Source organism: Sphingomonas sp. GM_Shp_1, from assembly GCF_026540895.1.
Classification (GTDB): domain Bacteria; phylum Pseudomonadota; class Alphaproteobacteria; order Sphingomonadales; family Sphingomonadaceae; genus Sphingomonas.
The window spans coordinates 1-115,343 of sequence record NZ_JALNUR010000005.1 but is presented as its reverse complement, the minus strand read 5'-3'; the positions used below and the strand labels follow the sequence as shown (position 1 = coordinate 115,343).

Here is a 115,343-nt window from a genome sequence, read left to right as displayed (position 1 = left end):
TGGTCGAGATATGGCCATGCTCGGCGCACCAGTCGCCATTGACCCGGTTATAGGCGGTCAGCATCGCCCCCGCCCCGGCCGCCGCGCACAATTCGAACGGCAGCAGATAGACCTCGCGCAGCGCCCGCTCGTCGATCACGGCGTTCATGCGGTCGCGATCCGTCTCGCTATCGTTGCAGACCAGATGCTTGACGCAGGCACCGACGCCGGTCGACTGAAGCCCCCTTGTCCACGCCGCGCCCGCCAGCCCGGTCAGCAGGGGATCTTCGGAAAAATATTCGAACGCCCGCCCGGCCAGCGGACTGCGCGCCATGTTGACATTGGGGGCCAGGACGAGGTCGACACCCATGCGGATCGCTTCGCCCCCGACCAGCGCCGCGACCCGCGCAATCAGTGCGACATCGAAGCTGGCACCGAGGGCCGTCGCGCACGGCGACAGGCGCGCGACGTCGCGCTCGTCGACCCGCCCGCTGGCGATCCCCATCGGGCCATCGCTCATGTGCAGCGATGGAATGCCCGCCTCCGGGATCGCGACCGATCGCCACATCGCCGCCCCGGCGGTCAGGCTCGCCTGCTGCGCGGTGGTCAGCGCGGTCATGCGACCGGTTCCAGGCGAAAGGCCATGACCTGCCGCGCCTGAGTGGCGATCTGCGCCGCCACGCCTTCATCGACGATCGCGCCGTCGCCGCCGAAGGGCTTCTGCGCGATCGAGTTGATCGCGATCCCCGCCGGGGTCGGCCAGCCGCGCATCGCGTGGACGATCCCGCGCAGCGCCGCCAGCGTGACGCCGCCCGCCTGCCATCCCGCCGCCGACACGATCAGGCCGACCGGCATCCCGTCGAAATAGACCCGCTCGTCCCCGCGCAGATCCTCGAGCAGGTCGATGGCGTTCTTCACCACGCCCGAGACGCCGCCATGATAGCCCGGCGTCCCGATGACGAGGCCGTCCGCCTGGCGCAGCGCCGCGACGAAGGCCGCCTGTTCCGACGTGCGTTCGGGACGCTCCGGGTTGAAGTGCGGCAGCGCCGCCAGCGCCGGACCATCGAACATGGTCGTATGCGCGCCCATCCGCTCGCACTCGGCGAGCACGGACCGCACCAGCATCTCGCTCGACGAACGCGGGCGGAAGGTGCCACCGATCCCCACGATATGACGTGCCATCGGATCAGGCCTTCTTGAACGCGGGCATGACCTTTTCCGACAGCAAGCGCAGCGTCTGGTCGCCCAGGTGCAGCCGCTCGTCCGTCAGCGGCCCCGTGGTCGTGCCGCACAGGATGTTGCCGATGCCCAGCTCCTCATAGGGCTTGAGATGCGCGATCACCGTGTCGGGCGAACCGTAAAGGCACCAGGTTCCGATCCAGTCCTCGGTCAGCGCATTGGGCGTGCGGTCGGTCTTCTTGTTCGCATCGTTGGACTCGGCACGGGCGTTGAATTCGGCCTCTCGTTCGATGGCGTCCTGATAGGCGCGCAGGATGGTCATCATCTCCTCGCGCGCCTGCTCGTCACTGTCGGCGACATGGACCAGCTGATAGGTGTGGGTCGTCCAGTCGAGCGCGCTGGCAATCTTCTCGGCGCTGTGCCCGGCCTGCTCCAGCATCGTCCTGTAGATGCCGAAGAACTTGGCGACATGCTTCATCGGCTCAGTGCCGCCGATCTGCGGTGGGGTGAAGGCGGGAATGAAGGCGGGCCATGCATTCTCGGCGGCGCGACGAGCACTCGCTTCCTTCATCGCCACCGGCATCAGCCGGGCATGACCCTCGCTATAGGCGGCGGGCGCGATCCGCTGGAGCACGCGCCCCTGGTGCGGGCCATTGTCGATCTCGACCGCCGGATCGTCCATCCTCTTGGCCCAGAGCTGCTCCGCCAGCGCCAGATTCTTTTCGGAGATCGCGCCCGCGTCGCGATAGTCGACGCCGAAGCCGATCATCTCCTCGGGCGTGGTGCCCGATCCGACACCGACCAGCAGCTTGCCGTCGGTCAGTTGGTCGAGGATGTTGATCCGCTCGACGAAGCGCACCGGATGATGCAGCGGCACCGAGGTGACCGAAAAGCCGAAGTGCATGTGCGGGAATTTCGCCGCCAGATAGGAGGCGAACATGTAACTGTCGCTGGCGATCGGCATATAGCCGTTGAAATGATGGTCCGGCATGAACAGCGCATCGAAGCCCAGCGCGGCGGCCCGTTCCGCATGGGCCGTCAGGCCATGGATCAGCACGCGATCCTGCTCCGGCGCCATGGACCGTGCGTTGAGGAATACCGAGAAACGCATCAAACCTCTCCCTTTTTTCACCCACGTCATGGCGTGGCGCGTTGCCGCTTTGCTGCGGTTCGTTTAAAATGAAATTAGAACTGTAATTCTGATATGACGGCCGCCCGGGGGCTGTCAATGGGGTGTCGATGGATATCGAAACGATCATGGCCAAGGCGCGCGCGCCGCAGCAGGGCCGTAGCAAGGCGAGTTTCGAGCGGATGCTGGCCACCGCCGAGGAGTTGATGACCCAGCGCGGTTCGGACGAATTCACGCTGAACGAGGTCGCCAAGCACGGCAAAGTGTCGATCGGTTCGATCTATTGCCGCTTCGACAGCAAGGACGACTTGGTCCATGTCGTGCAGTTGCGTGTCTTGGAGCGGGTCGATGCGGACATGCTGGCGGCCATTGCAGAGTTGAACGCACGGGGCGGCGACCTGATCGACATGGTGCATGACCTGGTGGAGTCGGTGGCCGAGGTGCTGCGCCGCTACGCCGACCTGATGCGCCCGCTGATGTTGCGCGCCAGTGCGGACCCGGTGATCGCGGCCATCGGCAAGCGGAGCTATGCCCGGACGAGCGAAGCGGTGATCGCCGCGCTGCTCACCAACCGCGACTCGATCCCCCATGCCGATCCCGAACATGCCGCCGATGCGGGATTCCGCATCCTCTATGCCGCGATCGCGCGCTATCTGGGTTTCGGTTCGTCAATCGATGCGGCGGGCGAAGGCGACTGGTCCGAGTTGAAGACCGATCTGGCCGACATGCTGGCCGCCTATCTGTCCACCAATCCCAAGGCGCGCGCGCCCCGCGCTTAGCGCTTGTCTCCTCGTCCAAATCTCCTTAATAGAACGATAGTTCTAATTATAGCCGTCGATAAAGGCGGCATAGGCGAGGATGGGGCACGTGATGGCCGAAACGGGCTTGGCTCGACGCGAGATACTGGGAGGGGCGGCGCTGTTCGCCATGGTGGTGGGCATCCCGACCGCCGCCGTCCGCTGGACCGACACGGCGGACATCGTCACCGATCGACAGCGTGCGGTGCTGCGTGACGCGGCGCAGCGGGTTATCCCCCGCACCACCACGCCTGGCGCAGGCGAGATCGGCGCGCATGATTTCGTCATCCTGGCCCTGGCCCATGGCCTTGACGGCACCCGCGCCCCCGCCGCCGGAGCCGCCCTGCCCGTCACCCTGTCGCGTCATCAGCGTCGGGACGGCAGCCTGGACTATCTGGCCTGGCTGGAATGGCAACTGGATGCCGGGACGCATGGCGACTATCTGAACGCTGCCCCCGCCCGGCGGGAAGCGGCGGTGGCAGCCATCGACAAGGCCGCCTTCGCCGACGCCGGCCCGGACTCGGTCGAGTCCCCCTGGCGCAAGCTCAAGGGCCTGATCCTCACCGCCTATTATACCTCCGAAGTCGGCGGCTCGCGCGAGTTGCAGTATGAACTGGTCCCCGGCCGATGGGACGCCGACATCCCCTACACCCCCGGAAGCCGCGCCTGGTCGAGCGACTGGACCGCCGTGGAGTTCAGCTGATGGCACAAAATCCCGTTTTCGATGCTATCGTGGTGGGCTCGGGCATCACTGGCGGTTTGGCCGCCAAGGAGCTGACCGAGGCCGGGCTGAAGGTCCTGATGATCGAGCGTGGCCCGATGATCGAGCATGGCAGCGGCTATACCCGCGAGACGCTAGCGCCCTGGGACCTGGAATTTCGCGGGGTCGGCGATGCCGAACTCTACGACAAGGATTATGCCGTCCAGCGCAAGAACCGGCACTTCACCGAGTTCACCCAGGACCATTTCGTCAACGACCGCGAAAACCCCTATACCACGGAAGGCAGCACCGAGTTCAACTGGTGGCGCAGCTATCAGCTTGGCGGACGGTCGTTGACCTGGGGGCGGCAATGCTATCGCTGGTCGGACTATGATTTCGATGCCAATCGCCGCGATGGCCATGGGACCGACTGGCCGATCCGTTACGCCGATCTGGCCCCGTGGTACGACAAGGTCGAGGAGTTCATCGGTGTCGCGGGCATGGCGGAGGGGCTGCCCCAGCTTCCCGATGGGCGCTTTCAGCCGCCCATGGCGCTGAACGCCGTCGAGCAGCACACGCGCGAGGTCATCGGTCGGCAATGGCCGGACCGTCGCCTGACCATCGGGCGCAATGCCAATCTGACCGAGGCCAAGCCCGACCAGGGGCGGGCGGCGTGCCAGTATCGCTCGATCTGCGCGCGCGGCTGTTCCTACGGCGCCTATTTCTCGACGCAGAGTTCGACGCTGCCCGCCGCACAGAAGACCGGCAACCTCACGTTGGTCACCGATGCCGTGGTCGAGGCGGTCGAGCATGATCCGGCGACCGGCCGCGCGACCGGCGTGCGCTTCATCAACACCAAGGACGGAACGCGCCAGCGCGCCCATGCCCGGATCGTGTTCCTGAATGCCGGGTCGTTCAACAGCGTCGGCGTGCTGCTCCGCTCGGCGAACGAGGCCAATCCCCATGGTCTCGCCAATTCCAGCGGCGTGCTCGGCACGCATATCATGGACCATGCCCAGACGGTCGCCGGGATCGCGATCATGCCGGGGTTCGAGCAGCACAGCTATTTCGGCAACCGCCCGACCGGGGTGGTCATCCCCCGCTTCCGCAACCTGGATACGATCGACGGCAAGGGGTACACCCGCGGTTTCTCGTATCAGGGCGGGGCATTCCGTGCCGCCTGGACGGCGGGCAAGCGCAACCCCGGCGTGGGCAAGGACTATAAGGACAGCCTGCGCGAACCCGGCATGTGGCGGATGGTGCTGGTGGCTTTCGCCGATTCCATGCCGCGCGCCAGCAACCGGATCACGCTGGACCAGACGATCAGGGACTCGGCGGGCCTCCCTGCCCTGCGCATCAACTTCGCGCATGGGGCGGAGGAACATGCCGCCCTGGCCGATGCCAAGGCAGAGGCGGCCGCGATGCTGACCGCCGCCGGTGGGCACGTCATCATGGGCATGGATACCCCCAATCCCGGCGGCTCCGCCATTCACGAAATGGGCGGCGCGCGGATGGGGCACGATCCGAGGACCAGCGTGCTGAACAAATGGAGCCAGGCGCATGACGTGCCCAATCTGTTCGTCACCGACGGCGCGCAGATGTCGTCCTCGGCCTGCCAGAATCCCTCGCTGACCTATATGGCGCTGACGGCGCGAGCCTGTTCCAATGCCGTATCGATGCTGAAGGAAGGCGCGATCTGACAGCGATGCAGTCGCGGGGGTAGCCTTTCGAACAAAGGCTGCCCCTTTTTTTTACGGATGCGATGTCATGGTCCGGACATGAAGAAGGGGCGGCTTCCCGTTCGGAAACCGCCCCTTTCATTACCTTGCGTGTCGATCAGCGTAGCGTCAGCACCTTGGCATCCTTGGTCGTCGGAACGAACGGCAGATAGGAAATCCGCATCGTCTCGGCCAGTTCGATCCGGTGCTCGCCCGGGGCAAGGCCCCCTGCCCGCCTGACGCCCACTAGCGCCTTCTCGCCGAAATTCCAGCGGTCGCCATATTCGGTTTCTATCTCGTCCAGCGTCCAGGTGCGCCCCCGCAAGGACAGGGTGATATCCTCGCGCGGCACCGCTTCGCCATCGAAGCTGATCGCCACATTCTCGATCATCGACAGGCCGAGCCCCCGATAATAGGGCAGCCGTGCCTCGATGCTGAACCCGCTGTCGGTTGCCTTCAGGCTGTCTTCCACGATCATCTTGTTGTCGAACATCGGTCGTTTCCTTCAGGCGGCGAGGGTGTCGGTGGCGGGCGCGGCGATCAGTTGCTTCAGCATCGCCTGATGGCGGCGGACCTGCTCCACGGAATCGACCTCGTGCGCATCCTCGATCCAGCGATTCCCCTCATATTCCGAGCAGATATAGCCGTCGTAATTCCCGCGCTTCAGCACCGCGACGATGTCGTCATAGGGGATGCAGGGTTCGACGAGATCCTCGTCCATCTGATAGAATTTGCCATGCACGTTGTGGATGCGATGCATATAGTCGAGCATGCGCTTCGGCTCGTACGCCGCATTGTGACGCAGCGTTTCGGCCATGCCGATCGCGGGTCCGACGCCGCCCATCTCCCGGACGTTCAGGATGACATATTCGCTGAGGACGCGGTCCTCATAGGCCTTGGTGATATAGTCGGCGATATGCGGCGGCACGCCGTTGCGGATGAAGCGCTCCTTCCACACGGGCGGAAATTTGGACAGGAACATGCCCATGTCGGGCAGGAAGCCGAGCGCATCGCTGCCCGACTTTTCAAAGGCCTCGGCATGGCGGATGATCCAGGGATGATCGAAGTGCAGCGGCGCATGCACCTCGATCAGGATCTTGATACCCCTTTCCTCGGCATGGGGGGCGGCCGCCACCAGTACCTCGGGCGCGATCGACACGAGCGCGCGGACATATCTGACGCCCAGCCGCGCCCCGAAGTCGATATCGTTCTTCACGCTCGCGACCTGTTCGTCGAAAGGCATTTCGCGGCCCTTGTAACGCTTATAGTCCAGCATGAAGTCGTGGCAGACCGGCACCGCGTCATATTTGCCGATCAGGTGATGCCACTCGGCGATCTTGTCCTCGGCGACCCCGGCCTCCGGCCAGCCCCAGAAGGTCTGCTCGCCGATCACCTCGATGCCGTTGGCGCCGAATTCGACGGAGGTGCGGATGCAATCCTCCAGCGTCATTTTACCGAGGAAAGTCTCGTTCTGATAGCTGTAGAGGCTGACGCCTCGCTTGATCGTCATGACTATGGTCCTGAACAGAGAGGTTGAGATCAGGCCGCGGCGACGGCGGCCGTGCCGCTGTCACGCCGCGACATCGCGATAAGGAAGGCCGCGACCGCGCCGACGACCCCGGCCACGCCCATGATGAGGAACGCCGCCTGCATCGCACCCAGTTGGGCGCGGAACATCGACACCAGGAACGGGCTGGAGAATTGCCCGAAGAAGAAGCACGCGGTCCACACGCCCATACCGCGCCCGCGATGCTCAAAGGGCAATTTGGTCTGGGCCCAGGCGATCAGCGTCGGCACCGCCATGCCCGCGCCGGTCTGCTGGACGACAAGCCCGGCGATCATCCATCGCCAATCCGGCGCCAGCCCGATCGTCGCCAGCCCCCCGCCGATCAGCGCCAGGAAGATGCCCAGTTGCACCACCGGACGCGCCCGTCCCGTGGCCCAAAAGATCACCGAGCCCAGCATCACGAACAGGCTGGGAATGAAGGTCAGCTTGCCCAGTTCCTGCGACGACTGGATGCCGACCTCGCGGAACGCCATGCCGCCGTTGATGATGAAGACATAATAGAGCGCCGAGGCGAACAGCGTCACGCCGCCGATCATGGCGACCGACGCCATGGGAAACGGCGTGCGCGCCGGTTCCTGGCCGATCCCCAGCATCTTGCGCGCGGTCGCATCGCTCTGCGGTTCGTAGAGGAACTTCACCGCCGCGACGAAGATCGGAAAGGCGACCAGATAGATCAGGAAGATGCCGTTCCAACGCAGACCGGTGAGGAAGCCCGACGCCAGGATCACCCCGCTGGCCAGGAACGGCCCGGCCAGCCCCTGCATCGTCAGCCAGTTGCGCCGTCCCTTCTCATCCCAGTAATCGCCGATCAGCGTATTGAGCGTGGTCAGGATGACCGCCTCCGACACGCCCAGCAACAACCGCGAGGCATAGATCGCATCGAGGCTGTCGAGGAAAAAGGGCGCCGCGCCGAACAGCGCATAGAACAGGGTGGCGGCCAGCATCAGTTTGCGCCGACCGAAGCGGTCGACCAGGATTCCCGCGAACAGCGCGACCATGGCGATGGTCAGCCCCGGTGCGGACACCATCGCCGGCACCTTCCACGATGCGGAAGGATCGGCCGAGAAATGGTCGATGATCGACGGCACCGCCGGGAATAGCGAGGCGATGGCCAGGATCGGCAGAAAGCCGGCGGTGATGACGGTAATGCCCTGACCGATGCCGGGTCGGCGCATCTCGGGGCTTTCTGGCGTGACGGCCATCGGCTTTTCTCCCAATCGATTCGCCGCTGCTACGGCTTAATTAGAACTTGCATTCTGATACGTGGTATCGCCATGACGTGCCACCCTGTCAAGCAAGGATCATCAAGGTGGCGACACGTGCGGTTTCGGATGGCTTGAACGAGCGGCAGAGGGCGCTGGCCTTTGCGACCATCCTTCTCGCCTTCGTCATGGACGTGGCCGATTCGACGATCGTCAACACCGCCCTCCCCGCGATCCAGCAGGGCCTCGGCGCCTCGGATCGGGCGATGCAATGGGTGGTCTCCGGCTATTTCCTCACCTTCGCCGTGCTGCTGGTCGTCGGGGGGCGGCTGGGCGACCTGTTCGGTTATGCCCGGATGTTTGCGATCGGCGTGGCCGCCTTCTCGATCGCGTCACTGGCCTGCGGGCTGGCATCGGGGCCCACGACGCTCGCCGTCGCGCGTCTGGCGCAAGGAGCGGCGGCGGCGATCATGGCACCGCAAGGCGTGGCGCTGATCCAGCTTCTCTATTCACCCAGCGAGCGGATCGGCCGGTTGGCGGCCTTTGGCGTGATCGGCGGATTGGCGGCGATCGGCGGCCCGGTGCTCGGCGGCCTGCTCATTCAGCTCAACCCGCTCGACCTCGGCTGGCGCAGCGTCTTCCTCATCAACCTGCCCTTCGGCGTGCTCGCGCTGGTCGCGGGGCGAATGCTGTTGCCGCCGGGCCGTTCGGGCCATGCCCTACGCATCGACGCGCCGGGATCCCTGCTGTTGTTCGCCGCGCTCGGCACGCTGCTGCTTCCCCTGATCGAAGGGCGGAGCGCGGGCTGGCCATGGTGGATGGGCGGATTGGCGCTGATGAGTGCCGGCCTGTGGTGGGGGTTCTGGCGCTATGAGCGATCACGCCGTGCCAGGCTGGGGTCGGCACTGATCGAACCGTCCCTGTTCGAAGACCGCAGCTTTCGCATCGGACTGGCGGCGACCGGCGCGTTCGCGGTCGCGTCGGGCGGTTTCCTGCTGACCTTCAGCGTCACGCTGCAACGGGGGCTGGGATATAGCCCGGTCGATGTCGCGCTGCTGCACATGCCGTTCGGACTGGGCGTGATGGCCGGGATCAGCCAGATCGGGCGAAAGGCCCTTCCCGTACACGGGCGTCGCGTACCGATCATGGGGGCCATGCTGATGGCGCTGGGCTGTGCGGCGACCGGGCTGGCGGTGCACGTCGCGGTGCCGGGCGTCGTGATCGGCGCGCTGCTGCTGATGGCGGGGATCGGCATGGGTACGCTCAGCGGGCCGCTGGGGCCGATCACCTTGTCGCGGGTCGACCGCAACCATGCGGGGGTCGCGGGCGCCATGCACAAGACGATGCAGCAGATCGGCGGCGCGATGGGCACCGCCCTCATCGCCACCATCTATTTCTCGATGACGGGTGACCACTGGCCACCCGTGACCGCGTTCCTGATCGCGACATTGGCGGTGGCGGCAGATCTGCTGGCCATCGCGCTTCTGCTGACCCGCCTGCCGAAACGGCTATTCGATTGAGGCGTGTTCCCTCGCTCAGTCGTAGATGGGCCGCAATTCCTTATCGAGATGATATCGCGTCAGCGCCATCGAGGCCAACAGGTCGGGCGACCCATCATATTCGACCGACATCCAGCCCTTGAACTGGTGCTGCTTCAACAGGCGATAGAGCCCCTTCAGGTCCAACTCGCCCAGGCCGGGTTCCCAGAACCAGCGTGTGCCATCGTCGGTGATCTCCGGGTCCTGCGCATAACGCACGGCATCGGGCTGACGAACCGATGCGGTATCCTTGAGGTGGAACGTGCTGATGCGGTCGTGATAGTCATTGTAGAAGGTCAGCAGGTCCTCCCCCATGATCGCGACCTGCGCTGTGTCGATGCAATAGTGGACCAGCTTCGGGTCGGTGCTTTCGATGAACTCCCGGTGGTTCGGCAGATTGATCGCGCAGAAGAACTCGTTGTGCAGGCCGATCTTGACGCCGCGATCGGTGGCGTAGCGACCGATCTCGTTGATCGTCCGGGCGCATTGCCGGACCGCTTCCCGCGACAAAGGGCCGTTCCCATAATAATTGTCGGTGGGACAGGTGTTCATATAGGTCCCGCCGAACCGGACGATCGTGTCGACGGCTTCCCGCCCGGCGCGCACGGCTTCGTCGAAATGATCGGCCGCGTGGGAAGCATGGGCGCCGTGGAACATGCCGATGACCTCGACCGCGCGATCCTTCGCGAATGCCGAGAATTCCTCGGGCGAACCGAACAGCGGCAGGATGTCCGCCAGGTCCCATGGCGCGATCTCGATACCGTCGAAGCCGAGCGCGGACTGGTATTTCAGGATCGTATCCCAGTCCGAATAATAAGCGGTGTTCGTCCTGTCCTCATAATAAAAGTCGCGGAAGTTTTCGATCTGCCGATAGGGGATCGCCTTCCAGTGGCTCATATTGGCGTAGCGGATATTGGGCATGGCAGGAATCTCCGTCCGGCTTAGTTTGGAAGCTGATTGAGGAAGGCGCGAATGCGCAGCAGGGCGCGGAACGGATCGCGTGTCTGGCGTGCGCTGCAAACGACCGGTCCGTCATAGCCAAGTCGTTCGAGAAGCTGGACGATTCCGCTCAGATCCACCGATCCGGTTCCGGGATCACGAAAGACCTGGGTGGCGCGCGCGGCCGGAAATTCCGGGTTGGGGCTTTTCCAGTTGTCCGTCGTGTCGACGAAGTCGGTATCGGTCAGGTGCACGCAGCCGATCCGGTCGATATGCGCGGCGATGAAATCGGCAGGCGCGATACCGGCGATCGTCAGCGTGGCCGTATCGACGTCGAGCTTCACGCTATCCGGCAGCGCCTCCAGCAAGGTCGATATGCGCTCGCCGCGAAACAGGCTCCAGAATTCGTTGCGAAGCACCAGATCGACGCCCGCCTCCGCCGCCTTGGCGGCCAGCCCCTCAAGCAACTCGGTTTCCCGCTCGACCACCTCCTCCATCTTGGATTCCAGATCGGGGTGATGATGCGCCATGCGTCCATAATAGGCGGACGGGCTGATCGCGAAGTAATCGGCGCCCAGATCGGCCGCATGGGCCAGCGCCTCCGCCGCGAAATGGCCGCTGGCACCGAAGAAGAAGCCCAGATTGTCGTTCCGCATGAACAGATTGGGATCAAAGGTCACGCCGGTCACGCGGTCGATGCCGCTCTGTCGAAGCCGCTCGCGATAGGCGGCGGCACTGCCATATTTGGTGTTGATACAATATCGGTTCATCGGAACGCCGCTGCGGCCACCGAATTGCCAGACCGGCTCATAGGGAATCTCGATCCCATGAAAACCGCTGGCGCTGATCAGGGGATATAGTTCTTCCCAGAAATATTTGCCTTCATACCGATTCCGGTTCGGCTCCTGATAATGACGATTGATCAAATCCAGACTTATGGCGATCGCATCTTTGTTCATGGGGGTATCCATCATCTTGGGTGATCGCGTTGCGGCGCGACATGGAATTGGGGCGGTCAGGGCTTGGGCCGGGTCATGCCGGGCCAGCAGAGGACGACCAGCGTCTGGACGATGAGCACCGCCACCGCGCCGCCGCTATAGGTCCACCGGATCGCCTCGCGCGCCTCGGCGGTAACATGGCCCGGCGCATAGTGGAACGCGCCCAGCACATAGGCGAAGCCCGCCGTACCCAGCGCCATGCCCAGCTTCGTGGACAGGCTGATGCCCGCCGACAAAAGCCCTTCGCGACGGGCGCCGAACTTGGCCTCGTGGTAATTTACCGTCTCGGCGATCATCGCATAGGTCGAGGTGATGGTGATCGACGTCGCCAGACAGCCGGCGACGTAAAGCCCCATGAATAGCGGCACATCGTCCTGTACGAAGGGCAGCGCGCCGAAGAACAAGGCCGCGATCGCCAGCGCCCCGGCCGTGCCGCAACGCAGCCCCGTTCGGGCCAGGATCGCAGGCGCGACGAAGGCGGACAGGAGCAGCATCCCGGCGACCGCGGGCAGCATGACCGAGATCATCCAGGGTCGCCCCATCACGTCGATGGCGAAATAGGCCGTGGCGGCCATCATCATGCCGAAGCGCGCGAAATAGAGCAGGCAATGGAAGAAGACGACCAACCACGCCCGGTTGCGCACCATCTCGCCGATGACGGGCAGGATGGCGAAGCCCGGCTGCGCGTCATCCTCGTAACGCTCCTTGCAATTGCGGAAGAGCGCCAGCGTGCAGACCAGTCCCACGACCGCGAACAAGGCGGTCACCAGCGTGAAGCCGCGCCGTTGATCGCCCCCGCCCAGCAGATCGACCAACGGCATGACCGCGGCCGTCCCAAGGACCACGCCGGTCGCGGTTCCGATCGAACGCCAGCCTGAGAGCCGCAACCGCTCCTTGCCGTCCAACGTCATCATCGGCATCAGCGCGGTATAGGGAATGGCCTGAAGCGACATGACGATGCCCAGCGCCTTGAAGGTGACGAAGGCATAGACGAGCTGGGCCCACTGGCTCCAGGCGGGCATCGAGAACGCAGCGACCGTCAACAGCGCATAGGGTATCGCCATGATGAGGAAATAGATGCGCGTCCGCCCCCAGCGCGAGCGCGTCTTGTCGACCGCGATCCCAACCAGAATGTCGATCACGGCATCCATCAGCCGCGCGACCAGAAACACCGTGCCGACGGCGGCGGCGGGCAAGCCGACGACGTTCGTGTAGTAGAAAAGCAGGAAGCCGCTGGCCATATTATAGGCCAAGCTGGTTCCCATGTCGCCGAAGCCGTAGCTGACCCGCTCGGCGAAGCCCAACTCACTCTTTTTCATGGCGATGACCCGTTCAGGACAGCAGAGGATATGCGTCAGTCGGCCAGCGCTTTTCGTGAAAGGGCGAGAGATTGCTCCATGGGCAGCGTCGGGAAATATTCGAGTCCGATGGCACCGGTATAGCCCAGGTCGCGCAGGGTCCGCGTCACCTCGTGCCAATCGAGGCTTCCGGTGCCAGGCTCGTTGCGGTCGGGAATGTCGGCGACCTGCACATGGGCGACCAGGTGGATCCGCCCGGCCAAGACCGCGCGCATGTCCTCGCCCATCACCGCGCTATGCCAGACATCGTACAACAACCGCAGGTTCGGACTGCCCACCGCCGCGACCAGATCCAGGCCGAGCGTGGTGCTGACCAGATACATGGTCGCGAAAAGCCGGGTATTGAGCGGTTCGAGCAGAAGCATGACGCCTGCCTCCTCGGCGGCATCGGCGGCGGCGCGCAGCGCGGCCACCGCATTGTCGAAATGCTCCGCCTCGCTCATGCCCTCGACGCGGAAGCCCGATGCGACGATCAGCGCGGGCTTGCCGAGCCTGGCGGTGGCCGCGATGGTTTCGCGAACGGCGGCGACCATCTCGTCGCGCTCGGCCGGATCGACGATCGAGCGGCGCGGATCGACGCAAAGGCTGGTCAGCCGCATCCCCGTTTCGGCGAGCGCGGTGGCCAGCGCGTCGATCGGCTTGTCGCGCCAGAGGTGGAACTCGGCCAGTTCCAACCCGGCCGCCTTGGCCGCGCGCAACCGCGCGTCGAGCGTACCCGCTTCGGCGAACTGCCATTCGATGCACGAGGATAATGAATAGACCGCAGACATAGGACCCTCTCCCATTCTACGGCCCCGTGGTGCGTTCGCACTCGTATGCCTGGCGGGTGAAATCCCGCTATTTTGTTTCCCGAGTCTTCGCGCATTCTTTCGGACATTTCAAGCCACGCGCATTCGTGGTGTCGCATAGGACGCGTGACGGGCACGCCCGTTGGATGGGCGGCACACAGGTTCCATATGCCGGTCGCGAGAGGTCAGGGGCGCACGGAACCGGCGTGGGACATACCCGACAACCGAGCGGACGCATCGAACTTGTGGATCCAGCCATAGCGTTCGGGGAAGCGGTTCATCGCGCGGTGCCGGATCGCATCCGGCAGGCGGGCATCGGTATGGAGGGCGCGATTGGCGTCCCATGAGCTGCGCTGGATGAGGCGGGTGCGCAGCGCCCGCTCCTTCTGATAGGCGGCGAAGCGCGCGTCGCGGTTGGACGTCGTCAGACCGTCAAGCATCGTCGCCAGGGTGATGGCATCCTCGATCGTCGTATTCGCGCCCTGCCCGTGATGCGGCAGCATGGCATGGACGGCATCGCCGATCAGGACGACCGGCCCCCGATGCCAGTGGCGAAGCGGCGGGGCGACGAACAGGCCCCAGCGCCGTTCGACATCGCCCGCCGCGACCATCTGGCGAACCGCCGGGTGCCAGTCGGCGAAGGCCTCCACCGCTTCACCGGGCTCGATCGGCACCGTACCGCCGCGATCGGGCCAGGCGGTGGGGCCCTCCACCACCGCGAAGAAGTTGACGTGATCGCCATCGCCGCCGATCGCATAATGCAGCAGATGGGCGTCCTGGCCGATCCAGAACTGGATGGCCTGGGGGTCGGGCAAGGCGTCCAGCCGCTCGACCGGCACGATGCCGCGAAACGCGCTGGTTCCGGAATAGCGCAACGGCTGTCCGCCGACCCATTGCCGGGTGATGGAGCGGACACCGTCCGCGCCCACCACGATGTCGGCCTCCACCGGATCGCGCCCGGCGAAATGGAGCGCCACCCCCTCGCCCATGGGCTCGATCCGCTCCAGCCGATGGGCCAGATGGATATGCTCCACCCCTACTGCGCGGCCCAGCGTCGTCTGGAGATCGGCGCGGTGGATGCCGAGATAGGGCGCGCCGAACCGATCGCGATAGGCGCCGCCCTTGCGCACCGCATGGGAGGCCAGGCGATCACCGGACAGGCCATCGCGGTAGATCAGCTCGGTCGGCTCGACCCCCGTCCGCTCGAGCTGGTCGATCAGGCCCAGCCTTTGCAACTCACGGGTGGCATTGGCCGACAAGGCGACCGCCGCGCCGATCTCGCTCAGTTCCGCCGCCTGCTCGTACAGCGTCGCCTCGATACCCCGCGCCCGAAGCGCCAGTGCGAGGGTAAGTCCGCCGATACCGGCGCCGATGATCGCGATCTTCATGAAGGACTCCTCTGTCTTCAGGCGGCCGTGGCGGCCCGGCCATATTCGGCGGGCGCATCGGCGAAATCGGCGATCGCATCGGCCAGTCGCTCGGGCATCGAGTAATAGGGCGCATGGCTGGCCGGGAGCGACACGACCGCGACCGGGCCTGGGAACTCCTTCTGCATCTGGCGCTGTACGGCGATGGGGATCGCGACATCGTCCAGCGCCTCGATATACAGGCGCGGGATCGCCAGGGCGCGGCCCTCCATCGGGTTGGCCGTGCCGAAGGGCACGGTCGTCTGCGTCTGGATGAACTGCTCGGCGGGCGGCATCCCCTCGCCGGGATAGTCGCCCATGAAGACTTCGCGGAAACGCTCCAGCCGCGTGAAGTCCGCCTGCAACCCGCGTCCCTCGTCGACCGGCTGGATCAGGTCCAGCGCGTGCGGCGTACCCCGGTTGGGTTCGCCGGGCAGAACGAACGTCTCGGGCGTCACGCCGGGCGCGGTCAGGAAGGCGGTGAGGTAGATCAGCCCCGCGACCTTGTCGGCATGATGCTGCGCCAGCCACGAGATGGACGATCCGCCCATGCTGTGGCCGAGCAGGATCGACTGGCCCTCGGCCCGCGCCATGATCTCGGCGACGGGGCGGGTGTAGTGCTCCATGTCGACGACCGACAAATGGCCGCCATCGCCGGGAGTATGGCCGGTCAGGTCCGGCGCGTGAACACGGTAGCCCCGCGCTTCGAGCAGCGGGACGACCGCGTCGTAACAGGCGCCGCGGTTCCAGGCGCCGTGGATCAGGATGATATCGGTGACGGTCATGACATGTCTTCCTGTTCGAACCGGGGGGATCAGAAGCGATATTGCAGGCCGACCTGCGCAATCAGGGGATTGAGCTGCACGCACGCGGTGCCCGGCACCAGGCCATCGGGCGTATCCAGCCGGAAGCGCGCGTTGGTGCTGGTCCACACCTTGCTCACCGCACCGAACACCCCAATACGCTCGTTGATCGGCACGTCGATGCCACCCGTGATCGCAGGACCGACGGTATTGCTGGTGCGGAAGTCCTTCAGCACGCCGTCTTCGGTCTTGAAGATGATCGTCCAGTTCAGGCCGCCGCCGATATAGGGCCGCACCCCGCCCGGACGCCCGAAATGATAGCGCAGGGTATAGAGGCCCGGACCATAGGTGACCTTGCCCAGCGTGCCTGCCCCCGCGAGGCTCCCCGACGCGGTCAGCGTGCTGGTCGGCGGGACGCCCACCGTGGCGGCGACGGACACATTGGGCGTCAGGAAATAGCCGATATCGAGGCTGATACCGTTGTTGTTCGACGCGGTCGCATTCGCACCCGGCAGGGTCTGCCCCGCCAGCTTCACATCGGCCTTTTCATCGAACATGATGCGCGCTGCGCCGAGCCGGACATAGAAGCGCCGCTCCTTGCCGTCTGTCGACTGCTGGGCCTGCGCCGCCATGGGCAGCATCAGGCACAGTCCGGCAAGCCCTGCCAAGACGCGGCCCTTCCGCCGCCCGATCCAATATCGATATGATATAGAAGCCATTTTCCGCTTCCTCTCCATCTGCAGTCGCGATCTGTCGTGCGACTTGTCCCGAAGCGATTTCGCTTTCGTGGGGGCAGAATGTCGGGACGCGTCACGCACGTCCAACACCAACTCCATATGATCGCCATACCCGAAAGGTTGGGCGGGCTCAGCCGGCCTCCCCCTGGTCGGTCATGCGCAGGATCGCGTCGGGAACCGGATAATCCCACGCGCCATATCGCTCGCGGATCACCGCCGCCATGGCGTGGAGTTCGGGCGAACGGTCGTCCTTGCGAAAGCTCATGATGATCGGCGAGGCCACCCGCTCGACCAGTTGGCGGTAACGGACGCCGTCGACCCGCGACCGGCGGACCGAGGCGGGGACGATGCAGAACCCCTCCCCCGCCGCAACCAGCCCGATCGCGATCTGCAACTCGCTGACCTCATGGGCGATCAGCGGGGTGACGCCCAGGTCGTGGAAGTGCCCGACCACCTGATCGGCATAGCTCGGGCGCGGCGCATTGGGGTAGAGGATCAGCGGGTCCGTCGCCAGCGCCGTCAACGACACCGGCCCGCCCGCCGCCAGCGGATGCGAGGCCGGGAGGGCCACGATCAGCGGCTCCTCGCGCAGCACCACGCGCGCCACGGCATCATCCTCGAACCGGATACGCCCGAAGCCGACATCGATCCGCCCTTCCTTCAGCGCGGCGATCTGCGACAGCGTACCGCCTTCGATCAGCGACAGGTCGACCGAGGGCATCGCCTCCCGATAGGCGCGGATGATCGCGGGCAGGCGCGAATAGATGGTGGAGGCGACGAAGCCGATCGCGAAGCGCCGCTTCTGCGACACCACGGCCTTCGCGATCATCGCATCCATATCGGCCATGCGGGCCAGGATGCTGATCGCCTGATCATAGACGAGATGGCCGATCGGCGTCAGCCGCAGCGGCTTGGCGGAGCGGTCGATCAGGGTCGCGCCGACCCGTTCCTCGATCTGCTGAATCTGGCGGCTAAGCGGCGGCTGGGCGATGTGGAGACGCTCGGCGGCGCGGGTGAAATTGCCTTCCTGCGCGACGGTCACGAAATAGCGCAGCTGCCTTATGTCCATCCTCTCGTCCTCTCCCAGGTCAGCGTGTCGACGGCACGTTATTCGCGATCCGCCAGCAGCGCTTCGGGCACCCCATAGCCCCAGTCGGTATATTTGCGCGCAATGATCCGCAGAAAGGCACGCAGTTCGGGCGAGGCGTCGCCGACCCGGTGGCTCATGATGATCGGCGAATGGGCGGGTTCGACCAGTTCGAGATAGCGCACATCCTCGGTCCGCGCCTTGCGCACCGACTCCGGGATCACCGCCACGCCTTCTTCCGCCGCGACCAGGCCGATGGCGATCTGCAACTCGCGCGCCTCGACGATACGGTCTGGGCTGAGGCCGTTGTCGTGGAACAGCGACAGGACCTGATCGGCATAGCTGGGGCGCGGCGCGCTAGGGTAGAGAACCAGCTTTTCGCGCGCCAGCGCCGACAGCGACACCGGCGCGCCGTCCCGCCCCAAAGCGCTTCCCATCGGCACCGCCGCGACGAGCGACTCGCGGCGAAGCACGGTGCGCCGCACCGCCGGGTCATCGAAACGAATACGCCCGAAACCGATATCGATCCGCCCTTCCTTCAGCGCCGCGATCTGGTCCAGCGTCGGGCTTTCGACCAGCGTCAGTTCGACATCGGGCATCTCCGCCCGGAACTCGCGGATCAGGGCGGGCAGGCGCGCATAGATGGTGGAAGCGACGAAACCGATGGTGAAGCGCCGCCGGTCGGTCGCGATCGCGGCGTCCATCATCGTCCGCATGTCGTCCACCCGCCTCAGCACCTGCACCGCCTGATCGTGGAACAACTGTCCCATCGGGGTCAGCGCGAGCGGGCGGCTGGTCCGGTCGATCAGCGTCGCGCCGACCTCCGCCTCCAGTTGCTGGATCGACCGGCTGAGCGGGGGCTGCGCCATATGCAGCCGCTCGGCCGCGCGGTTGAAATTCCGCTCGGCGGCGACGGTGACGAAGTAGCGAAGCTGCCGCAGATCCATAGGCCCATACTCTCCAAGTATCGCAAGCAGACCATAATGATCTTTGCGCGTCCAGAGCGGCAGACCTAATTTCAGGAAGAATATAGACGGAACTGGATAGGAAGAGGGCATGGCCACGATCGCCGAGGTCGATACCTATATCGTCGACATCCCGACGATCCGGCCGCATGTGCTCGCCATGGCGACCATGCACCACCAGTCGATCGTGCTGGTCCGGCTGCGCGATTCCGATGGAATCGAGGGGATCGGCGAAGGCACGACCATCGGCGGGCTCAGCTATGGCGAAGAGAGCCCGGAGGGCATCAAGCTCGCCATCGACACGTACATCGCCCCCGTTCTGAAAACCTGCGACGCGGCACAGGTCGGCGCGGCGATGACCCGGATCGCCAAAAGCGTCTTCGGCAACCATATCGCGAAATGCGCGGTGGAGACCGCCTTGCTCGACATGATGGGCAAGCGGCTGGGCGTGCCCGTCTCCGCGCTGATCGGCGGCGGCGCGGTCCGGGATCGGCTGCCGGTCGCCTGGACGCTGGCCAGCGGCGATACGGTCCGCGACATCGAGGAAGCCGAGCGGGTGCTGGCCGAGCGGCGGCACGACATCTTCAAGCTGAAGATCGGCAAGCGCGACGTGCGCGCCGATGTCGCCCATGTCGCCGCGATCAAGCGCGCGGTCGGCGACCGAGGCAGCGTGCGCGTCGACGTCAACCAGAATTGGAACGAGGCGCAGGCCGATCTGGGCATGAGGCTGCTGGAGGACGCGGGCGTCGATCTGGTCGAACAGCCCGTCGCCCGCCACGATCATGCCGCGATGGCCCGGCTGTCCGCCAAGCATGTCGTGCCGCTGATGGCCGATGAAGCGCTGCACGGCCCCAATGACGCCTTTGCCATTGCGGCGTGCGGCGGGGCCCGGGTGTTCGCGGTCAAGATCGCCCAGTCGGGCGGCCTGATCCCCGCCCATGCGGTGGCGACGATCGCGCAGGCGGGCGGCGTCGGGCTGTATGGCGGCACCATGCTGGAGGGCGGCGTGGGGACGGCGGCGTCGGCGCATCTCTGCGCCACCCTGCCCTCGCTAGCCTGGGGGACCGAGCTGTTCGGCCCGCTGCTGCTGACCGAGGACATCCTGGCCGAGCCGCTCCACTATGCCGATTTCCACCTGAACGTGCCGACCGGCCCTGGCCTTGGCATCGCATTGGACGAGGACCGCGTCGCCTTTTACCGCCGCGACCGTTGCTCCCCCACCCTTCATGTCGTCGCAGGGAGAGGCTGAACCATGTTGTTCCAGGTCGAAATGGACGTGAACATCCCGCTGGGCTTCGACGCCGAGGAAGCCGCCCGATTGAAGGCGGCAGAAAAGGCGCGGTTCCAAGAGCTGCAAAGTGCAGGGACCTGGCGGCATATCTGGCGGGTGGTCGGGCGCTACGCCAATGTCAGCATCTTCGATGTCGGCTCCAATAGCGAGCTGCACGACATATTGATGAGCCTGCCGCTTTATCCCTTCATGACGATCCGGGTGACGCCACTCTGTCGCCACCCCTCTTCGCTCCACGACGACGACCGCTGACGACCCGAACGACAAGACCGCCGACGAGCGGCCGGACAAACAGAATATAGGAGAGTGTGATGGACACCAGCTTCGTAAAGACCCCCGCCATCCAGGATCTGCTCGATCGCGTTGCGGGCACGGCCTCCGACAAGGGCGATCCGCGCGTCAAGGCGATCCTGCGCGATCTGGTGGAGTCGCTGATGGTGCTGATCGTCAAGCACGACATCAGCGAGAACGAGGTCTGGGGCGCGGTCAACTTCCTCCAGAAGGGCGCGGACGAGTTCGGGCTGCTGATGCCCGGCGTCGGCCTGGAGCATTTCCTCGACCTCTATCTGGACGCCAAGGATGCCGAGGCCGGCAAGAGCGGCGGCACGCCCCGCACCATCGAGGGGCCGCTCTATGTCGAGGGCGCGCCGCTGGTCGATAATGACGCCAACCTGACCGACGATCCCGACGATACCAGCACGCTCTACATGGCCGGACGGATCACCGGGCTGGACGGCGAGCCGGTGAGGAACGCGATCCTGCATGTCTGGCACGCCAATTCGAAGGGCTTCTATTCGCACTTCGACCCCACCCATGAGCAGACGCCGTTCAACAACCGCCGCCGTATCCGGGTGGCCGACGATGGCCGCTATGCGTTCCATTCCAAGATGCCGAACGGTTATAGCGTGCCGCCCGGCGGCGCCTCCGACCAGTTGATGCAGGTGCTCGGCCGCCACGGCAACCGCCCCGCCCATGTCCATTTCTTCATCGAGGCGCCCGGCTATCGCCAGCTCACCACCCAGATCAATTTCGGCGACGATCCCTTCGCCGCCGACGACTTCGCCTTCGGCACCCGCGAGGGGCTGCTGCCAGTGCCGAACCGCCAGGGCGACACCGCGCATATTGCCTTCGACTTCCAGTTGCAGCGCGCCGACGATGCCGAGGAGGAAGCCTTCTCGCACCGCGCCCGCCTTGCCGTCGCCTGATCTCGGGAGGACATGCCATGACCGACCTTCGCGAACGCCTCGCCACCGCCGTCGTCGACGATCCCGCCACCGGGGCCTTTCGATGCCGCCGGGACATGTTCACCGACCCCGACCTGTTCGAGCTGGAGATGAAGCACATCTTCGAGGGCAACTGGGTTTATCTGGCGCATGAAAGCCAGATTCCGGAGAATAACGACTATTTCACCACCCATATCGGTCGCCAGCCGATCATCATCACCCGCGACAAGACCGGCGCGTTGAACGCGGTCATCAACGCCTGCGCGCATCGCGGCGCAATGCTGTGCCGTCGCAAACATGGCAACAAGGGCAGCTTCACCTGCCAGTTCCATGGCTGGACCTTCAGCAATGCGGGCAAGCTGCTGAAGGTGAAGGACGGCAAGACCGGCGATTATCCCGCCGGATTCAACACCGAGGGGTCGCACGACCTGGCCCGCGTCGCCCGGTTCGAGAATTATCGCGGCTTCCTGTTCGGCAGCCTCAACGCCGATGTGCCGCCGCTGGAGGACTGGCTCGGCTCGACCCGCCTGATCATCGACCAGATGGTCGACCAGGCGCCCGAAGGGCTGGAGGTGCTGCGCGGCAACTCCTCCTATATCTATGACGGCAACTGGAAGCTGCAGATCGAAAATGGCGCTGATGGCTATCATGTCAGCGCGGTCCACTGGAATTATGCCGCGACCACCGGCCGTCGCAAGGAGGACTCGGTCAAGGCGGTCGACCCCGATGGCTGGTCGAAGAGCGTCGGCGGCGTCTATGCCTTCGAGCATGGCCATATCCTGCTCTGGACACGGCTGCTCAATCCCGAAGTGCGCCCCATCTACGCGCATCGCGAGGCGCTGGCGGCGCGGGTCGGGGAGGAGCGCGCGAAGCTGATCGTCGATCAGACCCGCAATCTGTGCCTCTATCCCAATGTCTATCTGATGGACCAGTTCTCGACCCAGATCCGCGTCGTCCGCCCCATCGCGGTCGATCGCACCGAAGTGACCATCTATTGCTTCGCGCCGAGGGGCGAGAGCGATGCCGACCGCGCGCTGCGCATCCGGCAATATGAGGATTTCTTCAACGTCAGCGGCATGGGCACGCCCGACGATCTGGAGGAATTCCGCTCCTGCCAGAAGGCCTATGAGGGCGCGGGCGAGCTGTGGAACGACCTCAGCCGCGGGGCGACCCACTGTGTCGCGGGGCCGGACGACAATGCGCGGGCGCTGGGCCTCGAACCCCTGCTCAGCGGCGGACGCAGCGAGGACGAGGGGCTGTTCGTCCGCCAGCATGAATATTGGGCACGAACGCTGATCGCCGCGCTCGACCGCGATGGCGGCGACAATGGTGGCGCCAGGCTGCGGCCGGTCGACCGGCTGGAGGTGGCGGCATGAGCCTGACCTATGACCGGCTCCTCGCCTTCCTCTATCGGGAGGCGCGGCTGCTCGACGACCGGGAATGGGACGAGTGGCTGGCCTGCTATGCCCCGCACGCGGTCTTCTGGATGCCCGCCTGGGACGATGACGACCGGATCGTCGAGGACCCGCAGCGTGAGATCTCGCTGATCTATTATCCCGATCGCGACGGGCTGGAGGACCGGGTCTTCCGCATCAAGACCGAGCGGTCGGGGGCGAGCATGCCCGAGCCGCGCACCAATCACGCCGTCTCGAACGTCGAGATTCTCGGCGAGACCGACGGGCAGATGCAGGTGCGGTTCAACTGGCACACGCTGAGCCACCGCTACAACGAGACGCTGAGCTTCTTCGGCACGTCCTTCTACACCATCGACGCGACGGGCGCGCAGCCGCTCATCACCCACAAGAAGGTCGTGCTCAAGAACGACTATATCCGCCAGGTGATCGACGTCTATCACGTCTGACGCCCGGCCCCCGGAGAGGATATCATGGGCCACCGTATCGCACTGAATTTCGAGGATGGGGCGACGCGCTTCATCACCTGCGACCCGGGCGAGACCGTGCTGGACGCCGCGTTCCGCCAGAAGATCAACCTGCCGATGGACTGTTCGGACGGCGTGTGCGGCACCTGCAAATGCCGCTGCGAGCAAGGCGTCTATGATCTAGGCGACGATTATATCGACGAGGCGCTGACCGCCGACGAGGCGGAGGAAGGGCTGGTCCTGACCTGCCAGATGCGCGTCTCGTCCGACTGCGTCGTCGCGGTGCCGGTGCCCTCCACCGCCTGCAAGGTGAAACCTGCCGTGCATGAAGGCGCGGTGGCGACGGTGGACCTGGTGTCGGACAGCACGATCCGCCTCACCCTGCGGCTGGACGATCCGGCCGCGCTTGGCTTCCTGCCCGGCCAATATGTGAATCTGGCGGTCCCCGGCACCGACCAGCACCGCGCCTATTCCTTCAGTTCCAAACCCGGCGCGGCGGAGGCCAGCTTCCTGATCCGCAACATGCCCGGCGGGCTGATGAGCGAATGGCTGACCTCCCAGGCGAAGCCCGGCGCACGCATGAGTTTCGTCGGACCGCAGGGCAGCTTCTTCCTGCGAGCGGTCGAGCGGCCGACGATCCTGCTGGCGGGCGGCACCGGGCTCGCCCCGATCCTGTCGATGCTGGAGGTGCTGGCCGACACGGGCACGGACCAGCCGCTCCACCTGATCTACGGCGTGACCCGCGACGGCGACATGGTCGAGATCGCACGGATCGAGGCACTGGCGGCGCGACTCCCCTCGCTGAGCTGGACCATGTGCGTCGCCGATCCGCAGAGCGCGCATCCGCTGAAGGGCTATGTCACCGATCACCTGACCGATGCGCATCTGAACGCAGGCGACTGCGACATCTATCTGTGCGGGCCACCGCCAATGGTCGAGGCGGTGCGCGTCTTCCTGCGCGACAAGGGCGTCGAGCCGAAGCATTTCCATTACGAGAAATTCGCGCCCAGCGAAGCGCCGGTCGCGGTGGCGGCATGACCTTCGCCGGACGTTTCCGCGACAAGGTCATGGTGGTGACGGGGGCCGCCCAGGGCATCGGGCGCGGCGTAGCGTTGCGCGCCGCCGCCGAGGGGGCCGCCGTCCTGCTGGTCGACCGCGCCGAGTTCGTGGCCGACGTGGCGGAGGAAGCGGGCGGGGCGGCGGCGTTCTTCGTCTGCGACCTCGAAACCCATGACGGCGCGGCCGCCGCGATGGCGGCGGCGGTGGTGGCTTTTGGTCGGATCGACATCCTGGTCAACAATGTCGGCGGCGCGATCCGGATGCGCCCTTTCGCCGCGTTCGAGCCCGAGCAGATCGAGGCGGAAATCCGCCGTTCGCTGATGCCGACACTCTGGGGTTGTCACGCCGTCCTCCCGATCATGCTGCGCCAGGGCGGCGGCACGATCGTCAACGTGTCCTCCAACGCGACGCGCGGCATAAGGCGCGTACCCTATTCGGCGGCGAAGGGCGGGATCAACGCCCTCACCCAGAGCCTGGCGATGGAATATGGCGACCAGGGCATCCGCGTCGTCGCGACCGCGCCCGGCGGCACGCTGGCCCCGCCGCGCGCCGTGCCGCGCAACCCGGAGGGCGACAACGCGCGCGAACAGGCCTGGATGGCCGAGGCGGTGGAGCAGGTCACCACCTCCACCTTCCTGGGGCGCTATGCCACGCTGGACGAGCAGATCGCGCCCATCCTCTTCCTGGCCTCTGACGAGGCTTCCTACATTACCGGCTCGGTCCTGCCCGTGGCCGGTGGCGATCTGGGCTGACTGGAGCGATATGAAAAGCAAGATTTACCCCTCACCCGCTGCTGCGCTCGACGGGTTGCTGTTCGACGGCATGACGATCATGTCGGGCGGTTTTGGGCTGTCGGGCAATCCCGAAAGCCTGATCCCCGAAGTGCGCAAGAGCGGGGTGAAGGGGCTGACGGTCATCTCCAACAATGCCGGGGCGGACGGCTTCGGGCTGTGGATGCTGCTGGAAAGCCGCCAGGTCGCCAGGATGATCTCCAGCTATGTCGGGGATAACAAGCTGTTCGAGCAGCAATATCTGTCGGGCGAACTGGAGCTGGAACTGAACCCGCAAGGCACGCTGGCCGAGCGCATCCGCGCAGGCGGGGCGGGCATCCCGGCCTTCTACACACGGACCGGCGTGGGCACGGTGGTGGCCGAGGGCAAGCCGGTCGAGACGTTCGACGGCCAGGACTATGTCCGCGAGACCTGGCTGCGCGCCGACCTGTCGATCATCAAGGCGTGGAAGGCCGATCCGGCGGGGAACCTGATGTTCCGCAAGACCGCGCGCAACTTCAACCCGAACATGGCGACCGCGGGCAAGGTGACGGTGGTCGAGGTCGAGGAAATCGTCGAGGCGGGCGCGCTCGACCCGGATCATGTCCACACGCCGGGCATCTATGTCGACCGCATCGTGCTCAGCACGATCAACGAGAAGCGGATCGAGAAGCTGACGACGCGCGCCCGGGAGACGGCGGCATGAGCTGGACCCGCGACGAAATGGCGGCGCGCGCCGCGCGTGAGCTTCGGGACGGCTTCTACGTCAATCTGGGCATCGGCATTCCGACCCTGGTGGCCAACCATGTGCCCGAGGGCGTGAACGTGACGCTCCAGTCGGAGAATGGCCTGCTCGGCATCGGGCCCTTCCCGTACGAGGGCGAGGCGGATCCGGACCTGATCAATGCGGGCAAGCAGACGGTGACGACCCTGCCGACCTCCAGCTTCTTCTCCTCGGCCGACAGCTTCGCGATGATCCGGGGCGGCCATATCGACATGGCGGTGCTAGGCGCGATGGAGGTGTCGGCGGGCGGCGACATCGCCAACTGGACGATCCCCGGCAAGATGGTGAAGGGCATGGGCGGCGCGATGGACCTGGTCGCGGGCGTCAAGCGCATCGTCGTCGTGATGGACCATGCCAGCAAGGCGGGCAGCCCGAAGATCCTGCCCGAATGCACCCTGCCGCTGACCGGCAAGGCCTGTGTCGACCTGATCGTCACCGACCTGTGCGTCATGGCCTGCGACAAGCCGGGGCTGCGCCTGATCGAACTGGCGCCCGGCGTCACGCTGGAGGAGGTGCGCACCAAGACCGCCGCGCCGTTCGCCGCGGATATACTGGAAGGCGTCGCCTGATGCCGTTCGTGACATCCGACGGTGCAGCCCTCTATTGGAAGGTCGAGGGCGAAGCGGATCGGCCGCGACTGGTGCTGCTCAACTCGATCGGCACCGACATGGACCTGTGGAGCCCGGTCCTGCCGCTGTTGCGCGAACATGTCGCCCTGCTCAGGATCGACACGCGTGGGCATGGCGCTTCGGACGCGCCGCCGGGCGATTATACCTTGGCCGGGCTGGCGCATGACGTCGCGGCGGTCATGAACGCGGCCGGATGGGATAGGGCCCAGGTGGCGGGCGTGTCGCTGGGCGGCATGATCGCGATGCAGATGGCACTGGACATGCCCGACCGGGTGACGGGCCTGATACCGATCTGCACCTCCGCCACGATGGACCGCGCCGCCTGGACCACGCGGGTCGACACGGTGCGTCGCGAGGGGCTGGCGGGGATCGTGGACCTTGCCATGTCGCGCTTCCTCTCCCCCGCCTTCATCGCCGAGCGGCCCGGCCATGCCGCGACGATCCGGCGCGGGCTGCTCATGATGCGGGCCGAAGGCTATGCCGGATGCGCCGCCGCGATCCGTGACATGGCGCTGACCGATCGGCTGGCCCGGATCGCCTGTCCGACGCTGGTGATCTCGGGCGAGCGCGATACCTCGACACCCTATGCCGGGCATGGCGAGCATCTGGTCGCGGCCATTCCCGGCGCACGGCATATCGCCCTCCCCGCCGCCCATCTCGCGCCGCTCGAAGCGCCCGATGCGCTGGCCGACGCCATCCTGAATCACTGGAGTTGACCCCATGACCGCCGCTTTCCTCTGCGACGCCGTTCGGACCCCGATCGGGCGGCTGAACGGCGCGCTGGCCGATATCCGCGCCGACGACCTCGCCGCCGTGCCGATCCGCGCACTGGTCGAGCGCAACGCGAATGTCGACTGGGGCGCGGTGGACGATACCATCCTGGGTTGCGCCAACCAGGCGGGCGAGGACAATCGCAACGTCGCGCGCATGGCCGTGCTGCTCGCGGGATTGCCAGAGGTGGTGCCCGGCACGACGGTCAACCGTCTGTGCGGCTCGGGCCTCAACGCGGTCGGCTGCGCCGCGCAGGCGATCCGCTCGGGGGATGCCGAGCTGGTCATCGCCGGCGGCGTCGAGAGCATGACCCGCGCCCCCTATGTCATGGGCAAGGCCGCCTCCCCGTTCGACCGCGCGCAGCGGATCGAGGACACCACACTCGGCTGGCGCTTCGTCAACCCGGCGATGAGGGCGGCGTACGGTGTCGACACCATGCCGCAGACGGGCGAAAATGTCGCCGAGCAATGGCGCATCTCGCGCGAGGATCAGGACCGCTTCGCCCTGGCCAGCCAGCAGAAAGCCGCCGCCGCCATCGCCAGCGGCCGGATGGCGGCCGAGATCGTGCCCGTCACCATTCCCCAGAAAAAGGGCGAGCCGCGCATCGTCACGCAGGACGAACATCCCCGCGCCACCAGCCTGGACGCCCTGGCCCGGCTGAAACCCGTCGTCCACCCCGACGGCACCGTGACGGCGGGCAACGCCTCCGGCCTGAACGACGGGGCGGCCGCGATGATCGTCGCGTCCGAAGCGGCGGCGGGACGGCACGGCCTGACACCGCGCGCGCGCATCCTCGGCATGGCCGCCGCCGGGATCGCGCCTCGCATCATGGGCGTCGGTCCGATCGAAGCGGCTCGCAAACTGTCCCGCCTGACCGGCGTCGCGCTCGACGATGTCGACGTGATCGAACTCAACGAAGCCTTTGCCAGCCAGGCGATCGCGACGCTCCGCGATTTGGGACTGGCCCAGGACGACCCGCGCGTAAACCGCAACGGTGGGGCCATCGCGCTGGGGCATCCGCTGGGCATGTCGGGCGCGCGCATCGTCATGACCGCCGTCGAGGAATTGCACCGGACGCGGGGGCGCTACGCGCTCGCCTTCATGTGCATCGGCGTGGGCCAGGGCATCGCCTTGATGGTGGAGCGGGTCTGACGCCAGGGACGGGCGGGGGCATGGCGCCCCCTGCCCTCTTTCCCATCAGGCGGGCAGCCGCAGGATAGGCTTGATCGTCACGCCGCTTTCGCTGTCCGCGACCGCTTGGTTGATGTCGGCGAAGTCGTAGAACTTCACCAGCCGATCGAAGGGAAACCGCCCCTGGGCGTGGAGCGCGATCAGCTCGGGGATGAAGACCTGCGGCACGACATCGCCCTCCACGATGCCCAGGATACGCTTGCCGGGCACCATGACCATGTTCACGTCGAAGCTCGCCTCGGTGCCCAGCCTGGGCGCGCCGACGATGCCGCACCTGCCCATGATGGTCAGCGCGTCGATCGCCTGACGCAGCACCTCGGGCCGACCGCTGCTCTCCAGCGTGAAGTCCGCGCCGCCGCCGGTGATCTCGCGGATTGCTTCCACCGCATCGGTCTCGCGGCTGTTGACCACATGCGTGGCCCCCAATTCCTTGGCGAGGTCCAACCGACTGGGCGTCACGTCGACGGCGATGATCCGGGTCGCACCCGCGACGCGCGCGGCCATGATCGCGCTGAGCCCGACCGCGCCCGAACCGAAGGCGGCGAAGCTGGCCCCCGAGGGCACCTTCAGCGCGCGCAGCACCGCGCCCGCGCCGGTCTGAATACCGCAGCCGAGCGGCCCGAGCAGTTCGAGCGGCGCATCCTTGGCGACCTTCACGATGTTGCGCTCCTGCGCCATCGCAAAACTGCCGAACGAGGACTGGCCGAAGAAATGATCGTGCAGCGCCCCGCCATGCGCATCGCAGGTCGCGGTCGAGCCGTCCTTGCGCCCGCCACCGAAATTCAGCGCGAAGAAATCGCCGCAATGCGCCGGATGACCGGTCAGGCACGGACCGCAGACCCCGCACGAGGCGAAGCTGAGCACAACATGGTCGCCCGGCTCGACGGCGGTCACGCCCGGGCCCACCGCCTCGACCACGCCCGCACCTTCATGGCCGAGCACGGCGGGCAGTGGCACCGGATAATATTGGTCCCGCACGATGATGTCGGTGTGGCACACCCCCACCGCGACGATCCGGACGAGCACCTCGCCCCCTTGCGGAGCGGCGATCTTCGCTTCCTCGATGGCGAAGGGTGCGCCCTGGCCACGAACCACGGCGGCGGTGATGCTGCGCATGTCAGTCATTTCTCATCTCCTGCATCATCTTATGTCGTTGCGAGCCGTCAGAAGGGATAGGCGGGCGCGGCGCCCTTGATCGTCACCCACTGCCAATGGGTGAACTCCTCCCAATTGGCCGGGCCGCCGATCGCGGACCCGTTGCCGGAAGCGCCCACCCCGCCAAAGGGATTGACCACTTCGTCATTCACGGTCTGGTCGTTGATGTGGAGCAGGCCCGCGCGGAGCCGCTCGCCCAGCGCCATGGCGCGGCCGACATCCCGGGAAATCACCGCCGCCGACAGGCCATATTCGGTGTCGTTGGCGAGCGTCACCGCCTCGTCGTCCGTGTCGAACGGCACCAGCACCGCGACGGGTCCGAAAATCTCCTCCTCGAACGCCGCCATGCCGGGCGCCACGCCGTCCAGCACGGTGGGGGCAAGGCACAGCCCCTCGGCAGTGCCGCCCGCCAGGATACGTGCGCCGGCGGCGACGCTGCGGTCGAGAATGTCCCGCGCGTGGTCGAGCTGTGGCTGGCTGATGAGGGGACCGACCGCGACCGTGCCCGACATCGGATCGCCCGCGGGCAGCGCCTTCGCCTTGTCGGCCAGCCGCGCGGCGAAGGCGTCGAAGATCGCGCGATGGACCAGGATGCGGCCCGCCGTCATGCAAATCTGCCCCTGATGCAGCCACGCGCCCCAGGCGGCGTTGCGGGTCGCGAGGTCGAGATCGGCGTCGGCCAGGATGATCAGGGTGTTCTTGCCGCCCAGTTCCAGCGAGACCTTCTTGAGATGACGGCTCGCCGCCTCGCCCACCTTGCGGCCCGCCCCGGTCGAGCCGGTGAACTGGATCATCGCGACATTGGGGTCCGCGCACAGCGCCGCCCCCGCCTCGCCGCCGCCGGGCAGCACCGACAGCGCGCCGGCGGGCAGCCCCGCCTGTTCGAACAGTCGCGCGATCACCAGGCCGCCGCAGACCGCCGTGCGCGGGTCCGGCTTGAGCAGCACCGCATTGCCCACCGCCAGCGCGGGCGCCACCGCCCGCATCGCCAGGTAGAGCGGGAAGTTGAACGGCGCGATCACCCCGACCACGCCGAGCGGGCGACGCCGCGCCAGGCTGAGCCGCCCCGGCTCGCTGGGCAGGACCAGCCCCTGCGCCTGATGCGGCATGGCCGCCGCCAGTTCGATCGCCTTGATCGTGATCGCCAGCTCGAACTCCGCCTTGGCGCGCACCGAGCCGCTTTCGCGCATGACCCAGGTCACGATCTCCTCGCCATGCGCCCGCGCCAGCGCCGCCGCCTGGACGAAGACGCTCGCCCGGACATCGGGTGTCGCCGCCGCCCAGTCCCGCTGCGCGGTACGTGCCGCCGCCGCCGTTCGCGCGACGGTCGCCGCGTCGACCGAGGCGGCCCGCGCCAGAACCGCACCGGTCGCGGGTTCGAGGACGTCATAGCCCTGACCACCCTCGATCCAGTTCCCATCAAAGAACCGGCCATCGAGATGCGCGGCGTCGAGCAGGGATGTCATATCGCTCTCCTTTATGATCGTTGGGATGTTGGACGGCGCGGCGCCGAGCATCGTCGGAATGGCATGACACCCATCATCCGCTTCCTCTCCATAGGATGCCGCATTCTGTCGTGGCGACTGGTCCGAAGCTTTCGCTTTTGTGGAGGCAAGCATGTCGGGGCCGGTGCGGCCCGTCCAACACCAACTTTATATCCCGTTGATACCTACAAGGTTGCTGCGCCTATGCCCTCTGCGCACGACCCAGACGAACCCCAGCAACAGTTCGCCGGCCCGGGAAAACCGATTCATCCCTTGCAGTTATGCGAAACACTCATCGGTCAACCGCCGGACATGGGCGAAGGCGTCTCGCGCGCCGTTCAACATCAAGGCATCGTCCGTCTGATCCAGGTTCAGCGCATCGACCGCGCGGGTGAACCGCTTCCAATATTGGCCGCGCCCTTCGGGAGGATCGGCGAGGTGGCGCGCGCCGAACGCCTCGCCAAGGCCCAGCGCCGCCGCACGTTTCAAAAGCGACCCAGCGCCGAGCGTCGACCCCTCCGCGACCCACAGCCATCCGATGGCGGCGGCCGGATCGATCCGGCTGGCGTCGAACGGGGCTCGTCCTTCATCCACGGGCGGCGACCGACCCAGATCGCCCAGATCCTGCCGCACCCGCTCCAACCGCCGCCGATTGGGCAGTTCCAGCGAGGCTGGAAGGGGAAGAGCGCGGCTGTAGAGCCCGTCGATCGCCCGGTGGAAACGATATTGCATCGTCAGCAACCGGACATAGTGATCGCGTGTCTGGAAAGGCCCCGCGGAGATGATCCGGTCGTCCAACCGGTCATGCGCGCTGCGGGTCGCCTGCATCAGCCGCTGAGAGCGCGAGAGAGATCGGGTGGCAACGACCAGGGCGGGGCCGGAAGCGATGTGGGAGGCGATGACGGTCATGGTGAAATCCCTTCGGTAACGGTTCAGCGACGCAAGGCGAAGTCGATCGGGACCTCCACGGTCACCGGATCGCCGGGAACGGCGTCATCGACGGCGGGCAAGGGAGAAGCCCGGCGCACCGTCGTCCGCGCCTCCATGTCGAGCAGCGGATAGCCGCTGCCATGGACCAGCTCGACCGCGATCACCTCGCCCGATCGGCGCAAGGTGATGGCGACCCGCGCCACACCCTGTTGCCGCGCCGCCTCCGCCTGGCGCGGATAGCGGCGATAGCGTTTGAGATGGCCGAGCAGACGCGCCCGCCAGTCCGCCGCAGCCGCTTCCGAGGCGGCGGGGGCAGGTCTGGCCGGACTTTCCACCGGCTTCGCGACTACGGATGGAGCCAGCACCGGCGCCGACACCGGTTGCGCCGACGCAACGGCGGAGGGCAAGGCGATCGACGGTGGGGCGCTGCTCACGACCACCGGCGCGGCCATGGTCGGCGAGGATGTCGTCGCCACGGCCATGGGCGGCTTCGGGGCAGGCGGCTGGGGATCGACGACCGGATCGGGCGGCGGCTCCGACCGGGTGAGCGGGACGGACTCCGCGACGAACACCGCCATCCGCCCCGCATCCATGGCCGGGGTCGGTGGCGTGAACAGGCGGATGCTCAGCAACAGCGCCGCCAGCATCCCGCCCGCCGCCAGCGCCGCCGTTCCGAACGCCCGCGCCTGTACCGGCTGGCGATAGCCGGATCGCCGATCGTCAGAATGCATGTTCCAGCCGAATGCTGGCAGCCGTGCGACGGAAGGAATAGAGCCAGTCGACATTGCTCTTCACCCGATTGTGCTGAAGGAGGATATTGGGGGTCAGCCCGGCGAGGCGCAGTTTGGGCAGGCGCAGCACGGCGGTCAGGTTGGTTTCGCGGTCGTGGCGTCTGGCCGCCAGCAACTCGCTATAGGCGCGGTAGTCGCGCTGGCGGACCGAGCCGATCAGCGACAATTCGGCCCAGTCGCCAAAGCCATGCACCACGCCCAGCCGCGCCCCCATATGGCGATAGGCATTGGCGAGGGCCCCTGCCCCCTTGTCCCCAGCCTCCAGGCCGGCGAGCAGCGTCCAGCCGCCGGGCCGCGAAAGCCAGCCGGTCAGGCTCGCTTCAGTCAACGGGCCGTCGAGATCGGCGAAGTCGCGGCGGTAATGAAAGACGCGACGCGCCAACTCCAGACGCAGCGCGGTGGCGGGTGACGGCGTGACCATCGCCTCGGCGCGCAGGCCCGGCGCGGTGAAGAGCAGGCGATTACCGAAGCTCGACAGGTCGAAGGTCGGCGACAGGGTCAGGCTGCGCCGCGCGGTCTGATGGTCATAGCCGATCTGCGCGCTCAGCGTCGCCTGGTTGAAGCCGCCCTGCTTCGGCCAGACATCGCCATAGACGAAGGCGCGCGCGAGCAGCCCGCCATGCCCCTTCAACGCGATCCGGCGGCTGATATTGCCCTCGACGTTCAGCCCGACCGAGGCGATGGCGGGTGGCAGTGTCCGGTCGATCAGGCACACGCCGTTGTCGCCGGTGAGCAGGCAGGTCTGGCTGGCCGAGCTCTGGTTGAGATTGCTGCCATAGCCGGGACCGAACGCGATCATCCCCTGCCAGCCGCTCCGCCGGTCGAGCACGGCAAGGAAGGTGTCGACGGTCTTGCGGACCCCGGCGGCCTGCGCGCCCTGTCCCGCCAGTTGATCGCGGATCGCGCGGAACAGGCGCTTCGCCTCGCGGTCCTGGCGATCCTCGAACAGCACGCGGCCGAGTTCGAGGCGGCCGGGCAGGAAATCGGGCTGGATCGCCAGCAGCGCGCGGTACTGGCGCTCGGCCTCGCCCAGCCGGCCTTCGCTGCGTGCGAGACCGCCCAGCGCCCAGGCGACCAGCATCGGGTCGGGCCGGGGCAGCGCCCGGTAGCGGGGCAGGAAGCGGCGGACATCGGCCCAGTTCTTGCGCGCGACCGACAGGTACAGCGCGCGACCGAGATCGTCGGGATTGTTGGCGACCGTATAGACCTGTCCGTCGATGGTGATGCGGTCCGGCGGCTCGGTGCCGTCGATCGCGGCGCGCTCCTGCACGGTCGCCCGGCGGTCGATGCCGGGGTCGAGGCGCAGGCGATTGTCGTCGCTGCGCGCGCTCTGCGCGGCGGCGGGCGCGGCCAGCAGCAGCGTGGCGAGCGTCAGCAGCGGGGGAATGAGCGTGTGGCGGATCATGATCGTGGTGGAACCGGGCCCCCGCAAGGGAGAGACGGGAGCCCGGCCCTTCGCGTCAGTTCTTCGTGCCGCCGAACGCGGTGTCGTGCTGACGGGCAGCGTCGAACTTGACGGTTCCGGCCAGCGCCGCCGCGTTCGCACCGAAGAAGCGACCGTTCACTGCGCCACCGGATGCGACCGTAGCCCCCGATTGGGTGGCGACCGCACCATTGCCAGAGAAGGTCGCCCCGATGATCCGGGCCGTGCCGATGTTGACGCCCGCCCCGGTCGAGCTGGACAGGCTACCGCTCAGCGTGCCCGAGGTGCCCGACCCGAAGTTCGCGGTCAGCGTGCCGGTCAGGACGCCCTTGTTGGCATAATCGCTGATGCCCTTGACCGCATAGGTCGCGGTGCCGCTCGTGGGAACCGTCGTCCCGCTGGTATTGCCGACATAATAGACGGTGTGATCGCCCGCCGAGGCGTTGCCGGTCTGCGACCATTCGCCGAACCACAGATCGGCCGAGCCGACCTGCGCGAAGCGGAAATCGCCATAGCGGCTATGATCCTGGGTGTTGCTGCTCGCCATGTTGAGGTGGCGGACACCGTTCAGGTCGGGAAGCGCGTACAGGCTAAGACCCTGGAAATCGACCTTTCGCCCATTGGTTCCCGGCACGGCGATTCCGGCTCGCCCGGCAACATGAGGGCCGCCGTTCACGTCGCTAACGCCCACCGTCACCTTGTCGGTGTCGCTGGAGCCACCGGCGAACTGGGCCTGTGCCGAACCGGCGCTCAGGGCGGTGGCGAGGCCGGCGAGAAGGATGGTCTTCATCTTGATGGAGGTCATGCTATACTCCTGTGGTGGTGTGCGCCCGATCGCTTCGGGCGCATCGATCCGGCCCCGTCGCCCCAGTCCGGTTTTCAGGAAGGACATGGACGGCGGGGTCGAATTTCGGGATCATCAGAAGCGGCCCGTCAGGCTCAACCGGACGGTGCGCCCGGGGGCGGGCATCATCGAACGGGTGAGCGGGTCCGCATAATAACGATCGTTGAGGTTGGTCCCGACCAGCTCGGCCGAGAAACGGTTGTTCAGCCGGTATCGGACATAGGCGTCGGCGGTGACGATCTCGCCCCAACTGAACGGCACGTTGAGCGAAAAGACGTCGAGCTGCTCCGCTTCCGGCAGGTCGGCGATCTTCTGGAACAACGGATTATTGTAGCGGCTGTAATAGGTCAGCCGCCCGCCGATCTCGAGCTTCTTGTCGAAAAAGCGTCCGCCCATCGTCCAGTTGACCGTCTGCTCCGGCGTCGCCTGGGTCAGCAGGAAACCGTCCGGAAAGCCATATTTGACGCAGTTCGGGATGCTGCCATTCTTCCGGTCGGCCAGCGCCGCGACGCTTTCGTCACAGACCCGGTTGGTGGTCATGAACGCCGCGCCCAGCTGGCTGTAGAAGCCGCCGGTGTCGATCCGCGCTTCGGCCTCGATCCCGGCGATCGTCTGTTCCTGGACATTGCTGAACTGGAGCTGGGTGGACCGCTCGACCACATCGGTGATGTGATTGCGATAGAAGGTCAGCTTGATGTCGGCGCGCTGATCCTCCCTGTTCAAGCGTAGCAGGCTGCGCAGGTCGCGGACCAGCCCGATCTCATAGAGCCTGGCATGTTCAGGCCGTAGCGGTGCCACAGGGTTGAACGAGGCCGAGAAGCCCAGCGTGCTTTCGAACATGCTTGGGAAGCGCCACGTCTCGATATAGCGGGCATAGGCACGGGTATGTTCGTCGGCATAGACGGTAGCCGAGAGGCTCGGCGCCCATTTGTGTGCCGAGCGACGAGGCGCGGTGATCGGGACAATTTCAGCGATACTCTGCAGAATGCAGATTCCGTTATTGCCGGGGATCGTATTGATCGTCCCGTTGACACAGGGGTTTTCCGCCCGCCGATAGCGCCCCTGAGCGTCGGGGGCCCAGACCGGCCCAACCTGATCGAACGAGATCGGGTAAGGGCTTGCCAGATAGTCCGGCAGAATAGACGCGAGAATGCTCTCGATTTCCTCGGCCGGCGCGCCCACCAATAAGCTTTCGATATATCGCCTATAGAACGCTTCGCCGGTACCCTCGACCTGGAACGAGGACTGGAAACCCTTGTAAAGAACGGAATTTAGATTGGCATTGCCCTTGGCGATCTGGTCGCGCGCGAAATCGTCCACCGCCCAATATCCGGCATAGCTGAGCCCGGCATTCAGCTTCAGGAAACTGGCGGGTCGCCACTCGCCGTCCAGCCGGACCAGGAATTCCTCGCGCCGCCCGGCGCGCGGGAATTGTCGCCAGCCCTGGAAGTTCGCGGGATCATAGACGTCCCGCGACGCCAGCTTCTCATGCTGCCAATTGCCGCTCAGCGTCAGGTCGAGCTTCGAGCCGAAGCGAAGCGTGTTGCTGGCGTTGAAGCCGTAGCGATCGTTCATCGCATTGGCGCGGGCATTGTCGATGATGATCGGATTCTGGAAGGTCGCGAAATTGGGCATCCCGCCCGAATTATAGGTGTCGCTCCGTGTGTCGGTAGCCCAGAGATTGGCCTTCAGGTCGATCCAGCGGCTGTCCGGCTGCCACTTATATTCGACATTGTAGGCGCGGGCATGGACCTTGCTGAGCGGCCATTGGGCATTGCCCATGTCGATAGGGATGCGCGACGGCATGATCTCGCCGTAACGGGTGACGCTGTCGCGCAGGCTGACCAGCAGATACTGGTCGTCGGCGATGTGCCAGGTCGCCTTGAGCAGCACCGATTCCAGATCACTGGAAGTGTTGGGCACCTCGTTGCCGGGCACATAGCCGATGGCCAGCCGCCGGATGCGGTTGAGGTTGCGGGACGGCAGGTTCGACTGCTCATAATAGTCTGCGCCGGTCGTGCCGGAGAAATAATTGCCCCGCTCGCGAAAGGCATAGGCGGCGAACAGGTCCAGCCCCTCGATCCGCAAGGCACCGGCCACCCGCACGGCACGGTCGCCGAACGAGAAGAACTTATTGTCCGACCCGGTCCGCGGCACGACGCGCAAATACGGGTCGTTCAGCGCGAAGCTGGGCGAAGTCTGCGGAAAGCCCGGCACGGTGCGATAGTCGCGGCCGGTCAGCAGCGTCGGCAGGCGCGGGTCGGTCGAATTGTTGCCGCCCTCCAGCCGCAGGTCGAGACCGAAGGTCCGGCCAGGGCGCAGCACGTCGTCGGCATCCAGCGTGTTGATGACGACGGTGCCGCCGGTCGAGCTGCGGATATTGCCCTGGTCGGTCGGCCCGCGCAGCACCTGCAGGCCCGAGATCAGGTTGGGGTCGACATAGGAGCGGTTGCTCGCGCCGTTATAGCCGCGCCACACGGTCAGCGCCTGTTCGGTGCCGTCGATCACGACCGGCACGCGCCCCGGCCCCTGGATGCCGCGAATACTGGGGTCGAGCGCGCCGCTGTTGCGCGCGTCGCCGCTGAGCACATTGACCATGCCGGTCAGCAGGTCGGAGGTGGTGACGCCCTTGTAGCGCTCGATCTCGGCGCGGTCCTTGTAGCCGCTGGAGAAATCACCGTCGAAGACCGTGTCATGGCCGCGCTGGGCGCGTGTTTCGGCCACGTCGCGCGGGGCGGCGTCGCCCTCCACCTGCAAGGCGTCGGTGACAAGCGGCCCCTTCTGCGCTCCGGCTGCGGCGCGCGCGGGCGCCTGCTGTACCGTGAGCACCTTGTCCGCGATCCGCCAGTCGAGGCCGCTTCCCGCCAGCAGCTGGTCGAGCGCCCGCGCGCGGTCCATCCGCCCCGTCACACCCGGCGAACGCTTGCCCGCCACCAGCGTCGCGTCGACACCGAGTTGGAGATGGGCCTGCTGCGCGAATTGCGCCAGCGCATCGCCCAGCGGCTGCGCCGCGATGCTGACGCTGACGCTCGCCTGCTGGGCCTGTACCGCCAGCGGTGCGATCAGCCCCGCAAGCGACGAGGCCGAAAGCAGCATCGCCAGCCCCACGCTCTTGTACCGAAGCTTATGGCGCCCAAATCCCGGATATCTGTTCGTCACGTCGTCCCCCGATGGTCAAAATGGCATGATTGCTATTGCGCATCATTCTCATTCACTGGGTAGACGAATGCCGCCTGGGATTTTTCGGCTTTTTTTTCGGATGGTGAAAAAGGGTCGCTTAACCGGCAGTGACGATGGTGATCCAGGGCGTGACCTGCCACACCGTCGCGCCATGCGCCCGGCGGATGGCGGCCAAAGCCCGGTCGGGACGACGCAGGTCGTAAACGCCTGTGACGTGGCGTGCCATACCGCTCCCACGCGCCAGAAGCAGCCCGCGATGCCACGGACGCAGCGCCGCCACCACCTCACCCAAAGGGCGATCCGCCATGACGAGCTGGCCTTGCGTCCAGCTCGCTATCGCCGATGGTGGAGCGGACGATTTCCGGACGTGGGCCGTCGCACAGTCCAGTTCCGCCACGTCGCCCGGCTGCATGTCGCTCGGATCGATCGCACCATGCTCGCAAGACGCGCGCACCCGTCCTTCCCGCACCGCAATATGCGCGCCATCGTCATCGCGCCGAACCTCGAAGGCGGTGCCCAAATCGGTCGCCACCGCCTCGCCCACCTTGACGCGGAACGGGTGGGCGGCGTTATGCCGGACCTCGAAAAAGCCGGTGCCGCGCAACAGCCTCACCTGCCGCGCGCCATCGAGCGCGATCGCACTGTCGGGAGCCAGCGTGACCCGGCTACCATCGGCCAGCCTAACCCTCCTTACTTCGCCGGTCCCCGTCACAAAATCGGCCTCCGCAAACGGCAGCAGGACCTGCCCGACGAAGATCGCCGCGATCGCCCCCGCCATCACGACGGGCAGTACCCTTGTCCATCGGCGCGGCACGTATGGGGACGACACGGGGTAAGCCTCACAGGCCAGACGGACCATATCCCCGACATGATCCAGATCGCGCCATGCCGCGTCACATGCAGGCGACCGCCGCCAGTGTCGGAAGCGCGCCCGCACGCCGGCATCGTCGGGACGCTCCTGCAACAGGATCATCCAGTCCAGCGCCTCGCGCCGACAATCCTCGTCCGCGATCATCCCGTCCCCCTTCCGCGCTCACGGAGACATGACGAACGGCGCGACCCATTTTTCGGATCATCGGTCAATGCCGCTTCGGTTCCAGGCATTTGCGGCACCGCTCCACACCTTGCGTCACCAGCCCATGGGCGGTGGTGACCGACACGCCCAGCTCGGCGGCAATCTCCCGCAGCGGGGCGCCCGATACGCGATGAAGCTCGACCGCACGACGCATCCGGGATGGCATCCGCGCCAGTTCGGCCGTGACCAGCGCCAGTTCCTCCCGCGCCATCAGCGCCCGGTCGACGCCCACCGCCTCGCCGTCCAGCATCTCGGGATCGCCGTCCGGGTCCAGCGTCGTCACCTGCTCGCGCCGCCGCCGTTGTCGATACTCGTCCAACGCCAGGTTCCGCACGACCCGGCGGACATAGCCGACCGGCGCGTCGATGCTCGTTTCCGCAGCCCCTTGCGACAGGCGGATCCACGCCTCCTGGACGATATCCTCCGCCGATGCCGTATCGCCCGTCAGCCGCGTCGCCTCGGCGATCAGCCGACGACGCTGACCGGCGAACAGCGCCAGAATGCGCCCGGGTCGTTCCATCACCAAAGCCGCATATCGGTCATGGGTGGCGCATCACCCGTACGGGCGGGACTGTCTGCGATCCGCGCGTCAATGCTAAAGGACGGAATCTCATCTCCGTTTGTGTATGGCGACGCACTTGGTCGGGGTCCCAGCGGAATTGAGCCTGCGACGACATGGCCGTTCCTCGCGCTTCGCCGAGCCATATTTGCAGCAGCCTGGTTTGTCTCCTGCCCCGTCATCGCCTGGCCCAGTACACAGGATGCTATTGCGAGTCGACAGCATTATCGTGGATGGGACTTATTCCGGTGCATTCGGGAGAGCGACGATCCATCACGCTTTGGCAGAAGCGGCGCATCCCTTTGGTGAAGGGCGGGCAACATGCTGGACCCATGGCTTCGACCAAAATTGGCGGTTGTACGAAGCGTCGTGCTTGAGAATGAGCAGCGTCGATATCGGCCACCCCTGCTGCCCGGTATCGACGCTGCTCGAAAGGATCCGCGTGCGTTACCTATTGGCCCTCTGGACCTGCATTCTCGTTACCCCACCGGCTCTGGGACAGAGCGGGCATCCGATAACGCCCGAGGACATACTGGGGGTTCGACAAGTTGCCGATGCGCAGATGTCACCCGACGGAAAGCGGATCGCCTATACCGTCACCGAGCGTAAGGGTGACGAACGCGTATCGCGCATCTGGATCGTGCCTGCCGATGGTTCGGCCCCGGCCCAGCCGCTGATCGTCGGCAGCGGCTCCGACACTTCGCCACGCTGGTCGCCGGATTCTCGCTCGTTGGCGTTTCTTTCGACGCGCAAGAACAACTGGCCGCAGTTCCGCTTCAAGCTGACCGGGCTGGAGGACCTTCCCCAGGTGGCGGCCAGGGCACCGGCAGCCGACGCGAACAAGCCGCAACTCCACCTGTTCGACTTTACCAGCGAAGCGCGCCCCCTGACCGACATTCCGGGCGGCATCAAAAGCTTCCGCTGGCTACCCGATGGCAGCGGCATGAGCTTCGTCCATCGCGACACCGGTGACGCCCGCCAGCGCGAACGCCAGGCGGCGAACAATGACGAGGTCGTCGCCTTCGATCGCAGCCTTTTCGACCGGCTGTTCGTCTATACGCTCGCGGATGGCCAGGCGCGGCTGATCACCCGTGGCGACGACAATGTCGGTGACGCGGTCGCCATCCCCGGCGGCTCGCATTATATCGCGCGGCTTGCTTCGTCGTCGAACCTCAACGACGTCTATTATGCGACCCGTACCGCCCTGCTCGACGGCGCGACCGGCCATATCGTAAAGACGTTGACGCCGCGCGGCCATTTCCTCAGCGAACCGTCGCCGGACGGCCGCCGCATCGTGCTCACCGAGCGGACCGAGAAGGGCATTTTGGGCGGCTATCCGCGCATCGTCGATCTGCGAACCGGCGACAAGATCGACGTGACCGGCCAGAACCCCGCCACCTTCGGTATTTTCAAGTGGAGCGCCGATGGCAGGACGCTGCTCGGCGGAGCGGAAGAAGGCACGCATGATATCGTCTACCGCGTCAACCTGACCACCGGGCGCGCGACGCCCCTGGCCCGCGTTCCGACCGGCGGCGATCGCTTCACCGCCTCGACCGATTTGCGGGTCCTGGCCATCGCGGGCAGCACGCCGGATCGTCCCGCCGCGATCTGGACCATGCGCGGCAGCAAGCTGGGACGCGTGGCCGACCATAACCCGCAAGTCGCCCAGTGGACTTTGGGAGCAACCGAAGAGATCGAGTGGAAGAGCAGCAAGGATGGCCGCGTCCTGCACGGCATATTGGTCTATCCCGCAGGCTATACCCAGGGGATGCGTGTGCCGATGGTCACCTATCTGCATGGCGGCCCGCTGGAAAGCTGGTCGAACGGCTGGAACGCGACCTGGTACTCGCCCGCGCAACTCCTCGCCTCGCATGGCTATGCGGTCCTGCTCCCCAATCCGCGCGGATCGAGTAGCGGCGGCGTCGATCTGGCCGAGGCGAATTTCGGCGACTGGGGCGGTCGCGACTATCAGGACGTTCAGGACGGTATCGACGCGGTGATCGATCGCGGTGTGGCCGATCCGAACCGGCTCGGCATCGGCGGATGGAGCTATGGCGGCTTCATGGCGATGTGGTCCGTCGGGCATACCGACCGGTTCAAGGCGGCCTATTCCGGCGCGGGGATCAGCGACCTGAAGATGATGGCGCTGACCACCGATATTTCGCCCAACTATCTGGGCGCCTATTTCCCGCCGGTGCTAAGCGCGCCGGACGTCTTCGCGGCGCATTCGCCACTGACCAGCGTCGAGCGTGTCACGACCCCGATCCTCCTGATCCATGGCGCCGATGACGATCGCGTGCCGCCGACCCAGTCGCTGGCCTTCTTCAACGCCCTCCGCTTTCAGGGCAAACCGGCAAAGCTGGTCCTCTATCCGCACGAGCCGCACATCTTCACCCGATATGCCCATCAGGTCGACAGCCTTACCCGCATGCTGGCGTGGTTCGACGCGCATTTGCGCTGAGCGTCGAACCTAGAGCCGCGATCGGTTGAAATGCGCCATCCAGCGTCGGAGCGCCGGATCGGCCGTCGCGGCGAGGATCGCGCGCAGCGTGTCGATCCGCTCGTCCTGGCCCAGCTTGAATTTCGCGGCGATCGCGGTGGGGCGGGCTCGGAAGCCGATGATGGCGCCGAGCATCCCTGGATAGCGCTCGCCCAATTCCGCGGTCGACCAGGGATCGGAGCGCGAGTGCTCCATCGCCATGATCAACACAGCCAGGGACTGCTCGGTCGCCGCTTCGTCGAACACGATATCCGCATTGACCCTGGCCTGCGCATAATTCCAAGTCGGTGCCCAATCGCGGAGTCCCGCCTGTTCGGGCGACACATAGCCTTCGGGGCCGCGAAACAGGATGGTGGCCGAAGGGTCCTTGGCCAGCGCGGCATGCAGCGGATTGCGCCGCGCCAGATGGCCGATCAACTCGATCAGGCGGCCGTCCTCATCATAGACACCGATCAGCGGCAGCAGACTGGCCTCCAGCCCTTCCCCGCCGCGCGCCGTCACCCAGGCGAGCGGATGCTCATCGATCAGCATACGGAGATCGGCATCGCCATAGCGCTCAAAGGGAGACAGAGGGCGTGCCCCCTTCGTCGAAACCAAGCCCTGCCGCGTCATGATCGCGCAATCGCGCGACGCCCCTCGCGCAACAAGCGCCAAGACATAAAATGGCGCGGGACCAAGCTTCACAAACCTGTGGCTGGGCCGTAGACCTCGCTAAAATCAATGGAAATGAGGGACCAATGCTGCGCCCTTGGCAAGTGGGCTTGAGCGAGCGGATCGACCCCGCACGCGAAACGCCGATCTATATGCAGATCATCCAGGCGCTGATCCGCGATATCGACAGCGGACGACTGACCTCGGGCACCTATCTGCCGAGCAGCCGCGAACTCGCGACCACCCTGAAGGTCAATCGCAAGACGGTCGTCCTCGCTTATGAAGATTTGATCGCCCAGGGCTGGCTTTCCTCCGCCGGGACACGGGGCACGATGGTGTCAGAGTCGCTGCCCGAACCGTCCGGTCGAACGCACGAGTCCCCCCTGCCGCATACGGCTCCCACGGACGCCGCCTATCGCTTCGCCCCGCCGCCGCAACGACCGCTCGCGCTACCACCGGGACCGGGTTTGAAGCTGGACGAAGGTGCCCCGGACGGGCGGCTGTTCCCCGCCGAATTGCTTGCCCGTGCCTATCGCTCGGCCGTCGCGAAGGCGACGCGGATCAACGGCTTTCAGTATCGCGACCCGCGCGGTTCGCCGGCGTTGCGGGAGAATGTCGCCGCGATGCTCAAAAGCCAGCGCGGGTTGAGCGTGACCGCCGACAATATCTGCATCACGCGCGGCAGCCAGAACGGCATCTTCGTCTCGGCGCAAGTGCTGTTGCGGCCGGGCGACACCGTGATCGTCGAGGCTTTGACCTATGAACCGGCCGTGGCCGCATTCCGCGCCTTGGGAGCGCAGGTGGTGTCGGTCGGGCTCGACGACGAAGGCACGATCATCGACGATGTCGAGGCGGCGTGTCGACGGCACCGGGTTCGCGCCGTGTTCGTAACCCCGCATCATCAGTTCCCGACGACCGTATCGCTACGGCCCGAGCGCCGCCTGCGTCTGCTCGAACTCGCTCGCCAATTCGGCTTCGCGATCATCGAGGACGATTACGATCATGAATTCCACTTCGAATCCCAACCGCTGCTGCCCATGGCCGGCTATGCGCCCAACCATGTCATTTATGTCGGATCCCTGTCGAAGCTGCTCCTGCCCGCCTTGCGCATCGGCTATGTCGCCGCACCGATACCCGTGATCGAGGCGATCGCGCATTCCGTTTCGCTGACCGACGGCATGGGCAACACCCTGACCGAGGATACGGCGGCCGAACTGATCGAGAGCGGCGAATTGCGCCGCCATGCCCGCAAGGTGCGCCAGATATATGCCCAACGACGACAGAGCTTCGCCGCGGAGGTCGAACGCACGCTGGGCGGGTTGGTCGAATATCGCCTGCCGGACGGAGGGCTCGCCTTCTGGCTGCGGTTTCGCGGCGATCTCGACGCGATCGAGGCGCGTGCCCAAGCGATGGGCCTGCGCTTCGCCTCCTCGCGCTCGTTCATGACGCGGGAAGACGCCCCGCAGGGCCTGCGGATCGGCTTTGCCAGCTTGACGGAACAGGAGGCGCGCGCCGGTCTCTCGGCGCTGGCGCAGGCCGCGCATTAGGCTTGGCCCGGTCCGTTCGGCGCGAACTGGATGTTTCGCGCTAGCGATCGACGGATTGATGTCTTTTCGGTGAAGCGGAGGGACCGGTGATGGACAGGCGAAGCTTTCTGACGGCGAGCGGCGGCGGGGTGGCTGCAATGCTGGCCCCTGCCCTCGCGCGGGATATGACGGGCGCGCTCGACACCGCCTACATCAACGGACGGATCTGGACGGGCGCTGGCCCGGGCCTGTTCACCGACGCGCTTGGGGTCAAAGGGGACAGGATCGGCGCGATCGGCCACGCGGCGGTCAGGAGCGCTACCGCCAGATCGACCCGGATCGTCGATCTCAAGGGCGCGTTCGTGACGCCCGGTTTCGTCGACGCGCATGTCCACTTCGTCAAGGCATCCGTCATGCTCACCCAGCCTTCGCTGCGGACGGCGGACAGCCCCGAAGACTTCGTCCGGCGGATCGGCGAGGCGGCACGCAAGCTGCCGAAGGGAGAATGGCTACAGGGCGGCAACTGGGATCAGGACCGCTGGGGCGGCCAGATGCCGCATCGCAGTTGGATCGACCCGGTCACCGCCGACACGCCCGTCGCGGTGATACGATACGACCTGCATATGATGCTGCTCAACTCGGTCGCCCTCAAACTGGCCGGGATCGATCGCAACACCCCCGACATGCCCGGCGGCGTGATCGAGCGCGATGCGCAGGGCGAGCCGACCGGCATCATCAAGGACGCCGCCAAGCAACTGGCTTTCCGCGCGATCGGCACCCCCAGCGATGCGCGGATCGACGCCGCGATACGGCAGGGCATCGCGCTGGCACTGAGCAAGGGGGTGACCGGCGTCCACAGCACCGAGATCGACTGGGTTTCCCAAGCCGCCTTTCAGCGGCTGAACGCGGCGGGGTCGCCCGGCATCCGCTTTCGCAGCTATGTACCACTGGCGGACTGGGCGCGGCAGGCAAAGCTGATCGCCGATCATGGCAGCGGCGACGACGGGATGCGTCTGGCGGGCTGCAAGGTGGTGTTCGACGGTTCGCTGGGGTCCCGCACCGCCCTGTTCTACGATCCCTATGTCGATGACCCGTCGACCCATGGCATCACCGTCACCGATCCCGCCGACCTCGAACGCTGGATGATGGCCGCGGACAAGGCCGGGTTGCAGATCGCGGTGCATGCGATCGGGGACAAGGCCAATGACACCGTGCTCGACATCATGGCATCCGTCGCCGCGGCCAATGGCGAACGCGATCGCCGCTTTCGCATCGAACACGCCCAGCATCTCACCCCCGCGGCGATTTCGCGCTTCGCACGCCAGGGCGTGATCGCCTCCATCCAGCCCTATCATGCCGTCGACGATGGCCGTTGGGCAGCGCTCCGCATCGGGCCGGATCGGCTGAAGACCAGCTTCGCCTTTCATTCGCTGATCGCGTCCGGCGCGCATGTCTGCATGGGGTCGGACTGGCCGGTCGCTCCGATCGATCCGCTGAGCGGCCTGAAGGCGGCGGTGCTCCGCGAGACGATCGACGGAAAGAACCCCGGCGGCTGGTATCCCGAACAGCGTATCGGCCTCGCCCAGGCGCTGTCCGGCTATACGCGGGGCGGCGCCTATGCCGCCTTTGCGGAACGGCGACTGGGCGTTCTGGCGCCGGGCTTCCTTGCGGATTTCACAGTCTTCGATACCGATCTTTTCGCGATCGACCCGGAAAGGATGACCGACGCGAAGGTGCTGCGGACCGTCGTGGACGGGGTGCCGCGCTTCGTCGCCTGACCCGGCGGCTTGGTCCCCTCCCCTCTGCATAAACTGGATGTTTTGCCCGACCGGTAATGGGCCAACACTGTTCGGATAATGAGACGCACAATCGGGAGTGGACTGGCCTTGTTTCCGGTTTCTGGGGGATTTCGCATGACCGCTTGCCGTTCCTGGCTTCGTACCGCCGGCCTTACCGCCCTTGCGACGATGCTGACCACGCCCGCCTTCGCGCAGCAGGAGGAGCCGGCCAGGGAAAGCGACGAGATCATCGTCACGGGCCAACAGGTGCAAAAGCAGGTGGTCAGTGACGGAAACCTCGGCGCTCTGGGCAATCAGGATGCGATGTCGACGCCGTTCAACGTCACCACCTACACCGCCAAACTGATCCTCGACCAGCAGTCGGAGACGATCGGCGACGTGATGAAGAACGATCCCTCGGTGCGCATCACCTCGGGCAATGGCAATCAGGCCGAGCTGTTCATGGTCCGCGGCTTTCCGCTCTATGGCGACGACATCGCGATCGACGGCATGTACGGGATCACGCCGCGCCAGTTGATCTCCCCCGAACTCTACGAGGGCGTCCAGGTTCTCAACGGAGCCAGCGCCTTCCTGTTCGGCGCCCCGCCGGGCGGGTCCGGGGTCGGCGGCGGCATCAACCTGACGCCGAAGCGCGCCGACAAGCCATTGTATCGCATCACCGGCAGCTTCAGCGGTAAGAGCATCTTCGGCGGCAATTTCGACGCGGGCAGGCGCTTCGGGCCCCATGACGAACTCGGCATCCGCGCCAACGGGGTCTATCGCCAAGGCGAGAATGCGATCGACAATGAGGACAAGCGCGTCATCGTCGGTGGCCTCGGCATCGATTATCGCAGTGGCCCGGCACGCATTTTCCTCGATCTCGGCTATGAGAATCAGCGCGTGTTCCAGCCCCGCCCGGTGATCCGCCTCGGCTCGGCGCTGACCGTCGTGCCCGCACCGCCCAGGGCCAGTTCCAACTATGGTCAGGCCTGGACCTATACCAAGCTGCGCGACGTCTATGGCACGCTGCGCTTCGAACTCGATATCGCCAAGGACGTCATGCTGTACTCCGCGTTCGGCATGCGGGACGGCAGCGAATATGGCGACTATTCGACGATTACCATCGCAGCCGCCAATGGCAACGGCACCCAGGCCAGGCTCTATGTGCCCCGCGCCGACAATAATGAGGCAGGCCAGCTCGGCTTGCGCGCCAGGTTCGCAACCGGCGGCGTCTCGCACCAGGTCAATGCCGGTGCTTCGGTAACCTTCCAGGAGAACCGCAACGTCTCGACCGGCGGCATCTACCCGGCGTCGACCCGGACCGGCCCGAACTGCACCGGCATTCCGGCGGCATCGCTGACGTCCTCGGTATTTTGCAGCAATCTCTACAACGCGCCGCAGGTCGCCAAGCCGGCGGATGCGACCGTGCTGACCAACCTCGGCAACCTGCGTCGGCTCCAGGCCTTCGACTATCGTAGCGTGTTCGCGTCGGATACGCTGGGCTTTCTGGAGGACCGGCTGCTGCTGACCCTGGGCGGACGGTACCAGAAGATGGATTCCCGGACCTTCGCCTATAGTCCCGGCTACCGCGTCACCCAGGTCATCCGTGACGCGGTAACGCCCGTGGTCGGGCTGGTCGCGAAGCCGACCGATAGCTTGTCGATCTACGCCAACCGCATCGAGGCGCTGGTGCAGGGAGCCGTCGCCCCCGCGACCTTTGGCGGCCTGACGGTCGCCAATTCGGGGCAGATCTTCGAGCCCTATCGCTCGGTACAATATGAAGGCGGCATCAAATTCGCGCTGCGCGGATTGACCGGGACGGCGGCGGTCTATCAGACGAACCAGCCGATCTCATCCTATGTCGACGGACCGGCGGTCGGTCAGGTTTCGTTGCTGGTCGATGGCGAACAACGCAATCGCGGCGTCGAGTTGAGCCTGAACGGCGAACCGACCGACTGGCTCCGCTTCATCGGCGGCGCCACCTATACGCAGGCCGAGGTGATCCGGCAGGTCACCTATATCAACCGCGTACCCTATGACCTGCGCGGCAAGCGCGGGATCGGCGTTCCAGAATGGCAGGTCAATTTCGGAGCGGAGGTGGTGCCACCATTTCTGAGAAGCGCAACCTTCACCGGTCGCCTGGTCTATACCGATCGGCAATATGTCAACAATATCAACACACTTTCCATTCCGGCCTGGACGCGCCTGGACCTCGGCCTGCGCTATGTCTTCGTCGCGGACCGCCATCCGGTGACCTTCCGCCTCAGCGCCGAGAATGTGACGAACAAGGATTACTGGTCCTCCGCGGTACTCGGCTATCTAACCATGGGTGCGCCACGAACCTTCAAATCGTCCATCACGTTCGAATATTGACGGTCGGATATTGAGGGGGCCGTTCGGCGGTTTGCCGGGGGCATATGGTCCATCGTTCAGGAGGGGCGAACGAAGATGACGACCCATGAGTGACAAACCTCAACACCCCCCGGGGCGGCTGACGCGGCGAACCCTCCTCGCCGCTCCGGCCGCGATCGCAGCGGCAAATGTCGGGGCCGGGGCCGCAGCCGGTGCCGCCAAAGCCGGCGACGTGCTGGATCTCGGCGCGACCGACCTGGCGGCCGCCATTCGACGCAAGCAGGTTTCGAGCCGCGAGGTCATGACCGCCCATCTGGCGCGGTTCGAGCGGTTGAACCCCCGCTTCAACGCGATCGTCTCGCAGGTTCGCCCGGAGCGGCTGATGGACATGGCCGTGGCATGCGACGCGGACGCCGCAGCGGGCCGCTTCCGCGGGCCGCTGCATGGCTTTCCGCATGCGGTGAAGGACACCGCACCGACGCGCGGCATCCGCACCACCCAGGGCTCGCCGATCCTGCGGGACAATATCCCCACCGCCGACTCGCTGGTGGTCGCGCGGATGCGGGACGCCGGGGCGATCTTCGTGGGCAAATCGAACGTGCCCGAATTCGCGCTCGGATCGCACAGCTTCAACCCGTTGTTCGACACCACCCGCAACGCCTGGAACCCGGCATTCGCCGCGGGTGGCAGCACCGGCGGGGGCGCGGTGGCGCTGGCGCTCCATATGGTGCCGCTTGCCGATGGCAGCGATTTCGGCGGATCGTTGCGCAACCCCGCCGGCTGGAACAACGTCTTCGGCTTCCGCCCATCCTTCGGGCGTGTCCCGTCCGTGCCGTCGAGCGACGTGTTCGGCCAGACCTTCGCCACATCCGGCCCGATGGCGCGGCGCGTGCGCGATCTGGCGCTGCTGCTATCGGTGCAGGCGGGGGCCGATCCGCGCGCGCCCTTCTCGCTTTCCGACGATCCGACCGCCTTCGCGCGCCCGCTCGATCGTGATTGGAAAGGCCGCCGGATCGGCTGGCTCGGCGATCTGCAAGGCGCGCTGGCCACCGAGCCGGGCGTAATCGAGACCTGCACCCACGCGCTTTCCGCTTTCCGCGCGATCGGCATGGAGGTGGAAGAGGCGCGGCTGGCCCTGTCGGCGGCGGAGATGTGGCAAACCGCGCTGACGCTGCGCTTCTGGTCGGTGGGATCGGATCTGATCGATTTCTACCATGATCCGGCGAAACGCGCGCTGATGAAGCCCGAAGCGATCTACGAGGTCGAAGGCTATCTGGCGCTCACTGGCCGACAGGTAGCGGAAGCGTCGCAGGGCCGCAGCCGCATCTATCAGGCCTTCCGCACCCTGTTCGATCGCTATGATTTCGTCGTTCTACCGACGGCGCAGGTCTTTCCCTTTCCTGTCGCCCAGCGCTGGCCGAAGGAGATCGCCGGCCGGGCGATGGACAGCTATCACCGCTGGATGGAAGTAACCCTGCCGCCGACCATGGCGGGCCTGCCGACCCTTGCGGTGCCCGCCGGTTTCGGCGGCCCCCACAAGCTGCCGATCGGTCTGCAGATCATCGGTCCCAACCATTCCGATCTTGCCGTATTGCAGGTCGGCCATGCCTATGAACAGGCGTCCCCCTGGATCGGACAGGCCATCCCCGAGGCACGGCGCATGGCGGAATAGCCCGAGGACACGAAGGGAAACCGCCAAGTCGCGTGCCCCCTGGCCTCAAATTCGGATGTAGGGCCGATCGACATTCACTCTATTCCTCCCCTGGAAGGGAAGGTGGCAGGCCGAAGGCCTGACGGAGGGGTGTCCCGTTGGAGAGATCGACCAAACTCACGGCTGGTTACACCCCTCCACCATGCTTCGCATGGTCCCCCTCCCCTTGCAGGGGAGGAATAAAGATCGTGCAGCCTAAATGTCGATTGGTCCTAGGAGGGCAGCCGCCCCGTTATGCAACCGGCACTATCGGCCCGTCCGGCTTGCCAGGTTCCGCTGTCCCTACGCCGTCACTCCCGAAATGCAGGGTGATGCGCAGTCCGGGGCGGGTGTTGACGATCTCCAGCGAGGCGTCGAGCCGTGAGGCGGCGGAGCGGACGATGGCGAGGCCCAGGCCGCTGCCCTCGCTGTCGCGCGCGGTCGACAGGCGGGTGAAGCGTTCGCCGAGACGGGCCAGCTCGGCGTCGGGCAGGCCGGGGCCGTCATCGGCCACCGTCATCCGGACCCCCTCCCCGTCCTCGCAGGAGATGTTCAGCATCACCTGACCACCCCGCCGATTGTAGCGGATCGCATTGTCGAGCAGGTTGGAGAGGATTTCGAACAGCAAGGTGCGGTGGCTGGCGATCGCGATGTCGGTGGGGGCGTCGAGATGGACGTCGATCCCCGCCTCGATCGCCTGCGCGATACGGCGGTTGATGACGGCGACCGCGACCTCGCGCAGGTCGACCCGCTCGCGCGGCGGCGCGACGCCCGCTTCTTCAGCGCGGGCGAGCGCAAGTAGCTGCGTCACCAGATGCTCCAGCCGGTCGGCGGCATCGGCGATCTCGCCCAGTGCGGCCGGATTGCCACGGCGTGCCAGGGCGACCTGCACCTTCAGCACCGCGAGCGGCGTACGCATCTGGTGCGAGGCATCGGCGGTGAAGCGCCGCATCCCCGCCGTCGCGCTGTCCAGCCGGGCGAGCAGATGGTCGAACGCATCGGCGAGCGGCCGAAGCTCGACCGGTAGCGGCCCGGTATCGAGCGGTGACAGATCCGGCGTCGCGCGTGTGTCGCGAGCCGCCACCGCGCCCCGCAGTCCCGCCAGCGGGCGCAGGCTCCAAGCCAGCGCCGGGCGGATCAGCAGCAGCGCGACGCCGACCAGCAGCAATTCCCCCAGCACCAGCGCCACCATCAGCCGCCGTTGCAGCGCGCGGCGACCATCGAGCGTCTCGGCGACCTGCACGATCACCGGCGCACCGATCCGCGGCAGCGCGCGGCGCACCTCGGCGATGCGGATATCCTGGCCGCGATAATGGGCCAAACGAAAGCGCGGCGTGTCGAGCGCCAGTTCGGCGATGTCGGGCGCGGGCAGATCGACATAGCCGGTCAGCAGGCGCCCCCCCACCGCAATCCGGTAATAGACATTGTCTCGCTCGCTATTCTCCAGCATTCCGAACGCGGCCGCGGGCAGGTCGAGCGTCACCTCGCCGCGTTCCACCTGCACCGTCTCGGCCACCGCGCCCAGCGCGCCGCCGAGCACGCGGTCATTGGTCCGCCGGACCACATCGGCGATCAGCGTCGCACCCGCCAGCCCCAGCAACACCGCGATCGCCAGCATCGGCGCCAGCATCGCCGCGAGCAGCCGGGTACGCAGCGCCAGTGCGCCGCTCCGTGCGCGCTTAATGGGCATCGAGCATATAGCCGACCCCGCGCACCGTGCGGATCGCCGGACCATTGGGGGCCAGCTTGCCGCGCAGCCGCGTGATGTTCACCTCGATCGCATTGGGGCCGACCGGCTCGTCATAGCCGAACACCTCGGATTGCAGCGTCTCGCGCGGAACGATCTGGCCTGCGCGGGTCGCCAGCGCATCGAGGACCGCCCATTCGCGACGGCGCAGATCGAGCGTCCGCGCGCCCACACGCGCCGACCCGCGCGAACGGTCCAGCACCAGCGCCCCGACCACCAGCTCGGGCGTGGGATCGCCGCCGCGCCGCCGCCCGAGCGCCCGGATCCGCGCCTCCAGTTCCTCCGGCGCAAAGGGCTTTCGCAGATAATCGTCCGCCCCCAGGTCGAGTCCGCGCACCCGGTCATCCAGCGCGTCGCGCGCGGTCAGCATCATCACCGGCACCCGGTTCCCCTGCCGCCTGAGCGTCTGAAGCACCGAAAAGCCATCGATATCCGGCAGCCCGACATCCAGGACGACCAGCGCATAGGCCTCGTCCGCGGCGACCATCAGCGCATCCTCGCCGGTGGCGACATGATCGACCGCGTGCCCCGCCGTACGCAACAGCGCGACGATCCCGCGCGCCAATGCCGCATCGTCCTCGACGATCAGAATCCGCATGATGCGGCGCCTCCGTGAAAGGCGGATGACAGCTTGCGGGGATAATCCATGTCCTTGAGCTTATCCGAACTCAGAGGCGGGAAGCGAGAGGACCTGAACGATGCGAATGGTAATTCTATCGATGCTGATGCTGGGCGCCATGGCGTCCACCCGCACCGATGCGCAGCGCCCGACCGGTTATCCCCGCTCCTATGACGCGCTGGTCGCCAATGCCCGGGGCGAGCGCATGGTGCGCATCTACGGCAATGCCGACACCGCCGCGATGCAGCCGCTGATGGCCGCTTTTCGCCGCACCTATCCCGGCGTCCAGGTGCGCTATGACGATCTGGAATCGAGCACCATCTACGACCGGGTGGTCGCCGAGGCGCGGGGCCGGACACCGGGGGCCGATCTGGTCTGGTCCTCCGCGATGGACCTTCAGGCCAAGCTGATCAACGACGGCTATGCGCAAAGCTATCTCAGCCCCGAAAAGCCCGCCCTGCCGGATACGGCGGTGTGGAAGAACATGGGTTACGGCGTCACCGCCGAGCCGGTCGCCTTCGTCGTCAACCGCCGCCTGATCCCCGCCGCGCAGGTGCCGCGCACGCATGAGGCGTTCGAGCAGTTGCTGCGCACCCGTCGCGCCGAGCTGATGGGCAAGGTCGCCACCTATGACCCGGCGCAATCCAATGTCGGCTATCTCTATCTGACCGAGGATCATGCGATCACCCGCGACACCCGCTCGCTGGTGCAGGCGATCGCGGCGACCCGTCCGAAACTGTCGCGCACGACCGAACCGATGCTGGATGCGGTGTCGGCGGGGCGGATCGCCATCGCCTATAATGTCGTCGGCCCCTATGCGCTGACCCGCGCGATGCGCGATCCCAATATCCGGGTGGTCTTCCCGCGCGACTATACGATCATCGCCTCGCGCGTCGCCTTCATCGCGCGCGACGCCCGGCACCCGGCGGCGGCGCGGCTGTTCCTCGACTTCCTGCTGTCGCGCACCGGGCAGACGCTGCTCGCCAGGCAATGGCTGTTGCCGGTGCGCGCCGATGTCCGCAGCCCCCGCCTGTCGACCGAACAGCAGCGCCCGATCCGCGTCGGGCCGCAGCTTCTCGTCAATCTCGATACGATCAAGCGCCGCCGCTTCCTGGCCGACTGGCGCGCCACTCTTGCTCAAGAGGCCCCCAAATGATGTTCCCGATCCGAACCGCCACCGCGCTGGTCGCGCTGATGGCGGCCACCCCCGCCCTCGCCCAGACGCCGAGCAACGACGACCTCGCTGCCCTCGTCCGCCAGCAGGCCGCCGAGATCGCGACCTTGCGCGCCCGGCTCGACCGGCTGGAGGGGACGCAGGCCGCCATCGCGTCCGCCCCGCTCGCCAGCGCCGCGCCTGCGCCGACCACCCCGTCCGCGCCGCAACTGGCGCAGTCCGATCCGGCCTCGCGCGAGACCGTCACCCGCCCCTTCGCACCGCAGCTCGTTCCCCCCGGCCCCGCCGAGCGCGACGTGGCGCAGGCGCGACAGGCCAATGCAGCGGGCGTGACGACCGAATGGGGCGCGGGCCTGCCCGTCTTCCACTCGGCGGACGGCATCTACACCTTCAAGCCGCGCGGCCGCATCCTGACCGATGTCAGTTCGACCTTCGGATCGCGCTATGACGGGCGCAACATCACGACGACCGGCATGCGCGCGCTGCGCCTGGGTCTGGAAGGCGGGGTCGGCACCCATTTCTTCTACCAGTTCGAATCCGACTTCTCGGAAAACGAGGTCGACATCGTCACCGCCTTTATCGGCTGGCGCAACCGCATCAGGCCGGGCCTGGATTACGACCTGCGCGCCGGGCATCTGTTCAACGATCGCGGTTTCGAAGGCTCGACGGGCTCGGACTCGACGCCCTTCATGGAGCGCACCGTCGTCTCCACCGCGATCATCCCGCAGCGCGGCTTCTACGGCGTGGGCATCATGCCGCGCCTGTTCTGGAAGACCGGCCACGCCTCGCTGACCCTGACCGGCGACCGGATCGACGGCAACCAGGCAACCAACGACAGCCGCACCGTGCTGGGCCGCGCGCATTGGAACCCGATCAAGAGCGAGAATTCGGTCCTGCATGTCGGGCTATGGGGTTTCGACGAGGCCCTGTCCTCCGCCGCGACGACGCTGACCCGCAACACGGTGATCGGCGGCCGCTTCAACGGTGCGCTGCGCGTCTCGACCGGCGCGCTGCTCGGCGGACGCAGCACCACCGGCTATGGCGCGGAGCTGGGCGGCTATGTCGGCCCGGTCTGGGTCATGGCGGAGGCGGGCGAGCGCCGCGCGCGCCTGACCGAGGGGCGGCCCGATTTCCTCAGCAAGGCCTGGAGCCTGTCGGGCGGCTGGTTCGTCACCGGTGACCTGCCGCCCTATAACCCGCGTCTGGGCAGCTTCGGCCAGCCGCGCGTCCTGAAGCCCATTTTCGAAGGGGGGCCGGGCGCGATCGAGCTGACCGCGCGCTACGAAAACCTCGACTACACCAGCCTGCTGACCGGCGGGCGCGGCTGGGCCGCGACGGCGGGCGTCAACTGGTATCTCAACAGCTTCACCCGGCTCCAGTTCAACTGGATCCACTGGGACACCGACAATCGCGCAGGCGCCTTCACCGGCCCGGACAGCGGCGAAACCGTCGGCACCCGCATCGCCGTCACCTTCTAAACGCCCCTTTCTCCTTTGACGGAGCATCCTTCGATGGATCTTGCCCTGCTTGGCTTCCTGATGGTCGCCACCTTCATGACGCTGATCATGACGAAGCGGATGACCCCGCTGGTCGCGTTGATCGTCGTGCCGACCGCCTTTGCGCTGATCGCCGGTTTCGCCTCCGGCCTCGGCGACATGATGATCGACGGTATCAAGAACCTTGCGCCGACCGGCGTCATGCTGCTCTTCGCGATCCTGTTCTTTTCGATCATGACCGATACCGGGCTGTTCGATCCGCTGGTCAACCGCCTGCTGCGCGTGGTGCACGGCGATCCGATGGCGATCCTGATCGGCACGGTGGTGCTGTGTGCGATCGTCAGCCTGGATGGCGACGGGTCGACCACCTACATCATCACCATCGCCGCACTTTTGCCGCTCTACAAGCGGTACGACATGAACCGGTTGTACCTGTGCTGCCTCCTCATGAGCACCAGCGGCATCATGAACCTGAGCCCCTGGGGCGGGCCGACCGCACGCGCCGCCAGTGCGCTGAAGCTCGATCCCGCTACCCTGTTCCTGCCGCTGATCCCCGGCATGATCGCGGGGCTGGCCTTCCTGATCGGCCTGGCGATCTGGTTCGGTCGCAAGGAGCGCCGCCGCATCGGCCATGTGAAGTCCAACGAGCCGACCGCCTTCACCGGCATGGCCGTGTCGCAATTCCCCGAGGCGCGCCGCCCGCATCTGCGTCTGTTCAACGGCGCGCTAACCCTGGCGCTGATCGCCGGGCTGGTCTCGGGCATATTGCCGCTGTCGGTGCTGATGATGCTGGCCTTTGCGGTGGCGATGATCGTCAACTATCCGCAGGTCGCCGAGCAGAAGGAGCGGATCGCCGCCCATGCGGGCAACGTCCTGTCGGTCGTCTCGCTGATCTTCGCGGCGGGCATTTTCACCGGCATCCTGTCGGGCACCGGCATGGTCGAGGCGATGAGCAAGGAAGTCGTCGGCTTCATTCCGCCGGTGCTGGGGCCGTATATGGCGCCGATCACCGCGATGCTCAGCCTGCCGTTCACCTTCTTCATCTCCAACGACGCCTTTTACTTCGGGATGCTGCCGATCCTGGCCGAGGCGGGGACGCATTACGGCGTGTCGCCCATGGCGATCGCCCGCGCCTCGCTGATGGGCCAGCCGGTTCACCTGCTCAGCCCGCTGGTGCCGTCGACCTATCTGCTGGTCAGCCTGGCGGGCATCGATCTCGCCGATCATCAGCGCTTCACGCTGGTCCCCGCCGCGGTGGTGTGCGTGGTCATGACCTTGGTCGGGATGGCGGTCCTCGCCTTCCCGCTGGTGGGCTGATCCGATGGACATCTGGCAGCATATCGTCGCCGACTTCTCCGCCATCGGTACACCCGCCGCGCTGGCCGCCTTTGTCCAGGTCGTCATGATCGACGTCCTGCTGGCCGCCGACAACGCCATCGTCGTCGGTGCGCTGGCGGCGGGATTGCCTCCGGCGATGCGGCGCAAGGTGATCCTGGTCGGCGTCGTCGCCGCCCTGGTCCTGCGCATCGGTTTCGCGCTGGTGGTGACGCAGCTGCTCCAGATCGTCGGACTGGTGCTGGTAGGTGGGCTGCTGCTGATATGGGTCGCATGGAAGATGTGGCGCGAACTGCGCGGCGGAGCGGACGAGGGCGATCCTCTGGCAAGTCAGGCCCCGCGCCGCTTCTGGGCCGCCGCCTGGGCGGTCGCGGTCGCCGATGTGTCGATGAGCCTAGACAATGTCCTGGCGGTCGCGGGCGCGGCGCGCGATCATCCGGGCATCCTTGCCATCGGTCTGATCCTGTCGGTCGCTCTGATGGGTCTTGCCGCCAATGTGCTGGCGCGTGTGATCGAGCGCTATCGCTGGCTGGCCTATGTCGGGCTGCTCGTAATCCTTTGGGTCGCCGGCAAGATGATCTGGGAAGGCCTGACCGACCCGGCGCGCGGCCTGCTCACCCTGTTCGCCTGATCCATTTCCCCCCATTTTTCCAGGAGACTTTCGACATGATCCGAAACGCCCTGCCCCTGGTGTTGCTGCCCGCCATGGGATGCGACGGGCAGCTTTGGGCTCGGCAAGTGGTCGACCTGAGCGACATCGCCCATCCGATGCTCGGCGACCTGACCGTCGACGACACGCTGGAGGCGATGGCCGCGCGCGTGCTGGCCCACGCCCCGCCGCGCTTCGCGGTCGCCGGGGTCAGTCTGGGCGGCTATGTCGCGCTGGAGATCATCCGCCAGGCGCCCGAGCGGGTGCAGCGGGTGGCGCTGTTCGGCACCCGCGCCTCGATGCGGATGCGCCCGCGCACCGTCGCCGACCAGGGATTGCTGGCCACCGCCCCCCATGCCGATCCCACCCTGAGTGCGATCGTCAGCGGACCCGTACAGGCAATGGCGGAGCGGGTCGGCACGGCCGTTTTCGAGCGACAGCAGCGCGCGCTCCACGCCCGGCCCGACATCGCCCCCGCCATCGCGGCGGTTCATGTGCCGACGCTGGTCGCGGTGGGCGACCGCGACCGCATCTGCCTGCCCGCCGATGCCCGCGCCTTATCGGAGCATATCCCGGGAGCGCGCTTCCACGAAATTCGCAACTGCGGCCACCTGGCCCCCATCGAGCGCCCCGGCGAAGTGACCATGCTTTTGCGGGACTGGCTGCAATGGCAAAGGGTTCAGGACCGATAGCTCGGGTCGGGCGCCGCAATAGTCATGCAGTGCCACTGGCCCAATCTCGGTCAGTGAAGTCCGGTCAGAAGCGCGCGTGGGCCGGATCATGCCTGACGTCGGGCCGAGCCATCACCCCGCAATACCCCTTGATGAAGGCGAGATGGTCCGGGATCGTCTGCAACTGCCGTGAAAGCTGTTGATCCAGGCCGGCGAGGGAATCATGCAGGGCCTGAGGACTCAGCATGCTCGGAATGCGGTGGTGGGCTTTTGGAATGAGGCCCTGCCCCAGCATGACCGAGACCCAGGAATCGATCTTGAACAGATCGTCCTGCCCCTGCCAGGCTCCCGCGCTTTCGATAAACAGCGCAACGCGTTGCGCCAGTGTCTCGGGCACGGACATCGTCGAGCGGCGTTGCCAGAATGGCGAGTCCGTCCGCCCGGTCTGCGCATAATGCAGGATGATGAAGTCGCGGATATGCTCCCATTCGTGACGCGACTGGGCGTTGAACCGCGTCCGAAGGGCCGCGCTGTCCTGACCCTGGAACGGGAAACCCTGGATCAGGCGCATCACCGCGATCATGATCAGATGGATGCTGGTCGACTCCAGCGGCTCGATGAACCCGGCCGCCAGCCCCAGCGCCACGCAATTGCGGCTCCACGCCCGGCGGCGCATCCCGGCGCGGAATTGCAGCGCGCGCGGCTCGAACAGCGGCGTACCCTCGATCCCGGCCAGCAACGTGGCGATCGCCTCGTCTTCGCTCATATCGGCCGAGGCATATACCAGCCCGTTGCCCACCCGCGTCTGGAGTGGAATGCGCCAGCGCCAGCCCGCCCGGTGCGCGATGGCGCGGGTATAGGGAACCGGGGCCGAGACGGCTTCGGTCTGGACCGCCAACGCACGGTCGCAGGCCAGCCATTCGCTCCAGTCCTCGAAGCCGGTCTCCAGCGCACCTTCGATCAGCAATGCGCGAAAGCCGGTGCAGTCGAGGAACAGGCCCCCCTCGACCCGCTCGCCCGATACCAGATGCAGCGCGGCGATGTCGCCGCCCTCGGCGTGGCGTTCGATACTGGCGATGCGTCCCTCGACCCGGCGCACCCCGGCCGGTTCGGCGATACCGCGCAGAAAACGGGCATAGGCCGTGGCGTCGAGATGATAGGCATAGGCCAGGGTTCCCGCCTCGTCCCGACCGAACCGTCCCGCCTCCGCCGCCCGCGTTTCGAGCGAATAGTCGGTATATGCGCCGCCAAAGCCGTGCCGCCTGGCCTCCAGCCAGAAATGCTGGAAATCGGCGATCGCCACCGATCGTCCGACCGTTCCGAACGGGTGGAAATAACGCGCGCCGCCCGGCCCCCAATTCTCGAACGCGATGCCCAGCTTGAAGGTCGCCTGGGTCGCCTTCATGAACGCGGCCTCGTCGATGCCCAGAAAGGCATGGAAGCTGCGCGCCGTCGGGATGGTGGACTCGCCGACACCCACGGTGCCGATCTCGTCGGATTCGACCAGCGTGACATCGACCAGCGGCCCCAACTGCCGCACCAGCGCCGTCGCCGCCAGCCACCCCGCCGTCCCGCCCCCGGCGATGACGACACGGGTCGGCGGATAGGGATGGCTCATCGGTTCAGCCTTTGCAGAAGATAGGCGCGAAGCCGCCGCGCCATGGCCTCGTCGAGCGGCGCGAGCGGGCCGTGCGCCGCCGGGGGCAGATGGGCGACGACCGCTTCGCCGTCGCCGAAGACATAATGGTCGAAGATCGCCCGCCAGGCCTGCTTCTCCGCCGCCGGTCGGTCGCGCAGCGACAGCATCGCATGCATCACACTATCCATCGGCGTGTCGAGATAGTCGGGCGCGACGTTCCACCAATAATTGACGAGGATGTTGAACGCCTCCAGCGCCTGGACATGATGCCACCACAGCGCCGGATAGATCAGCAGGTCACCGGGTTCGAGCTCGGCCACCACGGCATGGGCCATGGCATCGGCGAAACGGGGATAGCGATCGAGATCGGGCCGCGCGAAATCGATCATGCTGACCACCTGTCCGCCCGGCGTCGGGGCGAGCGGCCCGGGATAGAGATTGCCGATCTGATCGGGAGGAAACAGCGTGAAGCGGCGTCGGCCGACGGCGCAGATCGCCGCATTGTTCGCCATGTCGTAATGCGCCGAGGCGATGGTCCGGTTGCCGATCCAGATACTGGCCAGCGGCGGGTGACGGTGGAACAGCCCGTCGGACGGGATCAGATCATTCTCCAGGCGAAAACCCGGCAGATAGGCGTCGAGATCGGTCGACCCCATATAGAGCGCGGGCGCATCCCCCGGCCCGTCGCCCCCCTCCAGCAACTGCGCCAGGAACGCGCGCAGGGGCAGGGTCTGTGTCTGGAAATTCAGTCCGGTGACCGTTTCGTCATAGTGGAAACGCCCCCGTATCGCCGCGTCCCCGACATAGCCGGTCACCGGCCGCCCGCGATCGAAGCGCAGGAGATAGTCGGCCGCCGCTTGGGGCGAAACCCACCCCGCATGGACCAGCGGCCAGTCCGCAGCATAGCCCCGCAGGATGACCGGCTCGTTGCGCTCGACCAGCGCGGCCAGGTCGGGCGCATCCGTGTCCGCCAGCTCGCGGGCAGGACGCGCGGCGGGCAGGCGGTCAGCCATGTGCGTCGCCGGCCAGCTTGCGATCGATCAGATGGCGCAGATTGCCCAGCGAGGACGCGATCCAGAATGCCGGGCGCAGATAGTCGCGCGCATGGAGATCGCCCAGAGCCCCGGTCTCCAGAGTCGCCAGCCGTGCGGTGTCGATCGTCAGGCAATCCGGCACATTGTACCGCCGCCCCTCGTCCAGATCGAGTTGCAGGACAGCGGGTGTCAGCAGGTCGAGCGCGGTCCAGGCGTCATAAATGGCCCGCTCGGTCTGCACGCCCTCATAAATGCGTTGCAGCATGGCCGAGACATGGTCGAGCAGCGGCGCATTGCCGCCATGTTCGCGGAAAATGGGGATGCCTTCGGCGGTCAGTCGCGGATGCTCGGGGTCGATGAAGACCATCGGCTCGCCCGTGGCGTCATGACCGATCGAAAACGGCCCGCGCGCACGGGTCGCCGGGATATAGCGCGCGTCCCAGTGGTCGCCCTTCAGGAACAGGTTCTCGTCCGGGTCGAGGCCGAGGAGAATGGTGGCATATAGCGCACCGCCCTCGTCACGCCGCAGCAATATGGCATATTCGCGCTGAAGCTCCTCGAACTCGGCCGGAAACACGCGCGTCTGGTTGATCGCATCGCCGAAACGGGCGTGATGACCGATCGCGACACGAAGGTCGCGATGGTCGATATTGTTGAGCAGAACAGGTGCGGCCATGATCGCCCCATGTACCCGGAAGACCGCGGGGGGGACAGCGGCCTTCCGAGTTTCGCGAAATCAGAAGCGATAGCGGGCGCCGACCAGATAGCGGGCGGAGCCTTCCGACAGATACCAGGTGTTCATGCGGTCGCGGCCATAGGTCTGGACGCCCTCCTCGGTCAGGTTGATCGCCTCGAAGCCGAGCGCGAAGCGCGGCGTCAGGTCGAAACTCATCGACAGGTCGAGCTGTCCGTAGGGCGCGGTGAAGACCGGATTGCGATCGCCGCCACGATTGATATCGCTCAGGAACTTGTCGCGCCAATTGTACGACAGGCGCATCGAAATGCCGTTCTTGTCGTAGATCAGCGTGGCATTGGCGGTGTCCGACAGGCCGACCAGCGCGAAGGTGTTCACGCTGGGATCGGCGGCGATATCGATGCCGATATTGCCACGGACGAGCGTGTAGCTGGCCGCGACGCCGAAGCCCGTCTCGCCCAAGAAATACTGCCCCGCCAGCTCGACGCCATAGATATGCGCGTCGCGGTTGTTGATCGGCGTGTTCACCGCGAAGTTGAACAGCGGATCGCTGGCATTGGGGCTGATGTCGACCTGGCTGAGGATCGAGTCGACGAAGCCTTGGTTCAGCGCGCGGCTCTGCGTATTGTAATTGGCCGCGAACTGCGCATTGGCCGCCGCGACATTGCCCGCATTCTGCTGGAGCAGCGCGGTATAGGTGAACAGGTTCACGTCGGTGATGTCGGCGCCGAAGGTGTTGGTCAGCTGCTCGCGCGCCGTGCCCGACCGCGTGCCCGCCTGCCCCGATGTCGCGTCGCGCAGGCCGAACAGGTTGCGGTTGACGACCGTGTTGCCGATGAAGTTGTGCACCCGCTTGTCGAAGAAGCCCGCCGACAGGAAGACGTCCTTGCGCGGATACCATTCGACCGACAGGTCGATATTGTCCGACGACAGCGGCAGCAAGCCGGTATTGTTGGACGATCCCGTCGCGATGCCACCGATCGCGGTCGGTCGCCCCGGCGCACCGACGCCGGTCGAGGCGAAGAGGTTGCCATAGGGCGCACGCGAGATCGTCTTGCTATACGAAGCACGCGCGAACAGATTGTCCATCACCTCGATCTTGGCGTCCACCGCGGGCAGCCAGTTGCTATAGGATCCGCGCGCCGAGATGGCCTGCTGGTCGGTGCTGTTCTGAACGACGAAGTCATTGTCCGCCGTCCAGACGATCGCCAGCGGCACCGGCTGGAGCGAGACGGCGCGCACCTTGGTATTCTCGTAGCGCAGGCCCGCCACCACTTGCGCGTTGCGGCCGAACACCTGCCCGTTCCAGCTGGCCTGAAGATAGCCGGACCAGATATTCTCGCGCACCGAATTGTCGCTGTTCGCGTCGATATTGTTCCGGTGGTCGACCCCGTCATTCGTCACGCCGGAATAGTAATTGTACAGCGTGTTGTAGAGCTTGGTCGCATCCTCGGTGCGGAACGCGACCTGGGTGTTCGCATCGGCATTCGGATTGTTATGCTCGAACTTGCAGGTGTTGCAGAACTGGAAGACCTGCCCCGGTGCCAGCCGCGCGATATCGGGCGGCAGCGAGTTGCCCCAGTCGCCCAGGACCTGGCGCGTGTTGAACTGGGTCTGGCGGGTGGTGGTGGTGCGATAATCGGCACCGGCATCGAGCCGAATCTGGTCGGTGAAGTCCCAGGCGGCATCGGCCCGCAATTCGCGGATCCGCTGCGTCTGGTTGGAGGCGAATTGGCGCTGCACCGCGCTCGCCAGATCGCCGACGTCCAGTACGCCGTTATTATTGCCCTTGATGAAGGACTGGCCGGTCGGGGTCGTGCTCTGCGTACCGTCGTTGATCGTCAGCGTCTGCTGCGGGAAGCCGTGATCGGTCCAGCGCAGCGTATGACCGGTCACGACCGGCGCGTTGATCGCGACGGTGGTCGAGGTCTGTCCGTTGGGATTGTCGGGCAGGCTCTGCGCCTCGCCGATATGACCGTCGATCGACAGGGTGAAGCGGTCGCTCGGCTTCCATTCGATGTTGCCGCCGACATCGTACAGCCGGTTCTTCTGCGCGCGATAGGCCTGTTCATAGGCCGCATCCTTCACGCCGTTGATCGACTCCGCCAGGAATTCGGTGGTGGCGATGCCGTTGCTGGCATCGTCGAACGTCACCTCGCTGAACGGCCGGTTGAACCAGTTGGACTGGCTCGATCGACGCTCCGACTGCCGCAACTGGGCATAAAGGCCGTCGGCGGTGAAGGTCAGCGTGTCGGTCGGACGGAATTGCAGGATCGCCTGCCCGTTGATCCGCTCGCGGCTGGCCTCGGAGAAGTGATAGCGGAAGTCGTTGGGGACCGACACCAGCGGGTTGCCGGTCGGGCGGTTGTTGATCTTGGTCGCCGCGTTCACGAAACCGTTGGACGGGTTCAGGAAATCGTTAAGCGAGCGGATATTCCAATTGTCGGGCGCCACGCTCGCGAAGCTGAAGTTGCGCTTCTGGTAGCTGCCGAACAGCGACACGCCCACGCGCTTTTCGCTGTCGGACCAGCTGACCGTGCCCGACGCTTCGGGCGTGACACGCGCGCCGCAGTCGATGCAGTCGGCCGAGCTGTTGTCATAGCTGCCCTTGACGCCCAGCGACCCGACCAGCCCGGTATCGGCATTGTCGAGCGGGCGGCGGCTGACCACGTTGACCGTCGCGCCGATGCCGCCCGAGGGGATCGCGGCGCGCCCGGTCTTGTAGACCTCCAGCGTCTTCACCCCTTCCGAGGCGAGGTTCGAGAAGTCGAACGAGCGTCCGAAGCCGCCCGCGCCGTCACCGCCCTGGTCGCCGCCGACCGCGACGATGTTGGACGTCGCCAACTGGCGACCGTTGAGCGTGACGAGGTTATATTGCGCGCCGAAACCGCGCACGGTGACGGTCGAGCCCTCGCCGTTGCGCCGGTCGATCGAAACGCCGGTGATGCGCTGGAGCGACTCGGCAAGGTTGGTATTGGCGAACTTGCCGATATCCTCCGCGCTGATCGCGTCGACGACGCCGTTGGAATCGCGCTTGATGGCGATCGAGCGTTCCAGCGAGGCACGAACGCCGGTGACGACGATGTCGCCGGAACTGGTTTCGGGCTGGGGATTGGTCGGGCTCGCCTCACCCGGCGGGAGTGTCTGGCTGCCGGTATCGGCCTGGGGCGTACCCTGTTGCGGATCGATCGGCGCGGTCTGCGCCTGGCCCTGCGAGGCCAGCAGCAATCCCGCCGTCAGCCCCAGAACCGATGTCGAGCGCACGAGCACGCGTGCAAGCGTCTTCCCCTTCATCCCACCTCTCCCGTTGCGGCGATTTTCTGCCGCGTGTGCGCCGATGATTTCGGCTAATTATTTTCTTTATAGTTCACTGCTATACCGACCGACATCGGTGTCAATCGAATTGCCGCGACGGCGCGGCGCCCCGATCAATCAACCGGGCGACTGTGCCCCCGCCGCCACACTCACCTCACCGTTCGCGACCGGACTCTGCGCGTCCGTGGCGAGCGTCAGGCGATAGCGGCCCGGCGCGACCGCCCACCCACGACCCGCCGTCCAGCGCGCCAGGATCCGGGGGTCGACGGGGATCGCCAGATTCTTCGTCTCGCCCGGTGCCAGCGTGACCCGCTGGAACCCGGCCAGGCGCATCGGCCCCTGCCCCGTACCGGTCAGATAGAGTTGCGGCACGATCACGCCCTGGCGCTTGCCGATATTGGTCACGGCGACTTCGACGGCCGGCGCCGCGCCGCCCGTGAACCGGGCATCGCCGAAGCGAAAGCGCGTGTAGCTGAGGCCATAGCCGAACGGATAGAGCGGCCGGTCGCCGCGCGCGGCGTACCAGCGATAGCCGACATCGCTTCCTTCCGAATAATCGACCGGGAACGGGGCGAGATCGCCGGTGTCGACGACGCCCGCGTTGCTCGACGCGTCGGTCAGCGCAGTCACGCCGGCGGGCAGCACCGGCTGCGGACGGGGCAATTGTGCGGCACGGGCCGGAAAGCTGATCGGCAAACGGCCCGAGGCTTCGACCTGACCGAACAGGACGCGCGCGATCGCCTCGCCGCCGCGCTGGCCGGGATACCAAGCCTGGACGATCCCCGCGACCTGATCCGCCCAGGGCATCAGGACCGGCCCGCCCGTCTCCAGCACGACGACGCTGCGCGAATTGGCCTTTGCGACCGCCGCGATCAGCGCGTCCTGTTTATCCGGCAGCGACAGCGAGGTCGCGTCCTGCGCTTCGGTCTGCCACTGGGTCGCGAACAGGATCGCGATGTCGGCCGCCTTGGCCGCCGCCGCCGCCGCCACGGGATCGCTGCCATCGACAAAGCTGATCTGCGCATCGGGGGCCAGCGCCCGCATCGCACGCAGCGGCGAGGAGGCGTGATAGGTGATCCGCGCGAACGAGGCAGCCGCCCCCTTGGTCAGCGGAATCTCGATCGGCGCGCCACCGACCGAGCGAACCTGGCTCGATCCGCCGCCGGACAGGACGCCCACATCGGCATGACCGCCGATCAGGACGATCCGCCGCGCCGTCGCCGCCAGCGGCAGGACATCGCGGTCGTTCTTCAACAGCACGATCCCCGCCTCCGCCGCGCGCTGTGCGACATCGGCATGGGCGGCATAATCGATGGGCTGGGCGGTCGCGGGGGTCGGATCGTCATACAGCCCGCTGGCGATGACGCCGGTCAGGATCCGCGTGACCATCTCATCCAACCGCGCTTCCGGCACCCGGCCGCGGGCGATCGCATCGGCCAGCGGCTTGCCGAAATAGATCTGCTTGTCGAGTTCCTGTCCCGATTCCTGATCCAGCCCGGCCAGCGCCGCCTTCTCGGTCGAATGGACGCCGCCCCAGTCGCTCATGACGAAGCCGGGATAGCGCCATTCGTCGCGAAGGACCTGCGTCAGCAGGAAGCGGTTCTCGCAGGAATAGTCGCCATTGACCTTGTTATAGGCGCACATGACCGATCCGGGGCGCCCCCCGTCGATGGCGATCTTGAACGCCAGCAGATCGCTTTCGCGCAACGCCTTCTCGTCGATGCGCGCGTCCAGGATGTTGCGCCCGGTTTCCTGCGCGTTCAGCGCGAAGTGCTTGACCGTGGACACGATGTGCCGGGACTCGACACCGCGGATCGACGCGCCAGCCATGATCCCGGCCAGCAGCGGGTCCTCGCCCAGATATTCGAAGTTCCGCCCGTTCCACGCATCGCGCGTCAGGTTGACACCGCCCGCCAACAGCACGTTGAAGGTCTTGGCGCGCGCCTCAGCCCCGATCATCGCTCCACCGGCATAGGCGATGGCGGGATCGAAACTCGCCGCCGTCGCCAGGCTGGAGGGCAAGGCGGTGGCGGTGTCGCCCTTTCGCTGTTCGACCTGATTGGCGACGCCCAGGCTCGCATCGCTTTCACGCAGCGTCGGGATGCCCAGGCGCGGCACGCCCGGCACATAGCCGGCCGAGGGTATCATGTCGGCATGGCGTTCCTTGGTCATCGGCGGAAACAGGCCGTGGACATAGGCCAGCTTCTCGGCGCGGGTCATCGCCTTGACCAGGGCGCGGGCACGCTCGACCGCCGGGGCGGCCTTGTCACGCCATGCGCCCTCGGTCGCCTGCGGCCGCGACGGGGCTTGCTGCGCCGAAGTGACGACCGGCGCGGCCCCCGCCAGGAGCGCGACGACAAGGGCGTGACGATAGGACATGGTGGCGCTCCGAACAGGGTCTGGGAAACCCGGTCGAGGCGCATCGGACACGATGCGATGCGCGGCGCACATCGTCGGCATGATGATCCTCTCCCGGTCTTCCCGTTTTCGGTCGCCGTTCTCCGCAAGACTGACAACGATGTCAACGGTCAATCCGCCGACGTCGTTTTCGGCCGTCGATAGTGCCCCGTAATGGCACCTGCACCCGATTGCATAAGATCACGGCATGTGGGACGCTTTGCCGTTGTTCCGCACCTCTCATCGGCTTGGCCGATCCGGCGTGCCGCAATTTTGTCTTTCGACCGGATGTTTCCATGAAGGCGCTTACCATCAAGGACGTGGCCCGACAGGCCGGCGTTTCCCCCAAGACCGTTTCCCGCGTCATCAACGGCGAAGCGCATGTCCGGCCGGCGGTGCGCGAGGCCGTGGCGCGTGTCGTGGCGGAGATGAACTACCAACCGAACGCCTTTGCCCGCAGCCTGTCGAGCGCGCGCTCGTTCCTGATCGGCCTGTTCTTCGATGACCCGGCGTGCAGCTATGCCAATGACGTGCTGCTCGGCGCGCTCGACCGTGCGCGATCGCTGGGCCGCCATGTCGTCATCGAGACCGTGGCGCTCGACCGTCCGGATTGGCAGGCCCGGCTGGAGGAAAGCCTGGTCGGATTGAAGCTGGGCGGCGCGATCCTGACGCCGCCGATCTGCGACAGCGAGGAACTGATCGCCATTTTCGAGCGGCACGGCGTGCCGTTGGTCCGGATCGCGCCGGGTACCGATGTCGACCGCACACCCCATGTCAGGATCGACGACCGCGCGGCGGCGCGCACCATGGCGGAGCATCTGATCCATCTCGGCCACCGCGACATCGCATTCATCAAGGGCAACCCGACCCATCACTCCGCCCATCGCCGTTGGCTCGGCTTTCAGGATGCCATGAATGCCGCCGGTATCGCGCTCGACGACCGGCGGGTGTTCCAGGGGGACTTCACCTTCCGGTCCGGCATCGTCGCCGCCGAAGCGCTGCTCCAGGGCGCGCGCGCACCGAGCGCGATCTTCGCGAGCAACGATGAGATGGCCCTTGGCGTGCTGGTGGCCGCGATGCGGGCGCAGATCGCCGTACCGCAGAGATTGGCGATTGCGGGGTTCGATGACGCCCAACTGGCACGCATGGCCTGGCCGCAACTGACGACGATCCGGCAACCCAATAGCGAGATGGCGGCTGCCGCCGTCAGCCTGCTGGCGGGACGCAGCGATGGTCCCGATGGCGCGATATCCTCGATCGAACTTCCCTATGAGCTGATGGTCAGGGCGAGCTCCTTCGGCTCGTGATCGCGCAGCGCGAACGGTCGGCCCGTGGGGCAAGCGCATCGCGAGCGGCATGGGCGTGGCCGACGTCGGAGTTGCCCCCTTGCTGGAACCTGTCTCCCACCTAGATCGCTGATAAGGACAAGCGGACGTCGCGGGCGTAGGTCGCGGGCGTTGCGTGCGCCGACAAGGCGACGGGATTTGGGAGAATTGGGTTGCCTTCTTTCGCGACAGACGATGCCCCCATTGGCACGAAAGGCCTGGACGATGTGCTCAGGGGCGGGCTGGAACGGGCGCGGACGTTTCTCCTCGAAGGCAACCCGGGCACCGGCAAGACGACGATCGCACTCCAGTTCCTGATGACCGGCGCGGCGGCGGGCGAACGTTGCCTGTATGTGACGCTGTCGGAAACCGAGGACGAACTGCGCGCCTCCGCACGCGCGCATGGCTGGGACCTTGCCGGGGTCGAGCTCTACGAACTGATCCCGCCGGAAAACCTGCTCGACGAGGATCAGCAGCAGAGCCTGCTCTATTCCTCCGATCTGGAGCTGGGCGAAACCACCAAGCGCATCTTCGAGGCGTTCGAGCGGGTGAAGCCCGACCGCGTCGTCGTCGACAGCCTGTCCGAGATCCGCCTGCTCGCGCAGAGTTCACTCCGCTATCGGCGGCAGATCCTGGCGCTCAAGCATTATTTCGCGAAGAGCCAGGCGACGGTGCTGATGCTCGACGACCTGACCACCGACACCAACGACAAGACGGTGCACTCGGTGGCGCACGGCGTCATCCGGCTGGAGGAACTCGCCCCCGAATATGGGGCGGAGCGGCGACGGCTTCGCGTCGTCAAATATCGCGGCCGCCGGTTCCGTGGCGGCTATCACGACACGACGATCGAGACGGGTGGCGTCCATGTCTTTCCGCGCCTGGTGTCGTCCGAGCACCGGATCAGCTTCCCCCGCGACATGCTGACCACCCAGTCCGCCGAGCTGAACCAGTTGCTCGGCGGCGGGATCGAGCGCGGGTCGAGCGTCTTGGTGCTGGGTCCGGCCGGAACAGGCAAGAGCTCGATCGCGCTGACCTTCATCGAGACGGCGGTGGCGCGCGGCGAAAGTGCCGCGATGTTCGTGTTCGACGAGGAAGTCGGGCTGCTGATCCAGCGCGCACTGGGTCTGGGCGTCGATCTTCAGGCGATGATCGACGACGGCAAGCTGCTGCTGCAACAGGTGGACGCCGCCGAACTGTCGCCGGGCGAATTTTCGGCCCGGGTGCGCCGGTGCGTCGAGGAATATGGCGCCAAGACGGTCGTGGTCGACAGTCTCAACGGCTATCAGGCGGCGATGCCGGGCGAGCAGGCGCTGATCCTGCACCTCCACGAACTGCTGCAATATCTCAATCGCCAGGGCGCCACGACCTTCCTGACCGTCGCGCAGCACGGGCTGGTCGGCGACATGAAGACGCCGGTCGACGTGACCTATCTGGCCGATACGGTCATCCTGCTGCGCTATTTCGAGGCGCTGGGCCGGGTTCGTCGCGCCATTTCGATCGTGAAGAAGCGCACCGGCCCCCATGAGAACACGATCCGCGAATATCGGATCGGCGGTAACGGGATCACGCTGGGCGAGCCGCTGACCAAGTTCCAGGGCGTGCTGCGGGGCGTGCCGACCCTGCACGGCGTGAACGACCTTCTGGACGGTGACGAGGCGTGAAGCGATCGACCGTTTCGGAACGTGCCCTCGTCCTGGCTCCGCGCGGTCGCGACGCCGCCCTGGCGAGCGCGATGTTGGCCGAGGCGCATCTCGAAACCGCGGTCTGCCCTTCCCTGACTCACCTGGTCGCCGAGCTGGACCGAGGCGCGGCCCTTGTCATCGTGACCGAGGAAGCGATCGCGACCAGCGACCTGTCCGCGCTGTCGGAATGGCTGGCGGGTCAGGAGGAATGGTCCGACTTGCCGTTCATCCTGCTGACCAACCGTGGCGGCGGGCTGGAGCGCAACCCCGCCGCCGCACGGCATCTGGAAGTGCTGGGCAACGTCACTTTCCTGGAGCGCCCCTTCCATCCGACGACGCTGATCAGCATCGTGCGCTCGGCGGTGCGGGCGCGACGCCGTCAATATGACGCACGCGCGCGGCTGGTCGCGTTGCAGGACAGCGAGGCGCGCTACCGGACGCTGTTCGAGAATATCGAGGTCGGTTTCTGCATCATCGACATGATCTTCGACGATGCGGGACGACCGGTCGACTATCGCTTCATCGAAGCGAACCCGGCCTTCGAGCAACAGGCCGGTTTCCAGCCCGCCGGTCGCCGGGTGCGCGAGGTCGTGCCCGAGCATGAACAGCACTGGTTCGATTTCTACGGCAAGATCGCGACGACGGGTGTCCCCGGCCGCATCGAGGAGGGCTCCGCCACGCTGGCCCGGTGGTGGGATGTCCACGCCTTTCGCGTCGGCGATCCGGCCAGCCACCGCGTCGCGGTGCTGTTCAACGACATTACCGCGCGTCGTAACGCGGAACTCCGCCTTCAGGAGATGAACGAAACGCTGGAGGCGCAGGTCGCCGCCCGTTCGGCGGAGCGCGACCGGCTGTGGAATCTGTCGCAGGATATGCTGGCCCGCGCCGATTATAGCGGGATGATGTCCGCGGTCAGCCCGGCGTGGAACTGGGTACTGGGCTGGAGCACCGAGGAACTGCTGTCGCGCGGCTATGCCACGTTCATGCACCCCGACGACGAACCGCCCACCCTCACCGCGATCGAGACGATGGCGCGCACGGGGCAGCCGACGCGGTTCGAAAACAGGATCGCCACCCGCGATGGCGACTGGAAATGGATCGAATGGACGGTCGCCCCGGAACCCGATGGCGCCAATTTCATCGCGGTCGGACGCGACCTGAGCCGTGCCAAGGCCCGCGAGTCCCAGCTCCACGCCGCGCAGGAGGCCTTGCGACAGAGCCAGAAAATGGAGGCGATGGGCAGCCTGACCGGCGGCGTCGCGCATGACTTCAACAATCTCCTGACCCCGATCGTCGGATCGCTCGACCTGCTGCATCGCAAGGGACTGGGCTCCGAACGCGAACAACGGTTGATCGACGGCGCTCTACAGTCGGCCGAGCGCGCCCGGACGCTGGTCCAGCGCCTGCTTGCGTTCGCCCGCCGTCAGCCGCTTCAGCCGATCTCGGTCGACGTGCCGCAGCTTGTGCAGGGAATGCTCGACCTGATCGGGTCGACGCTGGGACCGACGATCGCGTTGAAGCTGGAGGCCGCCCCCGATCTGCCGCTGGCCAAGGCGGATGCCAACCAGCTCGAGATGGCGCTGCTCAATCTGGCGGTGAATGCGCGGGACGCGATGCCCGACGGCGGTACGCTAACGATCGGGGTGACGCACGAATCGGTTCGCGAGCCGCGCCCCGGCCTGGCGCGCGGCCATTATATCCGGATCGGCGTGCAAGACACCGGGACCGGGATGGACGAAGAGACACGCGCCCGAGCGGTCGAGCCCTTCTTCTCGACCAAGGGGATCGGCAAGGGGACCGGGCTGGGCCTGTCGATGGTGCACGGGCTGGCGGCGCAATTGGGCGGCGCGCTGACGATCGACAGCGAGGTCGGCAAGGGCACCGCGGTCGCGCTGTGGCTGCGCGTCGGCCACGACCTTCCGGAGACGGAGCAGCGACCGGCCCAGGCCATCGAGCGCCGCGACGCGCGGGGAGTGGTGCTGTTGGTCGACGACGAGGACCTTGTGCGCATGAGCACCGCGCACATGCTCTCCGACTTCGGCTATGACGTGGTCGAGGCGGGGTCGGGGGAAACCGCGCTCCGGATGATGCGGGAGGGACTGGCCCCGAACCTCCTCGTGACCGATCACCTCATGGCGGGGATGACCGGGGCGCAATTGGTCGCCGCACTCAAGGATATCCGCCCGGGACTGCCGGCACTGATCGTGTCGGGTTATGCCGAGGCGGAGGGCATCGACCCTGCCGTGCCGCGCATCACCAAGCCGTTCCGGAGCAGCGAACTGGCCGAAGCGCTGTCGGACGTCCTGAAGTGATACCGCGAAGATGGAGGTGTCGCCGTCGCACGGTCCGCGACGGCGACATTTGTCATTCGGCCGCTTCCAACTGACGCTCGCCCCAGACGGGGAATGGATCGCGCAACGTCGTCCATAAAGCGGGTGTGAAGGCGGCGGCGGGGACGAGGCAGGCGTCCAGCCTCGCGCGGATGCGGGCCTCGTCCATCCCGATGCCGATGAAGACCAGCTCCTGCCGCCGGTCGCCCCAGATCATGTCCCAGTGTCTGGCGACGAATTCCTCGAACCGGCCGTCATCGGGCCACTGGTTCTTCGGGATCGATGCCCACCAACGCCCCATGCGCGCCGTCTCGGTCTGGCTGCCCGCCACCGCCAGCTCGCCCACCCAGTCGGGGCGCGTCGCCAACCAGAAATGCCCCTTGGCGCGCACGACATGATCCAGGCGGCCATCGGTCAGGAAGGCATGGAATTTCGCCGGATCGAAGGGCTGGCGGGCGCGATAGACGAAGCTTTCGATGCCATATTCCTCGGTCTCGGGCTGGTGATGGGCATAGCCGTACAGCTCCTTGGCCCAGAGCGGATGACGCGCGGCCTTCTCCTCGTCGAACAGCCCGGTGGCGAGCACGAGGTCCAGATCGACGCGGCCATGATCGGCGGGCACGATCACCGCATCGGCGTTGAGGCTGGCGACGAGCTTCTTCACCACCGCCAATTGCTCCGCCGATACCGACGATGCCTTGTTGACGATCACCACATCGGCGAACTCGATCTGCTCGACCAGCAGGCCGACCAGGCTGCGCGTATCGTCCTCACCCATCGTCTCGCCACGATCGGCGAGGAAATCCTGGCTGGAGTAATCGGCGAGCAGGTTCACCGCATCGACCACCGTCACCATCGTATCGAGCCGCGCGACATCGCCCAGCGATGCGCCCGCTTCGTCGCGGAAGGAGAAGGTCGTCGCCACCGGCAAAGGCTCGGAAATCCCGGTGGATTCGATCACCAGATAATCGAACCGCCCCGCCTCGGCGAGCGCACGCACCTCCGCCAGCAGGTCGTCGCGCAGCGTGCAGCAGATGCAGCCATTGGTCATCTCGACCAAGGCCTCCTCGGACCGCGAGAGCGCCGCCTCGCCGCCGCGCACCAGGTCGGCGTCGATGTTCACCTCCGACATGTCGTTGACGATCACCGCCACCCGCCGCCCCTCGCGATTGGCGAGGATATGATTGAGCAGCGTCGTCTTTCCCGCGCCAAGAAAACCCGACAGCACCGTTACCGGCAGGCGAGCGTCATGCATGACATGGGGCATCGACCAAACTCCTGTTTGCCGCTTTTCAGTGACGATATACCATAACATTGCTGATGTCACGATGCGGAATATGGCGATCAATGCACAGGGCGGGACGCGCCGTTCGCCTTCGCGAAAAACGTCCTGCCCGGTTGTCGCTGTCCGCGGAATGATACAGAGTAACGTGCGATTCCCACTGACGAGAGCGGTTCCATGCCCCGGTCCATGAACGTCCATGCCTTGCCCGTTACCCGTCGCCCGTTGCGCCATGCGGCGATCGTCGTGAGCGGCCTGCTTATCGCATTCGGTGCAGGCGGCGTTGCCGCGAAGAAGGACTATCTGGGCTATCTGACCCCCGGCGAGTTCGACGTGACGCAGGTGATCGAGCCCGCGCCGCGCAAGGGCGATCCGCGCTATGAAACCGACCGCAAGATCTTCCGCGCGACCCGCAAGCTCGTGAATACGCCACGCTGGCAATTGGCGACGAACGACGTCGATACCTCGCGGCCGGCGCTGATGCGCGATTTCAGTTGCGCCGTCGGCGTCGCGCTGACGCCGGAAAATGCACCCCTGACGCTCCGCCTGATCTCGCGCGCCGGTGCCGATACCGCCGCGCAGACCAATATCGCCAAGAATGTCTATCGCCGCGCGCGCCCCTTTCACCAGGACAAGGGGCCGGTGTGCCAGCCGGTCGCGCAGCTTGCCGACAGCTTCGACTATCCCTCAGGCCATACCACCTGGGGCTGGACCTGGGCGCTGATCCTCACCGAACTGGCACCCGACCGCGCCGGGCCGATCCTGCGCCGGGGCCGCGCCTATGGCGACAGCCGCTTCGTCTGCGGCGCACATAACGAAAGCGCGGTGGAGGGCGGGATGCTCTCGGCCAGCGCGACGATGGCGCTGGTGCGGACCAAGCCCGCCTTCCAGCAGGATCTGGCCGCCGCCCGCGACGAAATCGCCCGGCTGCGCGCCGACCCGGCCACACCCAGGCCGGAGGGTTGCGCCGCCGAGGAAGCACTGGTCGCCCAGCGCGTCATGCCGAGGCTCGACCGTTGAAGCGCGCCCTCCCCCTCCTCGCACTGGTCGCCGCCACCGCAAGCGCACAGGACTATCAACCGCGCGAGACCTTCGCGCCCTTCGACATGCCTCAGCCGGTCAACCGCTATCGCAGCGCGAACGGCCTGCCCGGCCCCGATTACTGGCAGAATCGTGCCGATTACCAGTTGCGCGTGACGCTCGACCCCGCGACCCGGACGATCGCGGGCACGGCAACGATCAGCTACACCAACAACAGCCCCGACACGCTCGACGTGCTGTGGCTGCAGATCGACCAGAATCTCTACAAGCCGGGCTCGCGCGGCGGCCTGGCGCGCGGGGGCGCCCCGGCGGGCCATAGCGATGGCATGGTGATGGAGGCGGTCAGCGTCGCGGTGGCCGGCGGTCCGGCGACGAGCGTGACGCCCTTGGTCAGCGATACGCGCGCGCAACTCCGCCTGCCCACCCCGCTCGCCTCGCATGGCAAGGCGGTGGTGACGATCCGCTATCACTACACCATTCCGGAAGGCTGGGGCGGTCGCACCTCCTGGGGGCCGTCGCCGGGCGGCGACATCTATGACGTCGCGCAATGGTATCCGCGCATGGCGGTATATGACGATATCCGCGGCTGGGACACGGCCCCGTATCTCGCGCAGGAATTCTACCTCGAATATGGCGATTTCGACTATTGGGTGACGTTGCCCGCGTCGATGCTGATGGCCGGGTCGGGCGAGTTGATGAACCCGCGCGACGTCCTGACCCCGACGCAGGTCGCGCGCCTGGACAAGGCGCGCGGCAGCGACGTCACCGTGCCCATCCGCAGCGTTGCGGAGATCACCGATCCGACCTCTCGCCCGACGCGCGGCGGCACGCTGACCTGGCATTACCGGATGCGGAATAGCCGCGACGTCGCCTTCGCCGCATCGTCCGCCTTCGCATGGGATGCGGCGCGTATCCGGCTGCCGAACGGCGGCACGTCGCTCGCCATGTCCTATTATCCGGCCGAAAGCGCGGGGACCGCACGCTGGGGCCGCTCGACCGAATATGTGAAGGACACCGTCGAGCGCTTCTCGGCGCGCTGGTTCCCCTATCCCTGGCCCGCCGCGATCAATGTCGCGGGACCGACCAGCGGCATGGAATATCCCGGCATCGTGTTCGACGCGCCCGAGGATGCGGGCAAGGAATTGTTCTGGGTCACCGCGCATGAGATCGGACACAACTGGTTCCCGATGATCGTCGGCTTCGACGAACGACGCCATGCCTGGATGGACGAGGGCTTCAACACCTTCATCGACGTCTATCAGTCCGACGAGTTCAACCGCGGCGAATATGCACCCAAACGCGACAGCGAATATGCCGAGGGCGGCGGCAATCCGGTCGACGAGATCCTGCCCGTGTTGGCCGACAAGGATGCGCCGCCGATCCTGTCGCGCGCGGACACGGTCCTCGAAAAGTGGCGGCATCCCGTCACCTATTTCAAGTCGGCGCTCGGCCTGGTGTTGTTGCGCGAGCAGATTTTGGGGCCGGAGCGCTTCGACCCCGCCTTCCGCCGCTTCATCGCCGCCTGGGCCTATCGCCATCCGCAACCGGCCGACTTCTTCCGGGCCATGGAGAGCGAGGCGGGCGAGGACCTGTCCTATTGGTGGCGCGGCTGGTACGCGCATAACTGGCAGCTCGATCTGGCGGTGACGGGGATCGAAGCCGCCAAGGACGGCACGCCGCTGATCCGCGTGGCGTCCCGCGACAGGCTGGTGATGCCCGCGACGCTGCGGGTCCGCTATGCCGACGGCAGCACACACGACGTGCGCCTGCCCGCCGAAACCTGGATACGCCAGGCATCGACCGCAGTGCCGGTGCCCGCCGGGAAGGTGGTGAAGGCCGAACTCGACCCCGACCACACGCTGCCCGATCACGACCGGTCGAACAATGCGGTCGGAGCAGCACCCTGATTCATCCGGCATGGTTTCCATGGTGCGGAAATGAAACGGATCGCGGCTTGCCCGGACGCGAAGGATGCGCAACGATGGGGGCATGACCATGGGACCGATCGTCGATCATCGCCTCCAGTCGACCAGCGATACGCTCGTGCTGAACGCACGGCCGGAGGCGATCCGGCTGTCCCCGGCCGATACCGCGGTCATCGTCATCGACATGCAGAACGCCTATGCGAGCAAGGGCGGCTATGTGGACCAGGCCGGCTTCGACATCGCCGGGGCCGCCGGGGTGATCGGTCGGATCGCCGAGGTCCTGCGCACCGCCCGCGCGGCGGGCATGCCGGTCATCTATCTGCAGAACGGCTGGGATGCCGATTATGTCGAGGCGGGAACGCCCGCTTCCCCCAACTGGCACAAGTCCAATGCGCTGAAGACCATGCGCGCGCGGCCCGAGCTTGCCGGGCAGCTTCTGGCGCGGGGCGGCTGGGACTATGAACTGGTCGATGCGCTGAAACCCCAGTCTGGAGACATCCGCGTTCACAAGACCCGCTATTCCGCCTTCTTCAACTCGCAACTCGACAGCATCCTGCGCGCGCGCGGCATCCGTACATTGGTATTCGTCGGGATCGCCAGCAACGTGTGCGTCGAATCGACCCTGCGCGACGGCTTCCACCTCGAATATTTCGGCGTGATGCTGGAGGATGCGACCCATCATCTCGGTCCCGACTTCGTCCATCAGGCGACGGTCTACAATGTCGAGAAATTCTTCGGCTGGGTGTCCACCGTCGCTGATTTCTGCGGTGCCGTCGGCCAGTTGCCGACCAAGGAGGTTTGATGCCGTTCGAGCCGATCAACCCGCCCCAATTCCCGACGCCGATCGCGCCCTATTCGGCCGGAGCGAAGGCGGGAAACACCGTCTATGTCTCCGGCGTGCTCGCGCTCGGCGAAGGCGGCGTCGTGCTCCATGTCGGTGACGCCGCCGCGCAGACGCGCCATGTGCTCGAGGTCATCAAGACGACGCTCGCCGCCGCCGGCGCCACCATGGCCGACATCGCGATGAACCACATCTTCCTGAAGGACCTCGCCGACTATGCGGCGTTCAATGCGGTTTATGCCGAATATTTTCCCGGCGACAAGCCGGCGCGATACTGCATCAAATGCGATCTGGTGAAACCCGATTGCCTGGTCGAGATCGCCAGCGTGGCCCATCTTGGCTGAGGCCGCGGGGCTTTACTACGAACTCCACGGGCCGGAGGCGGCCCCGCCGCTGATCCTGTCGAGCGGGTTGGGCGGATCGGCCACCTACTGGGCACCCAATCTGCCCGCGCTGGCGCAAGCGTACCGCGTGCTCGTCTATGACCATCGCGGCCCCGGGCGCAGCGACCGCGCGCTGCCGGACGTCGTCACGGTCGAGGATATGGCCGGGGATCTCCTGGCGCTTATGGACGCGCTCGACATCGAAAGCGCCCGTTTCATCGGACATGCACTCGGCGGGATGATCGGGATCGAGGCGGCGATCGCATCGACCCGTATCGACAGCCTCGTCGTCGTGAACGGCTGGCGAAAGCTCGATCCCCATACGCGCCGCTGCTTCGATGTCCGGCTCGATCTTCTGCGCGACAGCGGCCCCGCCGCCTTTCTGCACGCACAACCCCTGTTTCTCTACCCGCCCGACTGGATTTCGGCGAATTCCGATCGGCTCGCGGATGAAGCGGCGCACCAGCTTGCCAATTTCCCGGGCAGGGCGACGGTGGAAAAGCGGATCGCCGCGGTTTGCGCCTATGATCCGAAACTGATCGATATCACGGCCACCGCCAATTGGCTGGTGATCGGCACCCGTGACGACATGCTGGTGCCGTGGAGAAGCGCCGTGGATGTCGCGACCCCGCTGGCGTGGGCGAACAAGGCCGTCCTCGATTGGGGCGGCCATGCCTGCAACGTCACCGATCCCGATCGCTTCAACCGCCTCGTCCTCGACTTCCTCAGGAGCTAAGCCCATGCAGGTCGGCGTCTTCGTGCCCATCAACAACAATGGCTGGCTGATCAGCGAGAACGCGCCGCAGTACATGCCGTCGTTCGACCTCAACAAGGCGATCGCGCAAAAGGCCGAGGAACATGGCCTCGACTTCCTGCTGTCGATGATCAAGCTGCGCGGGTTCGGCGGCAAGACCGAATTCTGGGAATATGGGCTGGAAAGCTTCACGCTGATGGCCGGGCTCGCCGCGGTGACCGAGCGGATCAAGATCTACGCTACCTGCCCGACCCTCATCATCCCACCCGCCTTTGCCGCGCGGATGTGCAATACGATCGATTCGATCAGCCATGGGCGGTTCGGGCTGAACCTCATCACCGGCTGGCAAAAGCCCGAATACAGCCAGATGGGGCTGTGGCCGGGCGAGGAGCATTTCCGCAACCGCTACAAGATGCTCGACGAATATGCCCATATCCTGCGCGACCTGTGGGAAACGGGGCGCTCGGACTTCAAGGGCGACTATTATCGGATGGACGACTGCCTCGTCCGCCCGCAACCGACGGGCGAGATGAATATCATCTGCGCGGGCAGCTCGGACGAGGGCCTCGCCTTCTCGGCCCAATGGGCGGACTATGCCTTTTGTCTCGGCAAGGGCGTCAATACGCCCAAGGCCTTCGCCTTCAACAACGAACGCCTCGCGGCCGCGACCGCGAAGACCGGGCGCGACGTGTCGGTCTTCGTGCTGGTCATGATCATCGCGGCCGAGACGGACGAGGATGCGATGGCCAAGTGGCGAAGCTATAATGACGGCGTCGACCATGACGCGATCGCCTGGTTGAAGGACCAGGGCGCCGCCGACAAGGTCAACGCGACCACCAACGTCCGCCAGCTCGCCGCCCCCGAAGGCGCGGTCAACATCAATATGGGCACGCTGGTCGGCAGCTACGAAAACGTGGCACGGATGCTGGACGAGATGGCCGAGGTGCCCAACACGGGCGGCGTGTTGCTGACCTTCGACGATTTCCTCGAAGGCGTCGAGGCCTTCGGCACCCGAATCCAGCCCCTTATGAAAAGTCGCCGTCAGGGCTGAGACTTCGGCTCAGGATCATCCATGGCAGGCCGCTTCCGCCTCGATCACCGCACGAAAGGCGCGGGCGGTGGGGGATAGATCGGCGCGGTGGATCATCAACAGGCGGCTGGTGACGGGGGCGTCCAGCCGACGATAGACCAACGTATCGATATGCAGGCGCTCCAGCGATCGGGCCAGGATCGTCGCGCCGAAGCCCGCCGAAACCAGACCCAGCAGCGTCGCGAAGCTGCTCGCTTCATGCGCGATACGCGGCTGAAAGCCCGCATGATCGCACAGCGCCAGGAAATGCTCGTTGAACCCCGCCCCGATCGCGGGCGCATAAAGGACGAGGGGCACATCGGCCAGATCGGCGATTTGCGGGTCGGCGGGGCGCACCGCCAGCGGATGATCGGCGCGTACGGCCAGCAGCATATCTTCGGTGATGAGGCAGCGGGACACCATGCCCTTGGGCAGGCAGGGTTTGGTCGATCCACGGATCAGCCCGATATCGAGGTCCCCCTCCTCCACCCGCGCGATCTGCTCGTCGCGCCCCCGCTCCTGCAACGACAATTGGACTTCCGGATGCGCGTCGCGAAAGCGGGACAGCGCATTGCCGACGATCTGCACGAAGGGTCCCGACGGCGTGAAGCCGAGCGCCAGATGCCCGATCTCGCCACGCTGCGCCCGTCGTGCGGTCTGTGCCGCATGATCCGCCTGCGCCAGCGTCTGACGCGCCTCCGGCGCGAACAGCATCCCCGCCTCGGTCAGCTTGACGCGGCGACTGGTGCGATCGAACAATCGCACGCCCAGTTCGTCTTCCAGCGCACGGATCTGCTGGCTGAGCGGCGGCTGCGAAATGCCCAGCCGCCGCGCCGCGCGTCCGAAATGCATCTCCTCGGCGACGCACAGGAAATAGCGCAGATGCCTGAGGTCCATCGATCCATATCCCTAAGCTATCAATTGAGCCATATTATGTATTGGACCCGAAACGACCAAGAGGGCATCGCGCCAGGACCGCGATAGCGGATGCGACCATGCGCGACAGTAACATGCGCACCAGGCCGCACCGCTTCGTCGCGTCACGGGAGAGGTAAGGAAATTCGACGGCGCGTCACCCGACGGGTCGGATGAGGGGACGTGGATGATCGGTATCGTCAAGGTCGCGCTGCACAGGCCGCTGACCTTCATCGTCATGGCGATCCTGATCGCGATCGTCGGCGTGATGGCGGCGGTGCGCACGCCGGTCGACATCTTTCCCAATATCCGCATTCCGGTGATCGCGGTCGCCTGGACCTATTCGGGCCTGCCGCCCAAGGACATGGCGGACCGGATCGTCACCCCCTATGAGCGGGTGCTGACCACCACGGTCAACGATATCGAACATGTCGAAAGCCAGTCGCTTCAGGGCGTCGGCGTGGTGAAGATCTATTTTCAGCCGGGCGCCGACATCCGCACCGCGACCGCGCAGGTGACCTCGGTCTCGCAGACCATCCTGCGACAGTTGCCGCCGGGCACCACGCCGCCGCTGATCCTCAACTATTCCGCCTCTACCGTGCCGATCCTGCAACTCGCGCTGTCGGGCAAGGGGTTGTCCGAACAGCAATTGTTCGACCTGGGCCAAAACCAGATCCGCCCGCCCCTGGTGACGGTGCCGGGCCTCGCCATGCCCTATCCCTCCGGCGGCAGGCAGCGGCAGGTGCAGATCGACATCGACCCGCTGGCGCTCCAGTCCAAGGGGCTGTCCGCGCAGGATGTCGGCAACGCCATCGCCGCGCAGAACCAGATCAACCCGGCGGGCTTCGTCAAGATCGGGCCGACCCAGTATAGCGTCCGCCTGAACAATGCACCCGACACGATCGACGCGCTCAACGACCTGCCGGTAAAGGTGGTGAACGGCGCCACCATCTATATGCGCGACGTCGCCCATGTCCGCGACGGCAGCGGGCCGCAGCAGAATGTCGTCCATGTCGAGGGCAGCCGCTCGGTGCTGCTGACCGTGCTGAAGAACGGCGCGACCTCGACGCTCGCGATCGTGCAGGGCGTAAAGGACAAGCTGCCCGCCATCGCCGCCACCCTGCCCGATACGCTGAAGGTCCTGCCGATCGGCGACCAGTCGCTGTTCGTGAAGGGCGCGGTGGTCGGCGTGGTTCAGGAAGGCGCGATCGCCGCCGCGCTGACCAGCCTGATGATCCTGTTGTTCCTCGGCTCGTGGCGCTCGACCGTCATCATCGCGCTGTCGATCCCGCTCGCCGTGCTGGCCGCCGTCGCCGCGCTCGCCGCCTTCGGCCAGACGCTGAACGTCATGACGCTGGGCGGGCTGGCGCTCGCGGTCGGCATCCTGGTCGACGACGCGACGGTGACGATCGAGAACATCAACTGGCACCTCGAACAGGGCAAGGGGGTGATGGAGGCGATCCTGGACGGGGCGGCGCAGATCGTCACGCCCGCCTTCGTCTCCCTGTTGTGCATCTGCATCGTGTTCGTGCCGATGTTCTTCCTTCCCGGCGTCGCCGGGTTCCTATTCGTGCCGATGGCATTGTCGGTCGTGTTCGCGATGATCGCGTCCTTCATCCTGTCGCGCACGCTGGTGCCGACGCTCGCCATGTATCTGCTGAAGCCGCATGCGCCGGGCGAGGACGAGCATCTGGCGGGCACGCCCAACTCGCGCAATCCGCTGGTCCGCTTTCAACGCGGGTTCGAGGCGCGGTTCGAGCGGATCCGGATGGGCTATGCCGGGCTGCTCCAGCGGGCGCTGAGCGCGCGCAAGCCCTTCCTGCTGGGCTTCCTGGCGGTCGTGCTGCTGTCCTTCGCGCTGGTGCCGATGCTCGGCCGGAATTTCTTCCCCAATGTCGATTCGGGCCAGATCGCCATGCATGTCCGCGTGCCGGTCGGCGCCCGGATCGAGGATACCGCCGCGCGCTTCCAGGAGATCACGCAGGCCGTGCGCCAGCTCGCGCCCGCCGGGCAGATCGCCTCGGTCGCGGACAATATCGGCCTGCCGGTCAGCTCGATCAACACGGTCTACAACAACAGCGGCACGATCGGGCCGCAGGATGGCGACATCCTGATCACGCTCGCGGAGAAGCATCGCCCGACCGAGGAGATCGTGGCGATGCTGCGCCGCGAACTGCCGCGCCGTTTCCCCGGCACCAGCTTCGCCTTCCTGCCCGCCGACATCACCAGCCAGATCCTGAATTTCGGCGCGCCCGCCCCGATCGATATCCAAATCACCGGCAAGAACATGGAGGCGAACCGCGCCTATGCGCAGAAGCTGCTCGCCAAGGTGGCGGCCATACCCGGCCTTGCCGATGCGCGCATCCAGCAGCCGGGTCGCTCGCCGCAACTCAACGTCGATGTCGATCGCTCTCGCATCGGCCAATATGGCCTGACCGAGCGCGACGTGACGACCAGCCTGTCCAGCTCGCTCGCGGGCACCTCGCAGTCCGCGCCGGTGTTCTTCGTCGATCCGAAGTCGGGCGTATCCTATCCGGTCGTCGCGCAGGCGCCCGAATATCTGGTCGGATCGATAAGCGATCTGGCCAACGTCCCCGTCTCCGGCGCGGTCGCGGGCACGCCCCAGCCGCTCGGCGGCGTCGCCACCATCCGCCGCTCCAGCACGCTGCCGGTGGTATCGCACTATAATATCCAGCCGGTGCTCGACATCTATGCGGCGACACAGGGGCGCGATCTGGGCGCGGTGACCGGCGACGTGCAACGGGTGGTGGCCTCGCTTTCGGCACAACTGCCCAAGGGCAGCAGCGTCACCATTCGCGGCCAATATGCGACGATGAATACCGCCTTTGCCGGGCTAGGCTTCGGACTGCTCGGCGCGATCGTGCTGATCTATCTGCTGATCGTCGTCAATTTCCAGAGCTGGCTCGACCCGTTCGTCATCATCACCGCACTGCCCGCCGCGCTGGCCGGGATCGTGTGGATGCTGTTCACCACCGGTACCACCCTGTCGGTCCCCGCGCTGACCGGCGCGATCCTGTGCATGGGCGTGGCGACGGCCAACTCGATCCTGGTGGTCAGCTTCGCGCGCGAACAACTGGCCGAGTTGGGCGATGCGACCCAGGCGGCGCTCCAGGCGGGCTTGGTCCGTTTCCGCCCGGTGCTGATGACCGCGCTCGCCATGATCATCGGCATGGCGCCGATGGCGCTGGGGCTGGGCGACGGCGGCGAGCAGAATGCGCCGCTCGGCCGTGCGGTGATCGGCGGCCTGATCTGCGCGACCATCGCCACCCTGTTCTTCGTTCCCATCGTCTTCGCGTTCGTCCACCGCAAGCGCGCCGTGGCCCCGTCCCCTTCCGTGGAAATGCAGCCCAGCCATGTCTGACCAGCCCGATATGAAGTCGCTTTCCGCCCAAGCGGAGGCGGCGGCTCCCAGCCCCGGCACCATGAAGAAGCTGGGCATCGGTGCGGCCGCGATCGCCATCGCCGTCGTGGCGTTCGGCACCGCGAGCCGGATGAACGCCAACCATGCGCTCGACCGGACCGCCGCCGACACCGCGCTACCCAGCGTCGCGGTCGTCCGGCCCAAGGCGGGCGGCGACGGCGGCGCGCTGGTCCTGCCCGGCAACGTGCAGGCGTTCAACAGCGCCGCCATCTATGCCCGCACCAACGGCTATGTCCGGCGCTGGCTGGCCGATATCGGCGACCATGTGCGGACCGGCCAGACGCTCGCCATCCTCGACGCGCCGGAGGTGGACCAACAGCTCGCCCAGGCGCAGGCCGATTACCAGACCGCGCTCGCCAACCGCAATCTCGCCGCCTCGACCGCGAAGCGCTGGAGCACGATGCTCGCCAAGGATGCGGTATCGCGGCAGGAGGCGGACGAGAAATCGGGCGACCTCGCCGCCAAGTCGGCGCTGGCCAATGCCTCGCTCGCCAATGTCCGCCGGTTGCAGGCCCTCCAGGGCTTCACCCGCCTGCATGCGCCGTTCGCGGGCGTCGTCACCAGCCGCGCCGCGCAGATCGGACAGCTCGTCATCGCGGGCAACGCCGCCGCGCAGCCGCTGTTCACCATTTCCGACATAGGACGGATGCGCATCTATGTCCGCGTGCCCCAGGGCTATTCGGCGCAGGTCCATCCCGGCATGGCGGCAACGCTGACCGTGCCCGAATATCCACAGCGCAGCTTCCCCGCAACGCTGGTGCGAAGCGCCCAGGCGGTCGATGCCCAGTCCGGCGCGGTGCTGGTCGAGTTGAGGGCCGCCAATCCCGACGGCGCGCTGAAGCCGGGTGCTTATGCCCAGGTCGCCTTTCATGTCGGCACGGGCGGCGGCAACGGCCTGACCCTGCCCGGCAGCGCGATCCTCTATGGCAATGACGGGCCGAGCGTCGCGGTCGTCGATCGCGGCGGGCACGTCAGGGTGAAGCCGGTGACGATCGCCAGCGACGCGGGCAGGACAGTCGTCATCTCCAGGGGGCTGGCGGCGGATGACATGGTGGTCGACTCGCCCCCCGATGCGATCCACAGCGGCGATCAGGTCCGCGTCCAATCCGCCGCCGCACCGGACGGAAAGAGCGGTCATGCGGGCTGAACCCTTTGCGGCGCTTGTCGCGCTCGGTCTGGCCGGATGCTCACTGGCGCCCACCTATCGCCCGCCAGCCAGCGCGGTGCCGCCCGCCTTCAAGGAAGCGGCGACGCCCTCCGGCTGGACCGCCGCCACGCCGCTCGACAGCCAGCCGCGCGGGCCCTGGTGGAACGCGTTCGGCGATCCGGTGCTGAACGACTTGGAAGACCGCGCCGAACGCGCCAGCCCGACCCTGGCCGAAGCGCTCGCCCGATACGACGCGGCGCAGGCGGTGGCGCGGATCGACCAGTCGGGACTGTTCCCGCAGATCGCGGCGAGCGGACAGGCGGGCCGCCAGCGCGTGTCGGCCGATCGCCCGCTCAGCCAGGGCAGCGCCGTCACCTATGACAATGTCGTGCTCGGCGGCTCGCTCAGCTATGAGGTTGATCTGTGGGGGCGTATTCGCAACAGCGTGAAGGCGTCGCGCGCGGAAGCCTCGGCAAGCGGCGCCGACCTCGCCTCGGCGCGGCTCAGCCTGCAGGCGGCGGTGGCGGACGCCTATGCCCGGTTGCGCGGGCTGGATGCGCAGGCCGATCTGCTGCACCGCTCGGCCGAAGCGTTCGGCCGCGCCTATGACCTGACGGTGACGCGCCATGACGGCGGCATCGTCTCCGGCATCGACGTCAATCGCGCGCGCACCGTGCTGGCCACGGCACGGGCGCAGATTTCGGCCGTCGCCAATGCGCGCGCCGCCACCGAGCATGAGATCGCGGCACTGGTCGGCGCGACCGCGTCCGACTTCACCATCGCACCTCTCGTCCAGCCGCAGCGCGTGCCCCCGGTCCCCGCCGGTACGCCATCCGAACTGCTCCAGCGCCGCCCGGACATCGCGGCCGCCGAGCGCCGTCTCTATGCCGCCAATGCGCGGATCGGCGTGGCGCGTGCCGCCTTCTTCCCCTCGCTGACGCTCGGGCTGTCGGGCGGGTGGCAGAGTGGCAACGGATCGCTGCTGACCGCGCCGAACAGCTTCTGGGGCCTGGGGCCGATCGCCAGCCTGTTGACGCTGTTCGATGGCGGGCGGCGTCACGCCCAGGTGCGCCTGTCGCGCGCGCAATATGACGAACTGGCCGCCGGTTACCGCGCGACCGTCCTCACCGCCTTTCGTCAGGCCGAGGATGCGCTGGCCGCCAACCGTTATCTTGCCGCACAGGCGGTCGACCAGCGCGACGCGGCGCAGGCGGCGGCCCGGACCAGCGATCTCGCGCTCACCCGCTATCGCGACGGCGCCTCCGACTATCTGGAGGTCGTCACCGCCCAAACCGCCGCGCTCGATGCGCAGCGCACCCTGATCGGCGTCGAAACCGACCGGATGCGCGCCAGCATCGCCCTGGTGAAGGCATTCGGCGGATCACCCGCGACCTGACATCGCGGGCGAATTAGCGCCTTATGGGCAAAGACTTACTCGACCTTCGCGATCATTGAAGATCGTTTCGCAACCGGGTTTTGATCGGGAGCGATGAACCATTATCAGCGCCCCGAAGCGACCATCATGACTTCTCCGGCTGATCCGCCGCCGCGTCTTTCAACTGATGCAGGAAATCAAGAATCGCCTTCGCTTTCGCACTCGTGATCGCATAGCTTTTCCAACCGGTTTCGATCGCATTCTCGATCCCGTGCTCGGCAAGACCAGCGCGGATGTTGCATATATAGACTTTGACGACACGCACCGTCGGGGTGTGCGTCCCCACACGTGCGGCCTGGGCCAAGGCCTGATGGTCCATGAAGCGATCCGGCTGATCGAGCATGCGAAGCAGCATATGGGCGATCATGTGCGCATGCACCTTTATGCACTGTTCCGCCGCGCTGCGCCTCTGATCGCGAGGGCGCGTCGTCATAGACGCTGGCCGAGATACTGTTTGCGCCCCAAATAAATATGATATTAAATCCGATGCGCGTCCGCCTGGCCGCTGTTGGATATGAAGGAGAGAATATGCGAGCGATGGGTAAAATAGCGGCTCTGCTTTTGCTGGGTACGGCACCGGTTCCTGCGCTCGCACAGGCCAGCTATGATGGCGCGGCACGTATGTTCCGGCTCGATGGCGGCGATGTGACCTATGCGTTCAAGGTCAATGCACAGGGCATATTGCAGTCGGTCTATTGGGGCCGGCGCCTGCCCGATCGCGTACCCTTGAGCGCTCCCGAACTGTCGGGGCTGAGCGGATTCGACATCGCCGCCAATGTCGTGCCGCAGGAATATGCCGGTCAGGGCGGCGGGCTCTATGCCGAACCCGCGCTGAAGGTCGCCTATCCCGACGGCAATCGCGATCTGGTCCTCTACTACCGCAGCCACCGGATGGACGGCGATGCCGTGCATGTGACGCTGAGCGATCTGGACCGGCCGCTGTTCGTCACCCTGACATACCGGATCGATCGCGGCACCGGCGTCATCGCGCGTTCGGCGGTCATCGAGAATCGCGGCACCACGGACGTCCGGCTCGATCAGGTGGCCGCCGCCGGACTGACGCTGCCGGTCGCCTATGATTACAAGCTGCATTTCTCCACCGGGCGCTGGGCGGCCGAGTGGACGATGCGCGAACGCGCGATCACGCCGGGCGCCACCGTGCTGGAGAGCCGTCGCGGATCGACCGGAAGCGAGAACAACCCGTGGTTCATGGTGACCCGCAACGGCACTGACGAAGCCAAGGGCCCGGCCTGGATCGGCGCGCTGGCCTGGAGCGGATCGTGGCGGCTGAATTTCAACCAGGATGTGACCGGCCGCATCCGCATCGTCGGCGGCTACAACCCGTTCGACTTCGCCTATCGCCTGCAACCGGGCGGGAAGCTGGAAACGCCGATCTTCTATGTCGGCTTTTCCGACGCCGGCAAGGGGGGCGCCAGCCGGATCTTCCACCGGTTCCAGCGCGAGCAGGTGCTGCCAGGGCGCGGCGGCCGCCTGCCCTTGCGCAAGGTCCTCTACAATAGCTGGGAAGCGACCGAGTTCGACGTCAACGAGGCGGGACAGATGGCGCTGGCCGAACGCGCCGCGACGCTGGGCGTGGAGCGATTCGTGATGGATGACGGCTGGTTCGGCGGACGCAACAACGACCGAGCGGGCCTGGGCGACTGGAGCGTCAACCGCACCAAATTCCCCAACGGACTGACGCCGCTGATCGACCGGGTCAAGGCGCTGGGCATGGATTTCGGCCTGTGGGTCGAACCGGAGATGATCAACGCCGACAGCGACCTCTACCGTGCCCATCCCGACTGGGTGATGCAGTTCAAGGGGCGTCCACGCAGCGAGGGGCGCAACCAACTGGTCCTCAACCTCGCGCGGACCGATGTGCGCGACTATGTACTGGCGACGCTCGACGGCCTGCTGAAGACCAACGACATCGCGTTCCTCAAATGGGACTATAACCGCAACTGGTCCGAACCCGGCTGGCCCGACGCCGATGTCGCCGACCAGCAGGCGATCTATGTCGCCTATGTCCGCAACCTCTATTGGATCCTCGACGAGCTGCGCAAACGGCATCCGCGCGTGGAGATCGAAAGCTGCTCGGGCGGCGGCGGCCGGGTCGACATGGGGATCATGGCGCGCACCGATCAGATGTGGCCATCGGACAATACCGACCCGCTCGACCGGATGGAGATCCAGGACGGCTATACCCAGGCCTATGCGCCCGCGACGATGATGGCGTGGGTGACCGACAGCCCGCACTGGGTCAACCATCGCCAGACGACGCTGGCGTTCCGGTTCCTGTCGGCGATGCAGGGCGGACTGGGGATCGGCACCAACCTGAACAAATGGCAGGAGATCGACTTCACCATCGCCCGTGCCTATGTCGCGGCGTACAAGCGCATCCGCGAGACGGTGCAGCAGGGCGACCTGTACCGGCTGAATCGCCCCGACGATGCCGATCCGCGCTGGACCAACCTCTATGTGTCCGCCGATCGCAAGCAGGCGGCGTTGTTCACGCTGGTCGCCAATACCCACAAGCTGGACGTGATGCCCGCCATCGCGCTCACCGGGCTCGACCCCGATGCGCAATATCGGATCGAGTCGATGGACGGACAGAAACTGCCCGCCACCGTTCCGCCCGTCGCCAGCGGCGGCTATTGGATGCGGCACGGATTGGACGTCACGCTGCGAGGCGACTTCCAGGGGGTCGGCGTGATCCTGACGCGGCAATGACGCATCGCAATAAGTAATACAAAATATCCGCTTGCCTGCAATTAAACCCGAAAAAATGCTGGACACCCGTTTTAAAGTAATATTTATTGTGGGTCAGTCACAACAAAATGGGGGGATCGTCATGCGGAAATTTCGTCATAATGCGGCCTTGCTGCTGTCGGGAGCGTCGCTGCTGCTGCTGGCCGGAACGGTGCCTGCGCTGGCACAGGACGCCCCGGCCGCGCCCAGCCGGACGACCGAAGACGATCCCCTCCGGGAAGGTGATGAAATCGTCGTCACCGGCATCCGCGCCAGCCTGGCCAATGCGCTGGAGGTGAAGCGCGAGACGATCGGCGTGGTCGACGGCATTTCGGCCAAGGATATCGGCGACTTTCCCGACGCCAACATCGCCGAGTCGCTGCAACGCATCACCGGTGTCGCGATCAGCCGCGCCAATGGCGAAGGCCGTGGGATCACGGTTCGCGGTCTGGGGCCGGAATTCAATACGGTCCTGCTCAACAACCGGCTGCTGTCGACCGATGCGGGCGGGCGCTCCTTCTCGTTCGACATCCTGTCGTCCGAACTCATCACCGGGGCCGAGGTCTATAAATCGTCCGAAGCGCGGTTCCAGGAAGGCGGCATCGGCTCGACGGTCATCCTGCGCACCGCGCGCCCGACCGACCGCGCCGGTCTGCGCTTTTCGGGCAGCGTCCAGGGACGGCACGACAACACATCGGACACCATCACCCCGGTCGTGTCGGGCGTCATCAGCCATAGCAACGCCGACCGCACCTTCGGCGTGCTCGCCAGCGTGATCTACGACAAGCGCCGTTTCGCGCTGCGCAACATCTCGACCGATGGGTGGATCGTCAACCAGCGGGTCGATACCGATGGCGACGGCGTGCGCGAGAGGACCGGGGTGGCGCTGCCGCGCACATTGAACTTCACCGCCAGCGAGACGAGCCGCGAACGCATCGGCGGCACCTTCGCACTGGATTATGTGATCTCGGACAAGGTGCGCTTCGAGCTGGACGCGCTCTATACCCAGCAAAAGGCCGACAGCCGGACCAACCAGCTCGGCTATTATGTCGATCCGGCGCGGATCACGTCGGCGACGATCAATGCGAACGGCACCGCCACCCAGTTCACGGTGCTGCCCGCGACCGCCACCGCGGGGCTGGCCGCCGACCATATCGTGTCGACCGCGCCGCAGGATGCCCGCACCTACCAGATCGGCGCGCGGATCAAGTGGAAGCCGACCGACACGCTCTCCATCGATTTCGACGCGGCGCATTCCAATTCGCGCAACGCATCGGACCAGTTGTTCTATGTGGTGGGCGTGCGCCAGACCGGCGTGACGCCGACCTTCGTGCTGAACGGGCCGGACGGCCTGCCGACGATGACCAACATCCTGCCGACCAACGACAATTCGGCGGTGCGGCTGCATTGCTGTTCGGAACGCGGCGGGCGCAACGGCGATACGGTGAATCAGGGCGCGGTCGACCTGACCTGGGACCGCAACGGCTTTCTCGACAAAATCCAGGCGGGGCTGCTGTTCACCAACCGCAAGAAGATCACCGTCGCGCGCGAATCGCCGGAACCGCTCGGCTGCTTCTATTGCGGCTATCAGGCGCTGGCGCCGTCGTCGCTGTTCACCGATTTCAACGCCAATGTGCTGGGCCGCAACCTGACCTGGCTGAACTATGATCGCGACGCGCTGGTCCGCTATTGGGGATCGGCCGAGGCCGCCAACCAGGTCGGCGGATCGTCGCAATCGGCGATCGACGCGCGCAACCGGTTCCGCGCGGTGTTCGCCGGGAACAACAACAGCCTGGATCCAATCGACCTCGAACGCGGATCGGGTACCGTCCGCGAGAACACCTATGCGGGCTATGTCCAGGCGGCCTTCGCGGGTGACATGGGCGGCGGCCGCTGGACCGCGATGGCGGGTGCGCGGCTGATCCACACCGATCTCTATGCCACCGGCTATTCGGTCACGCTGCTCAACGTCATCAAGAACCCGGCGGACCCGACGGCGGCGCAACCGGTCTATAGCCCGAACATCCCGGTCGATGCGCGCAACAACTATACCTATGTGCTGCCGTCGCTGAATTTCCGCTTCGACGCGACCGATCAGTTGACCTTCCGCCTCGCGGGCTCGCGGACGATGACCCGCCCGACGCTCAGCCGGTTGGGGCTGTCGCAGTCCTTCAACTTCCGCCCGCCCGATTCCAGCTCGGTCAGCGGCGGCAACCCCTATCTGCTGCCGTTCCTGGCGTGGAACGTGGATGCGTCGGCCGACTATTATTTCAGCCGGACCAGCTATGCGAGCATCGCGGCATTCTACAAGAAGCTGCAGAACTTCATCATCTCCGCCCAGCGCGAAGAGGTGTATTTCGGCGAACGCTTCCTCGCCAACCGACCGTTCAATGCGCAGAACGGCGATGTGTACGGGGTGGAAGCGGCGGTGCAGACCGTGTTCGACTTCCTGCCCGCGCCGTTCGACGGGTTCGGCGCATCGGCCAATTACACGCTGGTGCGCAGTTCGATCCGGTTCGATCCGACGCTGAGCAATCAGACGTTCAACGTCGAGGGGCTGTCGGATACCGCCAACCTCGTGCTGTTCTATGAAAAGGACGGCTTTTCGATCCGCGGCGCGTATAACTGGCGCGCGCCCTTCCTGGCGGCGACGTTCGGGGCGCAGAGCCAGCCGACCCAGGTCTTCGCCTATGACCAGATCGACCTGTCGGCCTCGGCCAAGCTGAACGACTCGATTTCGGTCTTTGCCGAGGTGCTGAACCTGACCGACAACCGCTACCAGGATTATTCGCGGTTCGAGGAGCGGCGGATCACCGTATCGACGCAAGGCCGCCGCATCGGCGCGGGCATGCGGTTCAACTTCTGATCGGATAGGGAGGGCGGAGCCATGGCGCACTGCCCTCCCCTCTTTCTTCGGACCGATCATGCCCGCGATCGATAGCTTCATCCTGCACCGCGATGGCGGTATCCGCGTCACGCTGACCAATTTGGGCGCGACGCTGATGGCGATCGAAGCGCCGGACCGGCATGGCCGCCATGCGAACGTCCTGCTCGGCCATGCGCGGGTGCGGGACTATCCCGCCGCCGGGGCGTCGGGGCCCGATGCCTATATGGGGGCGACGTGCGGGCGCTATGCCAATCGGATCGCGGGCGCGAGTTTCCCGCTGGACGGCGGGATCGTCCGGTTGGTGGCGAATGACGGTTCCAACCATCTCCATGGCGGCATACCCGGCTTTCACCGGGTGATCTGGCGGGTGGAACGGGCGGAGGCGACGCGCCTGGTCCTGACGCATCACAGCCCGGATGGCGATGCGGGCTGGCCCGGCGCGCTGCATGTCACCGCCACCTTCCTGCTCCCCGCGCCGGACCGGTTGCGGGTCGAGTATCGGGCGACGACCGACCGTCCGACACACGTCAATCTGGTCAGCCATCCCTATTTCAACCTGTCGGGCGATCCGGCGACAACGATCCACGATCACCGCCTGCGCATCGCCGCCGACCATATCCTGTCGATCGACGAGGCTGCGCTGCCGACCGGGGAGCGCCAGCGCGTCGGCGGTACGCCCTTCGACTTTCGGACCTCGCGGCCGATCGGTCGGGACGTCCATCCCGGATACAATCACAATTACTGCCTGACCGGGCACGGCCTGCGCGAGGTCGCCTGGCTCGACCATCCCGCCAGCGGCCGGAGCCTGACGATCGCGACCGACCGGCCGGGGCTGCAATTCTACGACGGATACGCCCTGACAGGCGCGTTCGCCGCGCATGCAGGGCTGTGCCTGGAGGCGCAGGGCTGGCCGGACGCGGTCCACCACCCGCGATTTCCGTCCAGCCGCCTCGATCCCGGCGATCGCTGGCAGGCGATTACCGAATGGCGCTTCGGCGTGACCCCGGCGTCATAACCGCCCCATCCTGCCCCCATCGGCGACCAGTTCCGCGCCGGACACGAAGCGCGCCCCATCCGAGGCGAGGAACAGCGCGAGCGAGGCGATATCCGCCGGTGTGCCGATATCGGCGGGATCGATCACCTCGATCCCCGCCGCAATGTTCGGGCTGGCGCGCAGCAACGGGGTGTCGATCGCGCCGGGCAGGATCGCGTTGCAGCGGATGCCGCGCGCCGCCCCCTCGATCGCGGTCGATCGCGTGAGGCTGACCAGCGCGGCCTTGGATGCGGCATAGGAAGCGACTTCGGCGGAGGTGCGATGGGCATGGATCGACGCCACGTTCACGATCGCCCCGCCCGGGGCCATGTGGCGCAGCGCATGGCCGGTGAACAGCGCCGGCGCGATCAGGTTGACCGCCAGCAAGCGCTGCCAGTCGGCGGCGTCCTGTTCCGCGATCGGCTTGTAGATCATGATCCCGGCGACGTTGACCAATATGTCGAACCGCCAGAACCGGTTGAGTGTCGCCGCCACGGCGCGGTCGACAGCACCCGGATCGGCGATGTCGCACCCGATCGCCAGGTGCCGGTCGTCGTGGCGCAGTGCATCGGCAGTGCGGTCGACCATCGCGACCGCCGCCCCCGCGTCCGCCAGCGCGGCGGCGATCGCCCCGCCGATGCCGCCGCCCGCACCGGTGACGATCGCCACCCTGCCATCGAACCCCGTCACCATTCGCGTAGACTCCCATCGGTGCCGCGCCACACCGGATTGCGCCAGCGATGCGGAACCCGCGCCGCGTCACGCACCCGCGCCTCGTCGATCGTCACCCCCAGTCCCGGTCCGCTCGGCACGGCGACGCGGCCATTGCGCACGGCCAGCACCTCCGGATCGGTCAGATAGGTCAGCAGATCGGCATCGGCCTGGTTGTAATGGATGCCCAGCGAGATTTCCTGGATCACGAAGTTGGGCGTCGTCGCCGCGACTTGGAAACAGGCCGCCAACGCCAGCGGCCCCAGCGGACAATGCGGGGCGAGCGCCACGTCATAGGCCTCGGCCATGGCGGCGATTCGGCGCCCCTCCGAAATGCCACCGGCATGGGCCAGATCGGGCTGCGCCACGTCGATGACCGCGCGCTCGAAAAAGGGTTTGAAATCCCAGCGAGAATAAAGCCGCTCGCCCATCGCCAGCGGCACCGTGGACTGGGCCGCGATCTGCGCCAGCGCTTCGGGATGTTCGCCCAGCAGCACCTCCTCGACGAATAGCGGGCCGAGCGGGGCCAGCGCCTCCACCAGCCGCCGCGCGACCGGTTTATGGACCCGGCCGTGGAAATCGATGCCCACGTCCATCCCGGTCTCGCGCACCATCGCCAGCCGTTCGACGGCGGCATCGACCGCACTGGGGCTGGCCAGCCATTCCATCTCCTCCGACCCGTTCATCTTGATCGCGTCGAACCCTTGCGCCTTGCGGTCGAGCGCGGCGGCGGCGACGTCGCTCGGCCGGTCGCCGCCGATCCAGGCATAGACGCGGATGCTGTCGCGCACCCGGCCACCCAGCAAGTCGTGGACCGGCACGCCCAGCGCCCGCCCACGCAGGTCCCACAAGGCCATGTCGATGCCGGAAATCGCCGACATCAGCACCGGGCCACCGCGATAGAAGCCGAGGCGATAGAGCATCTGCCACGCATCCTCGATCCGGTCGGCGTCATGGCCGATCAGCCGGTCGCGCGCGGCGTCGAGCGCCCCCGCCACCGCCTCCGCATGGCCCTCCAGACTGGCCTCGCCCCAGCCGACGCTGCCGTCGTCGCACTCGATCCGCACGAATAACCAGCGCGGCGGCACGAGAAAATGTTCGATCCTGGCGATGCGGGCCATGTCAGCGAATGCTCCGTTCGGGGGCGGCGCGCGTCAGCGGCAGGCGCGGCAGGCGCCCCGTCTGGCGCAGCCGGTCGGCGATGACCGCGATCAGCAGGATGCCGCCGCGCACGACATATTGGTAGAAGGTGGGGATGTTCAGCAGGTTCAGCGCATTCTGCGCCGCGCCCATGATCAGGACGCCGATCATCACCCCGCCGATGGTCGCGACCCCGCCGGACAGCGAGACGCCGCCCAGCACACAGGCCGAGATCACCGCCAGCTCCAATCCGATGCTGGTATTGGGCTGGCCGCTGGTGATGCGCGCGGCCAGGATGATACCGGCCAGCGCCGCCATCAGCCCCTGCAACGCGAACACGATGATCCGCACCCGCGTGATCGGCACCCCCGCCAGCCGCGCGGCCTCCGCATTGCCACCGATCGCCAGGATGTTGCGCCCGAACGCCGTGCGGTTGAGCACGACGCCGAACACCGCGAACCCGGCCACCATGATCCAGATCGGCCAGCCGATGCCCAGCATCCCGCCCGACCCCAGCGTGTAGAAGCGCTGGAGCGGGATGGCGACGCTCTGTCCACCCGAGGTGAGGAAGGCGAGGCCGCGCACCATTTCCATCGTCGCCAGCGTGACGATCAGGGAATTGACCTGGAAACCGGCGATCAGCACGCCGTTCACCAGCCCGACCGCCAGACCGCCGCCCAGCCCCGCCAGCACGCCCAGCGTCACGCTGCCGGTCGCGCCCATCGTCACCGCCGCCAGCACGCCTGAAAAGGCGACCGTCGAGCCGACCGACAGGTCGACTTCGCGCATCGCCAGCACGAGCATCATCGTCGCGGCGATGGTGCCGACCAGCGTGACCGACAATAACAGGCCCTGCGTATTGCGTACCGACAGGAAGTCGGGAACGAACAGGCCGAGCGCGGCGAGCAGTAGGACGAGCAGCAGCAGCGGCCCCGCGCGCGAAAGGATCGAGGAAGGCGTCATACCGGCATCGGCTCCCTGACAGATGAAGTTGTGGGTTCGGGCAGCGCGAGCCGCAGCAACGTCTCGGCATTCGCCTGTTCGCGGGGGATGACGGCGGCCAGCATGCCTTCGCGCATCACGGCGATGCGATCGGCGACGCCCAGCACTTCGGCCATGTCGGACGAGGCGAACAGCACGCTGCCGCCCGCTTCGGCGAACCGGTACAGCCGGTCGTAGATTTCGCTGCGCGCGCCGACATCGATACCGCGTGTCGGTTCGTCGAGCAGCAGGACGCGCGCTTCGGCCATCAGCCAGCGGCCGATCACCGCCTTTTGCTGGTTGCCGCCCGACAATTGGGAGATGGGAGTCTCGGCGCTGGCGGTCTTGACCCGCATGTCGGCGATCACCGCCGCCGCGCCATCACGTTCGGCACGGCGCCGCAGCCACGGCGTACCGCCCCGCAGGTTACGCCAAGCCATCGCGATATTCTCCCGCACCGAGGCCAGCGGGATCAACCCGGCGTCCTTGCGATCCTCTGGGCACAGGCCCAGGCCGGCCGCGATCGCCGCACGCGGATCGCCGGACGGCAGCGCAACACCGTCGCGCAACACCCGTCCCGCGCTCGGCCGTGCCGCACCGTAGACCAGCCGGAACAGCTCGGAACGCCCCGCCCCGACCAGCCCGAACAGGCCCAGTATCTCTCCCTCCGACACCTGCAACGACAGCGGCGCGCGGACCCCCGGCCCCGTGATACCGTCGATCGTCAGTGCCTCGCGTCCCCTTGCGCGGGGGCGATAGTGATAGATGTCGGCGATCTCTCGCCCGGCCATGGCGGCGATCAGCCGGTCGGCGTCGCTGGGGCCGATCGGCGAGACATCGGTCACGTGACGACCGTCGCGCAGCACCGTGGCGCTGTCGGCCAGGGCATAGACCTCTTCCATCCGGTGGCTGACATACAGGATCGCCGCGCCCCCCGCGCGCAATTCGCCGATGATTGCCATCAGCCGATCCGTCTCCCGCGCGCTGAGTGAACTGGTCGGCTCGTCGAACGCGATGATGCGGGCGTCGCGAAGCAGCGCGCGGCCGATCTCGACCATCTGCCGCTGGCCGATCGACAGGCTGCCAAGCCGCGTGTCCGGCGCGATCTCCTCGCCCAGCCGGGCCAGCACCGAAGCGGCGCGGGCGTGCAGGTCCGCGTGGTCGACCCAGCCGCCCCGTGCGGGCAGCGTGCCAAGCATCAGATTCTCGGCGACGGACAGGTCGGGCACGAGCTGCAATTCCTGATGGATGATCGCGATCCCGGCATCCTGCGCATCGCGCGGTCGGTGAAAGGCACAAGGCCGCCCATCGACCGCCAGCGTACCGGCGTCGGGGCGATACTGGCCCGACAGGATCTTCAGCAGCGTCGACTTGCCCGCGCCATTCTCGCCGATCAACGCCCGCACCTCGCCCGCCGCGACGGTGAACGAGATGTCGTCGAGCGCGACGACGCCCGGAAACCGCTTGCCGACATGATCAAAGCGCAACCGTTCGCTCATGCCATCGCCTCCTCGGCCAGGACGCGGCGGAAATTGCCGCGATCGAGCAGGACGCCGCTGGTCAGCGTGAGCGGCGGAGGGGCCAGACCGTCGCGAACCCAGCGCGCCACCGCCGCCGCCGTGTCATATCCGTGCCGCCGCGCGCTGAGCAGCACGGTGGCGAAGAAGCCGGTCGGGACGGGCTTGGCCAGTTCCGCGATCGCCGCCTCCGATCCGCCGATACCGATGCCGATCAACGCGGCGGGCGACAGGCGCAATCCTTCGGCGGCGCGCACCCCGCCGACGACCGTCTCGTCATTGAGGCCTAGGATGATCCAATGGTCGATATCGGCATGCGCGGTCAGCACCGGCGCGGCGGCAGTGAACGCCCCCTCGGTGTCGGTGGTCCGTTGCGGCGCATCGAACACGCGCGCGAAACCCGCCGCCCGCAACGCGCCGACCGCGCCCGCCGTGCGTTCGCGCCCGGTATCCAGGCTGTCATAGGCGATGCGCAACACGCCGGTGGCCGCGGGGGACCAGCCACGCCGCCCCGCCTCCGCCGCCGCCGCACGCCCTGCGACCTCACCGATCGCGGTCGCCGAAATGCCGACATGCGGCACGGATTCGATCGGCCGCCCGTCCGCGCCGATCAGCCGGTCGTCGACCGACAGCAGCTTCATCCCCGTCCGCGCGGCGAACCCCGCAATGGCGGGACCCAGCCGGGGATCGGGGGTGCAGATGACCAGGCCCCCGGCATAACGCGCATAGAGGGTCCACAAGGCAGAGAGCAGCCGATCGCCATCCTCCGCGCCGATCTCGATGACCGAAAAGCCCAGATCACGCGCCGCCGTACGGGCGAAGCGCCATTCGTCCTGAAACCATTGTTCCTGCGGCATCTTCACGACGAAGCCGATCCGCACACCGTCCGCTGCGGCAGAACAACCGCCCAGCATGCCGCCCAGCGTCGTGGCGGCCAGCGTGCCCAGCATCGCCCTGCGCGTGCTTATCATCGTGCCGCCCCTCTCCTATCGGCTTGCATCCTGCCGCCCGTTATATATCATATTTATTGAAGGGGAAGGGTCAAGATGATCGATTTCGAGATCGTGGCGCGCGACGGCGTCGACCAATTGGGCGAAGGGCCGCTGTGGCGGGTGGCGGACCAAAGCCTCTGGTGGGTCGATATCGTCGCCCCGGCGCTCAACCGGCTGACGGTGGCGACCGGCGCGGTCGAGCGCTGGGCGATGCCCGAACCGATCGGCTGGGTGGTGGAACGCGCGGGCGGCGGCCTGCTCGCCGGGTTCCGCAGCGGGATCGCGGCGCTCGACCCCGACAGCCTCGCGATCGACTTCTGGGTCGCGCCCGAGCCGGACCGGCCGCACAACCGGCTGAACGACGCGAAGGTCGATGCGACCGGACGGCTATGGTTCGGGTCGAAGCACGATCGCGATCTCGACGACAGCGGCGCACTCTATGCGATGGGCGCGGATCGCCGACCGAGGCGGCATGACGACGGCTATCGGGTCGCCAACGGCCCCGCCTTCTCGCTCGACGGGCGTGTCCTCTACCATGCCGATAGCGGACGGCGCGTCGTCTATCGCTTCGCCGTCGACGATAACGGCGCGCTTGCCGAGCGTCTCCCGTTCGTCACCTTCGACCCGGCATGGGGCTATCCCGACGGCATGACCGTCGATGCGCAGGACTGTCTATGGGTCGCGCATTGGGGTGGCGGCGCGATCAGCCGGTTCGATCCTGAGGGGCGACGGATGCAGACGGTGGCGCTGCCCGCGACCAATGTGACCAGTTGCACATTCGGCGGGGCGGGTCTCGATCGGCTTTACGTCACCTCGGCGGCGATGACGTCGCCAGGGACGCCAGCGGACGGTGCGCTGTTCGTGCTGGATGTCGGCGTCGGCGGCCGTCCCGCCACGGCCTTCGCCGGGTAAAGCCCGCTTGGCGCATTCTCTCCGCATGGCCTATGGGAAGGAGATGACAGAGGAATCCGGATCGCATGACGGCCGCAACCTGACCGCAAAGATCGTCGACGATCTCGGCCTGGCCATCGTCACCGAGCATTTCCGGTCGGGATCGCCCTTCCCGACCGAAGCGGAATTGTGCGAACGCTATGACGCCAGCCGTCCGGTCCTGCGCGAGGCGGTGAAGATGCTGGCCGCCAAGGGGCTGCTGGTCGGGCGCAAGCGGGCAGGCACTCTGGTCCAGCCGGAGGACAATTGGAACCTGCTCGACCCCGATGTGCTGCGCTGGATGTTGCAGCGTGACTTCTCGATCGACCTGTTGATCGATTTCACCGAAATCCGCCTCGCCATCGAACCGCGCGCCGCGACACTGGCGGCGCATTCGGCGTCGGGGCCTCAGCGCGCCGCGATCGTCGCCGCGACCGAACGCATGGCCGCCGCCGACCGGGGAGAGGAGGATGCGCTGGAAGCCGATATCGCCTTCCACATCGCGGTGCTCCGGGCGAGCAACAACCGGTTCCTTCGCCAGTTCACTGACCTTACGGAGACGACGCTGCGCTTCTCGATCCGGCGGACCAACGAATATAAGGGCGTCCCCCGTGCCAGCGCACGCGACCACAAACGCGTCGCCGATGCGATCGTCGAGGGCAATGCCACGCTTGCGGGCACGCGGATGTACGAACTGATCTACGGCGCGCTGGAGTTGCTGCTGGTGGCGGGAAAGCACCCGCTGCGCCCCTAACCGCAGGGCGCGCCAGGGGGTGCCGGGGCGCGCGCCGGGGCGGCGGGACGCGGTTCACCGGGGTGATAGGCGCGGCCCGCGACCGGCCCCAGCGGGATGGGGCGCAACGCACCGGCGGCATAGCGCACGGCCTGGTCGTCGAAATGGGCCGAGGCGGGGTCGCCGCTCTGCCCGCCCGCCGATACCGACCAGGCGCGCGGCCCCTGCGGCGTGAATTCGACCATCGCGACGAAGCTGTTGCCGCTGGTCCCATAGAAACAGCGCTGCCCCGCCTGCCGCTCGACGCCGAACGACGCGAGCGACCCGAAATTGCCGCTGGTGAAGGGCACGGGGACGCTGGGCGCACGGTCGTCGAATCGCGATGCGATCGCCCCGTCCAGCCGCTGGAACCGGTTGACCCGCCCCCAGGCGATCGGACCGCCGAAATCGGCATTCAGCCGCTGCCACCCATCGGCCAGCGCGGCGATCCGGTCGGCATCGCTGGTGGTATCGGCCAGCCATGCAAAGAGCCGACGACCCGCCGCCTGCGCCTTCGGCCCCTCTCGCCGCCACAGCGCCTCGCCCCAATAGACCGCGACCGTCGTCGCCACCGACTCCAGCCCCCAGCGGCGGTCCCATGCGGTCAGCAGCGCCATCGCCTGTCGCAACTCTTCGCGGCGTGGATCGCCCGGCGGCAAGGCGGCGAAACCACGCGCCAGCAACGGGATCTGCTGATCGAACAGCGGCAGGAAGGGATCGAACGCCGCATCGCGCAACATCGCGGGCGTGAACCGCCGATCCCCGGACAGCAGGGCCGTGGCGTGCACCCCACGCGGGTTCTCACCGAACTGGTCCATATAGCGCGGATAGTCGGCCGCCCGTGGACTATCGGCACCGGAGGCGGTCCACGGCGCGTCGTTGACGTTCATCACCCAACCGCTGTGGGGCCGCACGACCTGTGGCAGGTCGGCGAGGCGGTGAAGCCCACGCCATGCCGTCGCCGGATCGCTGCCATCGACGGGACGGGTATAGTCGAACCGGTCGTCGCGGATCGGCACGAATTGCGGGTGGAGATAGGCGATCGTCCCGTCATCGGCGGCGAGGATGGTGTTGTTGGACGAATTGGCCTTGCGGTCGGCGACCCGCAAATAATCGGCCAAAGTCGTCGCCTTGGTCCGCAGCCAGCTCTGCTCCAGCGCCGGGCGCGGCGCGTTCAGCATCGCCACCGCGACCCAGCGCCCGCCTTCGCTGCGAATGATCGGCCCGTGCCGTGTCGCCAGCGTCGTGAAGACCCGTTCGCGCAAGCCACCATCGGCCGCGCGTACCAGCAACCGCACCGTGTTTCGGGCGAAGGGCCGCCACACGGTGCCGTCGCGCCAGCGGGCCGCGTCGCCCCGTCCGCGCACCTCGACCGAGAATTCGTCGATATTGTCCACGCCGCTCGACGTGTGCATCCAGCCGAGCCGCCGGTTGAACCCCTGATAGACGAAGAACTGGCCCCAGGTCGCCGCGCCATAGACCGACAGTCCCTCGTCACTGCTGACCTGCTGCTCGGAGCGGAAGAAGAAGGATGTGTGCGGGTTGATCCACAACAGGGCATGGCCGCTGGCGCTGCGCGACGGGCCGATGGCGATGCCGTTCGACCCCTTGGGCTCGACCAGCCGCCCGGCATCGGCAAGCATGGCGGGCGAGGACCGAAGCGCGTCGGGCGTGCCGTAAAAGGCGGCGAGCGCGGTCGGATCGACCCCGCGTTCGATATCGCCGCCGATGCTGCCTTCGGAAAAGGCCAGCGCCATCCATGGCTCGAACCGGGTGATCCGCGCCGGGCGTACCGCAGGGTGATCGGCAAGATACTGGTTCAGCCCCGCCGCCCATGCGTCCATCAGCCGCCGCAGCCAGGCCGGGCTGCGACGATATTCGGCGGGCAGGCGCGTAGGATCGACGAACAGGCGCTGACGCAGGTCCAGCCACAGGGCCGATTCCCCCTCCACCTCCGCCAGCCGACCCAGCGCGGTCAGATAATTGCGTTCGATCCGGGGAAAATCATCCTCCGCCTGGGCATAGATCATGCCGAATACCGCATCGGCATCGCTGCGGCCATGGACATGGGCGATCCCCACCTCGTCCCGGACGATGCTGACTCGTGCGGCATAGGGCGACGGCGCCGCCACACAAGGTAGCGCGCACGCCAGCGCCGCGCCGGTCAGGAGCAGCCCATGGAGGGCATGGATGCGGTGCTTCATTCGGTTCCCCTTTGCATCGCCATAAAATCATATATATTGGAACGGTGCAAGAATATGCAGGGAGAGTTCATGTCCATTCGCCTGTCCCCCGTCACCATCCCCGATTTCGGCCCGATCGACGAACCGCCCCCCCTGCCAGCCGAGCGTTACGCCGCGCGGTGCGATGCGGCGCTGGCGGCGGCGGGTACGGACTGGCTGATGGTCTATGCCGATCGCGAGCATATGGCCAACGTCATGTTCCTGTCGGGATTCGAGCCGCGGTTCGAGGAGGCGCTGTTGCTGCTGGGTCCGGGGGCTAAGCGGATCCTGATCACCGGCAACGAGTGCGTACCCTATGCCGCCCGCGCCGCGCTGCCCGGGCTGGAGGTGCGCCTGTCGCAGACGATGAGCCTGCTGGGCCAGGATCGCACCACCGCGCCGCGCCTGACCGACGTGTTGCGCGACGCGGGGGTGCGGCGGGGGGCGTCGGTCGGGATCGTCGGGTGGAAATATCTGGGCGAGGAGGAATGGGACCGCGACGCCGACGGACCGCTGCCGCCTTTCCTGCCCGCCGCCTATCTCGGCGCGATCGCCGCCGTGGCGGGGACGGACGGCGTATGCGACCGGACCGAGGTGCTGCTCCATCCGGAACGGGGGCAGCGGTCGATCATCGACGCCGATCAGATCGCGGTGTTCGAGGCTGCGGCGGCGCGCGGGTCGGCGATGGTCTGGTCGATCCTGTCGGGCCTGCGCCCCGGCGACAGCGAACGGGAGGGCGCGGCCCGGATGGGTTATGGCGGCGATCCGTTCAACGTCCATGCCATGCTCGCTTCGGGCGGAGCTTCCGACGGATCGGTGATCGGGCTGGCCAGTCCGGGCGCGCGCGTGCTGCGCAAGGGGGACGGCGTATCGACGGCCATCGGGCTATGGGGCGGCCTCAGCGCGCGTGCCGGGTTGCTCGACGATGCGAACGACGCCTTCGTCGCCACCGCCTCCGCCTATTTCGCGGGGCTGCTGGCCTGGTATCGCCATGCCCGTATCGGTTGCACCGGAGCGGCCCTGCACGATGCCGTGGTGGAAACACTCGCCGCCGGCGGGTTGCGGTCGTTGCTGAATCCGGGCCATCTGACCGGGCATGAGGAATGGTCGCACACGCCCGTGCGCCCCGGTTCGACCGATCGCCTTCGGTCCGGCATGCATGTCCAGGTCGACGTGATCCCGACGCCGATGCCCGATGGCTGGGCATTGAACTGCGAAGACAGCATCGTACTGGCCGATGCGGCGCTGCGCGCCGATCTGGCGGAGCGCCATCCGACAGTGGCCGCGCGGATCGCGGCACGGCGGCGCTTCATGATCGACGTCATCGGGGCGGAAGTCGATGAAGCGGTGCTGCCCCTGTCGACGACACCGCTCTGCCTTCCCCCCTTATGGTTGCGCAGCGACGAATTGCTCATCCGCGCATAGCGTCCGGGGGGGGGGCGTTAACGCTCACCTCCCAGGTGCGATCGGCTCCGTTATCGGATGGATTTGCGGCAGGGCTTGTGTCCTGTCGCCAATCGGCTCACCATGCGGGACACGAGGGCACGGTCGGAACGGCTGGCCGACAATCGCATGGGAGGATGGTCGATGAGGGTGATCCATGCCGCGTTGGCGGTAATGATGATAGCGGTACCGCAGGCTTATGCGCAGACGGCACCGGCCGCGAATGCCCCCGCCCCCATCGTCGAGGATTTCAAACCCTCCTCGCTCAACCAGCCGGGGCAAGCCTATCCCCAGGTCAATTCGCAGGGCTATGCCCGTTTCCGCATCGTCGCCCCCGATGCGAAGGCGGTGAAGGTCAGCCTGGGGCTCGGGGGGCGCGGCGGAACGGTGCTGACCAAAGGCCCCGACGGCGCATGGGTCGGCACGTCCGAAGGGCCGCTGGACGAAGGCTTCCATTATTATCACCTGACCGTCGATGGCGGGACGTTCAACGATCCGGGGACGCTCAACTTCTATGGCTCGACCCGGTGGGAGAGCGGGATCGAGATCCCGGCGCATGACGCCGATTTCTACGCGCTGAAGGACGTGCCCCATGGCCGCGTCGAACAGATATTGTTCCCCTCCCCCAGCACGGGGACGCAGCGGCGCGCCTTCGTCTACACCCCGCCGGGCTATGACCGGAATGCGCGGGAGCGATATCCGGTCCTCTATCTCCAGCATGGCTGGGGCGAGGACGAAACCGCCTGGTCGAACCAGGGCCATGCCAATCTGATCATGGACAATCTGATCGCCGCCGGAAAGACGCGGCCGTTCCTCATCGTCATGACCTATGGCATGACCAACGACATTCGGCCCGGCCAGCCCGGCGGACTGGCGGCGTTCGATATCCGGCCGTTCCAGACGGTGCTGCTGAACGAGCTGATCCCCTATGTCGACGGGCATTTCCGCACCCTGTCGGACCAGCGCCACCGCGCCATGGCGGGCCTGTCGATGGGCGGGTTCGAGACCAAGCTGATCGCGCCAAAGAATCTCGACCGTTTCGCCTATATCGGGTTGCTCAGCGGGGGCACCGTCTCGCTGGACGACGTCAAGGCGACGCCGGGCTATCGCGACAAGGTCAAGCTGACCTTCGTCAGCTTCGGCAGCCGCGAGCTGGAGGGGGGCCGCTCGGGCCCGCCCGGTGGTCCGCGCAGCGATCCGCGCGCCAATGCCGAGGCGTTGAAGCAGGCGGGGCTGAACAGCGTGTTCTTCGTCTCGCCCGATACGGGGCATGAGTTCCAGACCTGGCGGCGCAGCCTTCAGGCGATGGCGCCCTTATTGTTCCGCGACTGAACCATGGCAGGGCGGGCGCGGCGGCTCGACCGCGCCCGCCCCGATCAGAGGATGCCCGGCGTTCGCAGGGCGATGGCATGGACGCTGTCGGTCGCGCAGAGATAGAGCGTCCGACCGTCCCGCCCGCCAAAGGCGATGTTGGCGCAGGGCTTGGGCGTCGGGATGGTGCCCAGCCGTTCGCCATCCGGGGACCAGACCCCCGCCCCCTCCGCCACACCGGCATAGACGCGCCCCGCCCGGTCCACCGCCAGCCCGTCGGGAATACCGCGTTCCAACCGTGCGAAGACCCGGCGGCGGGCCAGTTTCCGCCCGTCCACTACGTCAAAGGCCAGGATCTCGCGCGGGCCATCGGGCTTCAGCGCCCCGCCGGTCTCGCTGACATACAAAGTGCGGCCATCGGGGGAAAAGACGATGCCGTTGGGCTGGTCCATATCCCCCTCGACCATTGTCAGCGCGCCCGAGGGATCGATGCGATAGACGAAACGGCCCGGCTGCTCGGGCGCGGCGCGTATCCCCTCATCGGGCACGGTGATGCCGTAGATCGGATCGGTGAACCAGACCGCGCCGTCGGCGGCGACCGTCAGGTCGTTGGGCGAATTGAGCCGCTTGCCCTGATAGCGATCGGCGAGGACGGTGATCCGTCCGTTCGCCTCCTGCCGCACCACCCGCCGCGTCCGCTGCTCGCAGGTCAGCAGCCGCCCGCGCGCGTCGAAACAATTGCCATTGGCGTTGTTCGAGGGCGAACGGAAGACCCCGACACCCTTGGCATCGACGCGCATCATGACGTTGCGCTTCACGTCGCTGAACACCAGCGCGTTCCTGCGGCGGTCCCAGGCCGGTCCCTCGATCCACCGCCCACCGCTGTAGAGGGTCCGCAACGTCGCGGCGGGGTCGACGATATCGGCCATGGCAGGCTCGGCCATGGCCGGTCTAGCAAAGGCCAGCAGCGACAGGCCGGTTCCCGCCACCATTGCCCGGCGGCTGAGGATTGGACCATCAAAGCCAGGGTCGGAGATCATCGGCATCGCATATCCCGGCAAAGAGGGAAAAGGACCGCGCGGGGCGCACCGGCCGGTCGGGATGATCCGGAAAATTCGCCGTAAAAACAAGCCGGAGCGCACGCGAAGCCGATCTGCCCTTCAAACCGCGCAATGTCCGACTTATCGCCTCCCATGGAATTGCCCTTTTCCCTCTGTACACAAGCAAACCAAGGCTTGCCGTCGCCATGATCCGCTCTACAATTGTTCGACTATAAGTGAACGATAAGGGAGCGGAGCATGACGGACACCGGCGCGGGGATCAGCCGCAGGCAGGCACTGGCCGGGGCGGCCTGGACGGGAACCGCCATGCTCGCCAGCGGCCCGGCGCAGGGCGCGGCCCGGCCCGCATCGGGGCCCCTTGCCCCGCGTCCGCCGATGGGCTGGAACAGCTGGAACAGCTTCGCCACCACCATCACCGAGGCGCAGGCGCGTGAAACGGCGGCGATCATGCGGGAAAAGCTGCTGCCCTTCGGCTACGACATCTTCACCGTCGACATCCAATGGTATGAGCCCGATGCGTCGAGTTACACCTACAACGCCGCGCCGGTCCCCGCGATGGACGGACATGGCCGATTGATCCCCGCGCCCAACCGCTTTCCCTCCAGCGCCGACGGATCGGGCTTCACCAGGCTGGCCGCCGATGTGCATGCGATGGGGATGAAGTTCGGCATCCATCTGATGCGGGGCATTCCCCGGCTGGCGGTAAGCAAGAACCTGCCGATCCTCGGCACCCGCTACCGCGCCGCCGACATCGCCGATACCGGCAGCATCTGCACCTGGAACCCCGACATGTACGGGGTCGACATGACGAAGCCGGGGGCGCAGGCCTATTATGACAGCGTCTTCGCGCTCTATGCCTCCTGGGGTGTCGATTTCGTCAAGATGGACGATATGAGCCGCCCCTATGACGCGCACGCGCCGGAGATCGAGGCGGCGCACAAGGCGATCGGCGCGACCGGCCGCCCCATCGTCCTCAGCCTGTCGCCCGGCGAAACCCCCGTCATCCGCGGCCCCCATGTCCGCCGCTTCGCGCAGATGTGGCGCATTTCGGACGATTTCTGGGACGAGTGGGCGATGCTGGAGGCGCAATTCACCCGGCTGGAGAATTGGACGCCCCATCGCGGGCCGGGCGGCTGGCCCGATGCCGACATGCTCCCGCTCGGGCGGCTGGCGCTCGGCAAGCGCGATACCAAGTTCACCCCCGACGAGCAGCGGACGCTGATGACGCTCTGGTCGATCGCGCGGTCGCCGCTGATCATGGGCGGCGATCTGCGCTATCTCGACGCGCCGACGCTGGCGCTGCTGACCAATCGCGCGGTGCTGGCGGTCAACCAGGCCTCGACCGACAATATGCCGCATTTCGTAGAGGACGGCACCCGCATCTGGTCCGCCAAGCCCGAAGGCGCGGCCGGCGACCGTTACCTGGCGCTGTTCAACACCACCGACAAGCCGAAGGAGGTGGCGATCTCGCTGCGGCAACTGGGCCTGACCGGTGGGGTGACGGCGACCGATCTGTGGGAGGGCAAGAGCCTGGGCCGCATCACGGACCGGATGGCGCGGACGCTGCCCGCGCATGGCGCGGGGCTGTACCGGTTGCGGGCGGGCTGACGACATTCAGACCCCTCTCCCCTGGACAGGGAGAGGGGCGAGGAGAGGTTGCACACGCATGGCCTATGGATCACCGCACCGCCGGGACCACTCCCTTGGGTGCCGCCGCCAGCCGCCGGATCAGGTCGGTTTCCGCCTGGCGATAGGGCGTGCCGTCGGCGCGAAACACCTCGTGGAACCAGATGGTCGGTTCCTCCAGCACATAGGGCTTTTTCCAGCTATCCCAGGGCAGCCGCGTCTGCGTCTTTCCGTCGACGAAGCCCCAGTTCATCATCGCCACATTGTATCGCTTGGCGATGGGCAGCGATCCGTCGAAGGTCGATCCGTTGCCGCGCGCCATATATTCGGTGCACAGGATCGGGCGCTTATAGGGCAGCAATTGCTTCACCCGCCGCTCGAACGTCTCGGGCCAGCTATAGTCGTGGAAGGTGATGACATCGGACTGCGACAATTGCAGCCTGTCCATCGCCGAGGTCCGCCCGCCCCCGCTTCCATCGGGCGTCCAGTCATCGCCCTGCCACACGCCCGACGTCAGCGGCTGTGAAGGCTCGGCCGCGCGCGCCCAGTCGAACACCTGCGCCAGCAGCGCGCGGACCAGCGGTTCCTTGCCTTCCTGCCCCTTATACTGGTCCGCGCCATTGTCGGGCTCGTTCCACAGGTCCCAGCCCAGGATGCGCGGATCGTCCTTGAACGCGCCGATCACGCCCTGGACATAAGCGCGGTATTTCGGCCAGTTCGCCCGGTCGCGAAGCCCCGCCATGCCCGGTCCCTGCACCCAGCCCGAATTGTGGACGCCGGGGATCGGCGGATGCTGCGGCCCCAGCACCGGGTTCGGATCCCAGCAACTGTCGAACAGCACGAAGAGCGGGCGGATGCCGTGCTTTTGCGCGATGGTCAGGAATGCGTCGATGCGTCGTTTGAACCCTTCCGGGTCCTGCACCCAGAGTTGATCGTGCAGGAACACGCGCATGGTGTTCATCCCGATCCCCTGCGCCAGCCCCAGTTCGTGATCGATCCGCTTGGGGTCCCAGCTTTCGGCCTGCCACATCTCCAACTGGTTGATCGCGCTGGCGGGGGTATAGTTCGCGCCGACCAGCCAGGGCTGGCGGTCATACCAGGCCTTGGCCTGCGCCTCGGTCCAGCGACCCCGCGCCTCGGCGGGCGCGGTCGCCAGCATCGCGACGATCGCCGCCCCCACAAACAGACGCATCCTCATCCCATCTCTCCCGCTTGGACGCCCGTGGTCCATGCCCGGGCTGTTGGTACGAATGTCCTTGATAAAGTCCGACTTATCAAGTGATGTCGGGATCGGAACGAGGAACGGCCCGGCACAGGGCACCCGTTGGAACGAGAGGATGCGGATGAAAGTGATCCCCTGTATCGCCGCCGGACTGGCGCTGGCCATGACCGGATCGGTCGCCGCGAGGAACCCGCAATTCGAGGGCGCCGATCCCCATGCGATGATGATCGGCGACGAGTTGTGGATCTTCCCCACCGGCGGTCCGGGGGGAAGCTGGGCGGCGGATCGGTTCGGGGCCTTTTCCAGCCGTGACCTGAAGAACTGGCGACCGCGCGGCGAGTTGATCCGGCGCGACCAGATCGGATGGATCAAGGATGACGGCGCGCCCGAACATTTTCTCTGGGCGCCCGGCGTCGCGACGCGGAACGGGAAATATTATCTCTATTACTCGGTCGGCCCGCAGAACCCGACGCCCAGCCGGATCGGCGTCGCCGTCGCCGACAAGCCGCAGGGGCCCTATCGCGACAGCGGTCGTCCGCTGATCACCGGCGGCCAGGGCTTCGAAGCGATCGATCCGATGGTCTTTCCGGATCGCAAATCGGGGAAAATCTATATCTATGCGGGCGGCAGCGCGGGCGCGAAACTGCGCGTCTGGGAGCTGAAACCCGACATGGTCACCATCGCCCGCGAGGTGACGGTGACCAATCCGCCCGCGTTCACCGAGGGGGCGTTCATGCATGAGCGCAACGGCACCTATTACCTGTCCTACAGCCATGGCCGGTTCAACGGGCCGGACTATTCGGTCCATTACGCCACCGCCCCCTCCCCCATCGGACCCTGGCGCTATCGTGGCGCGATCCTGACCAGCGACGACCGGCATCAGGGGCCGGGGCATCACAGCTTCGTCAAGACGCCGGACGGACGCTGGCTGATCGTCTATCACCGCTGGGACCGCGCGCCGGGGCCGGGGCCCTTCCAAGGCGAGCGCGTCGTGGCGATCGACCGGATCGACTATGCCCCGGACGGCAGCATCCGGCCGGTACGGATGACCGATGCGGAGGCGCCCACCTGGAAAGCGGCACGACACCGCTGACGCGCGGCTTAAACTTTCATTAACCATTTGAATCAATTCCGAAATCGGAATTCCAGCATCGCAAACCGGTCCGCCATGGTTCCGGCCTTCGCATAGGGGGAGGTCGCGAGCCCATGTGCGCAGATACGTGCGTGGCCTTCCCCGCCCGTCCCCGAACCGGGGACGGACACGTTATGGGAGGAACAGGGCATGCAGACCGAGATCATCGCCAAGGCGAGCCGCGCTACGACGACGACCAGCGCCGACGTCATCGAACTCGACACCCCCAGCATCGTCCGGCTGAACCTGGACCGCGCCCAGGTCGCGGCGATGGAGCGGCAGGGCGATGACCTGATCCTCCGACTGGTGGACGGCAGCACGCTGCGCATCGATAACTTCTATCGGGCGCAACAGGGCGCGGTCAGCGATCTCGTGCTGCGCGACGAACAGGGCGGGCAGTGGCTGGCCCATCCCACAGCGACGGGGGCGGGCCGGTTCACGGCGCTGAACGATCTGGACGAGTTGCTGGGCGCAGGCGCGGCCGCGGAAGGGGCGAGTTCCTCCTTCATTCTGCCCGCCGTGCTGGGCGTGGCGGGGGTCGGCGGTCTGGTCGCGGCGGTATCCGGCGGGGGTGGCAATGACGGCGACCGGACGCCCCAGCCCCCCGCCGATACCGTCGCCCCCGGTCGCCCCACCGCCGTCTTCGGCACCGCCGGAAGCAGCGTCAGCGGAACCGGCGAGCCCGGCGCGACCGTCCGCGTGACCGATGGCGCGGGCGTGGTGATCGGCACCGGCACGGTCGGCGCGGACGGCAATTTCACCATCCCCGTCAATCCGCCCCAGACCAACGGCCAGCCCGTCACCGTGACCCAGTCCGATGCGGCGGGCAACACCTCGCCCGGCCTGAGCGTCAGCGCCCCGGACACAACGCCTCCGATCGCACCGACCGCGACCCTGACGGGACAGGGCACGACGATCACCGGCACCGGTGAGGTCGGTGCGACCGTCACCGTGCGCGACGCCGCCGGACAAGTGCTGGGCACCGCCGTCGTCGGGGCGCAGGGCGGCTATACGCTGACGCTGACCACGCCGCAGACCAATGGCGGCACCCTGACCGTGACTCAGAGCGATGCGGCGGGCAATATCTCCCCCACCACCACCCTGACCGTCGCCGACACGAGCGCACCCACCGCGCCGGTCGTGACGCTGGGCGAGGGCGGCGCCACCGTCTCCGGCACCGGCGAGCCCGGCGCGACGGTGCGGATCACCGGACCCGACGGACAGGTGCTGGGCACCGCCACGGTCGGGACGGACGGCAGCTTCACCGCCCCGCTCGCCACCGCCCAGACCAATGGGCAGACGCTGACCGTCACCCAGTCGGATGCGGCGGGCAACACCTCCCCCGCCGCGAGCGTGACCGCCACCGACACCACGCCGCCGCCCGCCCCGACTGCCACGATCGACGGACAGGGCACGACCATCACCGGCACCGGCGAGGCGGGCGCGACCGTCACCGTGCGCGACGGCGCGGGCCAGCCGCTGGGTCAGGCGACGGTCGATGCGCAGGGCAATTACAGCATCCCGCTGACCAATCCCCAGGCCAATGGCGGCACCTTGACGGTGGTGCAGAGCGATCCGACCGGCAACGCCTCCCCTGCCACCACCATCGCCGCGCCGGACATCACGCCGCCCACCGCGCCGACCGCCAGCGTCAGCGCGGACGGCGCGACCCTGACCGGAACTGGCGAGCCGGGCGCGACGGTCAACGTCACCGATGCAAGCGGCCAGCCGATCGGCACCGCCACCGTGGGCGCGGATGGCGGCTTCACCATCGCCCTGTCCACCGGTGCGGCCAATGGTCAGACCCTGTCGGTCGTGCAGACCGACCCTGCGGGCAATCTCTCGCCCGTCGCGAGCATCGCCACGCCCGACCTCGTCGCGCCGTCCGCGCCCACCGCGATCGTCAGCGGCGACGGCACCAGCATCAGCGGAACGGGCGAACCCGGCGCGACGCTGGAGGTGCGCGACCCCGCCGGAACGGTGATCGCCACCGTCCTGGTCTCCGCCGCCGGAACCTATGACGTCGCGCTCACCACGCCGCAGGCCAATGGCGAGACGCTGACCGTGACGCAGACCGATGCCGCCGGAAACGCCTCCGCCGCCGCGACCGTCGTCGCGCCCGATATCACCCCGCCCGCGCCGCCGAGCACGATTCTGTCGGCGGACGGTACCTCGGTCTATGGCAATGGCGAACCGGGCGCGACGGTGCGCGTGATCGATACGAGCGGCAATGTGCTGGGCACCGCCGTGGTCGGCGCGGATACCAGCTTCACCCTGCCCCTGACCCCGCCGCAGACCAGCGGCCAGACCCTTTCCGCCGTGCAGGCCGATCCGGCGGGCAATGTCTCGCTGCCCAGCCAGGTCGGCGCGCCCGACCTGACCGCGCCCGATGCCCCCATCGCCACCATCTCGCCCGATGGCACGAGCGTCACCGGCACCGGCGAGCCCTTCGCCACCGTGACGGTCCGCGAGGCGGACGGCACGATCCTGGGCCAGGCGGTGGTGGGCGCGGATGGCGGTTTCACCGCGACGCTCTCGCCCGCTCAGGCCAATGGCGAGACGCTGTCGGTCGATCAGAGCGACCGGGGCGGCAACCTGTCGCCCGCCGCGACGCTGACCGCGCCCGATATCACCGCGCCGACCGGCCTGACCGCCGCCGTCAGCGGTGACGGCGTCTTCGTCACCGGCACGGGCGAAGCGGGGGCCGGCGTCACCATCCGCGACGCAGGCGGCAATGTCATCGGTACCGCGACGGTCGCCGCCAACGGCGTCTACACCGCGATCCTGACCACGCCGCAGACCAATGGCGAAACGCTTCAGGCGACACAGGCCGATGCGGCGGGCAATGTCTCCGCCCCCGCCACCGTCATCGCGCCCGACATCACCGCGCCGCTTGCGCCGACCGGATCGGTCATCGACAATGGCGCGACCCTGTCGGGGACGGGCGAGGCGGGCGCGACCGTCACGGTCCGCGCCGCCGACGGCACCGTCATCGGCAGCGGACAGGTTGGTGCGGACGGTAATTTCGCCGTCGTGCTGACCCCGGCCCAGGCCAATGGCCAGCCGCTGCAACTCGTGCAGAGCGACGCGGCGGGCAATGCCTCGCCCGCCGTCACCGTCACCGCGCCGGACACGACCGCACCCATCGGCCTCACCGCGGCGATCAGCGCGGATGGCGGCATCGTGACCGGTCTGGGTGAGGCGGGAGCGACCGTCACGGTCCGCGATCCGGCAGGTGCCACGGTCGGCACCGCGCTGGTCGGTTCGGATGGCAGCTATGCCGTCGCGCTTACCCCGGCGCAGCGCAATGGCGAGACCCTTCAGGTGACTCAGGCCGATGCCACCGGCAACGCCTCCGCCCCCGTGTCTCCCGTCGCACCCGACCTGACCGCCCCCGCCGCGCCGCTGGGCACACTGGCGACGGACGGCGCATCCGTGACCGGCACCGGAGAGGCGGGCGCGACCGTCACCGTGCGCGCCGCCGACGGCACCGTGCTGGGCAGCGTCGTCGCGGCGGCGGACGGCAGCTTTACCGTGCCGCTGTCCACGCCGCAGGTGAACGGTCAGGCCCTGTCGGTGGTGCAGGCGGATGCGGCGGGCAATGTCTCGCCGCCGCTTGCGCTCACCGCGCTCGACACGACCGTGCCGGTCGGACTGACCGCGACGCTGGACGGCGGCGGCACGATCGTCAGCGGCCAGGCGGAGGCGGGCGCGACCGTCACCGTGCGTGACCCCGGCGGACAGGTGATCGGCACCGGTATCGCCTCGGCGACGGGTGCCTATGCGCTGGCGCTGAACACACCGCAATTGAACGGCCAGACGCTTCAGGTGACCCAGGCCGATGCGACCGGCAATGCGTCCCCGCCCGTAACGGTCACCGCGCCGGACGTCACCGCACCCGACGCGCCGCTCGTCACGCTCGACGCGACGGGCGCCAATGCGATCGGCACCGGTGAAGCGGGCACGACCGTCACCATCCGCGATGCGGGCGGAAACGTCATCGGCACCGGTGTCGTCGCGGGAGACGGCAGCTTCGGCGTGCCCCTGACGACCGCCCAGGCCAATGGCGGCACGGTGTCCGCGACGCTGACCGATGCGGGCGCGAACGTCTCGGGCGCGACCATCGTCGCCGCGCCCGACATCACGCCGCCCGCCGCACCCGCCGCGACGCTCGATGCGACCGGCACCATCGTCACCGGCACCGGAGAGGTCGGCGCGACCGTCACCGTGCGCGATGCGGGTGGCGGCGTGCTGGGTAGCGCCGTGGTCGGCGCGCAGGGCGGTTACGCCGTCACCCTGTCAGCCGCGCAGCTCGACAGCCAGGTGCTGAGCGTCACCCAGGCCGATGCGATCGGCAACCCCTCCCCCGCCACCATCGTCACCGCTCTGGACCAGACGCCCCCGGCGGCCCCCGTCGCGACCGTCTCCGCCGATGGCGCGACCGTGTCGGGGACCGGTGAGATCGGCGCGACCGTGACGATCACCGATCCGGTCGGGCTGGTGCTGGCCACGGTGCCGGTGGGCGCGGATGGTGGCTTCAGCGTGACGCTGGGCACGGCCCTAACCAACGGACAGGTGCTGACACTGACCCAGGCCGATGCGGCGGGCAATGTCTCCGCGCCCGGCACGGCGAATGCGCCCGACCTGATCCCCAACGACACCCCCCTCGCCCCGACCGCGACGGTCGCGCTCGACGGGGCGAGCGTTACCGGCACGGGTCAGCCGACGACCACCCTCACCGTCCGCGACGCGACCGGCACGGTGATCGGCACGACCATCGTCGCCGGGGACGGCAGCTACACCGCCCTCCTCACCACGCCGCAACGGAACGGAGAGACGGTCCGCGTGA

90 protein-coding genes (1 of these 90 running past the window's edge) are annotated in these 115,343 nt (G+C 66.8%); 47 read left to right on the top strand and 43 right to left on the bottom strand.

Translation table 11 applies throughout. The features are described 5' to 3' along the window. The 3 genes in view from OXQ33_RS04840 to OXQ33_RS04830 are tightly spaced (at most 4 nt apart) and all read right to left on the bottom strand, a layout consistent with a single transcriptional unit that may run on beyond the window. Positions 1–598, bottom strand: partial view of a glycoside hydrolase family 3 C-terminal domain-containing protein gene (locus OXQ33_RS04840; RefSeq protein ID WP_267433562.1) — the 5' portion only. The gene continues 1,751 nt to the left of window position 1, outside the view; 598 of the gene's 2,349 nt are visible here — the first part of the coding sequence; the start codon lies at positions 596–598; the stop codon falls past the left edge of the window. Beyond that, on the bottom strand, positions 595–1,161 hold the full coding sequence (locus OXQ33_RS04835) for an NAD(P)H-dependent oxidoreductase (protein ID WP_267433561.1): 567 nt from the start codon (positions 1,159–1,161) through the stop codon (positions 595–597). The genes OXQ33_RS04840 and OXQ33_RS04835 overlap by 4 nt, the downstream gene beginning before the upstream one ends. 4 nt (positions 1,162–1,165) lie before the next feature. Next, complete coding sequence (locus OXQ33_RS04830) at positions 1,166–2,269, bottom strand: LLM class flavin-dependent oxidoreductase (protein WP_267433560.1); 1,104 nt, start codon at positions 2,267–2,269, stop codon at positions 1,166–1,168. A 128-nt stretch (positions 2,270–2,397) separates the two neighbouring features. Between OXQ33_RS04830 and OXQ33_RS04825 the strand changes: the two genes are divergently transcribed. The 3 genes from OXQ33_RS04825 to OXQ33_RS04815 all read left to right on the top strand — a co-directional run bounded on the left by OXQ33_RS04825 (position 2,398) and on the right by OXQ33_RS04815 (position 5,484). Next, on the top strand, positions 2,398–3,066 hold the full coding sequence (locus tag OXQ33_RS04825; protein ID WP_267433559.1) for a TetR/AcrR family transcriptional regulator: 669 nt from the start codon (positions 2,398–2,400) through the stop codon (positions 3,064–3,066). A 91-nt stretch (positions 3,067–3,157) separates the two neighbouring features. Next, positions 3,158–3,787 (top strand): gluconate 2-dehydrogenase subunit 3 family protein, encoded by a 630-nt coding sequence (locus tag OXQ33_RS04820; RefSeq protein WP_267433590.1) that lies wholly within the window; start codon positions 3,158–3,160, stop codon positions 3,785–3,787. Beyond that, positions 3,787–5,484, top strand: coding sequence for a GMC family oxidoreductase (locus OXQ33_RS04815; protein WP_267433558.1), 1,698 nt, complete (start codon positions 3,787–3,789; stop codon positions 5,482–5,484). Before OXQ33_RS04820 ends, OXQ33_RS04815 begins: the two co-directional genes overlap by 1 nt. A gap of 136 nt (positions 5,485–5,620) precedes the next feature. On the opposite strand, the gene OXQ33_RS04810 is transcribed toward OXQ33_RS04815, so the two are convergent. The 3 genes from OXQ33_RS04810 to OXQ33_RS04800 are packed head-to-tail and all read right to left on the bottom strand — an operon-like array spanning position 5,621 to position 8,271. Continuing rightward, the gene (locus OXQ33_RS04810) at positions 5,621–5,995 is read right to left on the bottom strand and encodes a DUF6379 domain-containing protein (RefSeq protein ID WP_267433557.1); all 375 of its coding nucleotides are present in this window, start codon (positions 5,993–5,995) and stop codon (positions 5,621–5,623) included. A gap of 12 nt (positions 5,996–6,007) precedes the next feature. Next, a complete protein-coding gene (locus OXQ33_RS04805) occupies positions 6,008–7,018 on the bottom strand; it encodes a TIM barrel protein (RefSeq protein WP_346015340.1) in 1,011 nt (336 codons plus the stop codon). 23 nt (positions 7,019–7,041) lie between these two features. Further along, positions 7,042–8,271, bottom strand: coding sequence for an MFS transporter (locus OXQ33_RS04800; protein ID WP_267433555.1), 1,230 nt, complete (start codon positions 8,269–8,271; stop codon positions 7,042–7,044). Between the two features lie 107 nt (positions 8,272–8,378). Here OXQ33_RS04800 and OXQ33_RS04795 point away from each other — a divergent pair, with 107 nt between their 5' ends. Beyond that, positions 8,379–9,791 (top strand): MFS transporter, encoded by a 1,413-nt coding sequence (locus tag OXQ33_RS04795; RefSeq protein ID WP_267433554.1) that lies wholly within the window; start codon positions 8,379–8,381, stop codon positions 9,789–9,791. A gap of 15 nt (positions 9,792–9,806) precedes the next feature. Here the strand turns inward: OXQ33_RS04795 and OXQ33_RS04790 are convergent, their stop codons facing one another. The 9 genes from OXQ33_RS04790 to OXQ33_RS04750 form a co-directional block, all read right to left on the bottom strand. After that, a complete protein-coding gene (locus tag OXQ33_RS04790) occupies positions 9,807–10,730 on the bottom strand; it encodes a sugar phosphate isomerase/epimerase (protein ID WP_267433553.1) in 924 nt (307 codons plus the stop codon). A gap of 20 nt (positions 10,731–10,750) precedes the next feature. Next, positions 10,751–11,707, bottom strand: a complete 957-nt coding sequence (locus tag OXQ33_RS04785) for a sugar phosphate isomerase/epimerase (RefSeq protein WP_267433552.1) — start codon at positions 11,705–11,707, stop codon at positions 10,751–10,753. Between the two features lie 56 nt (positions 11,708–11,763). Continuing rightward, positions 11,764–13,065, bottom strand: a complete 1,302-nt coding sequence (locus tag OXQ33_RS04780) for a glycoside-pentoside-hexuronide (GPH):cation symporter (protein ID WP_267433551.1) — start codon at positions 13,063–13,065, stop codon at positions 11,764–11,766. Between the two features lie 35 nt (positions 13,066–13,100). After that, positions 13,101–13,874 (bottom strand): sugar phosphate isomerase/epimerase family protein, encoded by a 774-nt coding sequence (locus tag OXQ33_RS04775; protein WP_267433550.1) that lies wholly within the window; start codon positions 13,872–13,874, stop codon positions 13,101–13,103. A gap of 203 nt (positions 13,875–14,077) precedes the next feature. After that, positions 14,078–15,280: an FAD-dependent monooxygenase gene (locus tag OXQ33_RS04770; protein ID WP_267433549.1), complete on the bottom strand. Its 1,203-nt coding sequence runs from the start codon at positions 15,278–15,280 to the stop codon at positions 14,078–14,080. Positions 15,281–15,297: 17 nt separating this feature from the next. After that, the gene (locus tag OXQ33_RS04765; RefSeq protein WP_267433548.1) at positions 15,298–16,083 is read right to left on the bottom strand and encodes an alpha/beta hydrolase; all 786 of its coding nucleotides are present in this window, start codon (positions 16,081–16,083) and stop codon (positions 15,298–15,300) included. Between the two features lie 29 nt (positions 16,084–16,112). Then, positions 16,113–16,820 (bottom strand): OmpW family outer membrane protein, encoded by a 708-nt coding sequence (locus OXQ33_RS04760; RefSeq protein ID WP_267433547.1) that lies wholly within the window; start codon positions 16,818–16,820, stop codon positions 16,113–16,115. A 148-nt stretch (positions 16,821–16,968) separates the two neighbouring features. After that, complete coding sequence (locus tag OXQ33_RS04755) at positions 16,969–17,907, bottom strand: LysR family transcriptional regulator (protein WP_267433546.1); 939 nt, start codon at positions 17,905–17,907, stop codon at positions 16,969–16,971. Between the two features lie 38 nt (positions 17,908–17,945). Continuing rightward, the gene (locus tag OXQ33_RS04750) at positions 17,946–18,872 is read right to left on the bottom strand and encodes a LysR family transcriptional regulator (protein WP_267433545.1); all 927 of its coding nucleotides are present in this window, start codon (positions 18,870–18,872) and stop codon (positions 17,946–17,948) included. Positions 18,873–18,981: 109 nt separating this feature from the next. On the opposite strand from OXQ33_RS04750, the gene OXQ33_RS04745 reads away from it, so the two are divergent. The 11 genes from OXQ33_RS04745 to pcaF are packed head-to-tail and all read left to right on the top strand — an operon-like array spanning position 18,982 to position 28,448. Continuing rightward, positions 18,982–20,139, top strand: coding sequence for a muconate/chloromuconate family cycloisomerase (locus tag OXQ33_RS04745; protein ID WP_267433544.1), 1,158 nt, complete (start codon positions 18,982–18,984; stop codon positions 20,137–20,139). Positions 20,140–20,142: 3 nt separating this feature from the next. Further along, positions 20,143–20,433 (top strand): muconolactone Delta-isomerase, encoded by a 291-nt coding sequence (gene catC / locus OXQ33_RS04740; protein ID WP_267433543.1) that lies wholly within the window; start codon positions 20,143–20,145, stop codon positions 20,431–20,433. 59 nt (positions 20,434–20,492) lie between these two features. After that, a complete protein-coding gene (locus tag OXQ33_RS04735; RefSeq protein WP_267433542.1) occupies positions 20,493–21,386 on the top strand; it encodes a dioxygenase in 894 nt (297 codons plus the stop codon). A gap of 17 nt (positions 21,387–21,403) precedes the next feature. Then, on the top strand, positions 21,404–22,780 hold the full coding sequence (locus tag OXQ33_RS04730) for a Rieske 2Fe-2S domain-containing protein (RefSeq protein WP_267433541.1): 1,377 nt from the start codon (positions 21,404–21,406) through the stop codon (positions 22,778–22,780). Further along, a complete protein-coding gene (benB, locus tag OXQ33_RS04725; RefSeq protein WP_267433540.1) occupies positions 22,777–23,265 on the top strand; it encodes a benzoate 1,2-dioxygenase small subunit in 489 nt (162 codons plus the stop codon). Before OXQ33_RS04730 ends, benB begins: the two co-directional genes overlap by 4 nt. A gap of 24 nt (positions 23,266–23,289) precedes the next feature. Next, positions 23,290–24,321, top strand: coding sequence for a benzoate 1,2-dioxygenase electron transfer component BenC (benC, locus tag OXQ33_RS04720; RefSeq protein WP_267433539.1), 1,032 nt, complete (start codon positions 23,290–23,292; stop codon positions 24,319–24,321). Beyond that, positions 24,318–25,094 carry a benzoate diol dehydrogenase BenD gene (gene benD / locus OXQ33_RS04715; protein ID WP_267433538.1) on the top strand — a complete coding sequence of 259 codons (777 nt, stop codon included), beginning with the start codon at positions 24,318–24,320 and terminating at the stop codon, positions 25,092–25,094. Before benC ends, benD begins: the two co-directional genes overlap by 4 nt. 10 nt (positions 25,095–25,104) lie before the next feature. Continuing rightward, on the top strand, positions 25,105–25,818 hold the full coding sequence (locus OXQ33_RS04710) for a CoA transferase subunit A (protein ID WP_267433537.1): 714 nt from the start codon (positions 25,105–25,107) through the stop codon (positions 25,816–25,818). Then, the gene (locus tag OXQ33_RS04705) at positions 25,815–26,465 is read left to right on the top strand and encodes a 3-oxoacid CoA-transferase subunit B (RefSeq protein WP_267433536.1); all 651 of its coding nucleotides are present in this window, start codon (positions 25,815–25,817) and stop codon (positions 26,463–26,465) included. Before OXQ33_RS04710 ends, OXQ33_RS04705 begins: the two co-directional genes overlap by 4 nt. Then, positions 26,465–27,241 carry a 3-oxoadipate enol-lactonase gene (gene pcaD / locus OXQ33_RS04700; protein ID WP_267433535.1) on the top strand — a complete coding sequence of 259 codons (777 nt, stop codon included), beginning with the start codon at positions 26,465–26,467 and terminating at the stop codon, positions 27,239–27,241. The genes OXQ33_RS04705 and pcaD overlap by 1 nt, the downstream gene beginning before the upstream one ends. Before the next feature lie 4 nt (positions 27,242–27,245). Continuing rightward, entirely contained in the window at positions 27,246–28,448 is a 1,203-nt protein-coding gene (gene pcaF, locus OXQ33_RS04695; protein ID WP_267433534.1) for a 3-oxoadipyl-CoA thiolase, read from the top strand. 45 nt (positions 28,449–28,493) lie between these two features. On the opposite strand, the gene OXQ33_RS04690 is transcribed toward pcaF, so the two are convergent. The 9 genes from OXQ33_RS04690 to OXQ33_RS04650 form a co-directional block, all read right to left on the bottom strand. Then, positions 28,494–29,612 carry an NAD(P)-dependent alcohol dehydrogenase gene (locus OXQ33_RS04690; RefSeq protein ID WP_267433533.1) on the bottom strand — a complete coding sequence of 373 codons (1,119 nt, stop codon included), beginning with the start codon at positions 29,610–29,612 and terminating at the stop codon, positions 28,494–28,496. A gap of 38 nt (positions 29,613–29,650) precedes the next feature. Beyond that, a complete protein-coding gene (locus OXQ33_RS04685; RefSeq protein WP_267433532.1) occupies positions 29,651–31,108 on the bottom strand; it encodes a benzaldehyde dehydrogenase in 1,458 nt (485 codons plus the stop codon). Positions 31,109–31,405: 297 nt separating this feature from the next. Then, on the bottom strand, positions 31,406–31,954 hold the full coding sequence (locus OXQ33_RS04680) for a biliverdin-producing heme oxygenase (RefSeq protein ID WP_267433531.1): 549 nt from the start codon (positions 31,952–31,954) through the stop codon (positions 31,406–31,408). Positions 31,955–32,058: 104 nt separating this feature from the next. Further along, on the bottom strand, positions 32,059–32,787 hold the full coding sequence (locus OXQ33_RS04675; protein ID WP_267433530.1) for an energy transducer TonB: 729 nt from the start codon (positions 32,785–32,787) through the stop codon (positions 32,059–32,061). Beyond that, a complete protein-coding gene (locus OXQ33_RS04670) occupies positions 32,777–34,252 on the bottom strand; it encodes a porin family protein (RefSeq protein ID WP_267433529.1) in 1,476 nt (491 codons plus the stop codon). Before OXQ33_RS04670 ends, OXQ33_RS04675 begins: the two co-directional genes overlap by 11 nt. Positions 34,253–34,307: 55 nt before the next feature. Beyond that, the gene (locus OXQ33_RS04665; protein ID WP_267433528.1) at positions 34,308–35,075 is read right to left on the bottom strand and encodes a Slam-dependent surface lipoprotein; all 768 of its coding nucleotides are present in this window, start codon (positions 35,073–35,075) and stop codon (positions 34,308–34,310) included. Positions 35,076–35,189: 114 nt separating this feature from the next. Continuing rightward, positions 35,190–38,210, bottom strand: coding sequence for a TonB-dependent receptor (locus tag OXQ33_RS04660; RefSeq protein WP_267433527.1), 3,021 nt, complete (start codon positions 38,208–38,210; stop codon positions 35,190–35,192). Positions 38,211–38,391: 181 nt separating this feature from the next. Further along, positions 38,392–39,309, bottom strand: coding sequence for a FecR domain-containing protein (locus OXQ33_RS04655; RefSeq protein ID WP_267433526.1), 918 nt, complete (start codon positions 39,307–39,309; stop codon positions 38,392–38,394). A 64-nt stretch (positions 39,310–39,373) separates the two neighbouring features. Continuing rightward, a complete protein-coding gene (locus OXQ33_RS04650; RefSeq protein ID WP_267433525.1) occupies positions 39,374–39,889 on the bottom strand; it encodes a sigma-70 family RNA polymerase sigma factor in 516 nt (171 codons plus the stop codon). Positions 39,890–40,490: 601 nt separating this feature from the next. On the opposite strand from OXQ33_RS04650, the gene OXQ33_RS04645 reads away from it, so the two are divergent. Next, complete coding sequence (locus tag OXQ33_RS04645) at positions 40,491–42,389, top strand: S9 family peptidase (protein WP_267433524.1); 1,899 nt, start codon at positions 40,491–40,493, stop codon at positions 42,387–42,389. A gap of 9 nt (positions 42,390–42,398) precedes the next feature. Here the strand turns inward: OXQ33_RS04645 and OXQ33_RS04640 are convergent, their stop codons facing one another. Further along, positions 42,399–43,040 carry an FMN-binding negative transcriptional regulator gene (locus tag OXQ33_RS04640; RefSeq protein ID WP_267433523.1) on the bottom strand — a complete coding sequence of 214 codons (642 nt, stop codon included), beginning with the start codon at positions 43,038–43,040 and terminating at the stop codon, positions 42,399–42,401. A 143-nt stretch (positions 43,041–43,183) separates the two neighbouring features. Between OXQ33_RS04640 and OXQ33_RS04635 the strand changes: the two genes are divergently transcribed. The 4 genes from OXQ33_RS04635 (at position 43,184) to OXQ33_RS04620 (ending at position 50,407) form a co-directional block, all read left to right on the top strand. Continuing rightward, positions 43,184–44,626 (top strand): PLP-dependent aminotransferase family protein, encoded by a 1,443-nt coding sequence (locus OXQ33_RS04635; protein WP_267433589.1) that lies wholly within the window; start codon positions 43,184–43,186, stop codon positions 44,624–44,626. Positions 44,627–44,715: 89 nt separating this feature from the next. Beyond that, a complete protein-coding gene (locus OXQ33_RS04630; protein ID WP_267433588.1) occupies positions 44,716–46,383 on the top strand; it encodes an amidohydrolase in 1,668 nt (555 codons plus the stop codon). 135 nt (positions 46,384–46,518) lie between these two features. Further along, positions 46,519–48,756 (top strand): TonB-dependent receptor, encoded by a 2,238-nt coding sequence (locus OXQ33_RS04625; protein ID WP_267433522.1) that lies wholly within the window; start codon positions 46,519–46,521, stop codon positions 48,754–48,756. Between the two features lie 85 nt (positions 48,757–48,841). Beyond that, on the top strand, positions 48,842–50,407 hold the full coding sequence (locus OXQ33_RS04620) for an amidase (RefSeq protein ID WP_267433521.1): 1,566 nt from the start codon (positions 48,842–48,844) through the stop codon (positions 50,405–50,407). 271 nt (positions 50,408–50,678) lie between these two features. Here OXQ33_RS04620 and OXQ33_RS04615 read toward each other — a convergent pair whose 3' ends face one another. Together OXQ33_RS04615 and OXQ33_RS04610 are read right to left on the bottom strand one after the other, a co-directional pair. Next, positions 50,679–52,115 (bottom strand): sensor histidine kinase, encoded by a 1,437-nt coding sequence (locus OXQ33_RS04615; protein ID WP_267433520.1) that lies wholly within the window; start codon positions 52,113–52,115, stop codon positions 50,679–50,681. Next, positions 52,105–52,770 carry a response regulator transcription factor gene (locus OXQ33_RS04610; RefSeq protein ID WP_267433519.1) on the bottom strand — a complete coding sequence of 222 codons (666 nt, stop codon included), beginning with the start codon at positions 52,768–52,770 and terminating at the stop codon, positions 52,105–52,107. The genes OXQ33_RS04615 and OXQ33_RS04610 overlap by 11 nt, the downstream gene beginning before the upstream one ends. A gap of 100 nt (positions 52,771–52,870) precedes the next feature. On the opposite strand from OXQ33_RS04610, the gene OXQ33_RS04605 reads away from it, so the two are divergent. Genes OXQ33_RS04605 through OXQ33_RS04585 form a run of 5 tightly spaced genes read left to right on the top strand, consistent with a single transcriptional unit; the run spans position 52,871 to position 58,137 of the window. Next, complete coding sequence (locus tag OXQ33_RS04605; protein ID WP_267433518.1) at positions 52,871–53,947, top strand: ABC transporter substrate-binding protein; 1,077 nt, start codon at positions 52,871–52,873, stop codon at positions 53,945–53,947. Continuing rightward, positions 53,944–55,443: a porin gene (locus OXQ33_RS04600; RefSeq protein WP_267433517.1), complete on the top strand. Its 1,500-nt coding sequence runs from the start codon at positions 53,944–53,946 to the stop codon at positions 55,441–55,443. The genes OXQ33_RS04605 and OXQ33_RS04600 overlap by 4 nt, the downstream gene beginning before the upstream one ends. 33 nt (positions 55,444–55,476) lie before the next feature. Next, a complete protein-coding gene (locus OXQ33_RS04595) occupies positions 55,477–56,778 on the top strand; it encodes a CitMHS family transporter (RefSeq protein WP_267433516.1) in 1,302 nt (433 codons plus the stop codon). A gap of 4 nt (positions 56,779–56,782) precedes the next feature. Beyond that, complete coding sequence (locus OXQ33_RS04590; protein ID WP_267433515.1) at positions 56,783–57,427, top strand: YjbE family putative metal transport protein; 645 nt, start codon at positions 56,783–56,785, stop codon at positions 57,425–57,427. A 35-nt stretch (positions 57,428–57,462) separates the two neighbouring features. Then, the gene (locus tag OXQ33_RS04585; RefSeq protein WP_267433514.1) at positions 57,463–58,137 is read left to right on the top strand and encodes an alpha/beta fold hydrolase; all 675 of its coding nucleotides are present in this window, start codon (positions 57,463–57,465) and stop codon (positions 58,135–58,137) included. 64 nt (positions 58,138–58,201) lie between these two features. Here OXQ33_RS04585 and OXQ33_RS04580 read toward each other — a convergent pair whose 3' ends face one another. From OXQ33_RS04580 to OXQ33_RS04560, 5 genes are all read right to left on the bottom strand, one after another. After that, positions 58,202–59,734, bottom strand: a complete 1,533-nt coding sequence (locus OXQ33_RS04580) for a tryptophan halogenase family protein (protein ID WP_267433513.1) — start codon at positions 59,732–59,734, stop codon at positions 58,202–58,204. After that, positions 59,731–60,768 (bottom strand): cupin-like domain-containing protein, encoded by a 1,038-nt coding sequence (locus tag OXQ33_RS04575; protein WP_267433512.1) that lies wholly within the window; start codon positions 60,766–60,768, stop codon positions 59,731–59,733. The genes OXQ33_RS04580 and OXQ33_RS04575 overlap by 4 nt, the downstream gene beginning before the upstream one ends. Next, positions 60,761–61,465, bottom strand: a complete 705-nt coding sequence (locus tag OXQ33_RS04570; RefSeq protein WP_267433511.1) for a SapC family protein — start codon at positions 61,463–61,465, stop codon at positions 60,761–60,763. The genes OXQ33_RS04575 and OXQ33_RS04570 overlap by 8 nt, the downstream gene beginning before the upstream one ends. 60 nt (positions 61,466–61,525) lie before the next feature. After that, the gene (locus OXQ33_RS04565; RefSeq protein ID WP_267433510.1) at positions 61,526–64,777 is read right to left on the bottom strand and encodes a TonB-dependent receptor; all 3,252 of its coding nucleotides are present in this window, start codon (positions 64,775–64,777) and stop codon (positions 61,526–61,528) included. A 138-nt stretch (positions 64,778–64,915) separates the two neighbouring features. Next, complete coding sequence (locus OXQ33_RS04560; RefSeq protein WP_267433509.1) at positions 64,916–67,177, bottom strand: beta-glucosidase; 2,262 nt, start codon at positions 67,175–67,177, stop codon at positions 64,916–64,918. Positions 67,178–67,491: 314 nt separating this feature from the next. On the opposite strand from OXQ33_RS04560, the gene OXQ33_RS04555 reads away from it, so the two are divergent. The 3 genes from OXQ33_RS04555 (at position 67,492) to OXQ33_RS04545 (ending at position 72,514) form a co-directional block, all read left to right on the top strand. Beyond that, positions 67,492–68,502, top strand: coding sequence for a LacI family DNA-binding transcriptional regulator (locus tag OXQ33_RS04555; RefSeq protein WP_267433508.1), 1,011 nt, complete (start codon positions 67,492–67,494; stop codon positions 68,500–68,502). Positions 68,503–68,693: 191 nt separating this feature from the next. Further along, on the top strand, positions 68,694–70,181 hold the full coding sequence (locus OXQ33_RS04550) for an ATPase domain-containing protein (protein ID WP_267433507.1): 1,488 nt from the start codon (positions 68,694–68,696) through the stop codon (positions 70,179–70,181). 71 nt (positions 70,182–70,252) lie between these two features. Continuing rightward, on the top strand, positions 70,253–72,514 hold the full coding sequence (locus OXQ33_RS04545) for a PAS domain S-box protein (RefSeq protein ID WP_346015339.1): 2,262 nt from the start codon (positions 70,253–70,255) through the stop codon (positions 72,512–72,514). A 52-nt stretch (positions 72,515–72,566) separates the two neighbouring features. Here OXQ33_RS04545 and OXQ33_RS04540 read toward each other — a convergent pair whose 3' ends face one another. Further along, complete coding sequence (locus OXQ33_RS04540) at positions 72,567–73,799, bottom strand: GTP-binding protein (protein ID WP_267433505.1); 1,233 nt, start codon at positions 73,797–73,799, stop codon at positions 72,567–72,569. A 204-nt stretch (positions 73,800–74,003) separates the two neighbouring features. On the opposite strand from OXQ33_RS04540, the gene OXQ33_RS04535 reads away from it, so the two are divergent. The 6 genes from OXQ33_RS04535 to rutA all read left to right on the top strand — a co-directional run bounded on the left by OXQ33_RS04535 (position 74,004) and on the right by rutA (position 79,809). Next, positions 74,004–74,834, top strand: a complete 831-nt coding sequence (locus OXQ33_RS04535; RefSeq protein WP_267433504.1) for a phosphatase PAP2 family protein — start codon at positions 74,004–74,006, stop codon at positions 74,832–74,834. Continuing rightward, on the top strand, positions 74,831–76,762 hold the full coding sequence (locus tag OXQ33_RS04530; protein WP_267433503.1) for a M1 family metallopeptidase: 1,932 nt from the start codon (positions 74,831–74,833) through the stop codon (positions 76,760–76,762). Before OXQ33_RS04535 ends, OXQ33_RS04530 begins: the two co-directional genes overlap by 4 nt. 82 nt (positions 76,763–76,844) lie before the next feature. After that, positions 76,845–77,582 (top strand): pyrimidine utilization protein B, encoded by a 738-nt coding sequence (gene rutB, locus OXQ33_RS04525; RefSeq protein WP_276039804.1) that lies wholly within the window; start codon positions 76,845–76,847, stop codon positions 77,580–77,582. Next, a complete protein-coding gene (gene rutC / locus OXQ33_RS04520) occupies positions 77,582–77,965 on the top strand; it encodes a pyrimidine utilization protein C (protein ID WP_267433502.1) in 384 nt (127 codons plus the stop codon). Before rutB ends, rutC begins: the two co-directional genes overlap by 1 nt. Beyond that, the gene (gene rutD / locus OXQ33_RS04515) at positions 77,958–78,740 is read left to right on the top strand and encodes a pyrimidine utilization protein D (protein ID WP_267433501.1); all 783 of its coding nucleotides are present in this window, start codon (positions 77,958–77,960) and stop codon (positions 78,738–78,740) included. The genes rutC and rutD overlap by 8 nt, the downstream gene beginning before the upstream one ends. Before the next feature lie 4 nt (positions 78,741–78,744). Further along, complete coding sequence (rutA, locus tag OXQ33_RS04510; protein ID WP_267433500.1) at positions 78,745–79,809, top strand: pyrimidine utilization protein A; 1,065 nt, start codon at positions 78,745–78,747, stop codon at positions 79,807–79,809. Between the two features lie 15 nt (positions 79,810–79,824). On the opposite strand, the gene OXQ33_RS04505 is transcribed toward rutA, so the two are convergent. Then, a complete protein-coding gene (locus tag OXQ33_RS04505) occupies positions 79,825–80,724 on the bottom strand; it encodes a LysR substrate-binding domain-containing protein (RefSeq protein WP_267433499.1) in 900 nt (299 codons plus the stop codon). A gap of 205 nt (positions 80,725–80,929) precedes the next feature. On the opposite strand from OXQ33_RS04505, the gene OXQ33_RS04500 reads away from it, so the two are divergent. From OXQ33_RS04500 to OXQ33_RS04490, 3 genes are read left to right on the top strand one after another with little or no spacing between them, the layout of a single operon-like run. Then, positions 80,930–84,124, top strand: a complete 3,195-nt coding sequence (locus OXQ33_RS04500; RefSeq protein WP_267433498.1) for an efflux RND transporter permease subunit — start codon at positions 80,930–80,932, stop codon at positions 84,122–84,124. A 10-nt stretch (positions 84,125–84,134) separates the two neighbouring features. Further along, positions 84,135–85,331 (top strand): efflux RND transporter periplasmic adaptor subunit, encoded by a 1,197-nt coding sequence (locus OXQ33_RS04495; RefSeq protein ID WP_267433497.1) that lies wholly within the window; start codon positions 84,135–84,137, stop codon positions 85,329–85,331. Further along, complete coding sequence (locus OXQ33_RS04490) at positions 85,321–86,727, top strand: efflux transporter outer membrane subunit (protein ID WP_267433496.1); 1,407 nt, start codon at positions 85,321–85,323, stop codon at positions 86,725–86,727. Before OXQ33_RS04495 ends, OXQ33_RS04490 begins: the two co-directional genes overlap by 11 nt. 124 nt (positions 86,728–86,851) lie before the next feature. Here the strand turns inward: OXQ33_RS04490 and OXQ33_RS04485 are convergent, their stop codons facing one another. Then, entirely contained in the window at positions 86,852–87,133 is a 282-nt protein-coding gene (locus OXQ33_RS04485) for a helix-turn-helix domain-containing protein (RefSeq protein ID WP_267433495.1), read from the bottom strand. Positions 87,134–87,303: 170 nt separating this feature from the next. Here OXQ33_RS04485 and OXQ33_RS04480 point away from each other — a divergent pair, with 170 nt between their 5' ends. The 3 genes from OXQ33_RS04480 (at position 87,304) to OXQ33_RS04470 (ending at position 93,416) form a co-directional block, all read left to right on the top strand. Beyond that, on the top strand, positions 87,304–89,496 hold the full coding sequence (locus tag OXQ33_RS04480) for an alpha-galactosidase (RefSeq protein WP_267433494.1): 2,193 nt from the start codon (positions 87,304–87,306) through the stop codon (positions 89,494–89,496). A gap of 121 nt (positions 89,497–89,617) precedes the next feature. Further along, entirely contained in the window at positions 89,618–92,380 is a 2,763-nt protein-coding gene (locus tag OXQ33_RS04475) for a TonB-dependent receptor (RefSeq protein ID WP_267433493.1), read from the top strand. Positions 92,381–92,438: 58 nt separating this feature from the next. Next, a complete protein-coding gene (locus OXQ33_RS04470) occupies positions 92,439–93,416 on the top strand; it encodes an aldose epimerase family protein (protein ID WP_267433492.1) in 978 nt (325 codons plus the stop codon). Here OXQ33_RS04470 and OXQ33_RS04465 read toward each other — a convergent pair. The 5 genes from OXQ33_RS04465 to OXQ33_RS04445 are packed head-to-tail and all read right to left on the bottom strand — an operon-like array spanning position 93,411 to position 98,754. Beyond that, complete coding sequence (locus OXQ33_RS04465) at positions 93,411–94,127, bottom strand: SDR family oxidoreductase (RefSeq protein WP_267433491.1); 717 nt, start codon at positions 94,125–94,127, stop codon at positions 93,411–93,413. The genes OXQ33_RS04470 and OXQ33_RS04465 overlap by 6 nt on opposite strands. Beyond that, positions 94,121–95,266: a galactonate dehydratase gene (dgoD, locus tag OXQ33_RS04460; RefSeq protein ID WP_267433490.1), complete on the bottom strand. Its 1,146-nt coding sequence runs from the start codon at positions 95,264–95,266 to the stop codon at positions 94,121–94,123. The genes OXQ33_RS04465 and dgoD overlap by 7 nt, the downstream gene beginning before the upstream one ends. 1 nt (position 95,267) lies before the next feature. Further along, on the bottom strand, positions 95,268–96,248 hold the full coding sequence (gene araH, locus OXQ33_RS04455) for an L-arabinose ABC transporter permease AraH (protein ID WP_267433489.1): 981 nt from the start codon (positions 96,246–96,248) through the stop codon (positions 95,268–95,270). Beyond that, positions 96,245–97,765 (bottom strand): L-arabinose ABC transporter ATP-binding protein AraG, encoded by a 1,521-nt coding sequence (gene araG / locus OXQ33_RS04450; protein WP_267433488.1) that lies wholly within the window; start codon positions 97,763–97,765, stop codon positions 96,245–96,247. The genes araH and araG overlap by 4 nt, the downstream gene beginning before the upstream one ends. Next, on the bottom strand, positions 97,762–98,754 hold the full coding sequence (locus tag OXQ33_RS04445) for a substrate-binding domain-containing protein (RefSeq protein ID WP_267433487.1): 993 nt from the start codon (positions 98,752–98,754) through the stop codon (positions 97,762–97,764). The genes araG and OXQ33_RS04445 overlap by 4 nt, the downstream gene beginning before the upstream one ends. A 75-nt stretch (positions 98,755–98,829) precedes the next feature. Here OXQ33_RS04445 and OXQ33_RS04440 point away from each other — a divergent pair, with 75 nt between their 5' ends. Continuing rightward, the gene (locus OXQ33_RS04440; protein WP_267433486.1) at positions 98,830–99,687 is read left to right on the top strand and encodes an SMP-30/gluconolactonase/LRE family protein; all 858 of its coding nucleotides are present in this window, start codon (positions 98,830–98,832) and stop codon (positions 99,685–99,687) included. A gap of 43 nt (positions 99,688–99,730) precedes the next feature. Further along, positions 99,731–100,459: a FadR/GntR family transcriptional regulator gene (locus OXQ33_RS04435; RefSeq protein ID WP_267433485.1), complete on the top strand. Its 729-nt coding sequence runs from the start codon at positions 99,731–99,733 to the stop codon at positions 100,457–100,459. On the opposite strand, the gene OXQ33_RS04430 is transcribed toward OXQ33_RS04435, so the two are convergent. Further along, positions 100,456–102,681, bottom strand: coding sequence for a penicillin acylase family protein (locus OXQ33_RS04430; protein ID WP_267433484.1), 2,226 nt, complete (start codon positions 102,679–102,681; stop codon positions 100,456–100,458). The two genes, OXQ33_RS04435 and OXQ33_RS04430, sit on opposite strands and share 4 nt — an antisense overlap. A gap of 69 nt (positions 102,682–102,750) precedes the next feature. Here OXQ33_RS04430 and OXQ33_RS04425 point away from each other — a divergent pair, with 69 nt between their 5' ends. Both OXQ33_RS04425 and OXQ33_RS04420 read left to right on the top strand, forming a co-directional pair. Then, a complete protein-coding gene (locus OXQ33_RS04425) occupies positions 102,751–104,124 on the top strand; it encodes a hypothetical protein (protein ID WP_267433483.1) in 1,374 nt (457 codons plus the stop codon). A gap of 102 nt (positions 104,125–104,226) precedes the next feature. Then, positions 104,227–105,474 (top strand): alpha/beta hydrolase-fold protein, encoded by a 1,248-nt coding sequence (locus OXQ33_RS04420; protein WP_267433482.1) that lies wholly within the window; start codon positions 104,227–104,229, stop codon positions 105,472–105,474. 44 nt (positions 105,475–105,518) lie between these two features. Here OXQ33_RS04420 and OXQ33_RS04415 read toward each other — a convergent pair whose 3' ends face one another. Next, positions 105,519–106,493, bottom strand: a complete 975-nt coding sequence (locus tag OXQ33_RS04415; RefSeq protein ID WP_267433481.1) for an SMP-30/gluconolactonase/LRE family protein — start codon at positions 106,491–106,493, stop codon at positions 105,519–105,521. A gap of 327 nt (positions 106,494–106,820) precedes the next feature. On the opposite strand from OXQ33_RS04415, the gene OXQ33_RS04410 reads away from it, so the two are divergent. After that, positions 106,821–108,122 (top strand): glycoside hydrolase family 27 protein, encoded by a 1,302-nt coding sequence (locus tag OXQ33_RS04410; protein ID WP_267433586.1) that lies wholly within the window; start codon positions 106,821–106,823, stop codon positions 108,120–108,122. Between the two features lie 70 nt (positions 108,123–108,192). Here the strand turns inward: OXQ33_RS04410 and OXQ33_RS04405 are convergent, their stop codons facing one another. Further along, complete coding sequence (locus tag OXQ33_RS04405) at positions 108,193–109,332, bottom strand: cellulase family glycosylhydrolase (protein ID WP_267433480.1); 1,140 nt, start codon at positions 109,330–109,332, stop codon at positions 108,193–108,195. A gap of 151 nt (positions 109,333–109,483) precedes the next feature. Here OXQ33_RS04405 and OXQ33_RS04400 point away from each other — a divergent pair, with 151 nt between their 5' ends. Both OXQ33_RS04400 and OXQ33_RS04395 read left to right on the top strand, forming a co-directional pair. Then, positions 109,484–110,455 carry a family 43 glycosylhydrolase gene (locus tag OXQ33_RS04400; RefSeq protein ID WP_267433479.1) on the top strand — a complete coding sequence of 324 codons (972 nt, stop codon included), beginning with the start codon at positions 109,484–109,486 and terminating at the stop codon, positions 110,453–110,455. Between the two features lie 189 nt (positions 110,456–110,644). After that, positions 110,645–115,343 (top strand): Ig-like domain-containing protein (locus OXQ33_RS04395; protein WP_267433478.1); only part of this gene is annotated, 4,699 nt, incomplete at its 3' end.

Excerpts from the sequence above, each read along its gene's own strand:
- pcaD (WP_267433535.1), top strand. The coding sequence starts at position 26,465 with ATGCCGTTCGTGACATCCGACGGTGCAGCCCTCTATTGGAAGGTCGAG.
- OXQ33_RS04655 (WP_267433526.1), bottom strand. The coding sequence starts at position 39,309 with ATGATCGCGGACGAGGATTGTCGGCGCGAGGCGCTGGACTGGATGATC.
- OXQ33_RS04500 (WP_267433498.1), top strand. The coding sequence starts at position 80,930 with ATGATCGGTATCGTCAAGGTCGCGCTGCACAGGCCGCTGACCTTCATC.
- OXQ33_RS04670 (WP_267433529.1), bottom strand. The coding sequence starts at position 34,252 with ATGATCCGCCACACGCTCATTCCCCCGCTGCTGACGCTCGCCACGCTG.
- OXQ33_RS04495 (WP_267433497.1), top strand. The coding sequence starts at position 84,135 with ATGAAGTCGCTTTCCGCCCAAGCGGAGGCGGCGGCTCCCAGCCCCGGC.
- OXQ33_RS04440 (WP_267433486.1), top strand. The coding sequence starts at position 98,830 with ATGATCGATTTCGAGATCGTGGCGCGCGACGGCGTCGACCAATTGGGC.
- benC (WP_267433539.1), top strand. The coding sequence starts at position 23,290 with ATGGGCCACCGTATCGCACTGAATTTCGAGGATGGGGCGACGCGCTTC.
- OXQ33_RS04580 (WP_267433513.1), bottom strand. The coding sequence starts at position 59,734 with ATGAGCCATCCCTATCCGCCGACCCGTGTCGTCATCGCCGGGGGCGGG.
- OXQ33_RS04800 (WP_267433555.1), bottom strand. The coding sequence starts at position 8,271 with ATGGCCGTCACGCCAGAAAGCCCCGAGATGCGCCGACCCGGCATCGGT.
- OXQ33_RS04420 (WP_267433482.1), top strand. The coding sequence starts at position 104,227 with ATGCGGGACACGAGGGCACGGTCGGAACGGCTGGCCGACAATCGCATG.
- OXQ33_RS04620 (WP_267433521.1), top strand. The coding sequence starts at position 48,842 with ATGAGTGACAAACCTCAACACCCCCCGGGGCGGCTGACGCGGCGAACC.
- OXQ33_RS04825 (WP_267433559.1), top strand. The coding sequence starts at position 2,398 with ATGGATATCGAAACGATCATGGCCAAGGCGCGCGCGCCGCAGCAGGGC.
- OXQ33_RS04780 (WP_267433551.1), bottom strand. The coding sequence starts at position 13,065 with ATGAAAAAGAGTGAGTTGGGCTTCGCCGAGCGGGTCAGCTACGGCTTC.
- OXQ33_RS04465 (WP_267433491.1), bottom strand. The coding sequence starts at position 94,127 with ATGGTGACGGGGTTCGATGGCAGGGTGGCGATCGTCACCGGTGCGGGC.
- rutC (WP_267433502.1), top strand. The coding sequence starts at position 77,582 with ATGCCGTTCGAGCCGATCAACCCGCCCCAATTCCCGACGCCGATCGCG.
- OXQ33_RS04595 (WP_267433516.1), top strand. The coding sequence starts at position 55,477 with ATGGATCTTGCCCTGCTTGGCTTCCTGATGGTCGCCACCTTCATGACG.
- OXQ33_RS04600 (WP_267433517.1), top strand. The coding sequence starts at position 53,944 with ATGATGTTCCCGATCCGAACCGCCACCGCGCTGGTCGCGCTGATGGCG.
- OXQ33_RS04690 (WP_267433533.1), bottom strand. The coding sequence starts at position 29,612 with ATGACTGACATGCGCAGCATCACCGCCGCCGTGGTTCGTGGCCAGGGC.
- OXQ33_RS04755 (WP_267433546.1), bottom strand. The coding sequence starts at position 17,907 with ATGGACATAAGGCAGCTGCGCTATTTCGTGACCGTCGCGCAGGAAGGC.
- OXQ33_RS04435 (WP_267433485.1), top strand. The coding sequence starts at position 99,731 with ATGACAGAGGAATCCGGATCGCATGACGGCCGCAACCTGACCGCAAAG.
- OXQ33_RS04555 (WP_267433508.1), top strand. The coding sequence starts at position 67,492 with ATGAAGGCGCTTACCATCAAGGACGTGGCCCGACAGGCCGGCGTTTCC.
- pcaF (WP_267433534.1), top strand. The coding sequence starts at position 27,246 with ATGACCGCCGCTTTCCTCTGCGACGCCGTTCGGACCCCGATCGGGCGG.
- OXQ33_RS04425 (WP_267433483.1), top strand. The coding sequence starts at position 102,751 with ATGTCCATTCGCCTGTCCCCCGTCACCATCCCCGATTTCGGCCCGATC.
- OXQ33_RS04535 (WP_267433504.1), top strand. The coding sequence starts at position 74,004 with ATGAACGTCCATGCCTTGCCCGTTACCCGTCGCCCGTTGCGCCATGCG.
- OXQ33_RS04665 (WP_267433528.1), bottom strand. The coding sequence starts at position 35,075 with ATGACCTCCATCAAGATGAAGACCATCCTTCTCGCCGGCCTCGCCACC.
- OXQ33_RS04835 (WP_267433561.1), bottom strand. The coding sequence starts at position 1,161 with ATGGCACGTCATATCGTGGGGATCGGTGGCACCTTCCGCCCGCGTTCG.
- OXQ33_RS04545 (WP_346015339.1), top strand. The coding sequence starts at position 70,253 with ATGTTGGCCGAGGCGCATCTCGAAACCGCGGTCTGCCCTTCCCTGACT.
- OXQ33_RS04750 (WP_267433545.1), bottom strand. The coding sequence starts at position 18,872 with ATGGATCTGCGGCAGCTTCGCTACTTCGTCACCGTCGCCGCCGAGCGG.
- dgoD (WP_267433490.1), bottom strand. The coding sequence starts at position 95,266 with ATGGCCCGCATCGCCAGGATCGAACATTTTCTCGTGCCGCCGCGCTGG.
- OXQ33_RS04645 (WP_267433524.1), top strand. The coding sequence starts at position 40,491 with ATGTCACCCGACGGAAAGCGGATCGCCTATACCGTCACCGAGCGTAAG.
- OXQ33_RS04430 (WP_267433484.1), bottom strand. The coding sequence starts at position 102,681 with ATGAAGCACCGCATCCATGCCCTCCATGGGCTGCTCCTGACCGGCGCG.
- OXQ33_RS04505 (WP_267433499.1), bottom strand. The coding sequence starts at position 80,724 with ATGGACCTCAGGCATCTGCGCTATTTCCTGTGCGTCGCCGAGGAGATG.
- OXQ33_RS04615 (WP_267433520.1), bottom strand. The coding sequence starts at position 52,115 with ATGCCCATTAAGCGCGCACGGAGCGGCGCACTGGCGCTGCGTACCCGG.
- rutB (WP_276039804.1), top strand. The coding sequence starts at position 76,845 with ATGACCATGGGACCGATCGTCGATCATCGCCTCCAGTCGACCAGCGAT.
- OXQ33_RS04570 (WP_267433511.1), bottom strand. The coding sequence starts at position 61,465 with ATGGCCGCACCTGTTCTGCTCAACAATATCGACCATCGCGACCTTCGT.
- OXQ33_RS04480 (WP_267433494.1), top strand. The coding sequence starts at position 87,304 with ATGGGTAAAATAGCGGCTCTGCTTTTGCTGGGTACGGCACCGGTTCCT.
- OXQ33_RS04630 (WP_267433588.1), top strand. The coding sequence starts at position 44,716 with ATGGACAGGCGAAGCTTTCTGACGGCGAGCGGCGGCGGGGTGGCTGCA.
- OXQ33_RS04565 (WP_267433510.1), bottom strand. The coding sequence starts at position 64,777 with ATGAAGGGGAAGACGCTTGCACGCGTGCTCGTGCGCTCGACATCGGTT.
- OXQ33_RS04770 (WP_267433549.1), bottom strand. The coding sequence starts at position 15,280 with ATGAAGATCGCGATCATCGGCGCCGGTATCGGCGGACTTACCCTCGCA.
- OXQ33_RS04575 (WP_267433512.1), bottom strand. The coding sequence starts at position 60,768 with ATGGCTGACCGCCTGCCCGCCGCGCGTCCTGCCCGCGAGCTGGCGGAC.
- OXQ33_RS04730 (WP_267433541.1), top strand. The coding sequence starts at position 21,404 with ATGACCGACCTTCGCGAACGCCTCGCCACCGCCGTCGTCGACGATCCC.
- OXQ33_RS04625 (WP_267433522.1), top strand. The coding sequence starts at position 46,519 with ATGACCGCTTGCCGTTCCTGGCTTCGTACCGCCGGCCTTACCGCCCTT.
- OXQ33_RS04650 (WP_267433525.1), bottom strand. The coding sequence starts at position 39,889 with ATGGAACGACCCGGGCGCATTCTGGCGCTGTTCGCCGGTCAGCGTCGT.
- araG (WP_267433488.1), bottom strand. The coding sequence starts at position 97,765 with ATGAGCGAACGGTTGCGCTTTGATCATGTCGGCAAGCGGTTTCCGGGC.
- OXQ33_RS04710 (WP_267433537.1), top strand. The coding sequence starts at position 25,105 with ATGAAAAGCAAGATTTACCCCTCACCCGCTGCTGCGCTCGACGGGTTG.
- OXQ33_RS04820 (WP_267433590.1), top strand. The coding sequence starts at position 3,158 with ATGGCCGAAACGGGCTTGGCTCGACGCGAGATACTGGGAGGGGCGGCG.
- OXQ33_RS04830 (WP_267433560.1), bottom strand. The coding sequence starts at position 2,269 with ATGCGTTTCTCGGTATTCCTCAACGCACGGTCCATGGCGCCGGAGCAG.
- OXQ33_RS04410 (WP_267433586.1), top strand. The coding sequence starts at position 106,821 with ATGCTCGCCAGCGGCCCGGCGCAGGGCGCGGCCCGGCCCGCATCGGGG.
- benB (WP_267433540.1), top strand. The coding sequence starts at position 22,777 with ATGAGCCTGACCTATGACCGGCTCCTCGCCTTCCTCTATCGGGAGGCG.
- rutA (WP_267433500.1), top strand. The coding sequence starts at position 78,745 with ATGCAGGTCGGCGTCTTCGTGCCCATCAACAACAATGGCTGGCTGATC.
- OXQ33_RS04745 (WP_267433544.1), top strand. The coding sequence starts at position 18,982 with ATGGCCACGATCGCCGAGGTCGATACCTATATCGTCGACATCCCGACG.
- OXQ33_RS04585 (WP_267433514.1), top strand. The coding sequence starts at position 57,463 with ATGATCCGAAACGCCCTGCCCCTGGTGTTGCTGCCCGCCATGGGATGC.
- OXQ33_RS04400 (WP_267433479.1), top strand. The coding sequence starts at position 109,484 with ATGAAAGTGATCCCCTGTATCGCCGCCGGACTGGCGCTGGCCATGACC.
- OXQ33_RS04610 (WP_267433519.1), bottom strand. The coding sequence starts at position 52,770 with ATGCGGATTCTGATCGTCGAGGACGATGCGGCATTGGCGCGCGGGATC.
- OXQ33_RS04765 (WP_267433548.1), bottom strand. The coding sequence starts at position 16,083 with ATGACCGTCACCGATATCATCCTGATCCACGGCGCCTGGAACCGCGGC.
- OXQ33_RS04405 (WP_267433480.1), bottom strand. The coding sequence starts at position 109,332 with ATGCGTCTGTTTGTGGGGGCGGCGATCGTCGCGATGCTGGCGACCGCG.
- OXQ33_RS04540 (WP_267433505.1), bottom strand. The coding sequence starts at position 73,799 with ATGCCCCATGTCATGCATGACGCTCGCCTGCCGGTAACGGTGCTGTCG.
- catC (WP_267433543.1), top strand. The coding sequence starts at position 20,143 with ATGTTGTTCCAGGTCGAAATGGACGTGAACATCCCGCTGGGCTTCGAC.
- OXQ33_RS04640 (WP_267433523.1), bottom strand. The coding sequence starts at position 43,040 with ATGACGCGGCAGGGCTTGGTTTCGACGAAGGGGGCACGCCCTCTGTCT.
- OXQ33_RS04470 (WP_267433492.1), top strand. The coding sequence starts at position 92,439 with ATGCCCGCGATCGATAGCTTCATCCTGCACCGCGATGGCGGTATCCGC.
- OXQ33_RS04415 (WP_267433481.1), bottom strand. The coding sequence starts at position 106,493 with ATGATCTCCGACCCTGGCTTTGATGGTCCAATCCTCAGCCGCCGGGCA.
- OXQ33_RS04760 (WP_267433547.1), bottom strand. The coding sequence starts at position 16,820 with ATGGCTTCTATATCATATCGATATTGGATCGGGCGGCGGAAGGGCCGC.
- OXQ33_RS04815 (WP_267433558.1), top strand. The coding sequence starts at position 3,787 with ATGGCACAAAATCCCGTTTTCGATGCTATCGTGGTGGGCTCGGGCATC.
- araH (WP_267433489.1), bottom strand. The coding sequence starts at position 96,248 with ATGACGCCTTCCTCGATCCTTTCGCGCGCGGGGCCGCTGCTGCTGCTC.
- OXQ33_RS04685 (WP_267433532.1), bottom strand. The coding sequence starts at position 31,108 with ATGACATCCCTGCTCGACGCCGCGCATCTCGATGGCCGGTTCTTTGAT.
- OXQ33_RS04590 (WP_267433515.1), top strand. The coding sequence starts at position 56,783 with ATGGACATCTGGCAGCATATCGTCGCCGACTTCTCCGCCATCGGTACA.
- benD (WP_267433538.1), top strand. The coding sequence starts at position 24,318 with ATGACCTTCGCCGGACGTTTCCGCGACAAGGTCATGGTGGTGACGGGG.
- OXQ33_RS04605 (WP_267433518.1), top strand. The coding sequence starts at position 52,871 with ATGCGAATGGTAATTCTATCGATGCTGATGCTGGGCGCCATGGCGTCC.
- OXQ33_RS04675 (WP_267433530.1), bottom strand. The coding sequence starts at position 32,787 with ATGCATTCTGACGATCGGCGATCCGGCTATCGCCAGCCGGTACAGGCG.
- OXQ33_RS04735 (WP_267433542.1), top strand. The coding sequence starts at position 20,493 with ATGGACACCAGCTTCGTAAAGACCCCCGCCATCCAGGATCTGCTCGAT.
- OXQ33_RS04680 (WP_267433531.1), bottom strand. The coding sequence starts at position 31,954 with ATGCAGGCGACCCGCAGCGCGCATGACCGGTTGGACGACCGGATCATC.
- OXQ33_RS04660 (WP_267433527.1), bottom strand. The coding sequence starts at position 38,210 with ATGCTGCTTTCGGCCTCGTCGCTTGCGGGGCTGATCGCACCGCTGGCG.
- OXQ33_RS04785 (WP_267433552.1), bottom strand. The coding sequence starts at position 11,707 with ATGAACAAAGATGCGATCGCCATAAGTCTGGATTTGATCAATCGTCAT.
- OXQ33_RS04475 (WP_267433493.1), top strand. The coding sequence starts at position 89,618 with ATGCGGAAATTTCGTCATAATGCGGCCTTGCTGCTGTCGGGAGCGTCG.
- OXQ33_RS04485 (WP_267433495.1), bottom strand. The coding sequence starts at position 87,133 with ATGATCGCCCATATGCTGCTTCGCATGCTCGATCAGCCGGATCGCTTC.
- OXQ33_RS04790 (WP_267433553.1), bottom strand. The coding sequence starts at position 10,730 with ATGCCCAATATCCGCTACGCCAATATGAGCCACTGGAAGGCGATCCCC.
- OXQ33_RS04810 (WP_267433557.1), bottom strand. The coding sequence starts at position 5,995 with ATGTTCGACAACAAGATGATCGTGGAAGACAGCCTGAAGGCAACCGAC.
- OXQ33_RS04775 (WP_267433550.1), bottom strand. The coding sequence starts at position 13,874 with ATGTCTGCGGTCTATTCATTATCCTCGTGCATCGAATGGCAGTTCGCC.
- OXQ33_RS04560 (WP_267433509.1), bottom strand. The coding sequence starts at position 67,177 with ATGTCCTATCGTCACGCCCTTGTCGTCGCGCTCCTGGCGGGGGCCGCG.
- OXQ33_RS04490 (WP_267433496.1), top strand. The coding sequence starts at position 85,321 with ATGCGGGCTGAACCCTTTGCGGCGCTTGTCGCGCTCGGTCTGGCCGGA.
- OXQ33_RS04445 (WP_267433487.1), bottom strand. The coding sequence starts at position 98,754 with ATGATAAGCACGCGCAGGGCGATGCTGGGCACGCTGGCCGCCACGACG.
- OXQ33_RS04705 (WP_267433536.1), top strand. The coding sequence starts at position 25,815 with ATGAGCTGGACCCGCGACGAAATGGCGGCGCGCGCCGCGCGTGAGCTT.